Here is an 85,986-nt window from a genome sequence, read left to right on the forward strand (position 1 = left end):
GACGCGGCAGAACGCGGACCGGCAGCGGCAAAGCCTCGGGCGGCACGAAGAAACGCCGCAGAAAGGCATCGTAGGAAAGCGCAGATCACCAGAAGGAGGGAACCTTTTCATGCGCGTTGTAACGATTTTGGGCACACGTCCGGAAATCATTCGCCTTAGTCTCATTATCCAGAAGCTGGATGCGCTGGCCGAGAAGCATGTGCTCGTGCATACCGGACAGAATTTTTCTCCTTCCTTGTCGGATGTGTTCTTTCGGGAGCTGGGACTGCGGCAGCCGGATGTGCTGCTCACGGATGCGAAGCAGACGCTCGGCGGCCAGCTGTCCGTGATGTTCGCGGAGACGGAGCGGGTGCTGACGGCGCATAAGCCTGACGTCGTGCTGCTCCTCGGCGATACGAACAGTGCGCTGTGCGCGATTATCGCCGAGCGGATGGGCATTCCGGTCGTGCATATGGAAGCCGGCAACCGGTGTTATGATTTGTCGGTTCCGGAAGAGAAGAACCGCCGGATCATCGATGCCGTGTCGACGATCAACATGCCGTATACGGCCTACAGCAAGGGCAACCTCCTGCGGGAGGGATTCCCGAGCAGCCGGATCGTGCAGACGGGCAACCCGATTCACGAGGTCATCACGCACTATAAGCCGCAAATCGACGCGAGCGACGTGCTGGAGCGCTTCGGGCTCGAATCGGGAGGCTACGTGCTCGTCACGGCGCATCGCGCGGAGAACGTCGACGCGCCGGAACGGCTGACCGGCATACTGGATGGCTTGAACCGCGTGGCGAGACGCTTCGATAAGCGCGTCATCTGCAGCGTGCATCCGCGGACGCGGTCGCGCATCGACGGCGGCGCCGTACAAGTCGAGATGGATGCAAGGGTGGAGTTTTACGAGCCGATGGGATTCTTCGACTTCGTGCGGCTCGAGCAGCATGCGCTGCTCGCGATCACGGACAGCGGAACGGTTCAGGAAGAATGCTGCCTGTTCCAGGTGCCGACGGTTACGATCCGGCAGACGACGGAACGGCCGGAGACGATCGATTGCGGAAGCAACGTGGTGTGCGGCCTGAACGCGGTCCGAATCGAAGAAGCGGCGGCGGTCATGACGGCCCTGCCTGCGAAGTGGGAATGCCCGGAAGGGTATCTGGCCGGGGACGTATCGGATAAAGTGGTTAAATTTGTGCTTGGAGGGAAATGGAATGTTTACTAATCAGCGCATACTGGTCACCGGGGGTACGGGTTCCTGGGGCTATGAATTGATTCGCCAGCTGCTGCCTCAACAGCCCAAACAGATCATCGTATTCTCCCGCAACGAATCCAGCCAGGTGGCGATGAGCCGTTCGTTCGAGGATCCGCGCCTCAGCTTCTGCATCGGGGACATCCGCGACAAGGAAGCGCTCATGCGCGCATGCGAGCGGGTGGATTACGTCTTTCACTTGGCGGCTTTGAAGCATGTGCCCGTATGTGAGGATCAGCCTTACGAAGCGCTCAAGACGAACGTGATCGGCACGCAGAACGTCATCGAAGCGGCGATCGCGAACGGCGTGAAGCGCGTCATCTACATCTCGACGGATAAAGCGGCGAACCCGTCCAACTTCTACGGCATGACGAAGGCGATCGGCGAGAAGCTGATCGTGTACGCGAACCTGCTCCATTCCGAGACGACCTTCGTCTGCGTGCGAGGCGGCAACGTGCTCGGCACGAACGGCAGCGTCGTTCACCTGTTCACGGACCAGATCAAGAACAAGCGGCAGGTGCGCATCACGGACATGAACATGACCCGCTTCTTCCTGACGCTGCAGGATGCGATCACGCTGCTGTTCAAAGCCTCGATGGAAAGCGTCGGCGGCGAGATTTTCGTCATGACGATGCCGACCTGCCGGATCATCGATCTGGCCGCGGTGCTGATGGAGGACATGGGCATCGATGCGGAGATGGTGGAGACCGGTATCCGTCCGGGCGAGAAGATCCACGAGATCTTGCTTACGGAGCATGAGAGCCTGACGACGGTATCGTACGACGAGGAGTATCTCGTGATCCTGCCTACGCTCGACATTCCGGGACTTCGCCAGCACTATGCCGCGAATCCGAAGGTCGATTTCGACAGCTACAGCTCTGCCGTCGCGCTCATGACGAAGGACGAAATCCGTTCCATGCTCGTCAGAGGCGGGTTCCTATCATGAAGCTGCTCGTCATCGGGGGCAACGGCATGGCGGGTCATGCATTGATCCGCTATTTCCGCGAGGAGTATCCCGAGCATGAGGTCGTCTATACGACGAGGCGGGCGGACGGAGAAGGCAGCCTGGCGCTCGATGCGGCAGATGCCGAATCGGTCGCGGCCCTGGTCCAGTCGGTGCGGCCGGAGATTATCATCAATGCGGCGGGCGTCTTGAACCAAGACGCCGAGTCGCACCCGCTCGCCGCTTATATGGTGAACGGCTTCCTGCCGCACTGGCTGCGCTACGCGGCGGATACGGTCGGCGCGCGCGTCATCCATATCAGCTCGGACTGCGTGTTCAGCGGCGAGCGCGGGTCGTATACGGAGCAGGATCATCCGGACGGAACGTCGGTCTACGCACGCTCCAAGGCGCTTGGCGAGATGAACTACGGCCGGCATTTGACGATCCGGACCTCGATTATCGGACCGGAGATCCGTCCGAACGGGATCGGCCTGCTGAAGTGGTTCCTGGCGCAAAGCGGTCTGGTGAAAGGATACGCGAACGTGTTATGGAACGGGGTGACGACGTTGGAGCTGGCGAAGGCGACCGCGTTCGCCATCGAACATCCGCATATCGGCGGCTTGGTTCATCTGACGGCGAGCGAATCGGTGAACAAGCTGACGCTGCTGCTTTTGTTCCAAGCGGCATTCGAAGTGGAGAATGTGCGCATCGTATCCGACGACCGGGTCTCGATCGACCGCACGCTCGTATCGACGCGGCGCGACTGGACGTACCGGACATCGGGGTATATCCGGATGCTGGATGAACTGGCCATGTGGATGAAGCGAGCATGAGCCGGCCGCGCCTGCTCGTGACGGGCGCAGGCGGGTTTTGCGGCGAGCATGCCTGCAGGCATTTCGCGTCGCTCGGCTGGCAGGTGACGGCGGCGGTCCGCCGTCTTCCCGCCGCTGGCGCTGCGGAGCGGGCGTGGCTCGGCGGCGTCGATGCCGTACTGGCCTGCGATCTGTCTTCCCGGAACGAGACGGAGGCGCTGGCGCGAAGCGCGGCACCGGACTGCGTGCTGCACCTGGCAGGCGCCAACGCCGTCGGCGTATCGTGGAGCGATCCCGCGGCCGTGCTGCAGAGCAACGTCATGGGCACGGTCCATTTGCTGGAGGGTATCCGGAGCCTAGGAAAGCCGTGCCGGGTGCTGGTCGCGGGCTCGATGCTGCGGTTTCCGCTGGCGTCGGCAGGGGACGCCCCGAAGCCGCAGCATCCGTACAGCTTGAGCAAGACGATGCAGGTACTGGTCGCGCAGAGCTGGGCGTCCTTGTTCGGGATGGACGTCATCGTCGCGGAGCCGTCCAATTTGATCGGCCCCGGCCGGTCCGGAGGCTTGTGCGGGCTGCTCGCGCGGTATGCCGCCGCAGCGGAACGCGCCGCCGAACGCGGCACGGAGGCGCCTGCGCCGTTTCGCTTCTCTTCGCGAAGCGAGCAGCGCGACCTGCTTGACGTACGCGACGCTATCGCCGCGTACGAGTTATTGTTCCGCGCGGGCAAGAGCGGCAGCGTCTATTCCGCAGCGTCCGGCGTCATGCGGACGCTCGAAGAGATCGCGGATACGTTCGGCGCGCTCGCCCTGCGGCCGCTGCGGTGGGCGTACGGCGATTCGGCCGCGGCCTCGCCGGCGCCGGCCGATATCGGCGCCTTGACCGCGCTCGGCTGGTCGCCGCGTTATACGTTGAGACAGTCGCTGCAGGATGCGCTCGAAGCCGCTCGCCTGCAGGCATGATCATTTTGCTGGAGATCGGAGGGAAGCAGCATGGGCGTTCAACCATCGAAACCGCTCGTCACTATCGTCATCCCGTTCTATAACGATCCTTATGTCGCCGAAGCGGTCGAGAGCGCGCTCTCGCAGACGTACGGGAACATCGAAATCATCGTCGTCGATGACGGCTCGACGGTCCATCAGGAACCGCTCGAGCGTTACGCCGGCCGCATTCATTACATCGGCAAGGCCAATGGCGGTACGGCGAGCGCGCTGAACACGGGTTTCCGGCTTGCGGGCGGGAAATACGTCGCCTGGCTCAGCTCGGACGACCGGTTTTATCCCGACAAAATCAAACGGCAGGTCGAAGCGATGGAGCGTACGGGCGCGCAGATCAGCCACACCGGCTTCGATATCATCAACGGCCGCGGCATGATGACGGACTTCAATATTATCCCGCCAAGCACGGCAACCGGCGATTTCTACCGGGCCTTCCAGAACAGCAACCCCGTTAACGGCTGCACGGTCGTCATGACGAAGGAGCTGTACCGGATCATCGGTTCGTTCAACGAAACGATGCGGTATACGCATGACCTGGATTATTGGTTCCGCGTGCTGCTCTCGGGGACGCCGTTCCAACTGCTGCCGGAGCCGCTCTGCGCTTACCGGAAGCACGAGCAAATGGGGACGGTGAAGCATGCCGAGGTCATCGCTCGCGAAGTCAAGAGCACCTTTGCCAAATACGAGGCGCGCTGGCTGCTGTATCTCATCCAGCTCGGACTTGTACCGCGCGGAGGCAGCCCGTCGCCTTCGAGAAAAGCGGGCCTCAGCGGAAAGCCGCGCGGCTTGCCGCGTTCGCATTAACGAATAATCCAAAAAGACCGCGTTCCCAAGGAACCTTCGCCTCCGCCCTGCGAGCGGAAACGGCGTTCAATGGAAACTCGGTCTTTCGTTTGGTTTACATATGCAGCCGAAGCTGGCATCGTCGCCGTCTTCGCCGCCGGTCGTCGGAATCACAGTTTCCCGTGCCAGGATTCCTCGGGACGATCGGAAGGATAGCCGTGACGGGTCCGGTACGCTTTGCGCTCGGGCGTGAAATCATGCCATGCTTTGCTGCTCTCCGGATGATCGGCATGGTACACGAGACAGCGGAAGGCATCCTCGAGGCAGGGGTCTTCCCAGTAGCCGCACTGCTTCTCCCACGCGTCGAGCAGCGCTGCGGCGTCTTTGCCCGCCAGCTCCTGCAGCTCGCGATAGCCCATGTCCACCACGCGCTGCGCCACCTTCGGACCGATGGAGGGAACCGTTTGGAACTGCGCCAGTCCGCGAAGCTGCGCCGCGCGTTCATGCGGGATGTCCAAGTGCCGGGCCAGCTCGTCCGCGTCCTGGCGGGCGATGTCGTCAAGCGAGATGGAGCAGGCTCTTAACCGATTCTTCTCTCCTGCCGTCAGCGGCAGCTTCGGTGCCGTTTGCCTCATGATCAATTCCTCCCAGCATGGGTGTGCTAAGCGAACAAGCTGATCTGATTTCCGTCCGGATCGGCGACGACGGCATATCGCTGACCCCAGAACGCGTCCCACGGCTCGCGAACGCTCGCATAACCAAGTTCGGTGATTTTGCCGTACAACTCGTCCACCGCACTGGCGCCGTCGCAGGCGAAAGCAAGCTCGATGCGGTGACCGGACGGCTCTTCCCAGCCGCCGTACACCTCTCTTGCCGTCTCTACCTTATCGAATGCGATGCGGACGCCGTCCTGCTGGATTTCCACGTGCGGCTGACCGTCCTGCTCCGCCGGAACGTCGAAGCCGAGCGCCCGGTAGAAATCCAGCGCCTTCTTCATGTCTTTCACCACGATGCCGATCATATCGAGTTTAATGGTCATTCGCTGCCAGCTCCTCTCATTTTCACCTACCAGTATAGCACAGAAGTTTCCAATCCTCCTTTTCATGCGCCGGGCTTCTTTTCAAAACCAACCGCCGGCAGTACAATATAAGTCCAGGAACAAATGTTTGGAGCCGCGGCCCTCGCGCCGGCGGTTCATCGGAGGTGTCGCGTGCACATGGAGACAACGGAACCGTTCGCGTTCAAAGCGGGCGACTACCCGGAGAAGCCGGGCTGTTACTTGATGCGGGATGCATCGGGCGTGCTGCTCTATGTCGGCAAGTCCAAGAGCCTGCGAAGCCGCCTGCGGTCCTACTTTACGACCCGCCATACGCGCAAACGGCTTCGGGAGCTCGTGGCGCGAATCGCGAGCATCGAGATTATTCTCGTGAACAACGAGACGGAAAGCCTGCTGCTTGAAAATAATTTGATCAAGATTCATAAGCCTCCTTATAATCGCGCTTTGAAGAAGGATAACAGCGGTTATGCGTATCTGGAGCTGACGGGAGAACGCATCCCGCGGCTGGCGGTTCATTATCGGGACCGGCGCGAGTCCGCTCCGACGCCGTCGCCCGAGTCCGACTCCGTCCCCGTACGTAAAGGCGCCAAGGACGCCGCGCCGGAGCCGGCTTGCGAGCCGAAGCGGTTCGGCCCGTTCGCGAACGCTAGATTCCGCACGGAGCTGCTGGAGTTTCTTGCCGATCATTACAAGCTGCGCTCCTGCACGGTGCTGCCCAAGCGGGCCTGCCTGCTCTACCATATTCACAAGTGCAGCGGCATCTGCGAAGGGCATATCTCCGAGGCGGATTACGCCAAGGACGTGAAGCAGCTGTCCGACCTGCTGTTCGGCGGCAGCAAGGATGCGCTGATCGCCCGCATGTACGGGCAGATGACCGAATATGCCGAGCAGCTGAAGTTCGAGAAGGCGCAGAACATGCTGGAGCATATCCGCAACCTGGAGAAGACGCCGGAGAAGCAGATCGTCGACCGGGAGACGAATCTCAATCAGGAGGTGCTCTACTTCGGCAGCGAAGGCGTCATGATCGCCAAGGTGCAGCAGGGCATGCTGCGGGATTTCCAGCTGCACGAGCTGGAGAGGGGTTATGCGGAAACGGCCTGCGACCGGTTTCTGATCCAGCGCTACAGGGCGGAGACGAAGCCGGACGAGCTGATCGTCAATCGGATCGCCGATCCCGCCGCGGTGCGCAGGGCGCTTCGCCGCCCGGGAGAGGGACAAGCCCCGGCGCTGCGCATCACGGCGCCGAAGCGCGGGCTGAAGCATGCTTTGCTGCAGCTGTGCAGGGAGAATTACGAATATCGGACTACCAACCATTCCGCAAAGGAGCCCTATCATGCAGCTGAGCAACGAAACCGCCTCATCCCCGGTCTTTCTCCGATTGAATGACTACATGAGCCGCCAAAAGGAATTGTCGCTCTCCTCCGGAGCTTCCTTGTGCCTCATCCACCGGGATGCGATCGTTCATGAATGGTATGAAGGGCAGCATGATCGCGCGCCGGGCAGCAGACGCATCGACGCCGATTCGCAATTCCATCTGGCGTCCGTACGCAAGACGTATCTCGGTTTTGCCGTCAGTCTGGCCATCGAGGAGGGACGGATCGCGAGCGTCGATGACCTCGCGGCCGATTACCTGGCGGATGCCGACAGGTCGCTGCTGGCAGGCACGACGATCCGCCACCTGCTGACGCATACGCATGGACTGCAGGCCAGGGGCATCCAGGCCCGCGTTTTCCCGCCGGGAACGGATTGGAGCTACAACAATACCGGTTTGCACCTGTTGTTCCGCATCGTCGGCAACGTGTTCGGCAAGCCGCTGGCCGACGTGCTCCGCGAACGCGTCTTCGAGCCGCTCGGCTTCTCGCAGACGGGCTGGCGCAAGGAACGGACGGAACGGCTCGTGTGGATGAACGATGATCGGTACGATGACGATCACGGCGCGGATAACAATATGTTCGCGAGCACGCGGGAGCTGGCCTACTGGGGCTATTTGCATGCGGCCAAAGGGGTTGTCGGTGGGAAGCAGATCGTACCGAGCGGCGTATTCGAGCGGGCAGCCGCGGTGACGTCCCCCGAAGAGCTGCCGGCCGATCGCCCGCGCAACGGCTTCATTTGGCGGGTGCAGGAGCGTCCATCGGACATATCCGAGTTAGGGCCTTCGCTGCCCGCAGGATCCTATCAGTCCCTGGGCGCTTACGGCTGCGCGGTGCTAGTCCTGCCGTCGCATGACGCGGTCGCGGTTCGCATGCTTAACCAGTGCGAGAAGGATCCGCCGGGCTACGATTATTTGGCGGATATTCGGGGCTTCGGCGACGTAGTGAAGGCGGCGCTGGAATATGCTAGTATCATAAAATAATGCGGCTTGACATAGGAGACAGATAGAGGAGGAATCGCGATGGATCCATTGCTCTTGGATATTCCGACGCAGTTTGAGACGGAACGGCTGTTGATTCGCTTGCCTCGTCCGGGAGACGGCCGCGTCGTTCATGCTGCCATCCAGGCTTCGATTAACGAGCTGCGGCCATGGCTGCCTTTTGCCCAGCAGGATCAGACCGAGGAGGACGTCGAGTCGAACCTGCGCTTGGCCTATGCCAAATTCATTCAGCGGGAAGACATGCGGCTGCTGATCTTCAATAAGGCGGACGGGAGCTTCATCGGTTCTGCGGGGCTGCATAATCCGAACTGGGACGTGCGCAAGTTCGAGATCGGCTACTGGATCGACACGCGGCACAGCGGCAAAGGATACATGACGGAAGCGGTGGAGGGCATAACCGTGTTCGCGTTCACGGAGCTGCTGGCGCGCAGGGTGGAGATTCGCATGGATGCGCTGAACGAGCGCAGCCAAGCAATTCCGATGCGGCTCGGCTTCTGGCACGAAGGCACGCTGCGCAACGACGATATGTCGGCGGACGGCACGCGGGTTCGGGATACGTACATTTACGCGATGATTCCGTAAGAGGGGAACTGAGGGAGCTTGGGGGAAGGCCGTTTGAACACAGGGGCCAAGGGTAATGAAGTGGCCGAACGCCTCGACTATCCGGAACGCAAGGATTCGTGGTACGTCATGCGCAAGCGAATGGAGGCAGGTCGGCCATGAACAGGAAGCAGCTGGTTTTGGATGTCGGCGGCGTGATTCTGTCCAACTTGGATTCGTTCTGGGAGAGGATCGCCGAGGCTGCGGGCAAGTCGTATGACGAGATTCGCGATGCGTATGCGGCCGAGATTCGCGAGGGCTTGTGGAGCGGGACGCTGCCGGAAGCCGAGTTCTGGAAGTGGCTGCAGGCTTGTTGTCCAAGCGTGACTGCGGGCGAAGCGCGCGAGCTGCTGCGGGGCCAAATGCAGCCGTTGCCCGCGGTTCGCTGCATACCGGCGTGGAGCCGGTTGGCCGACATCCATATTCTGAGCAATCACCGGGCCGAGTGGCTGGCTCCTTGCTTGGAGCCGATCAGGTCTTATTTGGGACATGTCGTCGTATCCAGCGAAGCGGGAGCGAGCAAGCCAGGTAGGGCGATTTTCGAACGGCTGCATCGGCTGCTTGACCCTGCGGCGCCGATTCTGTACGTGGACGACCATTCGAAGAATCTCGCAGTGGGGGAACAGTTCGGCTGGCAGAGCCTGCTGGCGGACGAAGCCGGTGCATGGATCGAGCAAGTAAACGAGCGGCTTCTTACGGAGTAAACAAGTATTCGAGATAAGGGAATATGGCCTGTTGGCGAAATCACCGGCTGACCGTTCGGCGCAGGTTTCGAGAAGCGCTCGGAAGGCTAGGCTAGTTGAGGTAGGCTGGAAGCCACTATTCGAGGAGGGCATGATATGGCGGGAATCGCAAAGAAATTAACGGATTTGATCGGCAATACGCCGATGCTGGAGATCTCGAACTTCGGGAGCAAGCTTCAGGCGGAAGCGGGAATCATCGGCAAGCTCGAGTATTTCAATCCCGCGGGCAGCGTGAAGGACCGGATCGGTTATGCCATGATCAAGGACGCGGAGGAACGCGGGCTACTGAAGCCGGATTCGGTCATTATCGAGCCGACGAGCGGCAATACGGGCGTCGGTTTGGCTTTCGCGGCCGCGGCGCTGGGCTATCGGCTGATTATCGTGCTGCCGGAGAGCTTCAGCATGGAGCGTCGGAAGCTGCTGACGGCGCTTGGCGCGGAATTGATTCTGACGCCGGCGATGGAAGGCATGTCCGGGGCGATCAAGAAAGCCGAGGACCTGGCGGCGGAAATTCCGCATTCTTTCATTCCGCAGCAGTTCGAGAACCCGGCCAATCCGGATGTTCATAAGCGGACGACGGCCGAAGAAATATGGCGGGACACGGAAGGCGCCGTCGATATTTTCGTTGCGGGCGTCGGTACGGGCGGCACGATCTCGGGCGTCGGCGAGGCGCTGAAGGCGAAGAAGCCTTCCGTCCAAATCGTGGCGGTCGAGCCGTTCGACTCGCAGGTATTAGCCGGCGGGAAGAAGGGCAGCCATGCCATCCAAGGTATCGGCGCCGGATTCATTCCGGGCAATTTCAACCGTGACGTGGTCGACGAGATTATTCCCGTGCATAACGAGGAAGCGATCGAAGCGGCCAAGCTGCTCGCCAAGACGGAAGGCCTGCTTGTCGGTATCTCCTCGGGTGCCGCGGCCTTCGCGGCGGTGAAGCTCGCCAAGCGTCCCGAGAACAAAGGGAAAACGATCGTCGTGCTGCTGCCGGACACCGGCGAGCGGTATTTGTCCACGGCGCTGTTTGATTGAAATATAGTCGAGCGAAGCGGTTTGTTTACCACAGGTCTGGTTTCCACTGACCAGGGTAGACGAACCGCTTCGGCCTATCGTGCAGGCTTTGCTTTTCCGGGAGAGGAGAAATGTGCGTGCTGACTAATCTTATCGTCGTCTTCGTGATGACGACGATTATCCACACGGCGGAGACGCTTTCGTATGCCGTTCGGCTGGCGGGCGTCCGCCTCAATAAAATCGCCGTGGCGTTGTCGTTGACCGGCATTATCGTGCTCGTGTCGAGGACGGCGAACATGGTGCAAGGACCGATCGCGGCCAAATTCGTCGATTACGGACGGACGCATGCGTCGTTTCCAATGCTTCATTATTTGCGCGTGACCCTGCTTGGCGCTTCCGTCGGCACCTTGATCGCCATCATGCTGTTCCCGACCTGCGTGAATCTCTTCGGCCGCATGATCTCGAAGCTGGAGGTCGCCGGCTCCGTGCCGAAGATGATTTCCAGCGTCACGATCGGCCAGCTTAAGAATACGCGCCATTACATTCGCTTGCCTCGGTTCAACTGGCGGCGTTTCCGTTACTTGGATATTTCGAAGACGTTCATGCTGCTCAGCATGCTCGTCACTTCCTTCTATACCGTGGGCGTCCTGTCCGCGTTATACGCTGCTCATCTCTACCCTCACCTCAGCACGACGGCTTCGCAGGCATCGGGCATCATCAACGGCCTCGCGACGATTATGCTCACCATTTTCATTGATCCCCAGCTCGGACTCATCACGGACAAAGCACTCAGCAACCCCGAATACCGCACCAAGCTTGGCAAAATCTACGTCGCGCTCATGACGGCACGCTTCTTCGGCACGCTGCTCGCGCAGCTGATCGTCGTGCCTGCGGCCTATGTCATCGGGTATTTCGTGACGACTATTTAAGAGCTTCATTTGATAGATTGATAGAATAGGCAGCCTGCCGTCTATTACTTACGATTGAAGGAGCCTAATGATGAAAGACCTGATTCCTGATACTATTATCCGGTTCGCGGAAAAGTTCCAGCTGCCGGAGAGAGTCGTTGATAGCGAAGAACTGCCATGGGTTCCGTTTACGGATAATCATTCTTGTTATTTCAAGCCGCTGCGCTTCGACCTGAGCACAGGGACGTGGACGTACCTGTTCCGAATCAAGCCCAATCAAGTGCTGGGCAAACATCGACACACGGGCGGAGCCGTGATTGGCTACAACCTCCAAGGCAAGTGGCGGTACGAAGGACGCAGCTGGGTGGCCGCGTCAGGCACGTTCATTTTTGAACCTCCAGGTGACATTCATACGCTGATTTCCGAAGATGAAGAGGTGATTACGCTGTTTATCTTAAGCGGGGCACTTCAATATTTTGACGAGCACGACCAGATCGTTGGACAGGACGATATTTATACGGTGCTTAATAAATATCGGAATTACTGTGCGGCACATGGGATTCCGGTTAGGGAGGATTTGATTTACTAGCGGTATTAAGGTGGTGGCAGACAGGAGGACAGGTACTTCTTGAATACATCAATAACGGGGGATATACGAAATTCGTGATCGTTATTTGCAATTCGTCTAATTTACTTAAGGAGTGTGGCAATATGGCTCGTGGAATTGGAATAGATGGTTGCCGCTCAGGTTGGGTTGCTGTAATTCTAGATAATTCAGTATCTAATGTTCAATTAATCACTGCAACAACTTTCAACTCTTTGTGGTCAGCAATAAATCCAAAACACAATCATGACTATATTCTGATTGATGTTCCAATTGGTCTACCGGAAGGAATAATAGGTACCAATAACACTCACTTAGATAGGAACTGTGATTACGATTGCAGAAAAATGTTAATTGGAAACAGAAAGAGCAGTGTATTTGGAACACCTACAAGACAAGCAACAAGATCTAGTACACCTTCCCAAACCAATTTACTTATCAATAATAAGAAATTATCTAAACAATCTGAAGGAATAATTCCAAAGATACGTGAAATTGATATTTTTATCAATTCTCAATTAACTGGAAGTATTCAGGATTTAATGGAAGAATCGCATCCGGAGTTGTGTTTTCAAAGATTTAATAATAATTTGGGTCTAAGCTATAGAAAAAAGCGCTCAATAGGAAGATCTGAAAGAACAAATATATTAATAAACGCTGGATTAACAATTACAAATATTAATAATTTATTAAGTCATTATTGTTTTAATTCAGTTGCTAAAGACGATATTTTAGATGCTGCGATTTTAGCCCTAACTGCATTTAATATTAATTCTGGAATTTTGCCAAAACTGAAGGTGTCAAACTCAAACCAGTATGATTATTTGAATTCGATTGAAATGAACATGAGTTATTGTTAGTTATTCAGTGAAAGTGACGAACAGCACGTAACACCATATTTCATGCTTCGGGCCATCCGGCCCTCTCTCCGGAGAAGAAGTTGGAAGAAGAATCGAAGAAGCATTTCATCAGCAGAGAATTAGAATCAGCCAGACACTTCCGCACCATCTAACCGCATCGCGGCCGTCCCTTCGGGACTTAATCTGGTGGGGCGTTGTGAATACAAGAGCGTTACCGGAAATTCAAGTGATCAATAACAAATGATGAGGCCAACAAGGAGAACGATAGATTTGATCGGGAGGGGATTCCATGGAGCAAAATCTATATGACAATCCTGTATTCTTTAACATGTATAAAAACTTAAGAGAAACGAAAATAACGTACAACGACTTTATTGAACAACCCGCGATAAGACGGTTATTGCCAAACCTTGCAAACTTAAACGTTCTTGACTTGGGATGCGGCTTTGGAGAGTTGACAACCTACATGGCCGATAACGGAGCCATGCATGTAACCGGAGTGGATATTTCGGAGAAGATGCTGGCTATGACAAGAAAGCATCAGCGAATCGACTACATACATAGCTCAATGGAAGAAGTTCAATTTAATCCGAATGCATTTGATCTGGTCGTAAGTTCTTTAGCCTTTCATTATATAGAGGATTACAATTCATTGATGAGCAGAATTTCAAAATGGATACAACCAAACGGTTACTTGATCTTTTCTACGGAGCATCCTGTTGTCTTAGCAGATCAAAAACAAGAAGGCTGGATAAAGGACGCCAATAACAATAAAATTCATTGGCCGATTGCGAATTATGGAGAAGAGGGACGAAGAACGCAGTTCTGGGGCATTGACGGGGTCATAAAATACCATAGAAAACTTTCAACTCTAATGAATGTGCTAATACGGAATGGCTTTATGATTCAAGAAATTGATGAACCTGAATCCATACCTGAAGGACTTGAGCAGATGCCCAAATTAATTAGCGAGAGAATGCGGCCTTCTTTTATAGTAATTAAAGCACAAAAGCTTAAGTAGTCTCAGATTGGTGATGGCGATGACTTATGCCACAGAGGCTTTGAATGTTTTGTAGACGTTTTGAATAAGTATAGGCCTCGGTTTTTATTGCATGGGCATCAGCATTTGAACTATGGAAGAAGCCAACGAATTTACCGACTCCAGGAGACGGAAATCATAAATGGATTCGGGTATTACATCCTGGAGTTCTAACAGATAGTAAGGAAGTCTGGCTGCCTCTGGCACGGAAAGCTTCTTGGCGTAGAAGTGAAACATGCTATAGTAATCATCATGCGTGCTTAAGTTAAAGTTTCGCAGTCTCATTTTCATAAATATGAGGTTAATTAGCAGGAAAGAGCCTTCAATAAAACGAATAATGAAGTGAAGAACTTCGAAAATTAAGGTGAGCCAGCTATCCAAGAAAAGGAGCGATTCAAATGGAAACATTGTATGTTGTGAAAGACGGCAAGATCGTTCAGTTCGATGGACACACGAAGGAAAAAAACGTATTAGGCGAGGCCGCGATTATCGAAGCGTACGGGCAAAAAGCGATTGACGATATCAATCGTTTCGGCGTGTACAACATTAAGAAGTAGCGCAGCGTAACCCTCCTTCAGCTCGTGCCATGCTGCGGTCGTAACCAAGAGCCGAGATAACGAATCGATAGACTAACTGACAATCACCGCCTGATCAAGGGCGGTTTTTATTTGCTCGAAATCAACTTGAATACGATTCATAGCGGGGGTCCAACATGATATCCTTTCGTAAATTAACGCTAGCTGATGTACATAAACTGACCGATATCGATCGTTCCGAAACGATTGATATCCTTTATCGCATGCACAACGGAGTGTTGAACGAAACCCCGGCCGCTCACGAGTGTCCGACTTGGGATGAAGAGCTGACAAGGGAAATGCAAGGTCGCTTCATCCATGAATTGCAGAACGACGGAGTAGCAGTCGGAGCATTTGATGGAGAGCTGCTAGTGGGGTTTGGAGTTTTGGCCCATCAATTCAGGGGCAGGGAGCATGATCAACTGCAAATCGATCTCATGTTTGTTTCAAGGCGATATCGAAGACAAGGCATTGGTACACGGATCATGAACGATTTGAGCGTAGAGGCGCGAGCTAGAGGAGCGAAGTATTTATATATTTCATCGACCGAGACCCGGTCTGCGGTTTCCTTCTATAAGAGCTGCGGGAGTCAACTGGCCGATGAGCTGGATGAAGAATTATTTGAGAAAGAGCCAAATGATATTCATATGATTAAGAAGCTGTAACGGCTGTACCGAGGCGAGGGGTTATTGTGAAGGCGATTCTTATCGTATTGTTTCGCTCCTTTGATGAGGCTCTGCTGTATGATTATAAACTGCCGGTTAACCCGGAAGATGTAAGATAAGGCTCACAATTGAAGACCATGAGGGAATCCAATGCGGAAAAAACAAATGACTAGAGATCTGATCTACGTAAACGGACGCGAATTTGATAACCATTGTTTCTATTCCTATGGGTTTGAATTCTATGAGTTCATGTCTTGTGTCCAACCTAGGCCAGAAAACCTAATCCTGCTTAAGCATAATTTCGATGGCGCAGAGTGGAACCCACACACCAGGTTTGACTACGTAACAGCTCAAGGAATAAAGGATTTAATTGATGACAATGTCTATGGATATGGCGATTTTTGTTGGGTGGATTTCGAAAAAGAGGAAGACCTCGAACACTTGTCTGCGCAGCAAATTGCGGAGTTATTGTATTTTAGTCATCTTGCAAAGCCATTGCACGATATACCGAAGGCCAGATTCGCTTACTATGCACATGATGATGGCTGGTTCAATAAACTTTACGTCAAGAAGCTGGAAGACTTTGAGGAGCTGTTATCAAGAGCAATCGTATTAAAATTACGCAAGATGACGAGAAGATCCATGGTTGAAATTCCAAACGAGATTGCCAAGGTACTTATGGAATCGACAAAAGAAGGTTTGTTAATTGACCTATCCAGGATGAAAAAAAGCAAAACTGAAATTCAGATTCCAATCACTGCAGTTGGGCATTTCACAGATATGGATAACGTATACGAGCTTAAGGAAGCAGTAACGGACGCAAACGTTAAGTTGGTTTATTCAAAGCAAACATGGAAGCTGATTAAAGAAGAATCGTCCGTTTGATAACTATCCCTGCAGCCCTAAGTTCCTCACATCCGCAAGACCTCCGGCGGAGCAAGTAAACCGGCTTAAGTCCGGTAGAATTCCAGCCCCGGGACCATTACGGCCTTCCATACTCTTCCAGTAAAGTGAGTGTAGAACTCACTGGAGAGGAAGCGGTATGATGCAAAGTCAGGTTCATCAAGAGGCGAAGCGAACGACGCGATTGTTCGAAGGCGAGAGCGGGCTCGTCCTGACCGGTCTGCTCGGATTTCTGTTGGCTGCGGTATGCGGAATATGGACGCTTATTAACGGAGGCGAAGTCGCGCCGGGAGGCGATGTCTCGAAGGCGTTCTCCTTCGACGCGGCACTCGGCATCTTCATCTTGTCGACCGCGGCGATCGCGCCGTTCTCGGCGATGGGCGAGCGAAGCCGGGCTTGGTTCCGCAGGGTCTACATCGGTCTCGCCTTATATTCTTACGGCGCGGAGACGATTCAGAATTTTCGCGGCATCAACCCGAGATTCGTTGACAGCGACGCGGCCTTCGATCAAGCGGTCGGCAATATTTTCACGTTCGTGGCGCTATTTCTCATTCTGTTCTATCTGTACTTGGGCGTGCATTTCTTTCGGGCAAAGGCGTATAAGCTTCGTCCGGAGATGGCGGTCGGCGTTCGCTACGCCATGTTCGCCGTCATCGTCTCGTTCGCGGCCGGCATCTGGATATCGTCCAACCAAGGCCGTTTCATCGGTGCGGAGGGCAATATCATCTGGCTGCACGGGCTGGGCTTCCATGCGCTTCAGGCGGTGCCGCTGGTTGCTTGGCTCGTGGAGCGAACCGATGAGAAGCCGTCCCCGCGGCGTTCCTTGATTCATATGGCCGGCATCGCGTACCTGCTCGGTCTTGTCGCGATCGGCTGGCAAACCTTGAACGGCCACGCGCTTATGGAAGGGTCGATCCTTCCGATCGCTGCCGGCTGCTGCTTCTTCATCTCGCTGGCGGCGGGGGCGGCAGCCTTAGGGCGGGTGTTGCGCGGCGGCGTGAATGGATCGAGCGGGCTAGCAGAATCCCGCAAATATGAACATATGTAAACAACACAAGGCAGCCGAAAATCATTCGGTTGCCTTATTGCACTTCATTGCAAGCCATATCACTCCATCGCATCCTCGTCAGGACGGCAGCCTCGAACCAGTCAAAGCGAAAGCCCGGCTGCCATACGGCCAGCGGGCGCGGAAGAGCGTATAGAAGGCGCGCCGCGCGAGGCGGCACGATGCCGTTCACCCCGGGAGCTGTGCGATAAGGGCATCCATGAGATGAGCGTAACGCTGATTCACCATGCCCGCTTCGCCCAAGATCGTGTCGAAATGCCGGACGGTGCCCATTTGGGAATGGCGGCGGTAAATCGTGAGCGGCTCGTTCAAGTAATGAAAGTCGACGCGGGACAGCAGCACCCGGAGCCAAAAGTCGTAGTCATGCGTATACGGGAGACCGGAATTGAAGCCGCCTAAAGCGAGGAACAGCTCCTTGGTCATCATGATCGTGCAGCCGTTGACGGGACAGCCGTGGCGCATCGCTTGGATGAACGCCTTGGCGGAGGCGTACTTGACGCCCGCGGAATATTCCGTAATCGCGCCATATTCATTCATGATGTGGAAATCGGTATGACTGATTCGCGCTCCCGTGCTTTCCATAAACCCGACTTGTTTGGCAATCTTATCGGCTTGGAAGCGGTCGTCTGAGCTCAGCCAAGCGATGTACTTGCCGGAGGCCAGGCTAAAGCCGTGGTTCAGCGCGCTGCCCGTACCGCCATTCGCTTTGCCGATATAGTTGATTCGCGATAGATAAGGGGCGATGACGTTCTGATGGAGGGTCGAGCCGTCGTCGATAACGATGATCTCGATGTTCGGATAGGTCTGGTAGAGTGCGCTCACGATCGCTTGATCGACATAGTGATCGTTATAGAACGGAATGATAATCGATACTTTTGGCAGCATGATCGTGCACCTCTTCGGAAGAATTTCTCTTGTTACTATATGGGGACAGGGGGAAGGCGGCACGGTCATTTGTTCCGTGGCACCGAACCATTCTTCGCGTGCCTAGGCATGGACCCCGATGGCGGCCATCACGTTGCGGATATCGGCTGCATAGCGGGCAAGCGAGAAATGCGTCTGAATATGCTGCTGCGCCTGCAGGCTGATCAGATTGGCGAGCGGGCGGCTGTACAGGTACTCCTTCGCTTCCGTGACGGCTTCCTCGATGCTGCGGCTGTAGAAAAACTTGCCGGTTCGGTTATGCTCGATGAAACAACGGACGCCGTCGGAATCCGTGGACAGCACGGGACAGCGGCAGCTCATCGCTTCGCCGACGGCATAGCCGAATCCTTCGGCATAAGAGGTCGATAGTACCATGCCGCCGGAATCGCCGATCGCCGATAAGTAGTAAGGCATATGGTTGTGCGGAATGTTAGAGCGAATGACAAGCCGGGAACCAAGGTTCAGTTCGTGGACCAGCGCGTAAAATTTCTCCCGTTCGCCGGGCTCGGAGATCGTCGCGTCCTCGAACATCCACAGGAGAATATCAGGCCGTTCCGCTGCCAATTCGGCGGCGATGCGCAGGTAAAGCTGCCAGTTTTTGTTGTTCTCGAGCCGCCCGATCCAGCCGAGAATCGGAGCTCCCGTCGGGTTCAGCCACGGCGCGCTCTGATGGGTAAACTGCTGCGTGTCGATCATGTTTTGAACGTAAAACCGCGGGAAATCGCTCAGATGCTGCTGAAACAGCTCCATCAGATGCGAGGTCGGCGGACTGATGACGCCTCTGGCATACATGCGGATGAACATGGAAGCGAAGGCGAGCGTCGAGGCGGCTTGTTCGCGCGTACCGAGTCCTTGAGCCTCATAGAGCATAGGTCCGCGGTATCCGAGCCCATACAGGCGCTGGAGCATGAGATGGTCGCAGATGACGACTACGGCATCGTACTGGCCGGCTTCGAGGACGTTCTTGATCTCGGAATCGTTATTGGTGACGAAATGCGGAATGCCCGACATGTTCTGCTGGCCTGCTCCCGGCCATAGATACAAGGCGTGAGCTTCGATGCCGGCAGCCCCTAACGCGTGATAACGCAGTCTGTTCAGCGTCTCGATTCCTCCGCTGGGCACGAAAAAAGTGAAAAGCAGCTTCATGGCCTTCTTCCTCCCTAGTAAAGCACGCTTACCGCTAGTTTATGTGCGACCGGAGCCGCCCGATTGGGTACTTGTCAGCCGGCAGTTGTAAGACTCCCAATTGCCCGGGTGTGGTAAAATGAAGAAATGAAGAAAGGGGACAGTGTCGCTATGGACTTGAAAGCCACTTTGAACGAGATCAATACGCTTGCGGTAGAACGGCCGGAAGGCGTCGTCTATGCACCGATCGTGATGGACGGCGTGCTGGAAGCGGGAGCGCTCGCGAAGGTCGGGCCGTATATCCGGGAGCGGGGCTTCGCCTCCGTCGCCCTCGTCGTCGACGAGCATACGTGGGAAGCCGCCGGTGAACGGCTGGCCGGACTGCTTGCCGAGCATGGCATCGAATTTGCCGTCTGCCGTCTGAAGCCGAACGAACAGGGAGACGTGATCGCCGACGAGCGGACGATCGTGCAAGTGCTGCTGCAAACGCCAAAGCAAACGGAGGCGGTGTTAGCCGTCGGCTCGGGTACGATCAACGACGTGGTTCGTTTCGTCTGCCATCAGACGGGGCGCGCGTTCCTATCGGTTCCGACCGCGGCGTCAGTGGACGGCTTCACGTCCGTCGGGGCGCCGATTATCGTGGACGGATTCAAGCAGACGGTTCCGGCGATCGCGCCGGAGGCGATCTTTGCCGATCTGGACGTGCTCGCGGCCGCGCCGCAGCGAATGACGGCAGCGGGTTTCGCGGACATGCTGGGCAAATTCACTTCGCTGGCCGACTGGCGTTTCTCAAGCGAGATGGCAGGGGAGCATTTCTCTCCGCTCGCCTATGAGCTGACGGAACGCGCACTGCTGCGCTGCGTCGAGTCCGTGGACGAGATTGCGACGGGTTCCGTGCATGGCGTCGAAGTACTGATGGAGGCGCTGCTGCTGTCGGGCTGGTCGATGCTGCTCGTGGGCCATTCGCGGCCGGCATCGGGCGGCGAGCATCATCTGTCGCATCATTGGGAAATGGCGTATTTGGCGGAAGGCCGCAGGCAGCTGCTGCACGGCGCCAAGGTCGGCGTCGCATCGGTGATGCTGGCGAAGCTGTACCGCGAGAAGCTGGGCGAGGCGTACCCTGACATTTTCGGCAAGCTGCCCGAGAGCAGTCAGCTCCAGGCATGGCTGCAGCGGGCCGGAGGGCCGGCCGAACCGAGTGAGATCGGTTTGACGGATGCTTTGATCGAGGCGGCGATGCGGGAGGCGCATGAGCTGCGCGACCGGTACACGGGGCTGAAGCATGTGGTGCTGAACGGCTAATACGGACGACAAAAAAACCTTCAATGCCGCGCGTTCCATACGGCGTTGAAGGTTTTTTGCTGCGGCTTAGTGTTCCAGGTATTTGTCGATGAAGATAAATGCATTGTCCGGCCGCTTGGCATTGACGCGAATGCCGGCAATGTATTCTTTGCCGATAACGGGAAGCTCCTTGACGAGCGGGCTGCCGGAAATATCGACGCCGTAGACGTGCTGCTCGGGGACATCCTCGGTCGAGGCCTTCAGATCCTGCTCCGGCTTGTGGTTCTCGCCCAGCTTGGCGGCATTGTCGCCGTCAAGGGGAAGGAGGGAACCGTTTTGCGCCAGCTTCTCGAAGTTCAGCTTATCCAAAATGTACACGTCCGCTTTGTTCATCATGAGGTCGATCATGCTCTTCTGAATGAGCGCTGAATCCTGCTCGCTCTTGAGCTCCGACGGCACGTAGGTGAAGAACGCCTCGACGCGCTGCCAGTCCGGGAACTGGGACAGGAACTTCGCCTCGAGCGGCTTCAGGTCGCTGACCGGATAGCTGCCATCCTGGCTGAAGTATTCGCCGTAGAAGGAGACGCTTACATCAATCGGCGGCAGCTTCGCGAGCTCCGCCAGCTTGTGCCGGTGGTCGACGTAGGCTTTGGTGCCGAAAATAATGATGAGGACGAGGGCGATGGCGCCCAGCACATGGAATTTATAATAGCTGAAGAAATGGTCGAACTTCTGTGCGGAACCGGCCATCCCCTTGTATTTGCCGTAGGCAGCGGAATTGAACTGCTCCAGCGTCTTCTTCTCGTCGTGCTCCAAAATCAGCTTGTACGCCTTGTTGATCTCTTCCAGGCTGAGCGTCTGGTCGTTCGGCTGCTCCGAACCTTCGCGCTGCCGGCTCGAGCGCTCCCGGCGAATCAGCAGAAAATAACGCTTCTCGACATCTTCCTTCGCTGCGCCTTCAGGCAGGCCGAGCAGCTCGTAAGCCTTCTTCAGTTCATCCATGACGGGCTACCTTCGCTTTCTATAGGTTCGTATAGGTTCTAGTATACCGCCTTTGTACACGAAGGGACAACTTTCAATCAATGGTTGTCGTGAAGATGCGGCATCGGCTGACGGAGATGACGAACAGACCCGCAGCATGTCGCCGTGGGTCCGTTTCTTCATTGGGGTATCCTGACCTACAGCGTCCAGCGAAGCAGCAGCGCCGATTCCGTCAATCCGCCTCCGAAACCGTACAAGAGCAGCGTGTCGCCTGTCTTGATCCGCTCTTCCTTGAGGGCGAGATCCAATGCCAGCGGTATGGAAGCCGCGGACGTGTTGCCGTATTCCCGCATGCTGGTCAGCGTATGGTCCAGCGGAATTCCGGTGCGCTCGCAGACGGATTCGACGATGCGCATGTTGGCGCTGTGGGGCACGAACCAGTTGATGTCCTCGAGCGTCAGGCTGTTCTGCTCCATCATCGTTTGAATGCCCTTCGGCACCGTCGTGACGGCCCAGCGATAGACCTCGCGCCCGTTCTGCACGATCAAGCCGTTCGTCTGAATCGGCACGCCGTCGATGGCCGGAGACAGCGACGAGCGGTACAGGTGATGGCCGTCGCTGCCCTTCGTGTTGTTATAGGAAGCCAGGAACGCGCCGTCCTCGCTGCGTTCCACGAGCATGGCGCCGGCGCCGTCGCCGAACAGGATGCAGGTTGAGCGGTCGGCGTAGTCGGTCGCTTTGGACAGCGTCTCCGCGCCGATGACGAGAATTTTGTGATAGGCGCCGGAGAGCAGCAGCCCGTTGGCCATCTGCAGCGCCGAGACGAAGCCGGCGCAGGCGGCTTGAATATCGGCCGCTCCGCAGGTGACGATGCCGAATTCGGCCTGCACGCGGGCAGCCATGCTCGGGAAATACGTGTCCGGCGTCGTCGTCGCGACGAGAACGTAATCGACGTCCTCCAGCACCACGCCGTAGCGCAGCTGCAGGTCCCTCACCGCGCCGAAGCACATATCGCTGCAGAACTGGTCTTCCGCGGCGATCCGTCTTTCCTTGATGCCCGTCCGCTGGAAAATCCATTCATCCGTCGTTTCCACCATGTGTTCCAAATCTTGATTCGTTAAGATCCGTTCAGGGACGTAGGCTCCGAAGGCCGTGATTGCCGCCAATGAGCGCAAGGGATGCTGCAGCATCTACTTCAACTCCTTAGTATCAGGGTTTAAGACCTGGTCATAATTTATGTTAAAACCAACGTACACCTTTTTTTCATTTCTGTCTATAGTCATGCCGTTCGTTTTCCCGTTTGCAATTACGGAACCCTTAATTAGGTAGGGTACGCAATAGCCCGCTATATTAATCCAAACGGTGGCAGTCACGACGATGATTCGCGAAAAGGGGGGCGAATGAATGACTTCGGATATCGATATTCCAATGGCATGCAACGTAACCAAATTAAGACGCGCGCAGCGTCATCTTACGCGTCTCTACGATGCTTGCTTGGCAGAGTCGGGGGCGGGGTGGAGAGCGACACAATTCGGCATTCTGGGTTATTGAGCCCAGGCCGAATTCGAAGAACAGTTCGGCGCCGCTCAGGCAAAGGCCTTGAGGGATATGATGGAGGACGTTGCTAGTCTTTCCTACAGCATGATGGCCACGTTCAAATCGACCCTGTCAAATACGGGCATATAAGACTATATGATCGTCGGATGCTTCTTAAAGCTTCTCCAAGCAGGACATACTAAGGCAGTCTTAATACCTGAAGTTAGCCGCCGCGCTTCGAGCAGGAACGCGATAAAGCAAAACGATTCAATTCACATGATCTTACCTATGAAAGGATGAACCGTCGGAATGAAAAGAATGCTGTTCGTCCTGCTTATTATGTCCATCGGAGCGACGTACATTTCCTCGTTGTTTCCCGTGTATGGCGAGCATTATAAGCTTAGCAGTTTGGAAATCACGATCTTGTTTGCCGTATATGCAGCGGTTCTGCTGCCGACATTGCTGGTCGTGGGGGCCAGAGGGAGCTATTGGGGATTGAAGAAGGTGCTGCGTTGCAGCATATGGATCTCCATCGCCTCCACGGTGCTCTTTATCGTCAGCACGAACGTCTGGATGCTCTATGCATCGCGGATTTTGGAAGGCATCGCCTACGGCGCCTTCACGGGCGTGGCGAGCGCTTTTCTGTTGAAACAAACCGCCAAGGAAAAAATAGGGACCGCGCTTAAATTATCCGGCATCATCGTGAATTTCGGATTCGGCTTGGGACCCGCCGTCTCGGGTTTAATCGTGCAATACCTGCATGTGCAGCCGCTTCGCCTGCCTTTTTGGATCCTGTTCGCCTTATTGGTCATTTCCTTGACGGTGCTGGAGCTGCTTCCGAAGCACGAAGATCCGAATGCGCGCAGGAACAAAATCTCGCTGGGGATTCCGCACGCTATGCGGTCGCAGTTCTGGTCGTTTATCGGCCTTCCGATCTTCACCGTGTTTACGCTGGGCGGCGTCGTGTTCTCGCTCATTCCTACTTTCGTAAAGCATGTGCTTCACAGCAGCAATCTCTCGATATCGGGACTGATGATTCTCCTGCTGCTGGGCGGAGGGGCACTGATGCAGTTCTTCCCATGGCCTCGTCATCCCGTTACGCGAATGCGTAGCAGCATTCTGGCGCTTGCCGTCGGATCGTGGCTGATCGCGTTTTCCGGGCAGACCGAGAGCTTGCCATTGCTCTGGGCCGGGATATTCGTTCAAGGCATCGGCGCCGGATGGACGTTTCAAGTCGGATTGCGGTTTGCGGGACAGCTGTCGAAGCCGGAAGAGCGTTCGCTCGTCATATCGGCGTTTTATATGTGCGCGTACGCCGGGTTTATCGTTCCTCCGGTTGTCGTAGGCGTGTTGACGAAGTTCTTTGCGTTGAATACGACGCTTGTCATTATCAATTTGGTCGCCGTACCGATCGTGGTCTACATGTTGATTTACTCCGTCTCGTTCCAACGGTATTATGCGAAGCTTACATCCCGTTAAGAAACGACCTAAGCGGCCGTAGATTGCGGCCCTATCGGTCCGGGGAGTCATTGTTCGTGAGGATTTTTCTTCGGGCTGCAATAGCGGGCAAAGCATGGACACGGGAATAACTTGGGCGAGAAGAGAGAAAAGTGCCTTCCTTGGGTAATCATAACGTAAAACGTCATGTACCTAGGGAGGAACCGCTTATGCAATGGAAAGGGAGAAGGGCAAGCGCCAACGTCGAGGATCGCCGCGGAATGGGCGGCAAGACGGTAATCGGCGGCGGCATCGGCTCTATCGTTATCGTGCTGCTGGTCGTCCTGCTCGGCGGCAACCCCGGGGATTTATTGAACGGCATCACGGGCTCCGATACGGGGACGCCGTACGAAGAGACGGCGCAGGACAAAGAGCTGGCCCAATTCGTGTCCGTCGTGCTGGCCGACACCGAGGATGTATGGACGGACATCTTCCGGAAGGAAGGGCTGACCTACGAGAAACCGGTGCTCGTTCTTTATTCGGGAAGCGTCGATTCGGCGTGCGGTTCGGCATCGTCGGCCGTCGGTCCGTTCTACTGCCCGGGCGACCATAAGCTCTACATCGATCTGAGCTTCTACGACGAACTTCAGAATCGCTTTCATGCCGCGGGCGATTTCGCCATGGCCTACGTCATTGCCCATGAAGTCGGCCATCACGTGCAGACGCTGCTCGGCAGCGGGGAAGATTCCCGGCCGGGCCGAAATGCGACCAAGGCGCAGACCAATGCGTTCTCCGTGCGGTATGAGCTGCAGGCGGATTATTTTGCGGGCGTATGGGCGAAGCAGGAGCAAGGGAAGCAGCTGCTGGACAAAGGCGACGTCGATGAAGCGTTAACGGCGGCGAGCGCGGTGGGCGACGATGCGATCCAGAAAGCGGCGCAAGGTTATGTCGTGCCCGAGAGCTTCACGCACGGTACGTCGGAGCAGCGGAAGCGATGGTTCACCAAAGGGCTCGCGACCGGTACGGTTGAGGGCGGGGACACCTTCCACGCGGGCAATCTGTAACTGCTGCCCGGTCGGAACAAAGCAGGGGCAAGCAGCGCCGGATCCTTCAAGGATTCGGCGCTGTTTCTATTTGCCTCGTTTGCGGATCTCATTTTTTGCGCTGTCGGTGCGATTCCTGCTAAACCTATTCGCTTAAAATAGGTACAATGGGTAAAGGGGATGCAGGAACAGCCAAGCTCCAATTCATGCAAGAGGAGAGGGATCACGATGGATGGGGATTCGATTCGCGCGAGCTTGAAGGAAGGGGAGCCGGGGGGAGCGGGCCTCTTATTTCCGCCGGGCGGCGAGACGCAGGATCAGTTCTGGCGCCGAATCCGCGAGGCGGACGCTTACGGGGACACGATCGCGGAAATCCGCGCCGAAGGCAAGCGGCTGCTGGACGAGCCGATTCCCGAGCTGAGCTATTCGCTGTTTGTATTGTTCGAGCAGACGGGGAACCGGCGGGCGTTCGAAAAGGTCTATTTCGAGAAGCGAAGAAGGCTGAATACGATGGCATTCTTGTCGCTGCTCGAGCCTGGCGACGAGACGTTCCGCTCGGCGCTGCACGATATTCTCTGGTCGATCTGCAACGAATATACCTGGTGCCTGCCGGCCCATCTCAAGCATGGGGCGGAAATCGACGGCAGTCAGCGCTTCGCGGTCGATTCGCCCGAATGGAGCAGGAGGGAACGCCGCACGCAGATCGATCTGTTCTCCGCGGAGACCGGCTTTGCGCTCGTCGAAATTTTAAGTTTGACGGAATCCGGGCTGCCCCCGCTTCTGCGCAGCAGGATCATCGAGGAAGTCGTACAGCGGTTATTCAAGCCTTACCTGCTCCAAGGTCCGTACTTCTGGGAGACTGCCAACCACAACTGGGCCGCGGTCTGCGCCGGATCGATCGGCTCCGCGGCGCTCCTGCTGCTGGAGGATTCGGAATCGCTCGGGGAGATCGTGGAGAAGGCGCTGCTCGCCATGGATCATTATTTGGCCGGCTTCGGCGAGGATGGCGCCTGTCTGGAGGGCGTCGGGTATTGGAATTACGGCTTCGGTTATTTCGTCTATTTCGCGGATCTGTTAAACAAGAGAACGCGAGGCGCGGTCGATCTGTTACGAGACGGCAAAGCGCGGCAAATCGCCTCGTTTCAGCAAAAGGTCTATTTGGACGGCGGTCTGACGGTCAACTTCTCCGATGCCAATCCTTATGCGTCCGTGCAGCTGGGGCTCTCGCATTATTTGGCCGGCTTGTATCCGGAGACGGCTGCTCCGCCGAGCGGGCTGCGGGCACCGTATACGGAGGATCATTGCAGCCGCTGGGCGCATGCCTTCCGCAACTTGCTATGGTTCGATCCGCGCCAGCGCGGCGACAACTGGGCCGGCGGCGATTTCTATCTGCCGGACGCGGAATGGCTCGTCTCCCGTCAGGTCGATGAATCCGGCCGGTTCGGCTTTGCCGCCAAGGGCGGCCATAACTTCGAGCCGCATAACCACAATGACATCGGGCAGTTTATCCTCGCGAGCGACGGAGAGACGTTCGTCTGCGATTTGGGCAGCGGCGAATATACGGCCGATTATTTCGGCGCGGGGCGGTACGGCTACGATTGCAACGGCTCGCAGGGCCACTCGGTGCCGATCGTGGATGGCTGCTATCAGCAGGAGGGAAGAGAGAATGCCGCTCGCGATGTGACCGCGTCCATCGGCGATCTGCTGGATGAGCTGCAGTTCGACATGGCCGGCGCTTACCGTCTGCCGCAATTGAATACCCTGCACCGGCGTTTTGCATGGCACAAAGGCTCGCTTCCAAGGCTGGTTCTCGAGGATACGTTCCGCTTCAGCTTGCAGCCCGTCTCGATTACGGAGCGAATCGTAACCCGGATCGCGCCTGTCCTCGAGGGAGAGTCCAGCATCGTCTTATCAAGCGGTTCGGGACGCGCCATGGTTATCGATTATGATGCGGCTGAGCTGCAGCCGACGATCGAACGACGGGAGATGCGCGATCATTCCGATCGTGAAACCGAATGGTTCGCGCTCGATTTTAACGTGCGCGCTCCTAAGCCGGAGCAGCGGATTACGCTGACCTTTCGTTTTCGTTAGCCCGAACGGTCCGACCGCCAGCGCTCGAACAGTCGGAATGACGAAATTACAATATATACGAATATGTAAACGTTTTCTATAATGGAGGCAGAGAGTGGCGGAACGTCGACGTTCCGCTGATCTGCGGCGATTATTTCTTCGTGGAAGGCTTGGCACGGCTGGAGGCCGACCCATCAGCTCCGCAGGATGAACCGTTCCAGCTCCGCCAGCTTCCCGTCCGTGTAAGGGCCGGAATTATCGAAGCGGAGGACGGATTCCGGAGGCAAAGGCCAGGCGATATTCCGGTGCCGCAGCGAGTGCCGGAACTGCGGCCAGTTCTGCAGCTTCCAAGCGTCGAGGGAGGAAGCCCTGCCATGGATGCGTGCAAGGTAGTCGTCCTCATCCGGCAGATAGACGTATACGGCCTTGACAAGCACGTCTGCAGTCGAGGCACCGATACGGGCCAGCTCGGTTTCAAGCCAATCCGCGGTCTCCGTCTCCCGGGTGAACGGGCCGACCGCAACGGCATCGCGGTCGAGCGCCAGCTGTTGAAGCGCGGCATCCATCGTTATTCGGTAACCGAGATCGCGGCAATGCTGCTTGTAGAACGGCGAGTCCCGATCCTCCGGATCCCGGCCGGCGAGCGTCATCAGCGCTTGCGCAGCCGGCCGCAGCAGCGTGTCCATATCCAAGTACGCGCCGCCGTGCCGCCGGATCCATGCTTCGGCCAGCGTTGTTTTGCCTGCGCCAGCAGGGCCGATGAAGAATATGAGCTTGCGCATTGCATGACCTCCGTTCTGATCGTGCCGCAGCTAACGGTGAGCATGTGCGACCGATGGTTGTTAAACGTATTGTATCATCGTGCTCCGCCGAGTCCAACAGAGACGCGCCGTGCGTGACGATTAAGATGACCTCATGGGCTGACGCGCTGACAATTAGCGGAAAGCGGGCAAGGAACGTGTTCAAGAGCATCGAACGAAACAAGACGTACAGTCTGCCTATTCCTATGGATTGTGCGGGGAGATTCGCAAGAACCGCAACCTATTCGAGATCAGGGGAGAGAGTCGGATGACGGAACATAGTAGAGCGGCGCAAGGAAAGCTTGCGCTGGTAACCGGCGCAGGAAGCGGCGTCGGGCGGGCGATCGCGATCGGTTTGTCCAAGCAGGGCGCGAGCGTCGTGCTGGTCGGACGCAGAATCGCGAAGCTGGAAGAGACGGCGGCCTCTATTCGCGCGGAAGGCGGTACCGCGTATTCGTATGCGGCGGACGTCGCCAAGATCGAGGACGTGAACGCCATGGCCGGCCACGTGCTCGCGAACTATGGCGTTCCGGCGGTCGTTGTCAACGCGGCGGGCGTGTTCAAAGAGATCGGACCGATTCTCGAGAGCGATCCGGCGGGCTGGATGGATACGATCGTGATCAATACGGTCAGTCCGTATCTGGTCTGCCGGGCATTGGCCGGAGAGATGGTAAAGCAGGGCTGGGGGCGCATCATCAACGTGACTTCCGCCGCTTCGCTCGCGGAGCCGGAAGGCACGAACAGCGCCTATGCGACAAGCAAGGTCGCGCTGAATCACTTTACGCGGCAGCTGGCGGCCGAGCTGGCGGGAACGGGCGTCACCGCGAACGTGTTCCATCCCGGCGAGGTGAAGACGGAGATGTTCGAGGCGATCCGCGACACCGTCCGCGTGCCCGGCGAGCTGGAGGACTGGGTCGCTTGGGTGGAACGCACCGGCGGCGATTCGCCGGAGAAGTCCGTGAAGCTGATCCTGGATCTGCTGCTGCCCGAGTCCGATGGGATCACGGGGCGGTTTCTGTGGATCGAGGACGGGTTGAAGAAGCCGATGCGCAGCTGGGATTGAGGGCGGCGCTCCGTATTGTCCATAAGCAGAACGGAAGCTAATTACAATAAACAATAAGGTTGTCCCGCGAGCCTCGATGCTTACGGGACAACCTTTTTTGTTATGTCGTTTAATATGCCGGCTGCAACGTAAACAGCAGTCGCTATAGGGGAATTCCACACCGTTATGAATCTATATCTCATTTCTATCCTTCTAACCCCGCTCCGAATTAACAATTTATTCATTTACTCGGAACACAGCATTTACATGAAGATTGTAGAATTATGTCGCTTGAGTACATGCGAGGACAAGGTGAAGCGAGTCACGAAGGACGGTAAAGTGCTGGTACACAGATGACGACACGAGAAAGGAAGCAAACAATACTTATGTGGAAAAAGTGGTTGAACGCGGGCATGGCTGCCGCGCTAGTGCTTGGCATACTGCCGGTTGGCAAATCTTACGCCGCATTGCCGGCGGACGTGAAGGCCGGTACCTCGACGGAGGATCCGGGATTTACCTATGACGGAGGAGGAACGACCGGGAAAGACGTGACTGCCGGAGATACGTACTATTACGTTCAGAACGACAAAGCCGTCGCGGTCATCTCGAACAAGGTCGGCGGTAACAATGCGCAGGGCTCCTACAAGAAAGGCTGGCCCGTCGATTTCGTATCGAAGGATCCGAAGGCGAACATGAAGGAAACGCTGGACTGGTCGGAACTGGTTCTCAGCCCGACGATGAACGATAAATACGGCCAAACCGGCTTGCAGCTCGATCTGAAAACGATCGGCGTCGACGGAGACGCGATCGTGGCTTCCGGTCAATGGGACGGCAATGCCAAGATCAAAAGCTCGGTCAAATATCAAATGCTGCCGGATGCTCCGATCATGAAAATGACGATGACGCTGAACAATACGGATACGAAGGATTTCTCGGGTTACTTTCTGTATTCGCTGGATCCCGACGTTCCCGGAGCGCAGGTATCGTACGCGCCAGGCATCGGTTGGCTGCCAGGACTTCGGACTTCCGGCTGGAACGAGAATTATATCTATGACGGGACGGATACGTCCTCCGGCGAACCGGCTCACGCCATCGCTTGGCTGGACAGCCAGCCTGCCGCCGTTCACGGCAACAACATCTATTTCGGCGCTTGGTTCGATGCCAGCGTGAAGTCGGGCGAGAGCAAGCAGATCACGTGGTATCACATGACGGAGATCCCGTCGGAGCGCGGCAACGCGTACGATAACTTCTCCGCGTATGCCAAAGAGCTGTCCGTTCTCGATCCGGAAGTGCCCGATTACAGCAAAGTAAGCGGAACGATGACGGACTCCTCCACTGGCTATGGCATCAAGGGCGTGACGCTAGTGGCCAAGAACATCAACGCCCAGGTAGCGGGTACCGTCACGACGGATTCCGCCGGCAAATACGAATTGTTCCTGCCGCCGAACACCTACACGCTGACGGCTTCCAGACCCGGTTACGAGTCCAAGTCGAGCTCGGTCGAGATTACCCCCGATTCGTCCATCGCGTATCCAATGGACTACGAGATGAAGCCGATCTCCGTCTCCGCAGGAACGGGCGTGCGTCTGCTCGGAGCGCTGGCGGAGGGCTCGATGGACGATATCGTCCTGCAGAACTCCAAGCTCGCCATGACGATCGCGAAGACGACCGTCGATTCGCAGCTGAAGAACTCAGTCGGACGACCGCTCGACTTCTCCGCTCAGGGCATGGAGGACGATCTGGACTGGATCAATCTTCCGTATTTGAGGACCGGCATTATGCCTGCCAAGAATCCTTGGGATGTCGAAACCGTGACCAATTCAAGCGTCGAGGTCGGGGCGTCCAATCCGGATGAAGCTTCGGTCAAGGTGAAAGGGACGTATTCCGAGGTTCCTGGCATCGATGTTGAGACGACCTACGCCGTCAAAAGCGGCGAGCAATGGATCGACGCGGAGACGGTCTTCAAGAATACGACCGGGACGCCGCTTACGGCTTATGCAGGCGACGCGCTCGATCATGACGGAGCCGGAACGCTCTCTTACGTGCCGGGCACGGGCCAGCTGCCCAATCTCGCAACGTATACGCCTACGGCGCCTTGGTTTGCCCAATACGGCACGTCGGGGCAGGCTTACGGCATCGTATACGACAGCAGCTTCTCGGGATTCACGGTATTCGGCGATAATTCGTACGTGATCAGCGAGAAGCAAATCACGATTCCCGCGAACGGCGAATTCCGTATCATGCGCCATCTCATAGCGACGGGCACGGAAGGCCTCGTCGATAAGAGCGTCGCGGTCAGCAACGTATATGACGAGATCATCAGCAAACAGACCGGCGTTCGGATGGAGCTGACGACCGACAAGAGCGAGCTCGGAACGGGGGACGGCTTCAAGGCGACCTTGACCGTTACGAACGGTTCGGAGTCGACGGTCTCCGGGTTGTCCGGCAGCCTGAAGCTGCCCGCCAACCTGTCGACCTCGGATAATCTCGAGGCTTCGATTCCGCCAATCGCGCCTAGCGGCAGCGAGACGGTGACATGGAACTTGACCGCCACGAGCGGCGGCCATGGCAATATCGAGGTGGACGTTGCCAAGGACGGCTCGCCATATACGGTGAAGACAGACCAAGTCTTCGTTAACGGCGCGGGCTGGTACTCCGGGGACAACCATACGCACAGCCGGTACAGCGACGGCAGCGGTTCGATCAACGACAACGCGACCGTTGCCCGCAACAAGGGGCTGGACTTCCTAACGGCGACCGACCATAACTCGATTAAGCAAAAGGACGACGTGCTGAAAGAGAACCGTCCTGACTTCGTGGAACTGCTCGGCGAAGAAATCACGACGGGCGGGGGACACTCGCTTGCCTACGATATTTCAAGCCTGATTAACTGGGCCCAGCCGGCGCAGGGATACATCGACGAGACGCGCGCGAACAATGACGGCCAAGGCATGCATTTCATCGCGCATCCGTTCTATCCGGGCCTGGAGTGGGATGACTGGAGCGTCAAGAATTACAACGGCATCGAGGTGTGGAACGGCTTCTATCCGCCGAAGCATCCGGTCAACGACAGCGCGTTCAAGAAATGGGACGAGCTGAACGTACAAGGCCGCCATCTAATCGGCCTCGCCAACTCGGATGCTCATAATCCGGGTAAAGTCGGCGACCCGCATATCAAAGCCTACATGGACAAGCTGTCGAAGGAAGATGTGTATAAAGCCATTCGCTCCGGCATGCTGTACGGTACGAACGGGGACATCGATCTCGGCTTTACCCTCAACGGTAAGCAGATCGGAACCGACGTGACCGTGGATGCGGCAGGCGGCCAAGCGACGATCGTGCTGAGCGGCTCCGCGCCGGGCGGCTTGACGACCGCGCGCCTCATGAAGAACGGCGTCTTGCTGCAGGAGTTCAAGGGACTTACGGGAACGAGCTGGACGCAGACCGTGCAGGACAATGCGAAGCCGGGCGACTTCTACCGCATGGAAATCGAAGGCACAGGAGGCAAATTCGCCTTCTCCAACCCGATCTGGGTGACAGACGGCGTCAATGTCCCGCAAAGCATGGCTTTCGATCAGCCGAACAAGAAGCTGCTCGAGAACAAGACGTCCGTGCTGGGCGTCACGGGCACGTACATCGACAAGAGCACGCTGGCGCTGGCGCCGACGGGCAAGCTCGCGTTCGTTAGCAGCGATACAACGACGGTTTCCGTCGACGGCGACGGCTTGATGACGGGCTTAAAACCGGGCCAGGCGGTCATTACCGCGGCGTTCGGCAACCTGGAGATTCATACGACGGTCACGGTCGAGGCGAATGCAGCGCCAATCGGACAGCCGGGAGCCTATTCGACGCCGGTCGGACACCCGATCGACGGCATGCTGGCCGCAACCGATGCGAACGGTGACCCTATTACCTACCAAATCGCCGTGCAGGGAACGAGAGGCGTTGCGACCGTAAAGGACCCGGCCAGCGGCGCGTTTACTTACGTACCGAATGCAGACGCTTCTCCGGGCACGGATACCTTCACGTTCACTGCCTCCGACGGCTTCCTTGCTTCCGCGGAGACGACCGTGACGATCACGCTGCAAGAAGAGACGCCGGATAACGCGGCTCCCGTCGCGGTGAACGGAGCATACTCGACGAGTCAAGACGTTATCCTGACGGGCGAGAAGCTGTCCGCGTCGGATGCGGACGAAGATGATTCGCTGACGTACGCCATCGTGAGCAACGGGTTGAAAGGAACGGCGGCCATCGTCGATCCGGCGACAGGCGGGTTTACGTATACGCCGCAAGCCGGCGTAACGGGGACGGACAGCTTCACCTTCAAGGCCAATGACGGCCATGCGGATTCCAATACGGCGACGGTAACCGTCACGATCTTGCCGGGCAACCATCTGCCGGCCGCGCAGAACCTGTCGTTCAACACGACGACCGGTATCGCAATCGATCTGACGCTCAAAGGAACGGATGCGGACGGGGATCCGCTGACGTACGCGATCGTGGCGAACGGCGCGAAAGGAACGGCCGAGATCACGGATGCGGCGACCGGTAAAACGACGTATACCCCATCGGCCGACGTGACGACGGAATCCGAGGATACGTTTACCTATCAAGTAAGCGACGGCAAAGGCGCGTCCAATACGGCGACGGTCACGATCGCCATCAAACCGCCGGGTCCGGGTCATGGGAATGACGGCAACAACGGCTCAACGCCGCCGCCAACGCCGCCGCCAACGCCGCCGCAAGAGCCCGCGGAACCGGATGAGCCGGCAACGGAGCCCGAGCCGCCTGTGGAACCGCCGGTAACGACGGACCCGGCTCCTCCTACGCCGGTCGAGCAAATTTTTAGCGACGTGAAGGACAGCTGGGCCAAGAATTACATTCAGCAAGCCGTCGACAACGGCTTGATCAAAGGATTCCCTGACGGCTCCTTTAAGCCAAACCAAGCCATTACGCGGGCGGAGTTCCTTGCGGTTCTCGTGAAAGCCATGGGCTATCAAGCCTCCGTGCAGACGCTTGCGTTCAAGGATCTGGCCAACGCGCCGGCTTGGGAAGCCGATGCGATCGGCAAGGCGCTTCAGGCCGGCATCGTCTCCGGTTATGCGGACAAGACCTTCCGTCCGAACCAGGAGCTGAACCGTTCGGAGATGATCGTCCTGCTCGCCAAGGCAATGGGACTGAGCGATGACGGCACCAGATCGACGTTCAGCGATGCGGCCTCCATCCCTGCATGGGCACGGAGTCTGGCGGAGCAATTGAAGCAGCTCGGCATTATCGAAGGGCGCGGGGACGGCAAATTCGTTCCGAATGCCATTTCGACGCGGGCGGAAGCCGTCAAGGTCATCCTGTCCGTCCTTCAGTTGATGGACAAATCGTAACGTAAATGGATTTGTAGGTTCGGGAGTGCGGGCTGACCGCGCTCCCTGCCTTATTTTAACGGCAGCCTTGCCGAAAGGAGCCTGCTTGCATGGCTGACTTCATGCAGTACCTGACGATGGGCATCGAGCATATCCTGACGGGATACGACCATCTGTTGTTTCTCTTCGGGCTGATTATCGCGCGCATGTCGAAAATGAGCATTTTGAAAGTATTGACCGCCTTCACGGCCGGGCACTGCGTGACGCTTGCCTTGTCCGCGCTCGAGATCGTCAGTCTGCCGCCCGGCATTATCGAGCCGCTGATCGCGCTCTCGATCGTCTATATAACCGTTGAAAACTTGTTCGTTCGCCGTCTGAACCACCGCTGGATCGTAACGTTCTTCTTCGGCTTGATCCATGGCTTCGGGTTTGCGGATATATTGCGCGGGACGTTGTCCGCCCACTTCGCGATTCCGTTGTTTTCGTTCAATCTGGGCGTCGAGGCGGGGCAGATTCTCGTGCTGGGTGCCGTGCTGCCGCTCATTTGGGCATACAAACAGACGAGGCTGGACGAGCGTCTTCTGCTTGCAGGGGGTTCGGGCATCGTGGCATGCTTCGGGTTATATTGGTTCATCGAACGCGTCACGCAGCAATTTTACTGATCGGCAGGAGGAGAACGTGCATGAAAATCGGGAAACTTGGGAAGTTGGCGGCTGTCTGCGCGCTTATGGCCGGATTATTAGGCGCATGGCCGCTCGGCGTCTCGGCTCACTTTGAACCGATCGGTTATTCCGATATCGCGGTGAACGGCAGCACGGTCGATTATGACCTCTATATGGATCCGTACCAGCTGCTGGAATTTATGGATCTGGATTTGAATTCGGACGGATACGTCGACGAATCCGAGGTCAGCCGACAAACGGAAACGCTGGAGGCGTTTATGAGTTCGGGAGTCCAAGTGTCCAGCGGGGGAGAGGCCGTGAAGCCGCTGATCGGAAAGATCGAAATGAAGGATCGCGGCTTGCTGCCGATGATCGTGGCGCATATGAGCTTTCGGTTCCCGGCGCCGGTTGAAGACCTAGGCATCGACTATGCCTTTTTCCAGAAGGAAGGCTTCGTGCATCATATCAATATGGCGCATATCGCCTTTCAAGGCGAAACCAAAGATATCAGCTTTACAAAGTCCGGCACGGCCTTCCGTTGGGATCGAACCGGCAAAGGCCGCTCGGTCAGGCATGTGTCGGCCCTATCGACCGGAACGATAATCAGATTCGGAATCTTGGCAGTTTCTTCGCTCTTGGCCGCATTGACGGCAGCGCTTTGGAAGCGCCGCAAATCCGCGAGGAATGCGGCATAAACAGGAGCTACGACACATCCGTGCATTGCTTCGCTGCGCCTTAATTACATGCACCAAACAAACAGCCGCCTTCGTCCGGATCGTTCCGGATAAAGCGGCTGTTTGTTGTGACGACGGCAACATACATTCCATGCGAGGCCGTTCGTCCGTCAATGGTTTTTCTTGCGAATCCGCTTGTGCCGGTGCTCCGCCCATTCCTTCGCCTGCGAAGTCGCGATCGAGATCGCGCGGCCCTCTTCGTAGCCGTCCTCGAGCAGCGCATTGGCAATGTCGACCGCTTTGTTGCGGACGGGCGCGAGGAAATTTTTGAGGGAATCCGGATAATCGTCATGCGTCCATGGCATTTGATTCGGCCTCCTTTGCAGCTTGTCCTTACTGTTCATTAGCCGATTCGGCCCGAGCCTAAACAGGGGCCGGCGTTCGGTCGGCTTGTACGGTCAGGCTGTGCTGCTTCGGCGCGACGCCGACGACCTTCTTGAACAGCCGCGAGAAATACGCCATCTCCGGTATGCCCACGCTCTTCCCGATCTGGCCGACCGTCATATCCGTCGTTGCGAGCAGGCGAAGGGCTTGTTCGATTCGGTATTTGATTAAGTACCGCTGGGGAGACAGGCCCGTGGCTTTGGTGAACTGCTTCGTGAAATAGGTCCGTTCCAGTCCGACGTAATCGGCGATGTTCTTGATGGAGATCGGATTCTGGTAATGCGTCTCCAGAAACTTCAGCGCCTTGCCGGTATAATCGGGGGCTTCGGTTCGACTATTGAAGGCCGGACTCGACGCCAGATGGGAGACTTCCAGCATCGCGAAGATCGTATACAGCGCGCCATGGATTCTGGAGGCGGGAAGATCGCGGCTGGGATAGGTTTGCAGCGTATCGATCATGAGGCTGATTTGATCCGGAATGCCGGAGCCGTCGCGTATGCCGCGGACCGGATCCTCCACGGAAACGCCGGCCCGCAGCAGCAGCTCCTTCGTCCGCCTGCCGCCGAACGCGAACCAGCAGAAGGTCCAGGGATCGCTCGGGTCCGTCTCGTAATAGGTAAGCTCGCCCGGGTAGATGGCGAATATTTCGCCTTTCTGCACCGGCTGCCTCCGTCCCCGGCACTCGAAGAAGCCTTTGCCTTTGATGACGTAATGGATCAAATGTTTATCTCGTATGAAAGGACCGCAGGTAAAAGAATCGACGACGGTCTCGATGCCGCAATAATAGAGATCCAAGTCGGAAATCTGCGATGGAATATGGAACCCTTCAATCTTCAACCGAATCGCCTCCTAGCTAGACACTAGCAAACAAACCACATCCGTGCAATAAAAACGCACAGCGATTCATAGCGCTTTCATCGGCGGCAGGCTTACAATGGGGGTAGTGCTTCGCCCTATCACTCAGGAAGAGAAGGTGTTTGGATGCCGAACCAATTAATCGCCGTCGCGCCGCGCAAAGCGGCTCTGCTGCCTTATGAAGACAATGAAACGATTCGTCCGGATCAAGTGAAGATCCGCGTGGAGTACGCTTCTCCGAAGCACGGGTCCGAGCTGGCCGACTTCCGCGGCCTAAGCCCGTTCGTGACGGATGTTTACGACGATGAATGGCATGCGTTCCTCCCGCGCGCCGAAGCTGCGGAACCGCAGGCGGTATTCGGCAAATGGAATCTCGGCAACCAGTATGTCGGCGTCATTACGGAGATCGGCTCCGAGGTGACGGACTTCGCGGTCGGCGAGCGCGTCTGCGGCTACTCGGGCATCCGGGAAACCGTCGTGACGGCGTCCCGGAATCTGCTGAAGATGCCGGAGAGCATGTCATGGAAAAGCGCGGTATGCTACGATCCGGCCCACTTCGCCTTGTCGGCCGTCCGCGATGCGAATGTTCGCCTCGGCGACCGCGTCGCCGTCTTCGGCCTCGGCGCCCTTGGCCAGCTCGCGGCTCAGATGGCGCGTCTTGCCGGCGCTTCCTATGTTGCGGTCATCGATCCGATCGAGAAGCGCCGCCAAGTGGCGATGCGCGCCGGAGCGGACGCCGGTTACGATCCGACGGTCGACGACGTGGGATTCCTGTTGAAGCAGGACACCGGGAAGCTGGGCGTCGACGTCATCATCGAGACAAGCGCGAATGAATTCGCGCTGCAGCAAGCGCTGCGCGGCCTCGCTTACGGCGGGACGATCGCGTTCATCGGTTGGGCGCGCGCGTTCAAGGGCGGCATGGACTGGGGACGCGAAGCGCATTTCAACAATGCGAAGATCGTATTCTCCCGGGCGTGCAGCGAGCCGAATCCGGATCATCCGCGCTGGGATTTCAAGCGGATCCGCGAAGCGTGCTGGGATCTCCTGGCGTCCGGCGCGATCGACTGCGAGGAGATTATCCATCCCGTGGTGCCGTTCGAGCAATCGGCCGAAGCCTATGAAACGTATGTGGATCAAAAACCGGAGGCCAGCATCAAGCTGGGCGTCTCCTTAACCGGAAAGGGGTGCACCGAATGATTTTTTCCGTATCGTTGGATGCCGTATTCAGCAAAACCAACCTGTCGTTCGAGGAACGCGTCGAGCGTTCGCGCGAGCTGGGCTATACATCGATCGAATTCTGGGGCTGGGGCGACAAGGATCTGGATCGGCTGGCGGAAGTGACGAAGCGCATTGGACTGCAGGTCGGCTCGTTCTGCACGAAATACGGCGAGCTGGTAGACCCGGCCAAGCGGGGATTATTCCTCGAAGGGCTGCAGGAAACCATCGCCGCGGCGAAGAAAGTCGATTGCGCCAGCTTGATCGTGACGGTCGGCAACGCGCTGGAGGGCGTATCGCGCGAAGCGCAGCATGACAGCATCGTCGAAGGACTGCGGGCCGCGGTGCCGTTATTGGAGGAAGCGGGCATTACGCTTGTCGTGGAGCCGCTGAATATGCTGGTCGACCATGCCGGCTACTACTTGGTGCGTTCGGACGAAGCCTTCGAGATCATCGACGAGGTAGGCAGCCCTTACGTGAAGGTGCTGTACGACGTCTATCACCAGCAAATTTCCGAAGGAAATCTGATTTCGACGATCCAGGCGAACATCGACCGCATCGGATATTTCCACATCGCCGATCATCCGGGACGCCATGAGATCGGCACGGGCGAGATCAATTACCGCAATGTGCTGGATGCGATCCGCGAAACGGGCTATGCCGGCCCGATCGGGCTGGAGTATTTCCCGCTGCAAGGCGTGGACGAAGGGCTGAAGGCGTTCCTGAAGGAATACGCGTAAGCACGCATCAAAGCAGGAACCCGCCCCCGGAAATTCCGGGAGCGGCTTCTTTGCGTTGTCCGCGATTCAGCCGCTTCGCGTTCGCGATCCGAATCTTCGGGCCTCCGAACACTCACGACTCCTCGGCTCAGCGATTTCCGCAAATCCTCGACTTCACGCCTCCACGGCTCCTTCGCTCCGCAGCGCAGCAACTTTCCAGCCGCAGGCAGAATAAGGTAAACTAAGAGCAGCAAAGGGGCGATGCCGGCATGAAAATCAAAGTGTTGATCGCAGACGATAATTCGTTCATCCGCGAAGGCATGCGGATTATTTTGAATACGTTCGGGGAATTCGAGGTGCTGGATGCCGTGGAAGACGGTCAGCAGGCCGTCGAGTACTGCCGGACGCATGACGTCGACGTGGCCCTCTTGGACGTGCGGATGCCGAACATGAACGGCGTGGAAGCGACGCGGTTGATTACGGAGCAGACGTCGACGAAGCCGCTCATTCTGACGACCTTCGACGACGACGAGTATATCCTGGAGGCGATTCGCTGCGGGGCGAAGGGGTATCTGCTGAAGAACAACGATCCCGAACGCATTCGCGATGCCATCAAGAGCGTCTACCACGGCAACAACGTGCTCCAGGATATCATTCTCGATAAGCTGAAGGGTTCGATCGGCGCGCAGCCGGCGAATGAAGCTTCGACAGCCCCGAAACCGACGGCTCGTGATGCTTCGGGGGCATCGGGGGCGGTTCCCGCACCGACGAGCCCGATCGACCTCAGTCCGTTCACGGAGCGGGAGACCGAGGTTATGGCGCTGATCGCGAAGGGATATTCGAACAAGGAGATTTCCAAGGAACTGTTCATCTCCGAAGGTACGACGGCCAACTATATCACGTCGATCTTGAACAAAACGGCGCTGGAGCACCGCACGCAGATCGCTATCTACTATCTGACGGGCAGAACCCGTTAACGCGCGAAGGAGGCTTGTCCGCGGTGGAACTATGGACTGTCGGCAACAAGACGATCGTATGGCTTTACGTCATCGCGTTGACGTATTTCTCGCATTCGGCCGCCAAACGGCTGCTCGTGCTGTACTTTCTGCTCTATCTGGCAATCAATTTAATTATTCATATCGCCAAGTCGGCGCAGCTGAAGCAGGGGCTGATCGCCCTGGTCATCGGTTATTTGATCCTCTGCGGAGCGTACGTGAAGCCGGAGTTGCTTCTGCTGCTCCCGTTCGCATTCTTCGAAATCGCGTCGTTCTACATTCGCGATCGCCGACTCGTGTTCGTCCTCGTGCTCGTGCCGATGCTGTTCCTGCCGACGTCGCTGCTCGTGCATTACGGCTTTATCGCCGTATTTGTTTATTTCAACTTCGTCATCGTCAAGCGTTACATGGAACGGGTTCATCTGCAGGAGGACGAGCTGGAGCGCGCACGCCGGCGCTTGCAGCTGCTCGGCAGGCAGCTGAACGACAATGCGGAGTACGCGCGGGCGAGCGAATACCTCGTCAAGCTGGAGGAGCGCAACCGGGTGGCGCAGGAAATTCACGACGGCATCGGACATGCCATTACCGGGGGCTTGATCCAGATGGAGGCGGCGCGCTTGACGCTTCGCCGGGACGCGGACGCCGCGGAGGCGCTGCTGAGCAACGCGATCGCCATATCGAAGGAGGGAATCGAGCAGATCCGCAGGACGCTGAAGGATTTGAAGCCGCCCGTGGAGCAGCTTGGCCTCGGCAGGCTGCGGACGGCGGTCGAGACGTTCGGCAGCCAGTCGGATCTGCTGACGACGGTCGTCCATGAAGGCGATATCGAGGCGATTACGCCGATCCAGTGGAAGATCATCCACGAGAACGTCATGGAGGCGCTCACGAACGCGGCCAAATACGCCCGTGCATCGGCCGTTCACGTGGAGATCCGGGTGCTGAACCGGTTCGTCAAGGCGGTCGTGGAAGATAACGGGCAAGGCGCGGACAAAATCGTCAAGGGCATGGGGCTGATCGGCATGGAAGAGCGGACGGCCGCCTTGAACGGGACCGTGACGGCGGACGGCGAGCGCGGCTTCGTCGTCACGACGCTCCTCCCGCGCAGCGGAAGAGAGTAAGGCCTGTTTCCTTGGCAGGGATACCGAATCAGCTTCGCCTATCCGGCTCCGGCAATCCGGCCAATCCGGCTCCGCAGAGCCAGCTTCGCCGATTCGTCCGAGGCGCGAAGCCAATGTCCGCCTACTAACGCTTCCGTCCAGCTTTGCCCAAGCCTGCCATGAGATTCCTCATGTCGGACGGGGCGCCGGCGGAGACCGGCATGCTATGCCGGCGGATAAACAGACGAATAGATGAGATTTCCCATGGGGAAGGGATGAACTTATGCACTGACATAAGGGCATCCCTTTTTTCTATAATGAGACTATCTTAAGAACGGGAAAGCGAGTGTGCGGATATGAACGTACTGGAAATACGCGGATTGACGAAGAAGTTCGGCGATGTCGTCGCGGTGGACAATATATCGCTGAAAGTCGGGCAGGGCGAGATCTTCGGGTTTTTGGGCGCGAACGGTGCCGGGAAGAGCACGACGATCAACATGATCTGTTCTCTGCTGCAGCCGACGGACGGGGACATTCGAATCATGGACCATGACATCAAGCTGCAGAGCCGTTTCGCCAAACAAAGTCTCGGCATCGTGCCGCAGGATCTGGCGATCTATGAAGATATGTCGGCCTACGAGAACGTCAGCTTCTTCGCCGGCCTGTACGGCATTCGAGGCGCGCTGCTGAAGCAGCGGACGCAGGAGGCGCTCGAGTTCGTCGGTCTAGGCGACAAAGCCAAGAGCTTCCCGAAGAACTTCTCCGGCGGGATGAAGCGTCGGCTCAACATCGCCTGCGCCATCGCGCATAAGCCGAAGCTGATCATCATGGATGAGCCGACCGTCGGCATCGATCCGCAGTCCCGCAATTATATATTGTCCTCGGTGCGGGAGCTCAACGAATCGGGCTGCACGATCATCTACACGAGCCATTACATGGAGGAAGTCGAAGAGATCTGTTCGCGCATCGCCATCGTGGATCACGGCAAGATCATCGCGGAGGGCACCAAGGAGCAGCTTACCGCAACCATTACGGATACGAAGGATATCGTCATCGAGCTGAAGAACGCGGCCGGCGCGGAGGGAGACCTGTTGAAGGGCCTTCCGGGCGTGCGCAAGGTCAGCCAAGAAGAGAACGTCATCCGCATCCATAGCGACGCCTCGGTCGATAACTTGAATCGGATCTTGAAGCAGCTCATGGCGGAGGACTTGGAGATTCGCAAGGTCGAAGAGCGGGAACCGAATTTGGAGACGGTGTTCTTGACGCTGACGGGACGGAATTTGAGAGATTAACCGCGCGGGAAGGAGGAGGTTTACGCATGATAGCTTGGCTGATAACGGTCAAAGAAGTGAAGCAGCATTTTCGCGATTACCGCACGCTGTTCTTCCTGCTCGCGTTTCCGATCGTGCTGATGCTGATCCTGGGCATTACGCTGACCAACGCGTTTACGAGCGAAGTGAAATTGGACGGCATCAGCGTGCTGGTCAACGATGCGAGCAGCGGCGAGCTGTCGCGGTCGTTCGCGGCGTTCGAAGGGGAATTAAGCCATTCGGGCATCGCGTTCGAGAAGCTGAAGCCGGGCATGGAAGGACGCGAAGAAATCGGCAGCGATCATTACACGGCCTACGTCCAATTGAGCGATACGGGCATGTCGCTGTACAGCAGCAGCAGCACGACGGTGGAGAGCATCATCGTCCAAGGCATGCTGAGCGCGTTTACGGACAAATACAACGCCGCGGCAGCCGTGGCGCAGGAGGCCGATTCGGCCGAGGTGCAGGCCGTCTTCGCGGGCAGCGGAGGCAACTACGTGAAAGACGAATCCGTCATCCCCGACCGGATGCCGGGCTCCATGGATTATTACGCGATGTCGATGACGGTGATGGTCGGGCTGTTCGGCGCGATGTCGGCAGGCGGGTTGATCAGCTCCGAACGCGTCCGGGGTACGGGAGTCAGACTGTTCGCGGCGCCGATCCGGCGAAGCGACATCTTCATCGGCAAAGTAATGGGCAATGTCGTGGCGAACACGCTTTGCATTCTGATCATCGTGGTTTTCAGCAAATGGGTGTTCAAAGCGTACTGGGGCGCTCATCTGGCAGCGGTCATCGCCGTCCTGATCTGCGAAGTGATCATGGCCACTTCCTTCGGCATAGCCGCGAATTCGTGGATCAAGAACGGCGGGGGCCGCGGACTGATCATGCTTGTCGTGCAGCTGTCCTCGTTCATCGGCGGGGCTTACTTCCCGGTCGCCGATTCCGGCATCATGGGAACGGTGGCTTGGCTGTCGCCGCTTCGATGGGCCAATCATGCGCTGCTCTCGATCATCTATAACGACGACGCGGCCGCCGCTTGGCCGGCAATGGGATTTTTTCTAGGCGCGGCGCTGCTGCTGCTCTTATCGACGGTAGATTTTCGGCGGAATAGGGAGGTCGTATAGCATGTGGCAGGAATTGAGGTTTCTCGTCGTATCGACGCTGCGGCGCACGTTCCGCAACCGGTCGAATCTGATCATTAATTTCGGTCTGCCGATCGTGGGCATTATCCTGGCGACCGTGATCTACGGTTCATCCGGGCAGCCGGATCTTCGGGTCGGCGTCGTCAACGGCGACGGCGGCGGCAGGATCGCGGCGGATACCGTTCATTTCATGGGGAATATGAATCACATGCAGCTGGTGGACGTAACGGAGAGCGAGCTCAGGGAACAACTTGCGGCGAGCAAGCTCGACGCAGGGCTTATCCTCTCGGCAGGCTACTCCGACAGCGTGATGGCAAGCAAACCGGACCATATCGCGCTGCAGACCGTCAAGGGCGCTTCGGGGACGGCATACTTCAAATCGATGCTGAACAGCTACGTCGACAACGTCAGCGCCATTGCGCGGCTGTCCGCCGGGGATTCCGCGAAGTTCGACCGCCTGTATAAGCGGTACGGCGAGTCGGATTTCAAGCTGACGACCTCGACGGTCAACGACTCCTCGAGCACGAAGCAAATGTCGACGCAGTCGATCGGGTTTCTGCTGATGTTCATGCTGACGTCCGCCGGCAGCTTGTCGGAGCTGATCTTGAAGAACCGGGAAAACCGGACCTACTTCCGGATTCTATCGTCTCCGATATCCGCCAGAGTCTACGTCCTCTCGAATATAGTCGTCAATCTCATCGTCATGATGGCTCAGATCGTCGTTGCTTTGTTCTTCATGCGCGCCGTCTTCCATCTGAGCGCCGGCGTCTCGTTCGGCTCGCTGGGATTGCTGCTCGCCGTCTACGCGCTGGTCTCGGTCAGTCTCTCGCTGGCGATCGTATCGTTCGCGAAGAGCTCGGGAGCGGCAAGCGCCATGCAGAATTTGGTCGTGACGCCCAGCTGCCTGATCGCGGGCTGTTTCTTCCCGATCTCGGTCATGCCGGAAACGATGCAGCGCATCGCCGATTTCCTGCCCCAGCGATGGGTGCTCGAGGCCATAGAGAAACTGCAGTCGGGCAGCGGCTTGCAGGATATCGGCTTGAACTTCTCGGTGCTGCTCGCGTTCGCGGCCGTCTTCTTCTTGATTGCCGTCTACAAATTCGGCCGCAGCAACGATACCCGGAATTTCGTGTAAGCAGAGGTGGATCAAAGGTTCGTTTCGAAGCAGGAGGCCGGCAAGCGAGATCTTGCCGGCCTCTTTTTGGCGCAATTTGAAAGCAATGTCCACAATGTACAGTCGAGCGCTCCCCGGCCGGGTACAAATGTTTACTTTATATTGTTTTCGGCCGAGAGGGCGGCATGGCACAATCGGAATGCAACGAAACCAATATCGCGAAGGAGGATGTAGTAATGAAATTGCATCGATTGATCATGGTTCTGCTAGCGGCCGCGGTCGTGGCCGGGGTGGGGCTGCCGTCGTTCGCCGGCCGCGCGTTCGCGGCGACGAACTATTACGTAAGCCCTGCGGGCAGCGATTCGACGGGCAGCGGCTCGGCAGGGAGTCCCTGGAAAACGATCGCGTACGCGGCGGCGCATGTTCCGGCCGGGGTTGGCAATACGATCGTGCTGTCGGCGGGAACGTTCACGGAAACGCAGCCGATCCAACTGCCGGTCGGCGTGAACGTGACCGGGGCCGGCGTCTCCCAGACGACCGTCTCGGCAGGATCGCTGCCCGCGGCCGGAGGGCGAACGGAGCTGTTCCTGCTCGTCTCGCCGTCGCACGCGAACGGCAGCCAAACGTTAAGCGGCTTTACGATCAACGGTCAGTCGAAAGCGCTGGAGGCGGGCATTCACGCGGAAGGCCGAGACAACGTGGTCATCCACGACGTGAACGTCACGAACACGAAGCACACGGCCATGCGGATCATCTCCGGCTGGACGGCGACCGACACGACCGCGCCATCCTTTTACGTTACGGGCATCCAGGTGTACAACAACGTATTGACCAACGTCGCCCAAGACCTGTCGGGCTGGACGTCGGGGGCCATCCTGATCGGCGGCGTCGACGGCGCGCTCGTCCACCATAACACGATCAACGAGAATGCCGGGTACGGCATCAAATTCGAGAACAGCGGCTGGTTCAAAGGGCTCAAGGTATACAACAACACGATCAATACGAACAGCTACGACACGCTATGGGGAGCGGACGCGTCCCTGGAATTCTGGAACATCTACGACAACAGCGAAATCTACAACAATACGCTGAACAACTGGGTCTCCCTAGTGAACCGGTTCGCGGGAACGGGCACGTCCTTGTCGTTCCACGATAACACGGAGATTAACGCGCGCGACGATAACCCGAACGCGGGCGTAGAGATGGCCGTCGGCAACGCGAAGATGTACAACAACTACATCGAGCAATCGCGCTGGGGGGTCGGCCTGTGGCAGGAGAAGTACGTCAGCAACAACGAGATTTACAATAACGTGTTCTACAACCGCGTGCTTCCGGCCGACGATTGGAATTCGGGCATCTACTTCGAGAATCTCAATGTTGGATACGCTTACAACAACAACAAGATCTACAATAACTATTTCAATAAATACGAGCAGGCGGTCTGGTACAAGGCGGTCGGCAATTCGCCGATCACGAACACGAAGTTCCAGAACAACATCGTGGAAGACATGGAGTACGCCCTCATCCTGACCGCGTCGGATACCAATTACCTGGTCGACACGACGATGACGTATAATGTCCTGAACAACGTGCCGGCCGTCCTGAGGGCGTTCGGATCGACCCCGGTCAATCTCGTGACGACGAACAATCTCACGGGCAGCCCCGGCTTGACCGGCTCCGGCGCGAAGCCGGATCCGTACTTCCGTCCTTCGTCGGCTTCGAGCCTCGTCGTGAATGCGGGCACGAACGTCGGATTGCCTTACAGCGGCACGGCGCCGGACATCGGCCGCTACGAATGGACGGGAAGCGGAGGCGGCGACACGACCTCTCCGACGGCTCCGTCCGGATTGGCTTCCCCGAGCAAGACGGATACCAGCGTCAACCTGACGTGGACCGCTTCGACGGACAACGTCGGCGTGGCCGGCTACGACGTCTTCCGGGGGACGACGAAGGTGAATGCTGCGTTGATCACGTCAACCAGCTATACCGTAACGGGCTTGTCGGCGAGCACCGCGTACTCGTTCACCGTCAAGGCGAAGGACGCGGCGGGCAATGAATCTGCCGCGAGCGGCGCATTATCGGTGACGACCAACGCCGCTTCCTCGTCGACCTTCGTGAAAGGGATCAACTTCAACGGCGGTGCGGCGACGATCAACGGCAACGCGTGGCTCGCGGAAAGCTCGGCAGGCTTGACGCTCAGCGCGGTGAGCCGGACGACGAGCGCGCTGACGCCGTCCCCGGCGGTCGACGGCGCGACAAGCGGCATGCTGAATTCGGCGATCTGGAACTCCGGCAATTTCTCGGTCGACCAGTCGCTGACGAACGGCACTTACCAAGTGTATCTGTGGGTCATCGAGAATTACGCAGCTAACTACCGTTCGTTCAACGTAAACCTGGAGGGCGCTTCGGCGACCTCGTCGCCGATCGGGTCGCTTGCGCTCGGCAGCTGGGTTCGTTACGGGCCTTACGCGGCAACGGTAGGCGACGGCGTCTTGGATATGGACGTCTTGAAAGTAACCGGCGACCCGCATCTGATGGGCATGGAAATTTGGTCGACGGGCGGCGGAGGCTCCGATACGACGGCGCCGACCGCGCCGACGGGGTTGGCGTCGCCTGGCAAGACGGACACGACGGTAAGTCTGTCGTGGACGGCCGCGACGGATAACGTCGGGGTCGCGGGCTACGACGTGTACTACGGCACGACCAAGGCGAACGCGTCGGCGATCGCCGGCACGTCTTACACCGTTACGGGACTGACGCCGAGCACGGCCTATTCGTTTACGGTGAAGGCAAAGGATGCCGCGGGCAACGTATCGGCCGCGAGCGGGGCGCTGTCCGCGACGACGAACGCGGCGTCGTCCGGCACGGCTTACGAAGCGGAAGCGGCGGCCAACCTGCTGACCGGAGGCGCATGGAAGGGAAGCTGCTCGACCTGCTCGGGCGGGTTCGCGGTGAAGAACGTCGGGAACAACGACGGCACGCTGCAAGTTAACGGCGTCTCGGCTCCGTCGACTGGAAGCTACACCTTGAAGGTGTACTACTTGAACGGGGATCCGGCCGCACGGACGAGTCTCATGAGCGTCAACGGCGGCGCTCCGGTTACGGTCACCTTCGCGCCGACGGGAAGCTGGACGACGGTCGGTTCCGTGAACGTGACCGTCGCCTTGAACGCGGGAAGCAATTCCGTCAAGTTCTATCACAATGCCGGTTCGTACGCGCCGGACTTCGATAAGCTCGAACGCTTATAGGACGCCGGTGCTTGGAACGGGGTGCAAAGGGAACTCGGGAGGCCTTCGGGCCTTCCGAGTTTCTTGCGTTTTACCTGAAGCCGCAGCCTCAGCTATGAAGTCCAGGGAAGCCTTCGGGCTTCCCTATTTTACGTCACCGGCCCTTCGCGAATCCGAATCGGACAGAAATGTTCACGTTTGGCAGTCGGCTTCAGGCGAAGGAGGATACCGACGTTCACATCGTACAGTAGTCCGCGCGCCTCCCTGCCGGCATAATGACGCTGAGCGGCATCGAAGTCCTATCCGAATGGAGGTTTCACCCGTGCAGCACGAAAGCATCGCAATTATTCATTGGGCGAAAAGAGAGCCCCTTGCATCACCTTTGGCAATGCCCCCGGCCGGTTACGCCGGCAAGCAGACGGCTGTGCCCGCTGCAATGCCCCCTGCCGACCCCTCGGCAGCGCAGTCGGCAGTGCCCATTGGGGAGTCCTCGCGCGGAACCGAGCATGCCGCCGCGATCTCCCGCGAATCGAACGAATGGCTGCTCGGCTGCGAGGGCGAACCGGCCGAATACGAAGGCATCGTCCGCGTGCCGCGCAGCGGAGCATTGAGGCTGCACTGGCGTTCGCCCAGACCGGTCCGGATCTGGTTCGACGGCCTGCCGGTCGTGGACGAGCCTCTTTATTGGCGATCGTTTCAACGCGAGATCCGCGGAGCGTTCGTCATACCGTGCCGGAAGGGCGAGTGGAGCATCCGGATCCGGACGGGCGAACGGCCGTCGTTTGCGCCCTACGCGGCTGCGAACTGTCCGTCGCGCAACCGGGAGAAGGTGCTTCGGGCGATCCGGGAGACGCGTCCGGACGTCATCCGGCTAGAGGGAATCGTCCTGCCGGACTGCGCCGCCCCGCCGTCGGTCGCCCTGCGCTTCGATCCGATCCAGCACCGGGAAGGCGGCATCGTCTATCAGCGCGTCGAAGCAAAGCCGCTGCCGGATCCGTTCGAGGACCCGAGCGGGGACTGCCGGACAACGGCGGAGCGGAGGACGCCGCCCCTGCATATCGCCTCAAGCAGAGTCCCGTACGAGACGGGTTTCGCGGAGGCAGGGGATTGCGCTCCCGGCTTGCGCGTCGCCTACGTTCCGGTCGCGGACGAGCTCGACCCGCTTCCCGCGCTGCGGGGGGAAGAGGAGGAAGCCCGCGCGGAGCCGCTGCTTGAAATCGTCCGCACCGACGATCTGCTGCTGCGGACGGAGCGTTCGGACATGCCGGTCCCCGTCGCCTTCCCCGTGTTCGAGTCGCTCGGGCGATTGGCGCCGGAGCAGGAGTACCGCCGGTTTACGTGGCCGACGAGGGATGAGCTTGCCGCCGCGGTACCGATTCCGGTCCTGCCGGATGAATGGGCGGCGCTCGCCGGACTTTACGATGAAGCATGGATCATGCTGCTCGGGTTGATCCGGGAGCCGCGCCCGGACAGCGGGCTGCCGAACGGCTACATTTCGACCGGGTCGAACTTTCCCCATAACCAGTTTCTGTGGGATACGGCGTTCACGGCGATTGCCGCCAAGTACGGCTTCCGTGCGCTGCCGGCGCATGCTTCCTTGGACGTCGTCTACGCGACCCAATTCGACGGCGGTTATATCCACCGGGAGCTGGACGTGCGCGATAAGCAGCCGGTGCTCTACGAGCCGGATTTCGGACCGAATCCGCCGATTCTGACGCTGGCGGAATGGAGCCTGGCGTCGCTGACGGGCGACCGCCTGCGCCTGAAGCGGACATATCCCGCCTTGAAGGCTTATCATCGCTGGATCGTCCGCAATCGTCGGCAGGCGAACGGCACGTATTGGACGACCGGCCTGGCCAACGGACTCGACAATTCGCCTTCCTACGGAAACGGCTATCCGTGCCTGACCGCGCAGATGATCCACGACGCGGAGCTGCTCGGCCGAATCGCGGGACTGCTCGGTTACGGCGAGGAAGCCGAAGCGTGGGAGCGGGAACGCGAGGAGACGGCCGCTGCGCTGAACGAACGTCTGTGGGATCCGGACGCGCGCATTTATTCCGCCTCTTTGGACGAGGGCGGACACAATCCGAATAAGATCGTCACCGCCTTCTGGCCGCTCCTGGCCGGCTCCGTTCCGCCGGAACGGGCAGAGGAACTCGAGAAGCATCTGACCGATCCGGCTTCCTTCTGGCGGCCGCATCCGATTCCGAGCACGGCGGCGGACTCCCCGTACTTCGACCCGGCGGGCGACTACTGGCGGGGCTCGGTGTGGGCGCCGACGAATTATGCGGCCATCCGGGGATTCCAGCGGTCCGGCAGGACGGAGCTTGCCAGGGAAACGGCGTTGAAGCATCTGAACGCCATCCTGGCCGTGCATCGCGGCACCGGCCGCTTCTGGGAGAATTACGGCAGCGAGGAGACAGCCAAGGGCAGCGCTTCGGCCCCGGATTACAGCTGGACGGCGCTGGGGCCGGTCGCGCTGCTGCTCGAGACGGTCATCGGACTAGAGCCCGACGCGCTGCACGGCTCGCTGCGCTGGAGCCCGCCGCTCCGCAGAGCCGTGGGCGTGAAGCGTTACCCGCTCGGCTCCGCGACGATCGACGCGGAGCTGAAGGAAGAGCAGGACGGCTGGCATGCGCACGTGAGGACCGACAAGCCGTTCCTGCTGAGCCTGACGCTCGGCGGCGATACGCGCGAATTCCGGTGCCGCGCCGGACATCAGCGGTGGGCAATCGCCATGCCGGATGGCCCCTGCTGAATGCGAAGGGTCACGAGAGGGAGCAATGTTCATTTTATACAGTCCGCCGGGCCCGTAATGTTCAGTTCGTACAGTATCCCGAACCCGGATTCCCGCCGCATAATGGGCATCAGTACCCGTAAGCGTTCCGACTCGAAATCGGGGAATCCAATCTTGCAGCTTTGCATACGAAATCGAGGTGACCGCATATGAAAAGAGCTTTTCCCTTCCTTCGGGGCAAGAACGGAGAATTGAGCCTGCTGTTCCTGCCGGGCTTCCTGTTCTTCCTCGTGATGTCGTACGTGCCGATGGTGGGCATCGTCATCGCGTTCAAGGATTACAATCTGCGCAAAGGCATTTTCGGCAGCGAATGGGTCGGCTTCGACAACCTGAAGTTTTTCTTCATTAGCGACACGGCCTGGCGGGTGACGAGAAACACGATCCTTTACAGCCTCGGCTACATTTTCGTGACGCTGATCGTCTCCTTGGCCCTGGCCATCCTGCTTAACGAGCTGACCAAGAGATGGATCAAGGTCCATCAGACGATTATGTTCCTGCCGTATTTCCTGTCATGGGTACTCGTGTCGTATATCACGAACGCGTTCCTCGACCACCAGAACGGCTTCCTGAACGCGGTGCTGGCCGGCTTTGGCCTGGAGAAGATCGAATGGTATTTCGGCGCGCAATACTGGCCGTTCATCCTGAATATCGTTCATCTCTGGAAAGCGGTCGGCTTCAGCGTCCTGCTCTACTATGCCGGCATCATGGGCATCGATCAAAGTTATTACGAGGCGGCCAGAATCGACGGGGCGAACAAGGCGCAGATGGCGAGGAGCATCACGATTCCGCTGCTGACGCCGCTGATTACGATTCTGCTCATTCTATCGATCGGGGGCATGTTCCGGGGAGACTTCGGTTTGCATTATTTCATCCCGAACAACACCGGACTCATCTATTCGTCGACGGACATCATCGACACGTACGTGTTCCGGGCACTCCGGACGCTCGGCGATATCTCGATGTCGGCGGCGGTCGGCTTGTTCCAATCGATCGTCGGTCTCGTGCTCGTGCTGCTTTCCAATCTGCTTGTACGCAAAATCAACGACGAGAATTCGCTCTGGTAAAGGAGGCTTACGCATGTCAACCGCAAACGCGGCCGCCGCTCCGGCGGCCGACTTCCAGACCGGGCGTCCCAAAGCGCTGGAAACCCATCCGTTCTATCGCCGTCTCATCAATGCCCTGTTCAGCGTCCTATCGCTATGCATTTTCGTTCCGTTCCTGCTCGTTGTCGTCTCATCCTTCTCTTCGGAGGACTCCATTCTGAAGCATGGCTATCAGTTCTTGCCGGAGCGGTGGTCCCTTGCTGCCTACCGGCTCGTGTTCCAGTCGCCCGCAATCCTGATGAAGGCCTACGGGGTTACGGTTTACGTCACCGTCGTCGGCACGGCGGCCGGGCTGCTCCTGACCGCGATGACGGGCTGGGTGCTGTCGAGAAGGGATTACAAGTATAACCGCCAAGCGACGTTCTACGTCTTCTTCACGATGCTGTTCGGCGGCGGACTCGTGCCGTTCTATATTCTGATGACGCAATACCTGCATCTGAAAGACAACCTGCTGGCGATCATTATCCCCGGCCTGCTCAGTCCGTTCCACATCATGATCATGAAGGGGTTTCTCGCGAAAATGCCGTTCGAGATGATCGAATCCGCGAAGGTGGACGGCTCGAGCGAAATGCGCATTTTCTTCACGATGGTCCTGCCGTTATCGACGCCGGCGCTCGCCACGCTCGGCCTCACGATCGCTTTCAACTATTGGAATGAATGGTTCAATGCGATGCTGTTCATCGACAAGCCGAATCTCGTGACGCTTCAGCTGCTGCTCGTCCGAATGCTCAATACGATCGAATACTTGACCGCCAACACGGAATTCGTCAAGCAGCTGAATATCGACGTGTCCCATCTTCCGAAATACAGCGTGCGCATGGCGATGGCGATCATGGCTGCGGGACCGATGCTCTGCATTTTCCCTTTCTTCCAGCGGTATTTCGTTGCCGGCCTGACGCTCGGCTCGCTCAAAGGCTGACATTGGCCGCCCATGCAGGAACTCACGGCGGAGAACAAGGACGGAGAAGAATTTATCCTTGTCCTCCACGGCCGTTTTCCAACATAATAGAATAGACCAGGGAGGTTGTTCGGCAATGAAAAGAAAGAGTTTGTGGTTAGCCGCGGTCATGGTATTCGTATTGGTGCTGAGCGCTTGCGGCAGCAACGGCAGCGATGGCAATAACGGCGGCAGCGCGGGCAAAGGCGGCAACGCAGCGGCGCAGCCGGAAGCGAACGATACGGCCAACTCGAGCGCGAATACGCCTGAGGATACGGCGCCGGCGCTCGAACCCGTCAAGCTGAAATGGTACTACGTGCAATTCGGCATCCCGCAGGATCAGCAAGCCGTCTCCGACGCGTTCAACGCGATGACGCAGAAGCTGATCAACACGACGGTTGAGCTCGTCCCGATCGACGGCGGCGATTACGAGAACAAGCTGAACACGCTCGTCGCGGCCAACGACGACTTCGATCTCGTCTGGACGTCCAGCTGGCTGTTCAAATACGTGGACAACGTCAACAAAGGCGCATTCATGGAAATCACGGACGAGATGCTGGACAAATACGCGCCGACGATCAAAAGCAGCTTCTCCGACGTGGCGTGGAACGACGTGAAGGTCAAAGACAAATTGTATGCGATTCCAAACTTCCAGACGTTTACGAAGACGCCGGGCTTCGTCATTCAGAAGCGGTTCGTGGAGAAATACAACTTCGACGTCAGCAAGGTGAAGACGTACGCGGATCTCGAACCGCTGCTCGAGCAGATCAAGAAAAACGAGCCGGGCGTCGTTCCGTTCGCCATAAACAAGGACCAAACGATGCTGAACGAAGCCTATGGCTTGCAATGGCTGGGCGGCGTCCACTATCGTCTCAGCGATCCGTTCACCGTCATCGACCCGCTTCAGACCGAGGAATACAAGACCCATGTCAACCTGATGCGCAGCTGGCATGACAAAGGCTACATCAACGAAGACGCTGCGACGGTTACGGACCTGAAGCCCCTGCTTGCATCCGGCAATGTGGCGGTAACGCAGGACTTCACGCTGGCGCCGGGCAGCGAAGCGGGACGGAAAGCCGACTTCGGCGGCAACGACGTCGTATACGTGCCGATTGCCGAGCCGACGTTCACGGGCGTCACGCCGACGATGAACGCGATCAATTACAATTCGAAGCACGCCGACCGCGCGCTGATGCTGCTCGAGCTGCTGAATACGAATTCGGATTTGTTCAATTTGCTGACGTTCGGCATCGAAGGCAAGCATTACAATAAAGTCGGCGACAACACGATCAAGATCATCGACAAAGGCGGCTACGCCAACAATTCCGGCTGGATCTTCGGCAACGTAACGAAAGGTTATCTGTTGGAAGGCCAACCGGCCGACACGTGGGAGCGCGTCAAGAAGCTGAACGACGAAGCGACCGTTCCGGCCATAAGCGGATTCAACTTCAACGGCGAGGACACGAAGGCGGAAGGCGCCAACATGGACGCGCTGAGCAAGGAGTACGGTCCGGGATTGGAGACGGGCACGATCGACCCGGCCAAATATTTGCCTATGGTCATCGAGAAGATGAAGAAGGTCGGATCGGATACGGTTCTCAAAGCGAAGCAGAAGCAGCTCGACGAATGGGCGGCAGCGAACGGCAAGAAATAAAATTTAGCGCGCAAGGGCCGTTCCCGGATGGGGGCGGTCCTTCATGGCTATAAAATCCATCATGCGGGTGAAGCTTATGTCCTTGTTTCCAACCTTACGTTCCAAACGCTATTTGCAAAGGATATTGCTGTCCGTCACGCTCCTTACCGTTATCCTCTTATTGGTAACGGCGTTCTCGATCATGTACACGTCCGAGCGCACCGTCCTTAGCGTGCAGCAGAGCGCGAACGAGAAGGTGCTGTCGCAGATCCGTTATAACGTCGCGCAGATGAACGAGATCGTCGCGGATACGGCCCAGACGCTGTATCAGAACAACGACGTTAAGATTCTGCGGTACTCCAAGACCGACGACGAGCTGATGTATCAGCGCATCACGGCGCTCGACACGTTCGTCGGCACCTCGTCGTTCTTGCATTCGATCTTCGTCTACAACGGGCACATGGACCGCTTCTACGTCGGCAACGGCAATATCAGGGCCGTCAAGGATCCTTACGAGAAGAAATTCCGTTCGCTGATCTCCGATTCCCGCGGCACGCCGAAGCTGCGGCTCATCCCGGTCGACTTGGACGATACTGGAACAGGATCCCGCAAGGTCGATTTCTTCAGCTATATCTTGTTCGATCCCAGCTCGACTCAAGGGCTGGACGACGCGCTGATTTTAAATATCAAGTCGGCGTGGCTGTTCGATAATTTGGATTTGATCGCGAGGGAGGACGGCGAGCGGACGGGGAATGCGTATCTGATGGACGGAACGGGCCAAATCCTGAACGCGGACAGCGAGCAGGAACGCGGAATTTCGGAATTGGCGGAGCGGCTGCGTCCGGCGCTCGGCAGCGGGCAGTCGAGCGGGTACGAAGTCATGAGAATCGGCGGAACGAAAGAGGTCATTTCATTCATGAAGGCAGGCGTGCAGGACTGGACGCTGGTCCACACGCAGCCGTATGCCGAAGTCGTAAGCCAAGTGCAGCGGCTGCGCTATACGACGGCGCTGCTGACGATTTTATTCCTGGCCCTGGCGGTGGCGGTGGCCGTCATGATCTCCAAGAGGCTGTACCGTCCGTTCGAGCAATTGTTCAGCTCCGTCGTCTCGAATGCACCCGGCGAGATGGTCCGGGGGGAGTCGATTCGGGACGAGATGGCATTCCTGTCGGGACTGTACGGCAACTTGGTGGACCGGGTCAAGCTGGCCGACTCGAGCATTGCGGAGAACCGTTGGATATTGAAGCGTTTCACGCTCAGGCAGCTCGTCCAAGAGAGCGGTCTTCGGACGCCCGCGCAATGGGAGAAGGAAGCAAGGGAGAACGGTCTCGCGATCGATGCTTCGGGCGGATACACATTGTGCGTCGCGCGCATCGACGATGCTGCTTCGCTCGCGCAGCGGGGAGATCCGGGCGAGCAGCGGCTTTTTCATTATGCGATTTCGAATATTTCGGAAGAAATCATCTCGGAGGCGTTCTCGATCGAGGTCGTCGACTTGAAGCCGGATCATCTCGTTTTCTTGATTCAGCGCCGCGGCGAAGGCAGCGAGCGGTTGATTGCGATGCTTGGCGAAATCCAGCAAATCGTCAAGCAATATTATCGGCTGACCTTCTCCGTGGCCGTCAGCGATACGCTCGAGGATAGCCGGGAGCTGTCGTCCTTGTACGCAAAGACGCTGAACCAATCGGTGTACAAATTGTTCTACGGCCGCGGCTCCATAATTACGGCCGGGATGGTTGCGGAGCATGAGCGCGCCGGCGACTTGACGATCCCTTCCGACTTGGAGCGCAGGCTCGCGGAGGGCATCCGCTCCGCTTCGCGGGAGATGCTTGACGCTTCGCTCGACCGATTCTTCGAGCTGCTTCGCGTGATGCCCTACGACAACTGCCTGCATGCGCTCTCCTATCTCTCGATCGTGATCAAGCGGACCGTATCGGAGGTCAATGGCAACAAGCTGAAGCCGATTTCGACCGATCTGTACCGGCTGCATTCCGTCGTTCTTGAGCAGGAGACGCTGGACGACACGAAGGACGTCTTTCGGCAGCTGCTTCACGAGCTTTGCGCATCAAGGCAGGAGGAACGGGATGCCGACCGGAACGATTTCATGATCGAAACCATCAAAGAGATCGTTCAGGCGAACTACAAGGATTTGAACTTAAGCCTTCAAAGCGTCTCGGAGCTGCTCAAGATGTCCTCCGTCTACGTTGGACGGCTGTTCAAGAAGGCGGAAGGCAAGTCGCTGGCCGACTATATCAACGAAGTCCGGCTGCAGCAGACGATGCTGCTGCTCGAGAAGGGCGATTTTACGATCAACGAGATCATGGAGGCGGCAGGATTCAGCAATCAAAGTCATTTTTTCCGGCTCTTCAAGAAGAAATTCGGCACGACGCCCCGCGAATACCGGATGAAGAAAATGCTGTCTTGAACGCCCGAATAAATGCCTGCAATTCCGGCAGGTTCCGAAGGGAATCCGGCGCATATCCGCTAAAAAGTTGCCAGCATAGCCTTTCCCCGTTCGGCTAACGCTACATATGGGCCGCATTAGTGCGGTCAGACGATGAAACGGAGGATGAGAGGATGCAGCAGCGGAAGTGGGCAATGCTTGCAGCCGGAGCCATGTTATCGACCATGCTGACCGGCTGCATGGAGAATCACGGCGAGCTGGGCAACAAGAATATTCGCGGCAACAGCGTCTCGTATGACATGAACGGCAACCGTATCTTGAATACGCGGTTTGCCAACGATCAACTGAACGAAATGAACCGCGTGGACGGCCACCGGTTGAACAGCAATAATCTTGTCGGCCTGCACAAGAATTATCGCTTGGAGATGAGCGAATCCCTGGGCGACCGGATCTCGAACATCAAGGGCGTGGGCAAAGCCTATGTCATGCTGACCGATAACAATGCCTACGTAGCGGTCACGCTCAAGAACGGCGCCGCCAAGAACGGCACGAATGCGATGGGCTTCTCGGCACCTACGCCGCTCGGACGGACGCAGCGGGGCTATATGCATCCTTACAGCACGGGGATGTCGAGCTCCATAAAATCGTCGAACGCGCATGCGTTCACAAGCAAGCACAAAAGCGGGCGCGCCAGCTCCATCGCGACGCCGAATATGAAGCTCCACAGCTCCGGCAAGGGCGCGGGCATCATTCCCGCCAGGTCGGCGAACAGCCACTACATGCTTGGCCAGTCCATGAACATGCGGTCCATGAACGGCAAGACGATTCACGCCAAGAACTATGGTTATGCGAGCAGCTCGTACTATAACGCGGCCAACGGCGTACGGAATATGTCGCTCAGCATGTCCGGTCCATCCGGGATGAATAAGATGTCCGGTCAAGCAGCGCGCGGTTATACGGGCATGTCCCACGGCTTGTCGATGGGCAATGACTGGTATCGGGGACCTTCCAATGGCGGCAGGGATATATACCGCGGCTCCTCGAACGCAGCCATTGACCTGAACCGAAATGCTTCCAATACCGGTACGAACCTGTCTCGGAACGCCATGGATACGGGAAGAAATCTGACCCGGAACGCCTCCGACGCGGGCAGAAACATGTTCCGCGGCATGGCGGGCGCGGGCGCTGATCTTACCAGGGGTACCGGCAACGTCGGAAGAAACCTGGCCAATGCAGGCACGGATGTTGTCCGCGGAACGGCAGAGGCCGGTCGCGATGTCGCTCGAGGCACGGTGGAAGCAGGCCGCGATGTCGTTCGAGGCACCGTGCAAACAGGCCGTGACGTAACGCGCGGCGCGGCCGATCTGACGCGAGACGCGGCCAGAGGCACGACGAACGTAGGTCGTGACGTTGCCCGCGGTATGCGGGATCTCACCGAAGGAACGGCGGACCTCCTGAGAGGCACGACCGGCCTGTCGAGAGACGTTGCCCGAGACACGACGGATTCTGCGCGGAATATGAGACGCGACATGACGGGACTCAGCGTGACGAGAAATACGGCTGACCTGAACAGAAGCTCGATGCCTCACGCCGCAAGCCGCACGTATGCAACCGGCGACGCGGCGTCTGCCATTAAAGATCAGATCGCCAAAGAAATCAAGCAAATGGCGCCGCAGATCAAGAACGTCTACGTATCGGCCAACGCCGATTTCGTGGAACGCATGAGCGCTTACATGAGCGACTACAAATCGGGTAAGCCGATCCAAGGTTATATCGCGGAATTCAACGCGATGGTCGAGCGCATCTTCCCGGCAAGATTCCGTTCGTAACAGGAATCATTTATTAAGATGAACGAAAAGCGGGCAGCTGATTCATGGCATGAACGTCGTCCATGAATCGGCTGCCCATTCCTTATTCCCTAATGCCGATTTAATCCGTTACCATCGAGGAACAAAACTGGCTGAAGCTTATGCCCATGTTTTGTTTGAACATCCGTCCGAAGGTATGCACGTCCGCGTAGCCGACGCGGCCCGCGATTTCGCCGATGGACATGTTCGTCTGGATGCCGAGCTCCTTGGCTCGTTCGATGCGGACGCGGGTCAAATACTCGAACGGCGTCATGCCGAACGCTTTGCGAAATTTAACGATAATGTAATTGCGGCTGAGGCCGGACAGCTCTTCCAGCTCGCGATGCTTGAGATCGCGGTTGAAATGCTCGGCGATATAATTGCGGACGAGCACCATTTTGGTTTTGATTTTTTGCTGCCCCTGCGTTTTCGTTTCCTGCTCCTGCTTCCAGCCGGCGATTTCGCTTAGGATCTGCATCAACAGTCCTTGGCATAACGTGTGATGCGCCAACCCGGGCTGGTGATAATGGGTAATCAGCTGCGTCAGCATTTTCTCGACGGCATGTCCGGCGAAATTGCCGAGATAGCGGTCCTGCCCCAACAGCTGCTCGACCGGATAAGGCGTTTCTCCGAAATCGAATAAGATGGAATAACAAATGTATTTCTCGTCCGGAAACGTGCGCACCTCATGGATCTGGGAAGGAGAATGATAGATCAAGTCCCCGCGATTGGTCACGATCGTCCGCCCCTCGATCTCGTACGCTGCCGCTCCTTCGACGACATATTGGAACTGGTAGCTGGACAGCTGGCGGCTGGAAATCCCCCAGTGCTGAGGAGCGTGGAAGAGATGTGCCAGCGTAATGTACGGCGGGTGAAAATACATATCGGCCGCATGCTCCGGCGGCGGCACATGAATGACGTTCGACAATGGTATTCCTCCTGTCGCATCTTCTTCGAAGACATCTGACTATGCTAACCATACGATCCCACGAAATAGTGATATAAGCAACCTCTTTGTTACTTTCGGTTACTTACAGGCCGGCGATTCTGTCTTATACTAACGATTGTAAAGGCATACATGCCAGGAATGGGAGCGATAAGAATGGGGTTGACCGAGGTGAAGGTACCGGTTGTAGACGCTAGGGTGCAGGATGCGATTACGGACGAACAAGCGCAATTCTTCTTGGATAACGGCTTTCTGGTCATTCGAAACGTCATCGTGGGCGAAGAGCTGAGACTCGTGCAGGACGAAATGCAGAAGCTTTTCGATAGAGGCTCCGCCGGCGTCGTCAACGATCCCGATTACATGTATGGCGTCGGTGTGAAATCAGGCCAACAAATATTGAAACGCATCGAATACGTCATCGATAAGAGCGATCCGATGAAGGCGCTGCTCGGCCATCCGTTCATTCTTCGTTCGGTCGAAAAGCTGCAAGGACGCAATTTTATCCCGACGTGGGACTCCATGGTGCTCAAGGCGCCGAACGAAGGCGTCATCGTGCCGTGGCATCGCGACGCCGCCGTTCCGGAAGGCTGCGAGGATAAACGGCCGATCTTCAACGTCGATTTCTATCTGGACGAAGCCGATCTGCAAACCTGCCTGTGGGTCATTCCGGCCAGCAACCAATGGACGAAGGCGGAATCCGACGCGCGCTGCGGGCAGCCGGGCTTCTCGACGGAAGACGCGATTCCTGTGCCGATGCAGCCGGGCGACGTGATCTTCCATAATATCGAAGTGCTTCACGGGTCGCCGGCCGGTGACGGCAATCCGCTGCGCCGTACGGTCTATTACGAGTTCCGCCCCGGAGAAATCGAAGCGGAATTCGGCCCCCATACGCTCGAATACCTGCCGATCAAGCAGCAGGTGCTGCTCGACTGCATCCAGCGCCGCCAAGCGGCTTCCTATTCGCAGGGCGAGACGCCTTACGTCTATAAGCCGAACGGCGCGTTCGCGGTCAGCTCGCGGAAGCAGCCGGAAGCGTACCGACTACCGCATGAAGTTTACTGGCGCCGTTAAGCCGAATTAATATGGAAAAGGCCGCGATCCTCGCCGAGGATCGCGGCTTTTTTCGTTCCGTTCATGGCGAATACGCATACGGAAGCGGAGCCGTGACGATTCGTCCATCCGTCCATTCAATCCTCCATCCATCCGTCCATTCGACCGTCTTTCATGCATGCACCCGCCTGCCTGCCTAGAGTTGAACGGTAGCGTGAGGAGGAATATGCAAGGCGGTATCGATGACGACCACGCGGCTTCCTTTCTTGAAGATCAGCAGCAGCTGCGGAATCAGCTTGCCCCTCGGGGTAACCGTCGTGAGCTTGATCGTCGCGTAATCCGATGTCGCCGTATAGACGGCTTTGCTGCCCGAGAACGAACGCTTCCAATGCTTGTTGAAATACAGGATCTCGTCCTTCAGATCGGACACGGTATAACTGCGGCTAATTTTGGTTGACATGAACATCCCCGCCTTCTTGCTCGCATGAAGTGTTTGTACGCTCGCTACAACATATGCTTGCCGCTGCGGACCGCCTGTTCCTTTACCCAACCGGCTGCATAGGATATGGAGGGACAGCAGCCGCCAAACGACGGCAAACGCCCATTTTTACGGATAATCGCACCACTCCATATGCCCTTTCATATGATACTTTGACTGTATCCCTTAACCTTGTTAAACCATAAAAACCCGAGCAAGGAGGGGTGACAAACAAATTATGGGTAGCGACCAGAAGAGCAAGTTCTTATTAACTCATCGCGAACGCGAGGTATTCGAGTTGTTGGTTCAGGACAAAACGACTCGCGATATCGCGCAACAGTTGTTCATCAGCGAGAAAACAGTCAGAAATCATATTTCCAACGTCATGCAGAAATTAAACGTTAAAGGTCGTTCGCAAGCGGTTGTCGAGCTGATAAAGCTTGGGGAACTGAAGATCTGACGTACGTCGCCGCATACCTTGCTCAGCCTTCTAGCAGTGTTTCCGTTTCTGACGGAAACGCAGCGAGAAGGTTTTTTGACGTGCTGCGACAAGAATAGGCGTGAACGATGACCCAAATTTCGCCAAACGTACAGGCAGCGATTTACAAATTATATATTGTGTATTAATCGATCAATGTGATAGATTAATTAATAATTAAAGACATAACATTGGAGGTGAGCGAGCTTGACACTAACCGCCAGGCAACTCGAAATCCTGAAGCTGGTCCGGCTGCACGCGCCGATCACGGGCGATCAGCTGGCTGAGATTTTGGGGACCGGCAAGCCTACGCTGCGGGCGGACCTGTCGCTGCTTGTGATGCTCCGCCTGCTGGAGGCCAAGCCGCGCGTCGGGTATTTCCCGGGAACGGCCGGCAAGGACGAGGAAGGGACGTTCAAGCGTTGGGAAACCGCGCGGGTGAAGGACGTGCAGGGGTTGCCGAACAGCGTCGCCGACAGCTCTACCGTACATGACGCGGTTATCAGCCTGTTCATGGGCAACGCGGAGGCGCTGACGGTCGTGGACGAGAACCGGCATTTCGTCGGCGTGGTAACGCCGAAGGATCTGCTGAAGGTGACGCTCGGCAATGCCAATCCCGCCTCGCTCCCGGTCAGCATGGCGATGTCGCGGATTCCGGCCGTCGCCGCGGTTCGCGCCGATCAGCCGCTGATCGAGGCCGTCCGCAAAATGCTGGTGCAGGAGCTGGACGGACTTCCCGTCGTGTCGAAGCTTGAGCAGCCTTCACCGCGCTATGAAGTCATCGGTTGGATCAGCAAGACGAATATTCTCCGCTGGATGACGGAAGTAGAGTCGAACGGACAGGAGTAGGAGGGCATGAGGGTGGAGAGTACGGGGAAACGCACGCAGCCGATTTACATTTGTTCGGACGCGGTCGGGGAAACGGCCGAAGCGGTCGTGAAGGCGGCGATGCGCCAATTTGCGTATGACGGGGTGAAGCTCGTCCGATGCGGCCACATCAAGACCGAGGATGAGATCGTTCGGATCGTGGACGAGGCGGCGGGTACGGGAGGCTTTATCGCGTATACGCTCGTGCAGCCGGAGCTGCGGGAGACGATGAAGGAGGAAGCGCTGCTTCGGGGCGTGCGCGCGATCGACGTGCTCGGGCCGATGATGCAGGCGTTCATCGATACGTTCAACGATTCGCCGAAGCGCCAGCCAGGGCTGCTTCATGCGCTGGACGACGATTATTACCGCCGGATCGAGGCGATCGAATTCGCCGTGAAATACGACGACGGCAAAGATATTCGGGGCTTGCTGCTTGCCGAAGTCGTAATCGTCGGCGTATCCCGCACATCGAAGACGCCGCTCAGCATCTATTTGGCGCATAAAGGCATCCGGGTGGCGAATTTGCCGCTCGTGCCGGAAGTGGGCGTGCCGCAAGAGCTCTTCGGCGGCAGCCGATTGGTCATCGGATTGACGATGCAGCCGGAGAAGCTGTCCGGCATACGCGCCGAACGATTGAAGGCGATGGGACTGCCGTTCTCCGCGCAGTATGCTTCCGCCGACCGGATTCAAGCGGAGCTGGTCTATGCGGAAACGATCATGGACCGGCTGGGTTGTCCGATCATCGATGTGACGGAGAAGGCGATCGAGGAAACGGCAGGCATCATCATCGGCTGGCTGCAAGAGCTTCAAGCTTGAAGGGAATTTACGGCAGGGAAAAGAAGAAGAGGGGGCGAGGCAGGATGGAACGGGAGCTTGCGCTTGAAATCGTACGGGTGACGGAGCTGGCCGCGCTTGCGGCGGCGCCGTGGATGGGAAGAGGCGACAAACATCATGCCGACGAGGCGGCGACGAATGCCATGCGCGGCATGCTGGACTCGGTATCGATCCGCGGGACGGTCGTCATCGGCGAAGGGGAAATGGACGAAGCGCCGATGCTGTACATCGGCGAGCAAGTCGGCAGCCTGCAGGGACCGGAAGTCGATGTCGCCGTCGATCCGCTGGAAGGCACGGAGCTGGTGGCAAGAGGACTTAACAATGCAATGGCGGTAATCGCGGTTGCGCCTAGAGGGGGGCTGCTGCATGCTCCCGATATGTACATGGAGAAGCTGGCAGTCGGGCCGGCGCTTGCGGGCAAGCTGAGTCTTGACGATCCGATCCGGACGACCTTGGAGAAAGCGGCCCTTGTTCTGCACAAGCAGGTATCCGACCTGACGGTCATGATCCTGGACCGCGAACGCCACGCGGATCTGATTCGCAGCCTGCGCGAGGCCGGCGTCCGCATCAAGTTCTTGTCCGACGGCGACGTGGCGGGCGCGATCGCGCCGGCTTTTGCCGAAGCGGGAATCGATCTGTACGTCGGCTCCGGGGGCGCGCCCGAAGGCGTATTGGCAGCCGCGGCCCTGCAATGCCTCGGCGGCGAGATTCAAGGCCGGCTCATGCCGGGGAATGAAGAACAGGAGCGGCGCTGCATGGAGATGGGACTGGCCGATCCGCACAGGCTGCTGCGCATGGAGGATATGATCGGGCGCGAAGACGTGATATTCGCCGCGACCGGCGTGACGCCGGGCGAATTCCTGGGCGGCGTGACGATGCTTCCGGATCAGCGCGCGGAGACCCACTCGATCGTCATGAGGGCCCGCACGCGCACCATCCGGTTCATCAAGACGCTGCATCATTTGCCGAACAAGCCTCTGCTGAGCAAGCTGAAAGCCTAATTTCACGATTTGGAGGATGGATGAAGCATGAAATTTTTCCTGGATACCGCGAACGTTGAAGAAATCAAACGGATCACCCGGCTCGGCCTGGTCGACGGCATTACGACCAATCCTTCGCTAATTGCGAAGGAAGACCGCGACTTCAAGGAAGTCATTCAAGAAATCTGCGCGATCGTCGACGGACCGGTCAGCGCGGAAGTCATCGGCACCAAGGCCGAGGACATGCTGAAGGAAGCCTACGAGCTGGCGCAGTGGGCGCCGAACGTCGTGATCAAGCTGCCGATGACGGAGGACGGTCTATACGCGTGCAACGAGTTGTCGCGCAAAGGCATCAAGACGAACGTGACGCTCGTCTTCTCCGCGGCGCAAGGCTTGATGGCGGCGAAAGCCGGAGCGTCGTTCATCAGCCCGTTCATCGGGCGCCTGGACGATATCGCGGCGGACGGCATGCAGCTCGTGCGCGACCTGAAGACCATCATCGACAATTACGGCTTCGATACCGAGATCATCTCCGCGAGCATTCGCAATGTCGGCCATGTGGAGCAAGCTGCGATTGCGGGAGCCCACATCGCGACGATTCCGGGTTCCCTGCTGCCGGTTCTCTGGAAGCATCCGCTGACGGATATCGGGATCGAGAAGTTTTTGGCGGATTGGAACAAAGCCCAGTTCAAGTAACCTGCGGGCGGAATGTTGTTTAATGGACTTCGGTTGAACGAATGATAAAAGGACGCTTTCGAGCCCGGGTGCTGGATCCCTGGCTGGCGAAGGCGTCCTTTTTTATTTGATGCGCTTTCATTCTGCGGCAGCACTCACGGGCGGAAATCTGTCCTAAGCTCAGATCAGTTCAGCAGCAGCCCGGAGAAATGGCCGACGTACTTGGCTTTGATCTGCTCGACCGTGAAGCCGCGTTCCTTCGTCAGGTAGAAGAACATGCCGGCATCGAACGTGGCCGCTGCGGCAAAGGCGGAAAATTCCGTGTCTTCGGTACGCGCATCGCCGCTCTGGACCGCTTCGTCGAGCAGTCCTTTCAGCTTGCCGACGACGTAGACGAACGGCTCCGATTGATAGAGGCCGATCCGTTCCTCGGCGCAGGTGACCGTCGGCTTGATGGCGCTCAGCCACTCGATTTCGCTGGCCATGTACTCGATCAGGCGGGCAACGAAGCCTTCCAGGCGTTCGCGCACGGGAGAGCCGGCGGAGCTGGCCAGGTAGTGGTCGATGCCGCTTGTGAATCGCTGGAAGCTGTCCGCCATCAGCTCCATGCAGAGCTCGGCTTTAGATGCATAACGTCTGTACAACGTGCCCTGCCCGACTCCGGCGGACTTGGCGATTTGGTGCATGCTGACGCCTTCGACGCCGCGTTCGTGGAATAATTGGGAAGCGGTATCGAGGATGAGCTCGCGGTGCCTGGCGGCATCCTTGCGTTCGTTGCGCTGCTGCATAAGCGATGACCCCCTAAGTTTATACGGAAAATTCACACTGTCTTTCATTGACAATGATCGCGTTGTCCGGTAAGCTGTTACTAAGTAAGCGGACAATTGTCCATTTATAAAAAATCCGCACGGCGCGCCGCCGTCGCTGCTTTCATTGTAACCTTACGTGAGGCGGAGGGTCAATGTCAGGGGGAGAACGAACGCCGGAGCGGAAATAAGATTCATTGGGTAGGAGGGTTTGCATGTCGGCACAAGCTTCATCCGCTGCGAGCATCGAGGAGCCGTTTTCGATTAAGAAAATCTTGGCCCCGCTTGCAGCCATCATCATCGGTATTTTCATGGTCGTTCTGGACGGCACGGCCGTCAACGTCGCGATTCCGGGCTTAATGGACGAATTTCATTCCACCTTTCAAGTCGTCGGCTGGACGGTAACGGGCTACGCGCTTGCGCAAGCCGCGGCGATCCCGCTCTCCGGCTGGCTGTCCGACCGGTTCGGCGCGAAGCAGGTATTCCTCGTTTCCGTTTTCTTGTTCACGGTAGGTTCGCTTCTATGCGCCCTGTCCACCAGCGTGGAAATGCTCATCGCGTTCCGTATCATTCAAGGTCTCGGCGGCGGTATGGTGCTTCCGATCGCGATGGCTTTTACTTACCGCCTAAGCCCGCCCGATAAGGTCGGCCAGGTCATGGGCATGATGGGGATCCCGATTCTGCTTGCTCCCGCGCTCGGTCCCGTGCTTGCGGGCTGGCTGATCGAATCCGTCAGCTGGAAATGGCTGTTCCTGATCAACATTCCGATCGGCGTCGTCGGCATCCTGCTCGGCATCAAGACGCTTCCGCGCATCGAGCGCAAAGCCGTTGCTTCCCTCGACCGCTTTGGATTCATCCTCGCGCCGCTTGCGTTCGCGGGCTTGTCCTACGGCGTCAGCGAAGGCGCCAACGGTTGGACCTCCGCGAAGACGATCGCGGGTATCGTCGTCGGCGCGGTCGCGCTCATTCTGTTCATTATCGCGGAACTGAGACATAGAGAACCGCTGCTCGAGCTCCGCGTCTTCCGTTCTTCGGATTTCACGCGCGGCATTATCGTGCAATGGATTTCCCAAATCGCTTTGTTCGGCACGATGTTCCTGGTTCCGGTATTCCTGCAGAACGCGCACGGCAAGGGCGCGCTCGACACGGGTCTGATCATGCTGCCGCAGGCGATCGCGGCAGGCGTATTCATGCCGATCGGCGGCAAGCTGTTCGATAAAGTCGGCGCACGGCCGCTCGTCTTCATCGGCATGCTGCTCGTTACGGTGGCGGCGTTCATTCTGTCCCTCGTCGACGCGGAGTCCAGCATGATGATGATCATGGGGCCGCTCGCGCTTCTCGGCGCAGGCATGGGTCTGTCGATGATGCCGCTCAATACGCATCTGATGCAGGCGGCTCCGAGAGAACTCGTCGGACGCGTGACATCCCTGACGAACGCGGCGCAGCAAGTCATGACGTCGTTCGCGGTAGCCGGCCTGTCCACGATTCTTGCGAAGCGCATGACCGTGCATTCGCCGACCGCGAAGACGCCGCTCGACGCGTATTCGATGTCGTTCGGCGATACGTTCCTCATTCTGACCTTCATTGCCGTCATCGGTGCCGTGTTCGGCCTGATGCTTCGCCGTCCGGCGAAAGTCGAAGGCGAAGAGGCCGCGCAGCCTGAAATGATGATGCACATAGGTTAAGGAAGCTTCGATATCAAGTTTCCATTTAAATTAACGGCTGTACGGGTCCCTGCGACCCGTGCAGCCGTTTTTTGATGTGTGAGCTCGAGATCCCTGACGTTCGTTGCCCGGTCTTCCCGGCAATTATCGCAATGACGCTCGCATGGCTATGGTGTACAATATAGGAAGCATTGCCATTTCGGTAACGAGCTCGGGAGGCCGCATGGGGAAAATACTTATATTCGTGTTGTTATGGAGGCTGACGGGAAGTCCGATTATTGCCGTCATCGTGTTATTGATTATTTTCTATGTCTTGGAACGCCGTTACGTCGGATTGACGCCGAGCATCGTGAAGCCGCTGCGCCGCTTCCGTACGATTCGGCGCCTGCGGCAGCAGGTTGCGATGAATCCGAACGATATTCCTGCCAAGCACGAGCTGGCCCGGCTGCTCATCGAGCGCAAGCGCTTCGCCGAAGCCAAGTCGTGGCTGATGCCGATGCAGGATGCACTCGAGAATTCCGCGGAATTCTGGGACGATCTCGGCACCGCTTTGCTTCAGCTCGGCGAACGGGAAGCGGCGCAAGCGGCGATCGGCAACGCGCTTTCGATTAACCCCCGGGTCAAGTACGGGACGCCTTACTTGCGCCTCGCCACTATTCATGCGAAGACGGACCCGCAGAAGGCGATCGGGTATTTGCAGTCCTTTCGGGCCATCCATTCCTCTTCGATCGAGGCCTATTATCGCCTGGCGGGCGTGTATGCGCAGATGGGACAGCGCGACGAGGCGAAGGGGATGCTGAAGGAATGCGGAACGATCTATCGTTCGCTCCCCCGCTATAAGAAGCGCCAGGAACGCAAATGGGCGCTGCTTGCTTGGCTGAAAGCCATGCGGACGTAAGAATTCGACTCGTTCCGAGGTCCGGATCGACACCTCCGAATAAGCTTGGCTTTATTGCTGTCGAGCGCCGGTATTGGTTAATCCTCACATTGCCACCCTACTCGAAATCAGTCATAATTAAAGGCGCTCGGCGGATGTCGAAGTTCCACGAATCTCGCATAAAATAAGGATTTGATCGGAGAGTTAAGGGAATGCGCCGTAACGTATGGCTGTTGATCATCGTATTGATCGCCGTCCTTCTTGGTGTGAACAACACCGTCTATTATTTTACAACGAAAAAATCGCTCGAGGACGGTCTTCGACACGAGCTGGACTCGGTCGCGAAGCAAGTCGCGCTTTCGATCGAAAGCTCGAGGAACGGGGCGGAAATCTACCAGGACGAGATCGGGCGCGAGCTTCGCGCGGCCTCTATCGCCGCGCAGTACGCGCTGGATTCCGACGTCGAGAAGGTAACGAACGATCAACTCAGCGAACTGGCGAAGAAACTGGACATGGTCGATATTACGCTGCTGAAGCGGACCGCGGACAATATCGTTCTCTATAAATCATCGGACCCCAAGGAGCCCGGCTACGAGACCGACAACTGGGATCCTTGGTACAAGGCATTCAACCAATTATTCGACGACAAGAACGTCTCGATCGATTGGGGTCAGCGCCTGCCGAACTTTTGGACCGGACCGTTCGAATTCTCGTCGACGTCCACGGACAAGATTCAAAAGTGGGGCTATTACCACGACGGATCGACGAATTATATCATCGACCCCTATATCAGCTATAAAAGCAGGCAGTTGGCCTACGACAACGTTACCGGCGTCAGCCACCTGATCGGCGAGACGCTCGAGGCGAACCAATGGCTGAAGGAAATCGCGGTCCTCAATCCGGAGACCTTTCCCGGCGGCAGGCCGCAGACCATAAGCGAGAACGGGGAGCTCGTCTCGCATATGACGCAGGATTCGATCATCGAAGGCTCCTATACGTTGAAGCATCATACCGATACCGCGAACGTGAAGCTGGCGAACGAGTCGGGCACGAAGATTTACCAAGACGCGGTCATTGGCGGCAGGCATGTCATCAAGCTGTTCATTCCGGTCGAAGTCAGCACGAAGGTCGCCAGCATGCTGGACGGCAGCGGCAAGCCGATTCCCAGGTACGTGCTTTCGCTCGTGGCGGACTATGGCGCGATTCAGCAGACGCTCGATAAGCAGCTCGTCAACATCGGACTGATTATCGGAATCGCGACGCTTCTAAGCTTGATCTTCCTGTATTGGGTCGTGATGGCTTATCGCAAGTCGCAGGACAAGCTGGTCCGGCGCACGCAGGAAACCTACCTGGACGAGATCAATAGCATGTTCCAGTCCATTCGTTCGCAGCGTCATGATTTCGTGAATCACGTACAGACGATGCAGTCGCTCGCGGAGCTCGGCAAGACGGAAGAGCTGAAGACGTACGCCGCCGAGCTGACGGGCGAGATTCGTACGATGAACGAGATTATCAGCATCGGCAATCCCGCGATCGCGGCGCTGATCCGTTCCAAGTCGCTTCAGGCGGAAATGCTGAAGGTGGATTTCGCATCGGTGTTCACCGACATGAATAAGCTCGAGCTCGGCATCAAGTCGCTCGACATGACGCGGCTGCTGGGCAACTTGATCGATAATGCGTTCGATGAAGTCATGACCTACGGGGAAGACCTTCGTCAGGTGAGCATCGAGGCGAGCCAGAAGGACGGATATTTCCAATTCATGATCAGCAATACGTGTCTTCGCGCGGAGGAGCTGAGGAACAAGCCGTTGTTCCAGGCGGGATATTCGTCCAAGGTAGGCAACCATTCCGGCCTAGGCCTGCATATCGTCAAATCCATCGTCGACAAGTACAAAGGGGTCATTTCCCTGGTACTCGACGAGCCGAATACCGTGACGTTTATCATTAAAATTCCGTACTGATCCATACATTCCGTTGCCCCTTGTCCGCGTTGGATTGCGAGACAGGGGGTTTTTATGATTCGGGCTTTCGGCGGCCAAGGGGAGATTGCGAAGCGAAATCGCATTGCCATGTGTTATAATGGCAGGAATGGGTATGAATGAACGGAGGGGCGCCATGAGCACGTTTTTTCAGCTGGATGACGGGCGGCTTCGGGCATTGGGAGCTGCGATCGCAAGCAGCGTTCCGCTGGATGTGCTGGAGAAAGGCTTCGATTACTACCGTCGCGAGAAAGTACTTTCCGTTCAAGTAGTGGAGAGCACTTCCGTTTACGGCGTCGTGAAAGGAACGGCTATTTACGCGGTCACGCTGGACAGCGACGATTTCGCATTTAGCACCTGCACGTGTCCGGTGAAGGGCAATTGCAAGCATATGGCTGCCGTATTTTATGCTTATCAGGCGAGCATCGGCGAAAGTCCGGATGACGTCCACAATCGGATGCTGAACGGCAGTTATCTCCGCCAATCCAGCGAGGCCCCTGGTTCCGCCGAGCCGGCATCCGGAGAGAAGCCGATGGAACAGGAACCGAGCCGCTGGCTGGAGGACATGGAGGCGAAGAACGGAGAAGTGTGGCGGCAGTGCCGTCATTCCCTGCATCCGCTGCAGGCCGTGCTCACTTCGATCAAGGCGGCATCCAAGAATTGGCCGGCAGGACTTCGGAGGCTGCATTGGATGCACGGCATCGTCTTCGTGCTGGAACAGGCGGAGCTCGCTTATTCCCATACGGATACTTACAGCCGCTACTATTACGAGATGGCGTTTGCCCGCATGACGGAGCCATGGATCAATCAGTTCCAAGAGCTGGCCGCCGAGCTGAACCCGACGTCGCTCGATTCGGAGGAACGCGAGGCGACGGAAAGCCTGATCGCGGTTTTCCACCGGCGGGACATGGATCGTGAACAGCAGCTTCACCGATGGGAGACGCTTTATTTTGCTTTGTGGGCCCATTTGATCGAGGATGCCAGCTGGGCGTCGCGGGAGGAAGCGCTCCTGCGCGATCGTCTCCGGGAGACGCAGGAGAAGCACGGGAGCTTCTTCCTGCCCATGGCGCTTGCATATCTAGCGTTTGCGGATAACCGTGACGGAGATGCGATGGAGCTGCTCGCCCGCACGACGTTCAACCGGACGGCTCTGCTGGCCTGCGACTGCGCGCTTCAACGGCTGGAAGAGAAGGATTGGAGCAAGCTTGAGGGCTGGGTCGATTATTTGTACGGCGGTTTGGCCGTCGATCGTAAATCGAAGGCATTCGGACCGTTCCTGTCGATGTGCCGCCTGGCGGACCGGCAGCAGCCGGAGAACCCGCAGTGGCAGCGGTATTTGGTTTCTTTCCTGCCGTATTCGTATTCCGCGCTTACGGAGCATTGGCTGGACTTGCGGGAATATACGAAATGGGCGGATCTGCAGCTGCTGTTCGGCATCGAACCCGACGAGATCGATGTCCAGCTGATGCGCGAGATCAGCAAGGTCTCGCCTCGCGTGCTGTATCCGCTGTATCATCAGGCGATCGACGGCGCCATCCGCACGCGCAACCGCCAAGGTTACCGGCAAGCGGTTAAGCTGATGAAGCGATTGGAGAAGCTGTATAAGGCAGAGAAGCAGAACGAGGCTTGGCGCAAATTCGTGGACGGCATCGTGCGGAAGCACCAGCGGCTCCGCGCGCTGCAGGAAGAGCTGTGGAGAGGAAAGATCGTCACATGAGAGGGTATACGGGAACGGAAACAGTCATCGTGGACGGGTTCTGGAAAGAAGGCGAGGGCATCGTTCTCGCCGCCGCGCATGCCGCCGGCTTGACGATTCGGCTTCGCAGGCTGCTATTCGCCTGGCATGAAGCCTCCTGGTACGGCGCGGAGATCGAGGAAAGCAGCAATGAACGGCTGAAACGGACGGAATTGGCGCTGACGCCAGCCGTTGCCATGGACTATTTGTCTTCCCCTGAGCCCGTTCGCCTGCTTCAAGTGGAGTGGACCGAGCGCGTGCAAGGGCTCTCCGAGCTTGCGCGGCTGCTGCGGCAAGCGCTGTTGAACGGCTGGTATACGCCGGATTGGTCGCGCTGGCAGCCCGATGCCCGCGCATGGCGGCTCGAATTGCCGCAGGACAGTCCCGATACGCTGGAAGCCTGGCGGAATCTGGTACCGCGCTTGGAAGCGCATGGCGACGCGGCTGCGGTGCAAGGCTGGCTCAGCGGCATCGTCGAAGAGCTGATCGCGGCGGACCCGGCTGCGGCCGAGGCTTGGCGCGGCGCGGCGGAAGCGGCCGGGGAAGGCGCGCTGCTGATGAAAGCGGCCGATGAGGACGATTGGCTCGTATCGATCGGCATGAAGCAGGATCACGTGCCGTTCCGTATCGCTCTTCAACTGCTCGAACCGAACGAGCGCGGCGGCTGGCGGCTCCGGCCTGCCTTGCAGGATCGCGAGCAAGGCGGGCCTTGGTTCACGCTGGAGCTCTCTTCGGATGGAGAAGGCGAACCGAAAGGCGGCGAAGCTTCCCGTTTCGCGCTGCCGGCCGAAGCTCCGGAATCCTGGCGGGAGCCATTCGCGGGCCGCTTGGCCAGAGAAGAAGCGAAATGGGCGGCTGCGCTGGCGGACTGGGCGCTGCCGGAAGGCTTGGCAGGCGCAACGGCTGCCCATGGCGAAATCGTCTCTGAATTAACGGACATGCAAGCGTGGGAGTTTCTCGAGCACGAGAGCGCCAAGCTGCTCGCTTCCGGCTGCTCGGTGCTGCTGCCGGGCTGGTGGGAAGCGGCCCGCAGCCGGAAGATGAAGCTGAAAGCCAAGGTGAAGTCATCGGTCGGCTCCGGCGAGCAGTCGATGTTCGGCCTGCAGCAGATCGTCGATTTCGATTGGAAGCTTGCCGTCGGCAACGTCGATGTCAGCGAAGCGGAGTTCATGCAGCTGGCCGCCCAGAACAAGCGGCTGATGCAGATCGGCGGGGAATGGGTGCATCTGGATCCCGGCGACGTGGAGCGACTGCGCCGCTGGCTCAAGAAGAACGGCGGCAAGAAGGGCTTCACGATGCGCGACGTTTTCGAGATGCACCTGCGCGGCGAGACGGAACTGGAGCCGGAGAACGAAATCGGCGAATCGCTCACCGCCGAGGTAGAGCTGAACGAGCATTTGACGGCCTGGATCGCGCAGCTGAACGAGTCCAGCGAGCTGCCGCTCGTGGACAAACCGGAGGACTTCCATGGCGAGCTGCGGCATTACCAGCTCCAGGGCGTTTCATGGCTGGCGTTTCTGCGCCGCTTCGGCCTTGGCGCCTGTTTGTCCGATGACATGGGCCTCGGCAAGACGATTCAGTTCACCGCGTATCTCCTCCATGTGAGGGCGACAAGCGGACTGGGGCCGACGCTGCTTGTCTGTCCGACATCCGTTATCGGCAACTGGGAGAAGGAGCTGGAGCGGTTTGCGCCGGATATTCGCGTGCTCGTTCATTACGGACCGAAACGCGCGCGCGGAGAAGAGTTTGCGGCTGCCGTGGCGGAAGCGGATCTCGTGATTACGTCCTACACGCTGGCCCCGATCGACGAGGAAGAGATGCTGCGCATCCCGTGGGATGTCGTTTGCCTGGATGAAGCGCAGAACATCAAGAACTATTATACGAAGCAGTCTGCGTCGCTCCGCCGTCTGCCCGCGAATCATCGGATCGCGCTGACAGGCACGCCGATGGAGAATCGGCTGACGGAGCTGTGGTCGCTTTACGATTTTACGAATCCGGGCTACTTGGGAAGCTTGACCGAATTCCGCAAGGCGGTCGTGCTCCCCATCGAGAAGGACCGGGACGAGCAGCGCATCGCCGAGCTGCAGCGCTGGGTGAAGCCGTTCATGCTGCGCCGCTTGAAGAAGGATCCGGCGATTCAGCTCGCGCTTCCGGAGAAGAACGAGATGAACACGTATCTGTCGCTCACGGTAGAGCAGGGCGCCTTGTACGAGAACATCGTCTCCGAGCTGATGAACGGGCTGGAGAAAGCCGGAGGCTTGCAGCGCCGCGGCATGATTCTCTCCACCCTGACGAGGCTGAAGCAGGTTTGCGATCACCCCAGCCTTCTGCTCAAGGAAGACCGCGTGGTGCCGGGCGCATGGGATCCCGAACGATCCAACAAGCTGCTGCGGCTGCTGGAGATGGTCGAGGAGATCGCGGCCGAAGGCGAACGCTGCCTGATTTTCACGCAATACGTGGAGATGGGCTTGACCTTGAAGCGGCTGCTTGAGGAACGAATCGGCTTGCCGACGCCGTACCTCTATGGCGCCGTTGCGAAAGCGGACCGCGATGCGATGATCACCGCGTTCCAGAACGAAGCCGAACCGGGCTGCGCGTTCGTGCTGTCGCTGAAAGCGGGCGGAACGGGGCTCAACTTGACGGCGGCGAACCACGTGATCCATTTCGACCGGTGGTGGAATCCTGCCGTCGAGAACCAAGCGACGGACCGGGCATTCCGGATCGGCCAGCGACGCAACGTGCAGGTGCACAAGTACGTGACGCTCGGAACGCTGGAGGAACGCATCGACGATATGATCGCTCGCAAGCAGCTGCTGAACGACCAGGTCGTCAGCGGCTCGGAGAATTGGATCACGGAGCTGTCCACCGACGAGCTGCGCGAGCTGTTCTCGCTTCGGAAGAACCGGTTAAAGGGATAAACGGTGGACATATGCTGCCCAGCGGACAGCCGCGCGGCGAGGGAGGCAAGCGGGATGGCGGAAGATCAATCGAATACGCGGAGCCCCGAGGACGGATCTGCGCCGGACGGCCAAGGCAGCCCGCATCCTGATGGCGGGCAGGAGGCGGAGAAGGATGCGGCCGCAGATGCTGCCATCGGCCCTGTGGGTGCCGCTCCCCAGTGGCGCGATTTCTATCGCGCCATCCGGGATGCCGTTTCGGACATGCGTTCAGGTAAATAAGACTTCATGACATTTCTTTCGCAGCTTACTTTTCTTTATAATAGGGGAGGGGAAACCTTCCCTATTTTTAGTTGCTATCGAATAGAGACCGGAACGTATCCGTTACGGATACTTTGAATCCGGTTTCAAACCAAAGGAGCTGTGAGAGTCAATGAAGTACACGTACTTAGGTCGTTCAGGCTTGAAGGTCAGCCGTCTTTGCTTGGGCACGATGAATTTCGGCGTCGACACGGAAGAGAGCGAAGCATTCAAGATTATGGACGCGGCGCTTGACGCGGGCATCAACTTCTTCGATACAGCCAATATTTACGGATGGGGCGAGAATTCGGGCCGCACCGAAGAGATTATAGGCCGCTGGTTCAAGCAGGGCGGAGGGCGCCGCGAACGTACGGTGCTGGCGACGAAATTCTACGGCGACATGAGTACCAAGACGGATGGCCCGAACGGCGGAGGCGGCCTGTCCGCTTACAAGATGCGTCGTCACCTGGAAGCTTCCCTGGAGCGGCTTCAAACGGATCATATCGAGCTGTACCAGATGCACCACGTGGATCGCAATGTCAGCTGGGACGAGCTGTGGAGCGCATTCCAATCGGCGCAGGCGCAAGGCAAGATCGGTTATGTCGGCGCAAGCAACTTCGCGGGCTGGGATCTGGCCGTCGCGCAAGGGGAAGCCAAATCGCGCGGCATACTCGGTCTCGTTTCCGAACAGCATAAATATAACCTGCTCTGCCGTTTGCCGGAATTGGAAGTGCTGCCCGCAGCGCAAGGCCTCGGCATTGGCGTCATTCCATGGAGCCCGCTGGACGGCGGCCTGCTGGCGGGCAACTTGAACCGCGGCGGCGGCGGCAAGCGCAGCGGCGACACGTCGCGCCGGGACAAACACGCCGAGCAGCTGGACGCTTACGCGAAGCTGTGCGACGAGCTCGAAGAACGCGAGGATGTCGTCTCGCTGGCTTGGCTGCTCGCTAATCCTGCCGTAACCGCGCCGATCATCGGCGTGCGGACGCTGGAGCAGTTCGAACGCTCCCTGCGCGCCGTCGAGGTGGAGCTGGATTCGGCGACGCTTGCCCGGATCGACGAGATCTTCCCAGGGCCGGGCGGAGAAGCGCCTCGCGCCTACGCCTGGTAAGCAATTCGATCCGCATGAAGTGAATGAACCCGACATCATGGCTATTATTCTCTGATTGAAAAACGCTGCCCACAGGATATTTACCTCCTGTGGGTCGTTTATTATTCCCCTCTTTGCATCTCCGTCGAAAATTCGCCCCTGCCCGTCGTAATTTCGACCTCCTGTCTTCTTCCTTCACCTTCTATAATTCAAAGTGTAAGGAACGCCTTTAACCCAACATCACCAAATCAGGAGGTCTCTTCATGAACAAGAGCTTGGCAGTCGCCGTTACGACATTGATGTCGGCATCGCTGGTTCTCTCTGCTTGCGGTTCCTCGAACGGCAATTCGAACAATACCGACAACGCGAACGGAAACGCGTCGACGAATACAACGAACGATACAGCGGCGAATGCGCCTTCGAATACGGAACCTGCGAACGAGCCGGTGGCCAAGGACGTAACCTTGTCGCTCCGCCACACGCAAATCAAGGAAACGAGCAAGGTGCGCTTGAAGATCCTGCAGGACGTCGTCGCGAAGACGGAGCAGGAAAACCCCGGACTCAAAATCAATCTGGAAGGCATCGACGAGGTCGTCAACCGCGACCAGAAGCTGAAGGCGGAGATGGCGGCGGGCAATCCGCCGGATATGTTCGAAGTGTTCGGCGGCGCCGACCTGAGCTTATACGTGAAGGCGGGCCGCATGCTCGACCTGACGCCGATCATCGAGGAGCTGGGCATCCAGGACAAATTCGCCAGCCTGGACGAATTCACCATCGACGGCAACGTATACGGTCTGCCTTTCGGGGGCTACAGCGAAGGCGTCTTCTATAATAAGAAAATGTTCGCGGACATGGGCCTCGCGCCGCCGAAGACGTTCGACGAGCTGCTGACGCTGGCCGACGCGATCAAGGCGAAAGGCAAAACGCCGTTCGCGCTCGCCGCGAAGGATGCCTGGGTGAACGGCATGCTCTGGAATACCGTCATGGAGCGCCATGTCGGCATCAAGGGGTTCGAAGGGCTGGTAACGGGCGAGACCAAGTGGACGGATCCCGACTTCGTGGCCGGCTTCGCGGATTACGCCAAGCTGGTAGACAACGACTACTTTACCAAAGGCGCGCTCGGATTGGCCTACGCGGAGCAAGGAGCGAAGTTCCTCAAAGGGGATGCGGCCATGGTCTTCACGGGGACGTGGGACGCGAACCGTTTCACGGGCGACGAAGCCGGCGATCTCAGGGGCAGCGTCGGTTACTTCTCCTTCCCGTCCATCGCCGGCGGCAAAGGCGATCAAACGTCCATCAATGCCAGCTATTCCAACGGCTTCGGTTTCTCGTCCAACCTGACGGACGACCAGAAGGCGATGGTGAAGGCGTTCATCAAGAACTTCTTTAACGAAGCGATCCAGAAGCGCACGCTGCTCGAAGACAAAGTACTGCCGTCCATGAAGCTGTCCGACCTGTCCGGCGTGGATCCGCTTATTTCCGAAGTGCTGCAGGTCATGGCCAATGCCTCGTCTTCCTGGAAAGCATTCGACGCGATCGTACAGCCGAGCGTGGGCGCGGACGTAGGCGTCGGCCTGCAGGAGCTGATCGGCAAAGTGAAGAAGCCGGATGCGGTGGCGAAGCAAATCCAGGCTTCCCAGGATAAGGCGAACAAACAATAATAATGGACCATGTCCGCCCATTGCCAAAAATAAACGAGAGGGTGCCCTGCCGAACAAGGCATCCTCTTTCGTATGCAGACCAGTTCGCCTGGCGCGGCCCGTTTCGGCATCCTTGCTTCGATCAGCCCCTATTCAGGAGGTCCCTTTATGAAACCAGCGCTCCGCAATCCATGGACCTATATCGCCTTCGTCGTTCCGACTTTGCTGCTCTATTCCCTGTTTTTCGTCTACCCTGTCATCGTTTCTTTCATTTATGGCTTGTATCGATGGGACGGCGTGTCAGCGAAGGCGTTCATCGGCATCGACAATTTTACGCGCCTGCTGGATGACGCCACGTTCCTCAAGTCGCTTGGCAACAATATCTATTTCATGGCTTTCTCGCTTATCGTCAACATCCCGCTCGTGTTCCTGATTTCGATCGCGATCAGCAAGGTCAGGCGCATGCGCGGCTTCTATAAATCGGCCGTGTTCATTCCCGTCGTTATCTCGACGGCCACCGTTGCGATTCTGTTCGGGGTCCTCTACGACTACGATTCCGGGCTGTTCAATCAAGCGCTGCGCGCCGTCGGCGGCGAGAGCTGGGCCCGGGAGTGGCTGTCCAATCCGCATCTTGCGATGCTCTCCATCCTGATCGCGAACGCCTGGCAGAACATCGGCTTCTTCATCGTGCTGTGCCTCGCCGCGATTCTGAACATTCCGAAGGAAATCGGCGAAGCTGCCAAGATCGACGGGGTCGACGGGTGGAACGAAACCCGGTTCGTTACCTTGCCGCTCGTCCGGCCTATTCTGTTCGTCATGCTGCTCCTGACCGTATCCGGGACGCTGAAGGTGCTCGATATCGTCCAAATCATGACGAACGGCGGGCCGTTCCAGTCCACGGAGGTCATGTCCACCTATATGCTGAAGGTCGGCTTCCGCTCCATGGAACTCGGATACGGCAGCGCGATCGGAGTCGCCATGTTCATCATCACCATGGCGATGACAGGCATTTTGCATCGGATATCGAGGACGGAGGAGGTGCATTTCTGATGGACCGCATGCTGCAAACGAACGCCTCCGCACGCACAGGTACCACGGGCGGCGGGTCAGGTTTGAACGGCCGTATCCGGCGCGGTCAGTTGCCGATGCATCTGCTCTTATGGGCCTACGTTATCGTTACGTTGTTTCCGCTCGTATGGCTGCTATTGTCTTCGTTCAAGACCAACCGGGAGATCACGGTCAATACATGGGCGCCGCCGTCACGGATTAACTTCAGCAATTACAAGGCCGCCTGGGAGAGCGCCCATATCGGCAGCTATGCGGTGAATAGTCTCTACGTGACGTTGGCCGCCTGCCTGCTGACCTTGCTGTTATCGTCGGCAACGGCATTCGCGCTCTCTCGGATGAGATACAAGGGGCTCAGCAAGAACATTTTCGCCTTTATTCTTATTGGACTCATCGTGCCGCCGAGCGCGGTGTTTATTCCCCTCTATCAATTGGTGACGGACCTTCATTTAATGAATACGCTTCGCTCGCTCATTTTGGTATACTGCACCTATGCGCTGCCGATTACCATCTTCATCCTTCATGCCTTCATGCAGTCCATTCCGCGGGAATTGGAGGAAGCGGGCATCATGGACGGCTTGGGCGCGGCGGGGCTTTTCGCCAGAATCATCCTTCCGGTCACGGTGCCGGCGCTCGTCACGGTGTTCATTCTGGCCTTCATCGGCAATTGGAACGAATATATTTTTTCCCAGCTTTTCGTGACGACGGAGTCGCTGCGCACGCTGCCGACGGGGATGGCGACCTTCAACGACGGCTACCGGACGAACTTCTCTTCGCTTTCCGCAGCCGTTATCATCAGCATCCTCCCGGTGCTGGCCGTGTATATGTTCCTGCAGCGCCAAATTATCGACGGCATGACCGCGGGCAGCGTCAAGGGCTGATTCCCTCCCGGCCCAAGAAGCCGCGCGTTTGCGGCAGCAGGCACGATCGTCAGGATAGACCGCACTTTGTACAAGGAGCCCTCCGATTATGAATCTGCGCCCCAAGCTGCTGCTAGCCTTCATTACGTTGATCGTCCTGCCGCTGATCGGGCTCGGGATCGCGTCGTTCTTGAAATCGGAGCATCTGCTGGAGAAGAAATACGGCGAGCAGACCGAGATTACGCTGAAGGCCGTCGGCGGCAACATCCGCTACTTTTTCCGGGAGCTCGATCAACTCTCCGATTCCAGCGTGACGAATCCAAGCGTGCAGGAAGCCTTGCGAAGCTCCCGAGCGTCCGTCAACGATGCCAGCAGGCTGATCGCCATCAGCCAATACGAGAAGTCGCTGGGCAAAATCCTGTTTCAGAACCCGGCGCTCAGCATGGTCGTGTTGTATGGCAAGGACGGAACGATGTTTCGCTCTTACCGGAATGATCCCACGACGTTCAAGCCGATTCCCTACGATTTGCTGCAGGGTCACTCCGTCTATCCCGACATCATGCGGCTGGCCGGCCGGCCGCTCTGGCTCGGACCCTACGAGCAGCCGGAACTGACCGGAACCGGCGCGGCTCTGTTCACGCAGATGCGTCTCGTCAAGGACGTCGACACGTTGAACGATTCCGGCATCATGGTCACCCAGATCAAGTCGGACGAAGTCGACAACATGCTCCAGGACTTTACGCTGACCGGAGAGCTGCAGACGCAGACGAGGTATCTCATTATCGATCGGGACGGCTTGGTCATGATGGACAGCCGGCACGAGCTGGACGGCCGCCTGGTCGAGGACGAGACGAAGCTGGATCTGCAGGCGACCGAGCGTTATGCCAGTTACCACGGGCTGTTCGGTCGAGAGGACTCGCTGATTTCCGCGTACAACCTCGACCGGAGCGGCTGGGTCCTCGTCTCCGTGAAATCCTGGCAGTCGCTTACGAGCGAGAACGTTCGCTTCCTGCAATGGATCGGCGGCATTACGCTGCTGTGCTTGATTTCCGCCGTATTGTTCAATATCTTCTTCGTCAGCCGCGTCGCGAAGGCGATCATCCGCGTCGTCCGCAAGATGCGTCTCGTCGAGCAAGGGGTGCTCGACACCCGCGTGCCCGCGACGGGCAAGGACGAGACCGTGCTGCTCGCGCGCAGCTTCAACAGCATGGTGGATACGATCGGCCGGCTGCTGTCCGAGGTCCGGACGGAGCAGGAGCGCAAGCAACGGGCGGAGATGATGCTCATGCAGGCCCAGATCAAGCCGCATTTTCTGTTTAATACGCTGGAATCGATCAATGCGCTGGCGGCTCAGAACGAAGGCGGCAAAATCATGGCAATGGTTCGGCGCTTGAGCATTTTGCTGCGAACGAGCATGCATCACTCCGAAATCATTACGATCCGCCAGGAAATCGAGCATGTGCGCAGCTACCTGGACATTCAGAAATACCGCTTCGAGGATGTGTTCAGCTACGAGCTCGACATTCCCGAGGAAGCGCTGGACGACACGATATTGAAGCTGACGCTGCAGCCGCTCGTGGAGAACAGCATCCAGCACGGCTTCGAAGGACTGCCGCATATGGGCATGATTCATATCGCGTTGGCGGTCGAGGAGAACGAGCTCGTATTCATGATTTCCGATAATGGCATCGGCATGGATGTCGTCGCGCTGAAGCGGATTAACGGGTTGTCGCGAATTCGGGAGCGCGGGTTGGATGCGGACGATGCGGTGCATGGAGAGCGCAGAGGACTGGGACTGCACAACGTCGCGGACCGGCTGCGCATTCATTACGGAGCGAGATACGGGCTGCGGCTCTGCTCCGCCGCGGGTCACGGAACGGTCATCCGAATCACAATACCGAGGCAGAGGTGAGTCTATGAACGGCAAAGTGCTGCTTGTCGACGACGAGCTTCATATCACGCGTAATTTGGAGAAGGTCATCCCGTGGAGCATGCTGGGATTGGAAATCACCGGTTCGGCGAAGAACGGCGTCGAAGCGTTGGAGCTGCTGGAGGCGGAGCCGGCGGATCTCGTCCTTTGCGATATCCGGATGCCCGTCATGGACGGCTTGGAGCTGGTGCGCAATATCCGCGAGCGCGGGATCCGCTGCGACGTTATCATGCTGTCGGGCTATCAGGACTTCTCGTATACGCGGTCGGCCATCCAGTACGGGGTTAAGGATTACATTCTGAAGCCGATTCCTTACGACGAGCTGACGGGCGTCATCGCGCGCGTCATGTCGGAACAGCGCAGCAAGCGGTCGCAGGACAGGGAGGATCGACGCAAGCTCCAACGGATCATCGATATGGCGAACGAGAAATTGATGTACGACGTCTTGATGGATTATACGGACCTGACGCCGGACCACTGGCTAATGGCAGGGCAGGAGCAGCTGATCGGCGAGCCGCAGTATTCGCTTATCGTGTTCGATATCGACGCGGGCTCCGCGGATGCCCGCGACTGGCGCGAATGGCCGGATAAAGAACGGAAGATATGGAATTTCGCCGTATGCAACGTTCTGCGGGAGACGCTGCATAACGAGGGGCTGCAGCATGCCGTCATCCAGATGCGCGACGGGGAATGGTCCGTGCTTCTCCAGCTGGGGCGAATGGATGAACTGCCTGTCCTGACGGAAGCGGAGCGGGAAGAGCGTCACGGGCTGCAGGTCGTGCGACGGACGGAGCAGCTGCTGGAAGCCGTGCTGCTGAATGCGAAGCTGCGGCTTCATGCAGGCATCTACCGGAAAGTCGCGGCGATGAACGAACTGTCCGAAGCGTACAAAACCGTACAGCGGGGCATGCAGCTGTCGACGGACCTCCAGCCGATCGCGCTTTACGGCAGCGAGCTGCCCTGCGTCTTCGAGGCCGGACGGACGCTGTGGGACATTGCGGAACGCCTGATCGGCGCGATGAAGCGCGGCGACGCTTCGGGCGTAGGCGTGGAACAGCGGCGCATCGCGGAGCAGCTGCGGCAGGCGGGCGGCGGCGCCGAGGGCAGGCTGAAGCCGCTGCTGCATTTTTTGGCGCTGCATTTGATGCGGGAGCTGAAGGAAGCGGATCTCCTCTCGCGGGCGCAGGAAGAAGCGTTGTGGCGCAAGATGGATTCGCGTTTCGGCGTGAAGGATCTGTTCGCCGCGATCCAGCAGGCTTCTAATGAAGGCGTCGCCCGCTCGACGGACAAACGAGGGCATTCGGAGCTGCAGATGGCGCAGGCGAAGCAATATATCGACCGTCATCTTTTCCGCGATCTCGGCGTGGAAGAAACCGCGACGTACGTGGGGCTCTCCACCTCGCATTTCAGCTTGCTGTTCAAAAGCGCCTATGGAGAAACGTTCATTGAATACGTGACGCGGCAGCGGATGGAAACCGCCAAGTCGCTGCTGGAGGAATCGAATAAGAGCGTCGCCCAGATCGCGAAGGAAGTCGGCTATTCGGAACGCCGCTATTTTACGAAGGTGTTCATGAAGTATGCCGGCCAGAATCCGACGGATTATCGGATGGCCTTGCAGGGTGTGGAAACGCCCGTGCAGGTCAATGATGAGCAAGACGAAGAACGATAGAAGCCGGTTGTTGCTAATATAGGCGCTCGGCATAATGACATTTACACAGGAGGTGGCGTGCTGACATGGTAGAGGCGTGGGGAAATTGGAGCTTGCGGGAGAAGATCGGCCAGCTGTTCGTGTTCGGGTTTCACGGGCATGAACCGTCCGGGGACATCGCTGCGTTGATTGGCGAATTCGGCGTGGGCGGCATCATCTATTTCACTCGCAATATCGACGACGCCGAACAGGTGCATGGTCTGACAACGGCCTTCATGAAAGCGGCCGCGGACGCAGGCCGTTATCCGATGTTCATCGCGGTCGATCAGGAGGGCGGCATGGTGTCGCGGCTCGTGAAAGGCGTGACGCTGATGCCGGGCAACATGGCGCTCGGCGCGGCGGGCGATTCCGGCGGCGTATTCGAGACGGCATCGATCTGCGGCGAACAGCTGCGCGCGCTCGGCATCAATTTGAATTTCGCTCCTTGCGTGGACGTGAATAACAATCCGGACAATCCCGTCATTAACGTCCGTTCGTACGGCGATAAGCCGGAAGTCGTCGGCGAGCTGGGGCTGGCAGCCGTTCGCGGCTATCAGCGCGCGGGAGTAAGCGCAACGGCCAAGCATTTTCCCGGACACGGGGATACGAGCGTGGATTCGCATCGCGATCTGCCTGTTCTGACGCATGATCGTGACCGGCTGGAAGCGGTAGAGCTTGTGCCTTTCAAGGCGATCGCGGGCGAAGCGGACATGGTCATGACCGCCCATGTATGCCTGCCGGCGATCGATCCGTCCGGCCTGCCTTCGACGCTGTCGGCGCCGGTGTTGACCGGCCTGCTTCGGGAAGAGCTCGACTACGGAGGGGTCATCGTGACGGACTGCCTGGAGATGAACGCGATCGATAAGTTCTACGGACCTGAACGCGGTGCTGTCCTGGCGCTTCAGGCGGGAGCGGATATGGTGCTCGTCTGTCATACCCCGAGCAAGCAGCGGGCCGCGATCGAAGCCGTTGCCGCCGCCGTGGAGCGGGGCGATCTGACGGAAGCGCGGATCGAAGCTTCGCTTGCGCGCATCATGAGCTTGAAAGCAAAACGCAAGGTGGGCGAACCGCTGCAGCCATGGGCAGAAGCTGCACCGAAGCTTCACACGCCGGAGCAGGCTGCGGCCGCAAGGCAATGGAGCGAAGCCTCGGTTACGCTCGTGAAGAACGAAGGCGGTTTATTGCCGTTGAAGCGTTCGGCGAAGACGTTGGTCTTATGGCCGTCCATCGTAACGGTGTCGGAGGCGGACGAGCTGCTGACGGATGACGGTACGCTCGGGGCGCGGCTGTCGATCCGCATGCTGGACGTAACGGAACGTCTTGTCGACGATGCGGATGCGCTTGAGGGACTGGAAGCGTTCGAGCAGATCGTCTACGTGAGCTATGATGCGGCGAAGCTTGATAACGAGCGGGATACGGCAAGGCGCCTAATGGCGTTAGCAGGGAACAGAACGATTGCGGTCTCGGTCCGCAATCCGCTGGATCTCCTCGTCTACCCTGAAGTATCGACCTTCCTCGCGCTATATGAATGCCGTCCGCTGGCGCTGGAGTCCGCGGCCCGCGCGCTTATCGGCGAAATCAAGCCGCAGGGCCGGCTGCCCTTGACGCTGTCGGAGCAATACCCGTACGGTTGGCGCTGGGAGGCGCAGCGATAGGGGAGTTGAACGATTCGGCTACGGATATCGATCGTATGCTTTCAATGGGCGGCAGATTCAGAGACTGCTCATTAAGATCGTACTCGTCGAGGGGCTGTTCATGCCAACGTGCATAATAGTCTCTTGTTTTTGAGTTGGCGTCTGGATGGTTAGACGGAACGACAACCATCTGTCAAATTTTAAAACTTGCAAGTCTATTCGCCAACATGGTATATTCTAATTCCGGTCGAGACGGACACGTCGAAACGGTGATCGAAATCGACACAAGTTTGAAAATAAAGCTTGCCAAGCGGTTTTGAAATATGATATATTCTAATTCCGGGCCGAGAGGCTTGGACGAAAAATGAGAACCATTTGTTCCTTGAAAACTGAACAATGAGCGACCTGTCAAAAGGTCTTAAATCGCGAAATTAACGTTTCGCAAGCTAGTATTTTGAATGAGCTACCAAGCGAATTCATCTAGGCGAATGCTGCATGTCCAACCTCGGTTGTGCACGCAAACCAATCGTCTTTTATGGAGAGTTTGATCCTGGCTCAGGACGAACGCTGGCGGCGTGCC

At 57.8% G+C, this 85,986-nt stretch carries 71 protein-coding genes and 1 pseudogene (1 of these 72 running past the window's edge); 60 read left to right on the forward strand and 12 right to left on the reverse strand.

Features of this window, described 5'->3' with window-relative positions; all coding sequences use genetic code 11:
* The 6 genes in view from GT003_RS22165 to GT003_RS22190 are tightly spaced (at most 35 nt apart) and all read left to right on the forward strand, a layout consistent with a single transcriptional unit that may run on beyond the window.
* Positions 1–74, forward strand: partial view of a glycosyltransferase family 4 protein gene (locus tag GT003_RS22165; RefSeq protein WP_161701948.1) — the 3' portion only. Its footprint begins 1,462 nt before the window's first position; 74 of the gene's 1,536 nt are visible here — the last part of the coding sequence; the start codon falls outside the window, past its left edge; its stop codon occupies positions 72–74.
* 35 nt (positions 75–109) lie between these two features.
* On the forward strand, positions 110–1,207 hold the full coding sequence (gene wecB / locus GT003_RS22170) for a non-hydrolyzing UDP-N-acetylglucosamine 2-epimerase (RefSeq protein WP_161701950.1): 1,098 nt from the start codon (positions 110–112) through the stop codon (positions 1,205–1,207).
* A complete protein-coding gene (locus GT003_RS22175; RefSeq protein ID WP_161701952.1) occupies positions 1,197–2,180 on the forward strand; it encodes a polysaccharide biosynthesis protein in 984 nt (327 codons plus the stop codon). The genes wecB and GT003_RS22175 overlap by 11 nt, the downstream gene beginning before the upstream one ends.
* Positions 2,177–3,010, forward strand: a complete 834-nt coding sequence (locus tag GT003_RS22180; protein ID WP_161701954.1) for a dTDP-4-dehydrorhamnose reductase family protein — start codon at positions 2,177–2,179, stop codon at positions 3,008–3,010. The genes GT003_RS22175 and GT003_RS22180 overlap by 4 nt, the downstream gene beginning before the upstream one ends.
* A complete protein-coding gene (locus GT003_RS22185; protein ID WP_161701956.1) occupies positions 3,007–3,948 on the forward strand; it encodes an NAD-dependent epimerase/dehydratase family protein in 942 nt (313 codons plus the stop codon). Before GT003_RS22180 ends, GT003_RS22185 begins: the two co-directional genes overlap by 4 nt.
* A 30-nt stretch (positions 3,949–3,978) precedes the next feature.
* Complete coding sequence (locus tag GT003_RS22190) at positions 3,979–4,788, forward strand: glycosyltransferase (protein WP_161701958.1); 810 nt, start codon at positions 3,979–3,981, stop codon at positions 4,786–4,788.
* Between the two features lie 149 nt (positions 4,789–4,937).
* Here the strand turns inward: GT003_RS22190 and GT003_RS22195 are convergent, their stop codons facing one another.
* Together GT003_RS22195 and GT003_RS22200 are read right to left on the reverse strand one after the other, a co-directional pair.
* Positions 4,938–5,402, reverse strand: coding sequence for a helix-hairpin-helix domain-containing protein (locus GT003_RS22195; protein ID WP_161701960.1), 465 nt, complete (start codon positions 5,400–5,402; stop codon positions 4,938–4,940).
* Between the two features lie 26 nt (positions 5,403–5,428).
* Positions 5,429–5,806, reverse strand: coding sequence for a VOC family protein (locus tag GT003_RS22200; protein WP_161701962.1), 378 nt, complete (start codon positions 5,804–5,806; stop codon positions 5,429–5,431).
* A 177-nt stretch (positions 5,807–5,983) separates the two neighbouring features.
* Here GT003_RS22200 and GT003_RS22205 point away from each other — a divergent pair, with 177 nt between their 5' ends.
* The 13 genes from GT003_RS22205 to GT003_RS22265 all read left to right on the forward strand — a co-directional run bounded on the left by GT003_RS22205 (position 5,984) and on the right by GT003_RS22265 (position 17,145).
* Positions 5,984–7,210, forward strand: coding sequence for a GIY-YIG nuclease family protein (locus tag GT003_RS22205; RefSeq protein WP_161701964.1), 1,227 nt, complete (start codon positions 5,984–5,986; stop codon positions 7,208–7,210).
* A complete protein-coding gene (locus GT003_RS22210; protein WP_161701966.1) occupies positions 7,158–8,177 on the forward strand; it encodes a serine hydrolase domain-containing protein in 1,020 nt (339 codons plus the stop codon). Before GT003_RS22205 ends, GT003_RS22210 begins: the two co-directional genes overlap by 53 nt.
* A 39-nt stretch (positions 8,178–8,216) precedes the next feature.
* The gene (locus GT003_RS22215) at positions 8,217–8,777 is read left to right on the forward strand and encodes a GNAT family N-acetyltransferase (protein ID WP_161701968.1); all 561 of its coding nucleotides are present in this window, start codon (positions 8,217–8,219) and stop codon (positions 8,775–8,777) included.
* 137 nt (positions 8,778–8,914) lie between these two features.
* Positions 8,915–9,499, forward strand: a complete 585-nt coding sequence (locus GT003_RS22220; protein ID WP_161701971.1) for an HAD family hydrolase — start codon at positions 8,915–8,917, stop codon at positions 9,497–9,499.
* A gap of 135 nt (positions 9,500–9,634) precedes the next feature.
* Positions 9,635–10,564 carry a cysteine synthase A gene (gene cysK, locus GT003_RS22225; RefSeq protein WP_161701973.1) on the forward strand — a complete coding sequence of 310 codons (930 nt, stop codon included), beginning with the start codon at positions 9,635–9,637 and terminating at the stop codon, positions 10,562–10,564.
* A 116-nt stretch (positions 10,565–10,680) separates the two neighbouring features.
* Positions 10,681–11,472, forward strand: coding sequence for a lipid II flippase family protein (locus GT003_RS22230; RefSeq protein WP_161701975.1), 792 nt, complete (start codon positions 10,681–10,683; stop codon positions 11,470–11,472).
* A gap of 70 nt (positions 11,473–11,542) precedes the next feature.
* The gene (locus GT003_RS22235) at positions 11,543–12,040 is read left to right on the forward strand and encodes a 2,4'-dihydroxyacetophenone dioxygenase family protein (RefSeq protein ID WP_161701977.1); all 498 of its coding nucleotides are present in this window, start codon (positions 11,543–11,545) and stop codon (positions 12,038–12,040) included.
* A gap of 122 nt (positions 12,041–12,162) precedes the next feature.
* Positions 12,163–12,915 (forward strand): DUF429 domain-containing protein, encoded by a 753-nt coding sequence (locus GT003_RS22240; RefSeq protein WP_161701979.1) that lies wholly within the window; start codon positions 12,163–12,165, stop codon positions 12,913–12,915.
* Between the two features lie 289 nt (positions 12,916–13,204).
* Complete coding sequence (locus GT003_RS22245) at positions 13,205–13,936, forward strand: class I SAM-dependent methyltransferase (protein ID WP_161701981.1); 732 nt, start codon at positions 13,205–13,207, stop codon at positions 13,934–13,936.
* Positions 13,937–14,352: 416 nt separating this feature from the next.
* Entirely contained in the window at positions 14,353–14,511 is a 159-nt protein-coding gene (locus GT003_RS22250; protein WP_161701983.1) for a hypothetical protein, read from the forward strand.
* Between the two features lie 155 nt (positions 14,512–14,666).
* Positions 14,667–15,194, forward strand: coding sequence for a GNAT family N-acetyltransferase (locus tag GT003_RS22255; protein WP_161701985.1), 528 nt, complete (start codon positions 14,667–14,669; stop codon positions 15,192–15,194).
* Positions 15,195–15,344: 150 nt separating this feature from the next.
* Positions 15,345–16,079, forward strand: coding sequence for a hypothetical protein (locus GT003_RS22260; protein ID WP_161701987.1), 735 nt, complete (start codon positions 15,345–15,347; stop codon positions 16,077–16,079).
* A 157-nt stretch (positions 16,080–16,236) separates the two neighbouring features.
* Entirely contained in the window at positions 16,237–17,145 is a 909-nt protein-coding gene (locus GT003_RS22265; RefSeq protein WP_428842603.1) for a hypothetical protein, read from the forward strand.
* A gap of 186 nt (positions 17,146–17,331) precedes the next feature.
* Here GT003_RS22265 and GT003_RS22270 read toward each other — a convergent pair whose 3' ends face one another.
* On the reverse strand, positions 17,332–18,048 hold the full coding sequence (locus GT003_RS22270; protein WP_161701989.1) for a glycosyltransferase: 717 nt from the start codon (positions 18,046–18,048) through the stop codon (positions 17,332–17,334).
* A 102-nt stretch (positions 18,049–18,150) separates the two neighbouring features.
* A complete protein-coding gene (locus GT003_RS22275) occupies positions 18,151–19,233 on the reverse strand; it encodes a glycosyltransferase family 4 protein (RefSeq protein WP_161701991.1) in 1,083 nt (360 codons plus the stop codon).
* A 150-nt stretch (positions 19,234–19,383) separates the two neighbouring features.
* On the opposite strand from GT003_RS22275, the gene GT003_RS22280 reads away from it, so the two are divergent.
* On the forward strand, positions 19,384–20,514 hold the full coding sequence (locus tag GT003_RS22280) for a sn-glycerol-1-phosphate dehydrogenase (RefSeq protein WP_161701993.1): 1,131 nt from the start codon (positions 19,384–19,386) through the stop codon (positions 20,512–20,514).
* A gap of 66 nt (positions 20,515–20,580) precedes the next feature.
* Here GT003_RS22280 and GT003_RS22285 read toward each other — a convergent pair whose 3' ends face one another.
* Positions 20,581–21,495, reverse strand: a complete 915-nt coding sequence (locus tag GT003_RS22285) for a J domain-containing protein (protein ID WP_161701995.1) — start codon at positions 21,493–21,495, stop codon at positions 20,581–20,583.
* Between the two features lie 176 nt (positions 21,496–21,671).
* Positions 21,672–22,664, reverse strand: a complete 993-nt coding sequence (locus GT003_RS22290) for a ketoacyl-ACP synthase III (RefSeq protein ID WP_161701997.1) — start codon at positions 22,662–22,664, stop codon at positions 21,672–21,674.
* 655 nt (positions 22,665–23,319) lie between these two features.
* On the opposite strand from GT003_RS22290, the gene GT003_RS22295 reads away from it, so the two are divergent.
* The 3 genes from GT003_RS22295 to GT003_RS22305 all read left to right on the forward strand — a co-directional run bounded on the left by GT003_RS22295 (position 23,320) and on the right by GT003_RS22305 (position 27,581).
* The gene (locus GT003_RS22295) at positions 23,320–24,489 is read left to right on the forward strand and encodes an MFS transporter (protein ID WP_161701999.1); all 1,170 of its coding nucleotides are present in this window, start codon (positions 23,320–23,322) and stop codon (positions 24,487–24,489) included.
* 188 nt (positions 24,490–24,677) lie between these two features.
* Positions 24,678–25,511 (forward strand): KPN_02809 family neutral zinc metallopeptidase, encoded by an 834-nt coding sequence (ypfJ, locus tag GT003_RS22300; RefSeq protein ID WP_161702001.1) that lies wholly within the window; start codon positions 24,678–24,680, stop codon positions 25,509–25,511.
* Positions 25,512–25,718: 207 nt separating this feature from the next.
* Complete coding sequence (locus GT003_RS22305) at positions 25,719–27,581, forward strand: heparinase II/III family protein (protein WP_161702003.1); 1,863 nt, start codon at positions 25,719–25,721, stop codon at positions 27,579–27,581.
* A 173-nt stretch (positions 27,582–27,754) separates the two neighbouring features.
* On the opposite strand, the gene GT003_RS22310 is transcribed toward GT003_RS22305, so the two are convergent.
* Positions 27,755–28,342 (reverse strand): P-loop nucleotide/nucleoside kinase family protein, encoded by a 588-nt coding sequence (locus GT003_RS22310; protein WP_161702005.1) that lies wholly within the window; start codon positions 28,340–28,342, stop codon positions 27,755–27,757.
* A gap of 286 nt (positions 28,343–28,628) precedes the next feature.
* Between GT003_RS22310 and GT003_RS22315 the strand changes: the two genes are divergently transcribed.
* The 4 genes from GT003_RS22315 (at position 28,629) to GT003_RS22330 (ending at position 36,116) form a co-directional block, all read left to right on the forward strand.
* Positions 28,629–29,423 (forward strand): SDR family NAD(P)-dependent oxidoreductase, encoded by a 795-nt coding sequence (locus tag GT003_RS22315; protein ID WP_161702007.1) that lies wholly within the window; start codon positions 28,629–28,631, stop codon positions 29,421–29,423.
* Positions 29,424–29,788: 365 nt separating this feature from the next.
* Positions 29,789–34,780: a CehA/McbA family metallohydrolase gene (locus GT003_RS22320; RefSeq protein ID WP_161702009.1), complete on the forward strand. Its 4,992-nt coding sequence runs from the start codon at positions 29,789–29,791 to the stop codon at positions 34,778–34,780.
* An 89-nt stretch (positions 34,781–34,869) separates the two neighbouring features.
* Complete coding sequence (locus GT003_RS22325) at positions 34,870–35,421, forward strand: HupE/UreJ family protein (RefSeq protein WP_161702011.1); 552 nt, start codon at positions 34,870–34,872, stop codon at positions 35,419–35,421.
* 20 nt (positions 35,422–35,441) lie between these two features.
* The gene (locus GT003_RS22330) at positions 35,442–36,116 is read left to right on the forward strand and encodes a hypothetical protein (RefSeq protein ID WP_161702013.1); all 675 of its coding nucleotides are present in this window, start codon (positions 35,442–35,444) and stop codon (positions 36,114–36,116) included.
* 182 nt (positions 36,117–36,298) lie between these two features.
* Here the strand turns inward: GT003_RS22330 and GT003_RS22335 are convergent.
* A pseudogene (locus GT003_RS22335) lies at positions 36,299–36,460 on the reverse strand (DUF2188 domain-containing protein); the annotation flags it as partial.
* 58 nt (positions 36,461–36,518) lie between these two features.
* Positions 36,519–37,376 carry an AraC family transcriptional regulator gene (locus tag GT003_RS22340; protein WP_161702017.1) on the reverse strand — a complete coding sequence of 286 codons (858 nt, stop codon included), beginning with the start codon at positions 37,374–37,376 and terminating at the stop codon, positions 36,519–36,521.
* 144 nt (positions 37,377–37,520) lie between these two features.
* Here GT003_RS22340 and GT003_RS22345 point away from each other — a divergent pair, with 144 nt between their 5' ends.
* The 14 genes from GT003_RS22345 to GT003_RS22410 all read left to right on the forward strand — a co-directional run bounded on the left by GT003_RS22345 (position 37,521) and on the right by GT003_RS22410 (position 58,916).
* Complete coding sequence (locus GT003_RS22345) at positions 37,521–38,591, forward strand: zinc-dependent alcohol dehydrogenase (protein WP_161702019.1); 1,071 nt, start codon at positions 37,521–37,523, stop codon at positions 38,589–38,591.
* On the forward strand, positions 38,588–39,349 hold the full coding sequence (locus GT003_RS22350) for a hydroxypyruvate isomerase family protein (protein ID WP_161702021.1): 762 nt from the start codon (positions 38,588–38,590) through the stop codon (positions 39,347–39,349). The genes GT003_RS22345 and GT003_RS22350 overlap by 4 nt, the downstream gene beginning before the upstream one ends.
* Before the next feature lie 248 nt (positions 39,350–39,597).
* Positions 39,598–40,305 carry a response regulator transcription factor gene (locus GT003_RS22355; RefSeq protein ID WP_161702023.1) on the forward strand — a complete coding sequence of 236 codons (708 nt, stop codon included), beginning with the start codon at positions 39,598–39,600 and terminating at the stop codon, positions 40,303–40,305.
* A gap of 23 nt (positions 40,306–40,328) precedes the next feature.
* The gene (locus tag GT003_RS33050) at positions 40,329–41,441 is read left to right on the forward strand and encodes a histidine kinase (protein WP_161702025.1); all 1,113 of its coding nucleotides are present in this window, start codon (positions 40,329–40,331) and stop codon (positions 41,439–41,441) included.
* Between the two features lie 335 nt (positions 41,442–41,776).
* Entirely contained in the window at positions 41,777–42,712 is a 936-nt protein-coding gene (locus GT003_RS22365) for an ABC transporter ATP-binding protein (RefSeq protein ID WP_161702027.1), read from the forward strand.
* Positions 42,713–42,738: 26 nt separating this feature from the next.
* Positions 42,739–43,854 (forward strand): ABC transporter permease, encoded by a 1,116-nt coding sequence (locus GT003_RS22370; RefSeq protein WP_161702029.1) that lies wholly within the window; start codon positions 42,739–42,741, stop codon positions 43,852–43,854.
* A gap of 1 nt (position 43,855) precedes the next feature.
* On the forward strand, positions 43,856–45,007 hold the full coding sequence (locus GT003_RS22375; RefSeq protein ID WP_161702031.1) for an ABC transporter permease: 1,152 nt from the start codon (positions 43,856–43,858) through the stop codon (positions 45,005–45,007).
* A gap of 215 nt (positions 45,008–45,222) precedes the next feature.
* A complete protein-coding gene (locus GT003_RS32585) occupies positions 45,223–48,234 on the forward strand; it encodes a fibronectin type III domain-containing protein (RefSeq protein WP_239566163.1) in 3,012 nt (1,003 codons plus the stop codon).
* A gap of 451 nt (positions 48,235–48,685) precedes the next feature.
* On the forward strand, positions 48,686–50,971 hold the full coding sequence (locus tag GT003_RS33055; protein ID WP_161702033.1) for an MGH1-like glycoside hydrolase domain-containing protein: 2,286 nt from the start codon (positions 48,686–48,688) through the stop codon (positions 50,969–50,971).
* 188 nt (positions 50,972–51,159) lie between these two features.
* Positions 51,160–52,074, forward strand: a complete 915-nt coding sequence (locus GT003_RS22390) for an ABC transporter permease subunit (protein ID WP_161702035.1) — start codon at positions 51,160–51,162, stop codon at positions 52,072–52,074.
* Between the two features lie 13 nt (positions 52,075–52,087).
* Positions 52,088–53,032: a carbohydrate ABC transporter permease gene (locus tag GT003_RS22395; RefSeq protein ID WP_239566162.1), complete on the forward strand. Its 945-nt coding sequence runs from the start codon at positions 52,088–52,090 to the stop codon at positions 53,030–53,032.
* A 115-nt stretch (positions 53,033–53,147) separates the two neighbouring features.
* On the forward strand, positions 53,148–54,704 hold the full coding sequence (locus tag GT003_RS22400) for an ABC transporter substrate-binding protein (protein WP_161702037.1): 1,557 nt from the start codon (positions 53,148–53,150) through the stop codon (positions 54,702–54,704).
* Positions 54,705–54,747: 43 nt separating this feature from the next.
* Complete coding sequence (locus GT003_RS22405) at positions 54,748–57,108, forward strand: AraC family transcriptional regulator (protein ID WP_161702039.1); 2,361 nt, start codon at positions 54,748–54,750, stop codon at positions 57,106–57,108.
* Between the two features lie 152 nt (positions 57,109–57,260).
* Positions 57,261–58,916 (forward strand): YhcN/YlaJ family sporulation lipoprotein, encoded by a 1,656-nt coding sequence (locus GT003_RS22410; RefSeq protein ID WP_161702041.1) that lies wholly within the window; start codon positions 57,261–57,263, stop codon positions 58,914–58,916.
* A gap of 100 nt (positions 58,917–59,016) precedes the next feature.
* Here GT003_RS22410 and GT003_RS22415 read toward each other — a convergent pair whose 3' ends face one another.
* Complete coding sequence (locus GT003_RS22415; RefSeq protein WP_161702043.1) at positions 59,017–59,862, reverse strand: helix-turn-helix transcriptional regulator; 846 nt, start codon at positions 59,860–59,862, stop codon at positions 59,017–59,019.
* A gap of 174 nt (positions 59,863–60,036) precedes the next feature.
* Here GT003_RS22415 and GT003_RS22420 point away from each other — a divergent pair, with 174 nt between their 5' ends.
* A complete protein-coding gene (locus GT003_RS22420; RefSeq protein WP_161702045.1) occupies positions 60,037–60,951 on the forward strand; it encodes a phytanoyl-CoA dioxygenase family protein in 915 nt (304 codons plus the stop codon).
* 175 nt (positions 60,952–61,126) lie between these two features.
* Here the strand turns inward: GT003_RS22420 and GT003_RS22425 are convergent, their stop codons facing one another.
* On the reverse strand, positions 61,127–61,390 hold the full coding sequence (locus GT003_RS22425; RefSeq protein WP_161702047.1) for a hypothetical protein: 264 nt from the start codon (positions 61,388–61,390) through the stop codon (positions 61,127–61,129).
* 253 nt (positions 61,391–61,643) lie between these two features.
* Here GT003_RS22425 and GT003_RS22430 point away from each other — a divergent pair, with 253 nt between their 5' ends.
* The 5 genes from GT003_RS22430 (at position 61,644) to fsa (ending at position 65,263) form a co-directional block, all read left to right on the forward strand.
* On the forward strand, positions 61,644–61,868 hold the full coding sequence (locus GT003_RS22430; RefSeq protein WP_338046040.1) for a helix-turn-helix domain-containing protein: 225 nt from the start codon (positions 61,644–61,646) through the stop codon (positions 61,866–61,868).
* Positions 61,869–62,093: 225 nt separating this feature from the next.
* Complete coding sequence (locus tag GT003_RS22435) at positions 62,094–62,735, forward strand: CBS domain-containing protein (RefSeq protein ID WP_161702050.1); 642 nt, start codon at positions 62,094–62,096, stop codon at positions 62,733–62,735.
* A 6-nt stretch (positions 62,736–62,741) separates the two neighbouring features.
* Positions 62,742–63,569, forward strand: a complete 828-nt coding sequence (locus tag GT003_RS22440) for a pyruvate, water dikinase regulatory protein (RefSeq protein ID WP_161702052.1) — start codon at positions 62,742–62,744, stop codon at positions 63,567–63,569.
* Between the two features lie 44 nt (positions 63,570–63,613).
* The gene (glpX, locus tag GT003_RS22445) at positions 63,614–64,588 is read left to right on the forward strand and encodes a class II fructose-bisphosphatase (protein ID WP_161702054.1); all 975 of its coding nucleotides are present in this window, start codon (positions 63,614–63,616) and stop codon (positions 64,586–64,588) included.
* A gap of 27 nt (positions 64,589–64,615) precedes the next feature.
* On the forward strand, positions 64,616–65,263 hold the full coding sequence (fsa, locus tag GT003_RS22450; protein WP_161702056.1) for a fructose-6-phosphate aldolase: 648 nt from the start codon (positions 64,616–64,618) through the stop codon (positions 65,261–65,263).
* A gap of 164 nt (positions 65,264–65,427) precedes the next feature.
* Here the strand turns inward: fsa and GT003_RS22455 are convergent, their stop codons facing one another.
* Positions 65,428–66,030 (reverse strand): TetR/AcrR family transcriptional regulator, encoded by a 603-nt coding sequence (locus tag GT003_RS22455; RefSeq protein WP_161702058.1) that lies wholly within the window; start codon positions 66,028–66,030, stop codon positions 65,428–65,430.
* A gap of 233 nt (positions 66,031–66,263) precedes the next feature.
* On the opposite strand from GT003_RS22455, the gene GT003_RS22460 reads away from it, so the two are divergent.
* From GT003_RS22460 to GT003_RS22520, 13 genes are all read left to right on the forward strand, one after another.
* The gene (locus GT003_RS22460; RefSeq protein ID WP_161702060.1) at positions 66,264–67,733 is read left to right on the forward strand and encodes a DHA2 family efflux MFS transporter permease subunit; all 1,470 of its coding nucleotides are present in this window, start codon (positions 66,264–66,266) and stop codon (positions 67,731–67,733) included.
* A 202-nt stretch (positions 67,734–67,935) separates the two neighbouring features.
* Positions 67,936–68,610: a tetratricopeptide repeat protein gene (locus tag GT003_RS22465; protein ID WP_161702062.1), complete on the forward strand. Its 675-nt coding sequence runs from the start codon at positions 67,936–67,938 to the stop codon at positions 68,608–68,610.
* A gap of 191 nt (positions 68,611–68,801) precedes the next feature.
* On the forward strand, positions 68,802–70,550 hold the full coding sequence (locus tag GT003_RS22470) for a sensor histidine kinase (RefSeq protein ID WP_161702064.1): 1,749 nt from the start codon (positions 68,802–68,804) through the stop codon (positions 70,548–70,550).
* A gap of 154 nt (positions 70,551–70,704) precedes the next feature.
* Positions 70,705–72,285: an SWIM zinc finger family protein gene (locus tag GT003_RS22475; RefSeq protein ID WP_161702066.1), complete on the forward strand. Its 1,581-nt coding sequence runs from the start codon at positions 70,705–70,707 to the stop codon at positions 72,283–72,285.
* The gene (locus GT003_RS22480) at positions 72,282–75,221 is read left to right on the forward strand and encodes a DEAD/DEAH box helicase (protein ID WP_161702068.1); all 2,940 of its coding nucleotides are present in this window, start codon (positions 72,282–72,284) and stop codon (positions 75,219–75,221) included. The genes GT003_RS22475 and GT003_RS22480 overlap by 4 nt, the downstream gene beginning before the upstream one ends.
* Before the next feature lie 54 nt (positions 75,222–75,275).
* Positions 75,276–75,482 (forward strand): hypothetical protein, encoded by a 207-nt coding sequence (locus tag GT003_RS22485; RefSeq protein ID WP_161702070.1) that lies wholly within the window; start codon positions 75,276–75,278, stop codon positions 75,480–75,482.
* Between the two features lie 151 nt (positions 75,483–75,633).
* Positions 75,634–76,611, forward strand: a complete 978-nt coding sequence (locus GT003_RS22490; RefSeq protein ID WP_161702072.1) for an aldo/keto reductase — start codon at positions 75,634–75,636, stop codon at positions 76,609–76,611.
* A 242-nt stretch (positions 76,612–76,853) separates the two neighbouring features.
* Positions 76,854–78,251: an extracellular solute-binding protein gene (locus tag GT003_RS22495; protein ID WP_161702074.1), complete on the forward strand. Its 1,398-nt coding sequence runs from the start codon at positions 76,854–76,856 to the stop codon at positions 78,249–78,251.
* 147 nt (positions 78,252–78,398) lie between these two features.
* A complete protein-coding gene (locus tag GT003_RS22500; RefSeq protein WP_161702076.1) occupies positions 78,399–79,280 on the forward strand; it encodes a carbohydrate ABC transporter permease in 882 nt (293 codons plus the stop codon).
* Complete coding sequence (locus tag GT003_RS22505; RefSeq protein ID WP_161702078.1) at positions 79,280–80,176, forward strand: carbohydrate ABC transporter permease; 897 nt, start codon at positions 79,280–79,282, stop codon at positions 80,174–80,176. The genes GT003_RS22500 and GT003_RS22505 overlap by 1 nt, the downstream gene beginning before the upstream one ends.
* An 88-nt stretch (positions 80,177–80,264) precedes the next feature.
* A complete protein-coding gene (locus tag GT003_RS22510; RefSeq protein ID WP_161702080.1) occupies positions 80,265–82,067 on the forward strand; it encodes a sensor histidine kinase in 1,803 nt (600 codons plus the stop codon).
* A 4-nt stretch (positions 82,068–82,071) separates the two neighbouring features.
* Positions 82,072–83,754 (forward strand): response regulator transcription factor, encoded by a 1,683-nt coding sequence (locus GT003_RS22515; RefSeq protein WP_161702082.1) that lies wholly within the window; start codon positions 82,072–82,074, stop codon positions 83,752–83,754.
* Positions 83,755–83,819: 65 nt separating this feature from the next.
* Positions 83,820–85,427: a glycoside hydrolase family 3 protein gene (locus GT003_RS22520; protein WP_161702084.1), complete on the forward strand. Its 1,608-nt coding sequence runs from the start codon at positions 83,820–83,822 to the stop codon at positions 85,425–85,427.
* Positions 85,428–85,986: the final 559 nt, after the last annotated feature.

This window comes from Paenibacillus sacheonensis, assembly GCF_009909195.1.
In the GTDB taxonomy this organism is placed as follows: Bacteria; Bacillota; Bacilli; order Paenibacillales; family Paenibacillaceae; genus Paenibacillus_Z; species Paenibacillus_Z sacheonensis.

Excerpts from the sequence above, each read along its gene's own strand:
- GT003_RS22175 (WP_161701952.1), top strand. The coding sequence starts at position 1,197 with ATGTTTACTAATCAGCGCATACTGGTCACCGGGGGTACGGGTTCCTGG.
- GT003_RS22215 (WP_161701968.1), top strand. The coding sequence starts at position 8,217 with ATGGATCCATTGCTCTTGGATATTCCGACGCAGTTTGAGACGGAACGG.
- GT003_RS32585 (WP_239566163.1), top strand. The coding sequence starts at position 45,223 with ATGAAATTGCATCGATTGATCATGGTTCTGCTAGCGGCCGCGGTCGTG.
- GT003_RS22260 (WP_161701987.1), top strand. The coding sequence starts at position 15,345 with ATGCGGAAAAAACAAATGACTAGAGATCTGATCTACGTAAACGGACGC.
- GT003_RS22255 (WP_161701985.1), top strand. The coding sequence starts at position 14,667 with ATGATATCCTTTCGTAAATTAACGCTAGCTGATGTACATAAACTGACC.
- GT003_RS22275 (WP_161701991.1), bottom strand. The coding sequence starts at position 19,233 with ATGAAGCTGCTTTTCACTTTTTTCGTGCCCAGCGGAGGAATCGAGACG.
- GT003_RS22210 (WP_161701966.1), top strand. The coding sequence starts at position 7,158 with ATGCAGCTGAGCAACGAAACCGCCTCATCCCCGGTCTTTCTCCGATTG.
- GT003_RS22250 (WP_161701983.1), top strand. The coding sequence starts at position 14,353 with ATGGAAACATTGTATGTTGTGAAAGACGGCAAGATCGTTCAGTTCGAT.
- GT003_RS22480 (WP_161702068.1), top strand. The coding sequence starts at position 72,282 with ATGAGAGGGTATACGGGAACGGAAACAGTCATCGTGGACGGGTTCTGG.
- GT003_RS22455 (WP_161702058.1), bottom strand. The coding sequence starts at position 66,030 with ATGCAGCAGCGCAACGAACGCAAGGATGCCGCCAGGCACCGCGAGCTC.
- GT003_RS22290 (WP_161701997.1), bottom strand. The coding sequence starts at position 22,664 with ATGCTGCAGCATCCCTTGCGCTCATTGGCGGCAATCACGGCCTTCGGA.
- GT003_RS22195 (WP_161701960.1), bottom strand. The coding sequence starts at position 5,402 with ATGAGGCAAACGGCACCGAAGCTGCCGCTGACGGCAGGAGAGAAGAAT.
- GT003_RS22205 (WP_161701964.1), top strand. The coding sequence starts at position 5,984 with ATGGAGACAACGGAACCGTTCGCGTTCAAAGCGGGCGACTACCCGGAG.
- GT003_RS22270 (WP_161701989.1), bottom strand. The coding sequence starts at position 18,048 with ATGCTGCCAAAAGTATCGATTATCATTCCGTTCTATAACGATCACTAT.
- GT003_RS22185 (WP_161701956.1), top strand. The coding sequence starts at position 3,007 with ATGAGCCGGCCGCGCCTGCTCGTGACGGGCGCAGGCGGGTTTTGCGGC.
- GT003_RS22400 (WP_161702037.1), top strand. The coding sequence starts at position 53,148 with ATGAAAAGAAAGAGTTTGTGGTTAGCCGCGGTCATGGTATTCGTATTG.
- wecB (WP_161701950.1), top strand. The coding sequence starts at position 110 with ATGCGCGTTGTAACGATTTTGGGCACACGTCCGGAAATCATTCGCCTT.
- GT003_RS22460 (WP_161702060.1), top strand. The coding sequence starts at position 66,264 with ATGTCGGCACAAGCTTCATCCGCTGCGAGCATCGAGGAGCCGTTTTCG.
- GT003_RS22405 (WP_161702039.1), top strand. The coding sequence starts at position 54,748 with ATGGCTATAAAATCCATCATGCGGGTGAAGCTTATGTCCTTGTTTCCA.
- GT003_RS22520 (WP_161702084.1), top strand. The coding sequence starts at position 83,820 with ATGGTAGAGGCGTGGGGAAATTGGAGCTTGCGGGAGAAGATCGGCCAG.
- GT003_RS22500 (WP_161702076.1), top strand. The coding sequence starts at position 78,399 with ATGAAACCAGCGCTCCGCAATCCATGGACCTATATCGCCTTCGTCGTT.
- GT003_RS22440 (WP_161702052.1), top strand. The coding sequence starts at position 62,742 with ATGAGGGTGGAGAGTACGGGGAAACGCACGCAGCCGATTTACATTTGT.
- GT003_RS22490 (WP_161702072.1), top strand. The coding sequence starts at position 75,634 with ATGAAGTACACGTACTTAGGTCGTTCAGGCTTGAAGGTCAGCCGTCTT.
- GT003_RS22375 (WP_161702031.1), top strand. The coding sequence starts at position 43,856 with ATGTGGCAGGAATTGAGGTTTCTCGTCGTATCGACGCTGCGGCGCACG.
- GT003_RS22515 (WP_161702082.1), top strand. The coding sequence starts at position 82,072 with ATGAACGGCAAAGTGCTGCTTGTCGACGACGAGCTTCATATCACGCGT.
- GT003_RS22320 (WP_161702009.1), top strand. The coding sequence starts at position 29,789 with ATGTGGAAAAAGTGGTTGAACGCGGGCATGGCTGCCGCGCTAGTGCTT.
- cysK (WP_161701973.1), top strand. The coding sequence starts at position 9,635 with ATGGCGGGAATCGCAAAGAAATTAACGGATTTGATCGGCAATACGCCG.
- GT003_RS22475 (WP_161702066.1), top strand. The coding sequence starts at position 70,705 with ATGAGCACGTTTTTTCAGCTGGATGACGGGCGGCTTCGGGCATTGGGA.
- GT003_RS22200 (WP_161701962.1), bottom strand. The coding sequence starts at position 5,806 with ATGACCATTAAACTCGATATGATCGGCATCGTGGTGAAAGACATGAAG.
- GT003_RS22350 (WP_161702021.1), top strand. The coding sequence starts at position 38,588 with ATGATTTTTTCCGTATCGTTGGATGCCGTATTCAGCAAAACCAACCTG.
- GT003_RS22220 (WP_161701971.1), top strand. The coding sequence starts at position 8,915 with ATGAACAGGAAGCAGCTGGTTTTGGATGTCGGCGGCGTGATTCTGTCC.
- fsa (WP_161702056.1), top strand. The coding sequence starts at position 64,616 with ATGAAATTTTTCCTGGATACCGCGAACGTTGAAGAAATCAAACGGATC.
- GT003_RS22330 (WP_161702013.1), top strand. The coding sequence starts at position 35,442 with ATGAAAATCGGGAAACTTGGGAAGTTGGCGGCTGTCTGCGCGCTTATG.
- GT003_RS22395 (WP_239566162.1), top strand. The coding sequence starts at position 52,088 with ATGTCAACCGCAAACGCGGCCGCCGCTCCGGCGGCCGACTTCCAGACC.
- glpX (WP_161702054.1), top strand. The coding sequence starts at position 63,614 with ATGGAACGGGAGCTTGCGCTTGAAATCGTACGGGTGACGGAGCTGGCC.
- GT003_RS22420 (WP_161702045.1), top strand. The coding sequence starts at position 60,037 with ATGGGGTTGACCGAGGTGAAGGTACCGGTTGTAGACGCTAGGGTGCAG.
- GT003_RS22310 (WP_161702005.1), bottom strand. The coding sequence starts at position 28,342 with ATGCGCAAGCTCATATTCTTCATCGGCCCTGCTGGCGCAGGCAAAACA.
- GT003_RS22305 (WP_161702003.1), top strand. The coding sequence starts at position 25,719 with ATGGATGGGGATTCGATTCGCGCGAGCTTGAAGGAAGGGGAGCCGGGG.
- GT003_RS22510 (WP_161702080.1), top strand. The coding sequence starts at position 80,265 with ATGAATCTGCGCCCCAAGCTGCTGCTAGCCTTCATTACGTTGATCGTC.
- GT003_RS22365 (WP_161702027.1), top strand. The coding sequence starts at position 41,777 with ATGAACGTACTGGAAATACGCGGATTGACGAAGAAGTTCGGCGATGTC.
- GT003_RS22505 (WP_161702078.1), top strand. The coding sequence starts at position 79,280 with ATGGACCGCATGCTGCAAACGAACGCCTCCGCACGCACAGGTACCACG.
- GT003_RS22410 (WP_161702041.1), top strand. The coding sequence starts at position 57,261 with ATGCAGCAGCGGAAGTGGGCAATGCTTGCAGCCGGAGCCATGTTATCG.
- GT003_RS22265 (WP_428842603.1), top strand. The coding sequence starts at position 16,237 with ATGATGCAAAGTCAGGTTCATCAAGAGGCGAAGCGAACGACGCGATTG.
- GT003_RS22485 (WP_161702070.1), top strand. The coding sequence starts at position 75,276 with ATGGCGGAAGATCAATCGAATACGCGGAGCCCCGAGGACGGATCTGCG.
- GT003_RS22495 (WP_161702074.1), top strand. The coding sequence starts at position 76,854 with ATGAACAAGAGCTTGGCAGTCGCCGTTACGACATTGATGTCGGCATCG.
- ypfJ (WP_161702001.1), top strand. The coding sequence starts at position 24,678 with ATGCAATGGAAAGGGAGAAGGGCAAGCGCCAACGTCGAGGATCGCCGC.
- GT003_RS22180 (WP_161701954.1), top strand. The coding sequence starts at position 2,177 with ATGAAGCTGCTCGTCATCGGGGGCAACGGCATGGCGGGTCATGCATTG.
- GT003_RS22345 (WP_161702019.1), top strand. The coding sequence starts at position 37,521 with ATGCCGAACCAATTAATCGCCGTCGCGCCGCGCAAAGCGGCTCTGCTG.
- GT003_RS22465 (WP_161702062.1), top strand. The coding sequence starts at position 67,936 with ATGGGGAAAATACTTATATTCGTGTTGTTATGGAGGCTGACGGGAAGT.
- GT003_RS22190 (WP_161701958.1), top strand. The coding sequence starts at position 3,979 with ATGGGCGTTCAACCATCGAAACCGCTCGTCACTATCGTCATCCCGTTC.
- GT003_RS22315 (WP_161702007.1), top strand. The coding sequence starts at position 28,629 with ATGACGGAACATAGTAGAGCGGCGCAAGGAAAGCTTGCGCTGGTAACC.
- GT003_RS22245 (WP_161701981.1), top strand. The coding sequence starts at position 13,205 with ATGGAGCAAAATCTATATGACAATCCTGTATTCTTTAACATGTATAAA.
- GT003_RS22235 (WP_161701977.1), top strand. The coding sequence starts at position 11,543 with ATGAAAGACCTGATTCCTGATACTATTATCCGGTTCGCGGAAAAGTTC.
- GT003_RS22325 (WP_161702011.1), top strand. The coding sequence starts at position 34,870 with ATGGCTGACTTCATGCAGTACCTGACGATGGGCATCGAGCATATCCTG.
- GT003_RS22280 (WP_161701993.1), top strand. The coding sequence starts at position 19,384 with ATGGACTTGAAAGCCACTTTGAACGAGATCAATACGCTTGCGGTAGAA.
- GT003_RS22470 (WP_161702064.1), top strand. The coding sequence starts at position 68,802 with ATGCGCCGTAACGTATGGCTGTTGATCATCGTATTGATCGCCGTCCTT.
- GT003_RS22355 (WP_161702023.1), top strand. The coding sequence starts at position 39,598 with ATGAAAATCAAAGTGTTGATCGCAGACGATAATTCGTTCATCCGCGAA.
- GT003_RS22295 (WP_161701999.1), top strand. The coding sequence starts at position 23,320 with ATGAAAAGAATGCTGTTCGTCCTGCTTATTATGTCCATCGGAGCGACG.
- GT003_RS22240 (WP_161701979.1), top strand. The coding sequence starts at position 12,163 with ATGGCTCGTGGAATTGGAATAGATGGTTGCCGCTCAGGTTGGGTTGCT.
- GT003_RS22285 (WP_161701995.1), bottom strand. The coding sequence starts at position 21,495 with ATGGATGAACTGAAGAAGGCTTACGAGCTGCTCGGCCTGCCTGAAGGC.
- GT003_RS22370 (WP_161702029.1), top strand. The coding sequence starts at position 42,739 with ATGATAGCTTGGCTGATAACGGTCAAAGAAGTGAAGCAGCATTTTCGC.
- GT003_RS22390 (WP_161702035.1), top strand. The coding sequence starts at position 51,160 with ATGAAAAGAGCTTTTCCCTTCCTTCGGGGCAAGAACGGAGAATTGAGC.
- GT003_RS22425 (WP_161702047.1), bottom strand. The coding sequence starts at position 61,390 with ATGTCAACCAAAATTAGCCGCAGTTATACCGTGTCCGATCTGAAGGAC.